The sequence below is a fragment of the Tessaracoccus rhinocerotis genome, assembly GCF_007197885.1.
GTDB classification, from domain to species: domain Bacteria; phylum Actinomycetota; class Actinomycetes; order Propionibacteriales; family Propionibacteriaceae; genus Arachnia; species Arachnia rhinocerotis.
Map to the genome: position 1 here is coordinate 282,963 of NZ_VKKG01000001.1, position 113,091 is coordinate 396,053.

The 113,091-nt window shown below is 69.6% G+C and carries 105 protein-coding genes, 2 tRNA genes and 1 pseudogene; 47 read left to right on the forward strand and 61 right to left on the reverse strand.

The genetic code is table 11. The annotated features are described in order from the left end of the window. Positions 1-44 precede the first annotated feature (44 nt). The 7 genes from FOJ82_RS01360 (at position 45) to FOJ82_RS01390 (ending at position 6,162) form a co-directional block, all read left to right on the forward strand. On the forward strand, positions 45-623 hold the full coding sequence (locus FOJ82_RS01360) for an NADPH-dependent F420 reductase (RefSeq protein ID WP_143936662.1): 579 nt from the start codon (positions 45-47) through the stop codon (positions 621-623). A gap of 261 nt (positions 624-884) precedes the next feature. Beyond that, positions 885-2,060 carry an ABC transporter substrate-binding protein gene (locus FOJ82_RS01365; RefSeq protein WP_143936663.1) on the forward strand — a complete coding sequence of 392 codons (1,176 nt, stop codon included), beginning with the start codon at positions 885-887 and terminating at the stop codon, positions 2,058-2,060. Between the two features lie 76 nt (positions 2,061-2,136). Continuing rightward, on the forward strand, positions 2,137-3,021 hold the full coding sequence (locus tag FOJ82_RS01370) for a branched-chain amino acid ABC transporter permease (protein ID WP_143936664.1): 885 nt from the start codon (positions 2,137-2,139) through the stop codon (positions 3,019-3,021). Between the two features lie 2 nt (positions 3,022-3,023). Beyond that, positions 3,024-4,043, forward strand: coding sequence for a branched-chain amino acid ABC transporter permease (locus FOJ82_RS01375; protein ID WP_143936665.1), 1,020 nt, complete (start codon positions 3,024-3,026; stop codon positions 4,041-4,043). Further along, positions 4,043-4,828 carry an ABC transporter ATP-binding protein gene (locus FOJ82_RS01380; RefSeq protein WP_143936666.1) on the forward strand — a complete coding sequence of 262 codons (786 nt, stop codon included), beginning with the start codon at positions 4,043-4,045 and terminating at the stop codon, positions 4,826-4,828. The genes FOJ82_RS01375 and FOJ82_RS01380 overlap by 1 nt, the downstream gene beginning before the upstream one ends. Further along, positions 4,821-5,519, forward strand: coding sequence for an ABC transporter ATP-binding protein (locus tag FOJ82_RS01385; protein WP_143936667.1), 699 nt, complete (start codon positions 4,821-4,823; stop codon positions 5,517-5,519). Before FOJ82_RS01380 ends, FOJ82_RS01385 begins: the two co-directional genes overlap by 8 nt. A 1-nt stretch (position 5,520) precedes the next feature. Further along, a complete protein-coding gene (locus FOJ82_RS01390; RefSeq protein WP_143936668.1) occupies positions 5,521-6,162 on the forward strand; it encodes a CBS and ACT domain-containing protein in 642 nt (213 codons plus the stop codon). Between the two features lie 9 nt (positions 6,163-6,171). Here FOJ82_RS01390 and FOJ82_RS01395 read toward each other — a convergent pair whose 3' ends face one another. After that, on the reverse strand, positions 6,172-6,504 hold the full coding sequence (locus FOJ82_RS01395) for a cupin domain-containing protein (RefSeq protein WP_143936669.1): 333 nt from the start codon (positions 6,502-6,504) through the stop codon (positions 6,172-6,174). Positions 6,505-6,624: 120 nt separating this feature from the next. Next, positions 6,625-7,569, reverse strand: coding sequence for a bile acid:sodium symporter (locus FOJ82_RS01400; protein ID WP_246099682.1), 945 nt, complete (start codon positions 7,567-7,569; stop codon positions 6,625-6,627). A 96-nt stretch (positions 7,570-7,665) separates the two neighbouring features. On the opposite strand from FOJ82_RS01400, the gene FOJ82_RS01405 reads away from it, so the two are divergent. Further along, complete coding sequence (locus FOJ82_RS01405) at positions 7,666-8,022, forward strand: VOC family protein (protein WP_143936671.1); 357 nt, start codon at positions 7,666-7,668, stop codon at positions 8,020-8,022. Further along, positions 8,019-8,537 carry an O-acetyl-ADP-ribose deacetylase gene (locus tag FOJ82_RS01410; protein WP_221932985.1) on the forward strand — a complete coding sequence of 173 codons (519 nt, stop codon included), beginning with the start codon at positions 8,019-8,021 and terminating at the stop codon, positions 8,535-8,537. Before FOJ82_RS01405 ends, FOJ82_RS01410 begins: the two co-directional genes overlap by 4 nt. On the opposite strand, the gene FOJ82_RS01415 is transcribed toward FOJ82_RS01410, so the two are convergent. Beyond that, on the reverse strand, positions 8,519-9,073 hold the full coding sequence (locus FOJ82_RS01415; protein ID WP_143936672.1) for a dihydrofolate reductase family protein: 555 nt from the start codon (positions 9,071-9,073) through the stop codon (positions 8,519-8,521). The genes FOJ82_RS01410 and FOJ82_RS01415 overlap by 19 nt on opposite strands. Positions 9,074-9,147: 74 nt before the next feature. On the opposite strand from FOJ82_RS01415, the gene FOJ82_RS01420 reads away from it, so the two are divergent. Beyond that, positions 9,148-9,849 (forward strand): hypothetical protein, encoded by a 702-nt coding sequence (locus tag FOJ82_RS01420; RefSeq protein ID WP_143936673.1) that lies wholly within the window; start codon positions 9,148-9,150, stop codon positions 9,847-9,849. A 51-nt stretch (positions 9,850-9,900) separates the two neighbouring features. Here the strand turns inward: FOJ82_RS01420 and FOJ82_RS01425 are convergent, their stop codons facing one another. Further along, positions 9,901-11,112: an MFS transporter gene (locus FOJ82_RS01425; protein ID WP_221932986.1), complete on the reverse strand. Its 1,212-nt coding sequence runs from the start codon at positions 11,110-11,112 to the stop codon at positions 9,901-9,903. Positions 11,113-11,270: 158 nt separating this feature from the next. On the opposite strand from FOJ82_RS01425, the gene FOJ82_RS01430 reads away from it, so the two are divergent. Then, positions 11,271-11,705: an OsmC family peroxiredoxin gene (locus FOJ82_RS01430; protein ID WP_143936674.1), complete on the forward strand. Its 435-nt coding sequence runs from the start codon at positions 11,271-11,273 to the stop codon at positions 11,703-11,705. 75 nt (positions 11,706-11,780) lie between these two features. Here FOJ82_RS01430 and FOJ82_RS01435 read toward each other — a convergent pair whose 3' ends face one another. The 4 genes from FOJ82_RS01435 to FOJ82_RS01450 all read right to left on the reverse strand — a co-directional run bounded on the left by FOJ82_RS01435 (position 11,781) and on the right by FOJ82_RS01450 (position 16,750). Continuing rightward, on the reverse strand, positions 11,781-12,893 hold the full coding sequence (locus FOJ82_RS01435) for an SAM-dependent methyltransferase (RefSeq protein WP_143936675.1): 1,113 nt from the start codon (positions 12,891-12,893) through the stop codon (positions 11,781-11,783). A gap of 118 nt (positions 12,894-13,011) precedes the next feature. Beyond that, positions 13,012-14,601: a helix-turn-helix domain-containing protein gene (locus FOJ82_RS16605; protein ID WP_143936676.1), complete on the reverse strand. Its 1,590-nt coding sequence runs from the start codon at positions 14,599-14,601 to the stop codon at positions 13,012-13,014. A 38-nt stretch (positions 14,602-14,639) separates the two neighbouring features. Then, complete coding sequence (locus tag FOJ82_RS01445; protein ID WP_185975572.1) at positions 14,640-16,235, reverse strand: beta-N-acetylhexosaminidase; 1,596 nt, start codon at positions 16,233-16,235, stop codon at positions 14,640-14,642. Continuing rightward, a complete protein-coding gene (locus FOJ82_RS01450; protein WP_143936678.1) occupies positions 16,232-16,750 on the reverse strand; it encodes an acyl-CoA thioesterase in 519 nt (172 codons plus the stop codon). The genes FOJ82_RS01445 and FOJ82_RS01450 overlap by 4 nt, the downstream gene beginning before the upstream one ends. A gap of 179 nt (positions 16,751-16,929) precedes the next feature. Between FOJ82_RS01450 and FOJ82_RS01455 the strand changes: the two genes are divergently transcribed. Beyond that, positions 16,930-17,775 (forward strand): uracil-DNA glycosylase, encoded by an 846-nt coding sequence (locus FOJ82_RS01455; RefSeq protein WP_143936679.1) that lies wholly within the window; start codon positions 16,930-16,932, stop codon positions 17,773-17,775. A 36-nt stretch (positions 17,776-17,811) separates the two neighbouring features. On the opposite strand, the gene fdhD is transcribed toward FOJ82_RS01455, so the two are convergent. From fdhD to FOJ82_RS01480, 5 genes are all read right to left on the reverse strand, one after another. Continuing rightward, positions 17,812-18,660, reverse strand: a complete 849-nt coding sequence (gene fdhD / locus FOJ82_RS01460) for a formate dehydrogenase accessory sulfurtransferase FdhD (protein WP_143936680.1) — start codon at positions 18,658-18,660, stop codon at positions 17,812-17,814. Then, positions 18,661-20,871 (reverse strand): FdhF/YdeP family oxidoreductase, encoded by a 2,211-nt coding sequence (locus FOJ82_RS01465; protein WP_143936681.1) that lies wholly within the window; start codon positions 20,869-20,871, stop codon positions 18,661-18,663. 381 nt (positions 20,872-21,252) lie between these two features. Then, entirely contained in the window at positions 21,253-22,128 is an 876-nt protein-coding gene (locus FOJ82_RS01470) for an aldo/keto reductase (RefSeq protein WP_143936682.1), read from the reverse strand. 117 nt (positions 22,129-22,245) lie between these two features. Then, positions 22,246-23,343 carry a serine hydrolase domain-containing protein gene (locus FOJ82_RS01475; RefSeq protein WP_143936683.1) on the reverse strand — a complete coding sequence of 366 codons (1,098 nt, stop codon included), beginning with the start codon at positions 23,341-23,343 and terminating at the stop codon, positions 22,246-22,248. Between the two features lie 81 nt (positions 23,344-23,424). Then, positions 23,425-25,086, reverse strand: coding sequence for an ABC-F family ATP-binding cassette domain-containing protein (locus FOJ82_RS01480; protein ID WP_143936684.1), 1,662 nt, complete (start codon positions 25,084-25,086; stop codon positions 23,425-23,427). Positions 25,087-25,140: 54 nt separating this feature from the next. On the opposite strand from FOJ82_RS01480, the gene FOJ82_RS01485 reads away from it, so the two are divergent. The 7 genes from FOJ82_RS01485 (at position 25,141) to FOJ82_RS01510 (ending at position 29,353) form a co-directional block, all read left to right on the forward strand. Then, on the forward strand, positions 25,141-25,359 hold the full coding sequence (locus FOJ82_RS01485; RefSeq protein ID WP_143936685.1) for a hypothetical protein: 219 nt from the start codon (positions 25,141-25,143) through the stop codon (positions 25,357-25,359). A 2-nt stretch (positions 25,360-25,361) separates the two neighbouring features. Next, positions 25,362-25,940 carry a YdeI/OmpD-associated family protein gene (locus FOJ82_RS01490; protein ID WP_143936686.1) on the forward strand — a complete coding sequence of 193 codons (579 nt, stop codon included), beginning with the start codon at positions 25,362-25,364 and terminating at the stop codon, positions 25,938-25,940. Further along, entirely contained in the window at positions 25,937-26,407 is a 471-nt protein-coding gene (locus tag FOJ82_RS01495; RefSeq protein ID WP_143936687.1) for a CinA family protein, read from the forward strand. The genes FOJ82_RS01490 and FOJ82_RS01495 overlap by 4 nt, the downstream gene beginning before the upstream one ends. A 428-nt stretch (positions 26,408-26,835) precedes the next feature. Then, complete coding sequence (locus tag FOJ82_RS01500) at positions 26,836-27,342, forward strand: YciE/YciF ferroxidase family protein (protein ID WP_143936688.1); 507 nt, start codon at positions 26,836-26,838, stop codon at positions 27,340-27,342. A gap of 81 nt (positions 27,343-27,423) precedes the next feature. Next, positions 27,424-27,591 carry a hypothetical protein gene (locus FOJ82_RS16095; RefSeq protein WP_185975573.1) on the forward strand — a complete coding sequence of 56 codons (168 nt, stop codon included), beginning with the start codon at positions 27,424-27,426 and terminating at the stop codon, positions 27,589-27,591. Between the two features lie 64 nt (positions 27,592-27,655). Beyond that, the gene (gene nhaA, locus FOJ82_RS01505) at positions 27,656-28,936 is read left to right on the forward strand and encodes a Na+/H+ antiporter NhaA (protein WP_143936689.1); all 1,281 of its coding nucleotides are present in this window, start codon (positions 27,656-27,658) and stop codon (positions 28,934-28,936) included. A gap of 24 nt (positions 28,937-28,960) precedes the next feature. Further along, the gene (locus tag FOJ82_RS01510; RefSeq protein ID WP_143936690.1) at positions 28,961-29,353 is read left to right on the forward strand and encodes an HNH endonuclease; all 393 of its coding nucleotides are present in this window, start codon (positions 28,961-28,963) and stop codon (positions 29,351-29,353) included. Positions 29,354-29,467: 114 nt separating this feature from the next. Here the strand turns inward: FOJ82_RS01510 and FOJ82_RS01515 are convergent, their stop codons facing one another. The 19 genes from FOJ82_RS01515 to FOJ82_RS01600 all read right to left on the reverse strand — a co-directional run bounded on the left by FOJ82_RS01515 (position 29,468) and on the right by FOJ82_RS01600 (position 48,940). Beyond that, on the reverse strand, positions 29,468-29,935 hold the full coding sequence (locus FOJ82_RS01515; protein ID WP_143936691.1) for a DUF6884 domain-containing protein: 468 nt from the start codon (positions 29,933-29,935) through the stop codon (positions 29,468-29,470). 22 nt (positions 29,936-29,957) lie between these two features. Beyond that, positions 29,958-30,824, reverse strand: coding sequence for a sulfurtransferase (locus tag FOJ82_RS01520; protein WP_221932987.1), 867 nt, complete (start codon positions 30,822-30,824; stop codon positions 29,958-29,960). A gap of 53 nt (positions 30,825-30,877) precedes the next feature. Then, positions 30,878-34,222, reverse strand: coding sequence for an ATP-binding protein (locus FOJ82_RS01525; RefSeq protein ID WP_246099760.1), 3,345 nt, complete (start codon positions 34,220-34,222; stop codon positions 30,878-30,880). Positions 34,223-34,224: 2 nt separating this feature from the next. Next, positions 34,225-35,067 carry a DUF4194 domain-containing protein gene (locus tag FOJ82_RS01530; protein WP_246099684.1) on the reverse strand — a complete coding sequence of 281 codons (843 nt, stop codon included), beginning with the start codon at positions 35,065-35,067 and terminating at the stop codon, positions 34,225-34,227. Next, positions 35,060-36,535, reverse strand: coding sequence for a DUF3375 domain-containing protein (locus FOJ82_RS01535; protein ID WP_143936693.1), 1,476 nt, complete (start codon positions 36,533-36,535; stop codon positions 35,060-35,062). Before FOJ82_RS01535 ends, FOJ82_RS01530 begins: the two co-directional genes overlap by 8 nt. Positions 36,536-36,848: 313 nt before the next feature. Beyond that, a tRNA-Ala gene (locus tag FOJ82_RS01540) sits at positions 36,849-36,921 on the reverse strand. A gap of 97 nt (positions 36,922-37,018) precedes the next feature. After that, positions 37,019-37,555, reverse strand: coding sequence for a DUF1697 domain-containing protein (locus FOJ82_RS01545; protein ID WP_143936694.1), 537 nt, complete (start codon positions 37,553-37,555; stop codon positions 37,019-37,021). An 8-nt stretch (positions 37,556-37,563) separates the two neighbouring features. Further along, complete coding sequence (locus tag FOJ82_RS01550) at positions 37,564-38,175, reverse strand: histidine phosphatase family protein (RefSeq protein WP_143936695.1); 612 nt, start codon at positions 38,173-38,175, stop codon at positions 37,564-37,566. Between the two features lie 4 nt (positions 38,176-38,179). Further along, a complete protein-coding gene (rsfS, locus tag FOJ82_RS01555) occupies positions 38,180-38,590 on the reverse strand; it encodes a ribosome silencing factor (protein ID WP_143936696.1) in 411 nt (136 codons plus the stop codon). A gap of 9 nt (positions 38,591-38,599) precedes the next feature. Next, positions 38,600-39,256, reverse strand: coding sequence for a nicotinate-nucleotide adenylyltransferase (gene nadD / locus FOJ82_RS01560; protein ID WP_246099686.1), 657 nt, complete (start codon positions 39,254-39,256; stop codon positions 38,600-38,602). After that, positions 39,253-39,390, reverse strand: coding sequence for a hypothetical protein (locus FOJ82_RS16100; RefSeq protein ID WP_185975574.1), 138 nt, complete (start codon positions 39,388-39,390; stop codon positions 39,253-39,255). Before FOJ82_RS16100 ends, nadD begins: the two co-directional genes overlap by 4 nt. 29 nt (positions 39,391-39,419) lie before the next feature. Further along, positions 39,420-40,661, reverse strand: a complete 1,242-nt coding sequence (locus tag FOJ82_RS01565; RefSeq protein WP_143936698.1) for a glutamate-5-semialdehyde dehydrogenase — start codon at positions 40,659-40,661, stop codon at positions 39,420-39,422. 10 nt (positions 40,662-40,671) lie between these two features. Continuing rightward, entirely contained in the window at positions 40,672-41,316 is a 645-nt protein-coding gene (locus FOJ82_RS01570; RefSeq protein ID WP_143936699.1) for a hypothetical protein, read from the reverse strand. Positions 41,317-41,377: 61 nt separating this feature from the next. After that, positions 41,378-42,448 (reverse strand): tellurite resistance/C4-dicarboxylate transporter family protein, encoded by a 1,071-nt coding sequence (locus FOJ82_RS01575; protein ID WP_246099688.1) that lies wholly within the window; start codon positions 42,446-42,448, stop codon positions 41,378-41,380. Positions 42,449-42,487: 39 nt separating this feature from the next. Then, complete coding sequence (gene proB, locus FOJ82_RS01580; RefSeq protein ID WP_143936700.1) at positions 42,488-43,552, reverse strand: glutamate 5-kinase; 1,065 nt, start codon at positions 43,550-43,552, stop codon at positions 42,488-42,490. Continuing rightward, positions 43,542-44,999, reverse strand: coding sequence for a GTPase ObgE (gene obgE / locus FOJ82_RS01585; RefSeq protein ID WP_143936701.1), 1,458 nt, complete (start codon positions 44,997-44,999; stop codon positions 43,542-43,544). The genes proB and obgE overlap by 11 nt, the downstream gene beginning before the upstream one ends. A gap of 106 nt (positions 45,000-45,105) precedes the next feature. Then, a complete protein-coding gene (gene rpmA / locus FOJ82_RS01590; RefSeq protein WP_143936702.1) occupies positions 45,106-45,363 on the reverse strand; it encodes a 50S ribosomal protein L27 in 258 nt (85 codons plus the stop codon). A 10-nt stretch (positions 45,364-45,373) separates the two neighbouring features. Continuing rightward, complete coding sequence (gene rplU, locus FOJ82_RS01595) at positions 45,374-45,682, reverse strand: 50S ribosomal protein L21 (RefSeq protein ID WP_143936703.1); 309 nt, start codon at positions 45,680-45,682, stop codon at positions 45,374-45,376. Positions 45,683-45,871: 189 nt separating this feature from the next. After that, positions 45,872-48,940, reverse strand: a complete 3,069-nt coding sequence (locus tag FOJ82_RS01600) for an Rne/Rng family ribonuclease (protein ID WP_246099690.1) — start codon at positions 48,938-48,940, stop codon at positions 45,872-45,874. A gap of 272 nt (positions 48,941-49,212) precedes the next feature. Here FOJ82_RS01600 and FOJ82_RS01605 point away from each other — a divergent pair, with 272 nt between their 5' ends. The 6 genes from FOJ82_RS01605 to FOJ82_RS01630 are packed head-to-tail and all read left to right on the forward strand — an operon-like array spanning position 49,213 to position 56,947. After that, entirely contained in the window at positions 49,213-50,430 is a 1,218-nt protein-coding gene (locus FOJ82_RS01605) for an ROK family transcriptional regulator (RefSeq protein WP_143936704.1), read from the forward strand. Beyond that, positions 50,427-51,344 (forward strand): carbohydrate ABC transporter permease, encoded by a 918-nt coding sequence (locus FOJ82_RS01610; RefSeq protein ID WP_143936705.1) that lies wholly within the window; start codon positions 50,427-50,429, stop codon positions 51,342-51,344. The genes FOJ82_RS01605 and FOJ82_RS01610 overlap by 4 nt, the downstream gene beginning before the upstream one ends. Beyond that, positions 51,337-52,149 (forward strand): carbohydrate ABC transporter permease, encoded by an 813-nt coding sequence (locus tag FOJ82_RS01615; protein ID WP_143936706.1) that lies wholly within the window; start codon positions 51,337-51,339, stop codon positions 52,147-52,149. The genes FOJ82_RS01610 and FOJ82_RS01615 overlap by 8 nt, the downstream gene beginning before the upstream one ends. 44 nt (positions 52,150-52,193) lie before the next feature. Further along, complete coding sequence (locus tag FOJ82_RS01620; protein WP_143936707.1) at positions 52,194-53,498, forward strand: ABC transporter substrate-binding protein; 1,305 nt, start codon at positions 52,194-52,196, stop codon at positions 53,496-53,498. 60 nt (positions 53,499-53,558) lie between these two features. Beyond that, a complete protein-coding gene (locus FOJ82_RS01625) occupies positions 53,559-54,665 on the forward strand; it encodes a glycoside hydrolase family 15 protein (protein WP_143936708.1) in 1,107 nt (368 codons plus the stop codon). Further along, the gene (locus tag FOJ82_RS01630) at positions 54,662-56,947 is read left to right on the forward strand and encodes a glycoside hydrolase family 31 protein (protein WP_143936709.1); all 2,286 of its coding nucleotides are present in this window, start codon (positions 54,662-54,664) and stop codon (positions 56,945-56,947) included. The genes FOJ82_RS01625 and FOJ82_RS01630 overlap by 4 nt, the downstream gene beginning before the upstream one ends. Here FOJ82_RS01630 and FOJ82_RS01635 read toward each other — a convergent pair. The 6 genes and pseudogenes from FOJ82_RS01635 to FOJ82_RS16995 form a co-directional block, all read right to left on the reverse strand. Beyond that, positions 56,894-57,664 (reverse strand): amino acid ABC transporter ATP-binding protein, encoded by a 771-nt coding sequence (locus FOJ82_RS01635; protein WP_143936710.1) that lies wholly within the window; start codon positions 57,662-57,664, stop codon positions 56,894-56,896. The genes FOJ82_RS01630 and FOJ82_RS01635 overlap by 54 nt on opposite strands. Continuing rightward, positions 57,661-58,329 (reverse strand): amino acid ABC transporter permease, encoded by a 669-nt coding sequence (locus FOJ82_RS01640; RefSeq protein ID WP_221932988.1) that lies wholly within the window; start codon positions 58,327-58,329, stop codon positions 57,661-57,663. Before FOJ82_RS01640 ends, FOJ82_RS01635 begins: the two co-directional genes overlap by 4 nt. 8 nt (positions 58,330-58,337) lie before the next feature. Continuing rightward, positions 58,338-59,171, reverse strand: coding sequence for a transporter substrate-binding domain-containing protein (locus FOJ82_RS01645; RefSeq protein WP_143936711.1), 834 nt, complete (start codon positions 59,169-59,171; stop codon positions 58,338-58,340). Between the two features lie 216 nt (positions 59,172-59,387). Beyond that, positions 59,388-60,089, reverse strand: a complete 702-nt coding sequence (locus FOJ82_RS01650) for a TIGR03936 family radical SAM-associated protein (protein WP_143936712.1) — start codon at positions 60,087-60,089, stop codon at positions 59,388-59,390. 65 nt (positions 60,090-60,154) lie between these two features. Continuing rightward, entirely contained in the window at positions 60,155-60,487 is a 333-nt protein-coding gene (locus FOJ82_RS16405; protein ID WP_221932989.1) for a hypothetical protein, read from the reverse strand. Between the two features lie 281 nt (positions 60,488-60,768). After that, a pseudogene (locus FOJ82_RS16995) lies at positions 60,769-61,206 on the reverse strand (alpha/beta fold hydrolase); the annotation flags it as partial. Between the two features lie 120 nt (positions 61,207-61,326). Here FOJ82_RS16995 and FOJ82_RS01660 point away from each other — a divergent pair. Further along, on the forward strand, positions 61,327-62,547 hold the full coding sequence (locus FOJ82_RS01660; protein ID WP_143936713.1) for an MFS transporter: 1,221 nt from the start codon (positions 61,327-61,329) through the stop codon (positions 62,545-62,547). On the opposite strand, the gene FOJ82_RS01665 is transcribed toward FOJ82_RS01660, so the two are convergent. Continuing rightward, positions 62,536-64,485 carry a TIGR03960 family B12-binding radical SAM protein gene (locus FOJ82_RS01665; RefSeq protein ID WP_143936714.1) on the reverse strand — a complete coding sequence of 650 codons (1,950 nt, stop codon included), beginning with the start codon at positions 64,483-64,485 and terminating at the stop codon, positions 62,536-62,538. The two genes, FOJ82_RS01660 and FOJ82_RS01665, sit on opposite strands and share 12 nt — an antisense overlap. A gap of 69 nt (positions 64,486-64,554) precedes the next feature. Between FOJ82_RS01665 and FOJ82_RS01670 the strand changes: the two genes are divergently transcribed. Together FOJ82_RS01670 and FOJ82_RS01675 are read left to right on the forward strand one after the other, a co-directional pair. Then, positions 64,555-64,755, forward strand: coding sequence for a hypothetical protein (locus FOJ82_RS01670; protein WP_143936715.1), 201 nt, complete (start codon positions 64,555-64,557; stop codon positions 64,753-64,755). Positions 64,756-64,793: 38 nt separating this feature from the next. Further along, positions 64,794-65,756: a squalene cyclase gene (locus tag FOJ82_RS01675; RefSeq protein ID WP_143936716.1), complete on the forward strand. Its 963-nt coding sequence runs from the start codon at positions 64,794-64,796 to the stop codon at positions 65,754-65,756. Between the two features lie 49 nt (positions 65,757-65,805). Here the strand turns inward: FOJ82_RS01675 and FOJ82_RS01680 are convergent, their stop codons facing one another. Genes FOJ82_RS01680 through FOJ82_RS01695 form a run of 4 tightly spaced genes read right to left on the reverse strand, consistent with a single transcriptional unit; the run spans position 65,806 to position 69,039 of the window. Beyond that, the gene (locus FOJ82_RS01680) at positions 65,806-66,930 is read right to left on the reverse strand and encodes a CPBP family glutamic-type intramembrane protease (protein ID WP_143936717.1); all 1,125 of its coding nucleotides are present in this window, start codon (positions 66,928-66,930) and stop codon (positions 65,806-65,808) included. Further along, entirely contained in the window at positions 66,927-67,334 is a 408-nt protein-coding gene (gene ndk / locus FOJ82_RS01685) for a nucleoside-diphosphate kinase (RefSeq protein WP_143936718.1), read from the reverse strand. Before ndk ends, FOJ82_RS01680 begins: the two co-directional genes overlap by 4 nt. Before the next feature lie 8 nt (positions 67,335-67,342). Next, complete coding sequence (locus tag FOJ82_RS01690; protein ID WP_246099692.1) at positions 67,343-67,693, reverse strand: DUF4233 domain-containing protein; 351 nt, start codon at positions 67,691-67,693, stop codon at positions 67,343-67,345. Beyond that, the gene (locus tag FOJ82_RS01695; RefSeq protein ID WP_143936719.1) at positions 67,690-69,039 is read right to left on the reverse strand and encodes a bifunctional folylpolyglutamate synthase/dihydrofolate synthase; all 1,350 of its coding nucleotides are present in this window, start codon (positions 69,037-69,039) and stop codon (positions 67,690-67,692) included. Before FOJ82_RS01695 ends, FOJ82_RS01690 begins: the two co-directional genes overlap by 4 nt. Positions 69,040-69,199: 160 nt before the next feature. On the opposite strand from FOJ82_RS01695, the gene FOJ82_RS01700 reads away from it, so the two are divergent. From FOJ82_RS01700 to FOJ82_RS01720, 5 genes are all read left to right on the forward strand, one after another. Beyond that, positions 69,200-69,994: a DsbA family protein gene (locus tag FOJ82_RS01700; RefSeq protein ID WP_185975575.1), complete on the forward strand. Its 795-nt coding sequence runs from the start codon at positions 69,200-69,202 to the stop codon at positions 69,992-69,994. Between the two features lie 83 nt (positions 69,995-70,077). After that, positions 70,078-72,633, forward strand: coding sequence for a valine--tRNA ligase (gene valS, locus FOJ82_RS01705; RefSeq protein WP_143936721.1), 2,556 nt, complete (start codon positions 70,078-70,080; stop codon positions 72,631-72,633). 13 nt (positions 72,634-72,646) lie between these two features. Then, on the forward strand, positions 72,647-72,967 hold the full coding sequence (locus FOJ82_RS01710) for a hypothetical protein (RefSeq protein ID WP_143936722.1): 321 nt from the start codon (positions 72,647-72,649) through the stop codon (positions 72,965-72,967). A gap of 166 nt (positions 72,968-73,133) precedes the next feature. Beyond that, positions 73,134-76,211 carry a discoidin domain-containing protein gene (locus FOJ82_RS01715; RefSeq protein WP_185975576.1) on the forward strand — a complete coding sequence of 1,026 codons (3,078 nt, stop codon included), beginning with the start codon at positions 73,134-73,136 and terminating at the stop codon, positions 76,209-76,211. A gap of 41 nt (positions 76,212-76,252) precedes the next feature. After that, positions 76,253-76,900, forward strand: a complete 648-nt coding sequence (locus FOJ82_RS01720) for a DNA-3-methyladenine glycosylase (protein WP_246099694.1) — start codon at positions 76,253-76,255, stop codon at positions 76,898-76,900. On the opposite strand, the gene FOJ82_RS01725 is transcribed toward FOJ82_RS01720, so the two are convergent. From FOJ82_RS01725 to FOJ82_RS16415, 3 genes are all read right to left on the reverse strand, one after another. Further along, the gene (locus FOJ82_RS01725) at positions 76,860-77,513 is read right to left on the reverse strand and encodes a vitamin K epoxide reductase family protein (RefSeq protein ID WP_143936724.1); all 654 of its coding nucleotides are present in this window, start codon (positions 77,511-77,513) and stop codon (positions 76,860-76,862) included. The genes FOJ82_RS01720 and FOJ82_RS01725 overlap by 41 nt on opposite strands. A 139-nt stretch (positions 77,514-77,652) precedes the next feature. Further along, on the reverse strand, positions 77,653-78,726 hold the full coding sequence (locus FOJ82_RS01730) for a 3-deoxy-7-phosphoheptulonate synthase (RefSeq protein ID WP_143936725.1): 1,074 nt from the start codon (positions 78,724-78,726) through the stop codon (positions 77,653-77,655). 326 nt (positions 78,727-79,052) lie between these two features. Next, the gene (locus tag FOJ82_RS16415) at positions 79,053-79,937 is read right to left on the reverse strand and encodes a LysR family transcriptional regulator (RefSeq protein ID WP_143936726.1); all 885 of its coding nucleotides are present in this window, start codon (positions 79,935-79,937) and stop codon (positions 79,053-79,055) included. A 78-nt stretch (positions 79,938-80,015) separates the two neighbouring features. Here FOJ82_RS16415 and FOJ82_RS16420 point away from each other — a divergent pair, with 78 nt between their 5' ends. Beyond that, the gene (locus FOJ82_RS16420) at positions 80,016-80,915 is read left to right on the forward strand and encodes an EamA family transporter (protein ID WP_221932991.1); all 900 of its coding nucleotides are present in this window, start codon (positions 80,016-80,018) and stop codon (positions 80,913-80,915) included. 17 nt (positions 80,916-80,932) lie between these two features. On the opposite strand, the gene FOJ82_RS01745 is transcribed toward FOJ82_RS16420, so the two are convergent. Together FOJ82_RS01745 and FOJ82_RS01750 are read right to left on the reverse strand one after the other, a co-directional pair. Next, on the reverse strand, positions 80,933-81,118 hold the full coding sequence (locus tag FOJ82_RS01745; protein WP_143936727.1) for a hypothetical protein: 186 nt from the start codon (positions 81,116-81,118) through the stop codon (positions 80,933-80,935). 42 nt (positions 81,119-81,160) lie between these two features. Then, a complete protein-coding gene (locus FOJ82_RS01750) occupies positions 81,161-81,667 on the reverse strand; it encodes a hypothetical protein (RefSeq protein ID WP_143936728.1) in 507 nt (168 codons plus the stop codon). A 138-nt stretch (positions 81,668-81,805) separates the two neighbouring features. Here FOJ82_RS01750 and FOJ82_RS01755 point away from each other — a divergent pair, with 138 nt between their 5' ends. The 5 genes from FOJ82_RS01755 to FOJ82_RS01775 all read left to right on the forward strand — a co-directional run bounded on the left by FOJ82_RS01755 (position 81,806) and on the right by FOJ82_RS01775 (position 88,898). Beyond that, a complete protein-coding gene (locus FOJ82_RS01755) occupies positions 81,806-82,831 on the forward strand; it encodes a LacI family DNA-binding transcriptional regulator (protein ID WP_221932992.1) in 1,026 nt (341 codons plus the stop codon). Positions 82,832-82,880: 49 nt separating this feature from the next. Beyond that, a complete protein-coding gene (locus FOJ82_RS01760) occupies positions 82,881-84,200 on the forward strand; it encodes an ABC transporter substrate-binding protein (RefSeq protein ID WP_246099696.1) in 1,320 nt (439 codons plus the stop codon). Positions 84,201-84,270: 70 nt separating this feature from the next. Next, positions 84,271-85,215 (forward strand): carbohydrate ABC transporter permease, encoded by a 945-nt coding sequence (locus tag FOJ82_RS01765; RefSeq protein WP_143936730.1) that lies wholly within the window; start codon positions 84,271-84,273, stop codon positions 85,213-85,215. Then, entirely contained in the window at positions 85,212-86,048 is an 837-nt protein-coding gene (locus FOJ82_RS01770) for a carbohydrate ABC transporter permease (protein ID WP_143936731.1), read from the forward strand. Before FOJ82_RS01765 ends, FOJ82_RS01770 begins: the two co-directional genes overlap by 4 nt. Before the next feature lie 42 nt (positions 86,049-86,090). After that, entirely contained in the window at positions 86,091-88,898 is a 2,808-nt protein-coding gene (locus FOJ82_RS01775; RefSeq protein WP_143936732.1) for a family 78 glycoside hydrolase catalytic domain, read from the forward strand. Between the two features lie 169 nt (positions 88,899-89,067). On the opposite strand, the gene FOJ82_RS01780 is transcribed toward FOJ82_RS01775, so the two are convergent. The 6 genes from FOJ82_RS01780 to tig all read right to left on the reverse strand — a co-directional run bounded on the left by FOJ82_RS01780 (position 89,068) and on the right by tig (position 97,975). Then, positions 89,068-92,271 carry a S41 family peptidase gene (locus FOJ82_RS01780; protein WP_143936733.1) on the reverse strand — a complete coding sequence of 1,068 codons (3,204 nt, stop codon included), beginning with the start codon at positions 92,269-92,271 and terminating at the stop codon, positions 89,068-89,070. 49 nt (positions 92,272-92,320) lie between these two features. Further along, entirely contained in the window at positions 92,321-93,604 is a 1,284-nt protein-coding gene (gene clpX, locus FOJ82_RS01785; RefSeq protein ID WP_143936734.1) for an ATP-dependent Clp protease ATP-binding subunit ClpX, read from the reverse strand. A 121-nt stretch (positions 93,605-93,725) separates the two neighbouring features. After that, positions 93,726-94,370, reverse strand: a complete 645-nt coding sequence (locus tag FOJ82_RS01790) for an ATP-dependent Clp protease proteolytic subunit (RefSeq protein WP_143937374.1) — start codon at positions 94,368-94,370, stop codon at positions 93,726-93,728. 11 nt (positions 94,371-94,381) lie between these two features. Continuing rightward, the gene (locus FOJ82_RS01795; protein WP_143937375.1) at positions 94,382-94,978 is read right to left on the reverse strand and encodes an ATP-dependent Clp protease proteolytic subunit; all 597 of its coding nucleotides are present in this window, start codon (positions 94,976-94,978) and stop codon (positions 94,382-94,384) included. Between the two features lie 98 nt (positions 94,979-95,076). Continuing rightward, the gene (locus FOJ82_RS01800; protein ID WP_246099698.1) at positions 95,077-96,291 is read right to left on the reverse strand and encodes an AI-2E family transporter; all 1,215 of its coding nucleotides are present in this window, start codon (positions 96,289-96,291) and stop codon (positions 95,077-95,079) included. A 163-nt stretch (positions 96,292-96,454) separates the two neighbouring features. Beyond that, the gene (gene tig / locus FOJ82_RS01805) at positions 96,455-97,975 is read right to left on the reverse strand and encodes a trigger factor (RefSeq protein WP_143936735.1); all 1,521 of its coding nucleotides are present in this window, start codon (positions 97,973-97,975) and stop codon (positions 96,455-96,457) included. 149 nt (positions 97,976-98,124) lie between these two features. Here tig and FOJ82_RS01810 point away from each other — a divergent pair. Then, a tRNA-Gly gene (locus FOJ82_RS01810) sits at positions 98,125-98,198 on the forward strand. 106 nt (positions 98,199-98,304) lie between these two features. Then, entirely contained in the window at positions 98,305-99,420 is a 1,116-nt protein-coding gene (locus tag FOJ82_RS01815) for a class II aldolase/adducin family protein (protein WP_143936736.1), read from the forward strand. Here FOJ82_RS01815 and FOJ82_RS01820 read toward each other — a convergent pair whose 3' ends face one another. Both FOJ82_RS01820 and FOJ82_RS01825 read right to left on the reverse strand, forming a co-directional pair. Then, positions 99,421-100,905, reverse strand: coding sequence for a rhamnulokinase (locus FOJ82_RS01820; RefSeq protein ID WP_143936737.1), 1,485 nt, complete (start codon positions 100,903-100,905; stop codon positions 99,421-99,423). A gap of 84 nt (positions 100,906-100,989) precedes the next feature. Continuing rightward, entirely contained in the window at positions 100,990-102,012 is a 1,023-nt protein-coding gene (locus FOJ82_RS01825; protein WP_246099700.1) for a LacI family DNA-binding transcriptional regulator, read from the reverse strand. 220 nt (positions 102,013-102,232) lie between these two features. Here FOJ82_RS01825 and FOJ82_RS01830 point away from each other — a divergent pair, with 220 nt between their 5' ends. Both FOJ82_RS01830 and rhaI read left to right on the forward strand, forming a co-directional pair. Next, complete coding sequence (locus FOJ82_RS01830; RefSeq protein WP_143936739.1) at positions 102,233-102,595, forward strand: L-rhamnose mutarotase; 363 nt, start codon at positions 102,233-102,235, stop codon at positions 102,593-102,595. A gap of 5 nt (positions 102,596-102,600) precedes the next feature. Continuing rightward, complete coding sequence (rhaI, locus tag FOJ82_RS01835; RefSeq protein WP_143936740.1) at positions 102,601-103,767, forward strand: L-rhamnose isomerase; 1,167 nt, start codon at positions 102,601-102,603, stop codon at positions 103,765-103,767. A gap of 66 nt (positions 103,768-103,833) precedes the next feature. Here the strand turns inward: rhaI and FOJ82_RS01840 are convergent, their stop codons facing one another. From FOJ82_RS01840 to FOJ82_RS01860, 5 genes are read right to left on the reverse strand one after another with little or no spacing between them, the layout of a single operon-like run. Next, entirely contained in the window at positions 103,834-104,379 is a 546-nt protein-coding gene (locus tag FOJ82_RS01840; protein ID WP_246099701.1) for a gluconokinase, read from the reverse strand. After that, positions 104,376-105,605 carry a D-mannonate dehydratase ManD gene (gene manD / locus FOJ82_RS01845; protein ID WP_143936741.1) on the reverse strand — a complete coding sequence of 410 codons (1,230 nt, stop codon included), beginning with the start codon at positions 105,603-105,605 and terminating at the stop codon, positions 104,376-104,378. The genes FOJ82_RS01840 and manD overlap by 4 nt, the downstream gene beginning before the upstream one ends. Positions 105,606-105,657: 52 nt before the next feature. Next, positions 105,658-107,061: a mannitol dehydrogenase family protein gene (locus FOJ82_RS01850; RefSeq protein ID WP_221932993.1), complete on the reverse strand. Its 1,404-nt coding sequence runs from the start codon at positions 107,059-107,061 to the stop codon at positions 105,658-105,660. Then, entirely contained in the window at positions 107,058-108,467 is a 1,410-nt protein-coding gene (uxaC, locus tag FOJ82_RS01855) for a glucuronate isomerase (RefSeq protein ID WP_143936742.1), read from the reverse strand. The genes FOJ82_RS01850 and uxaC overlap by 4 nt, the downstream gene beginning before the upstream one ends. A 55-nt stretch (positions 108,468-108,522) precedes the next feature. Next, on the reverse strand, positions 108,523-109,536 hold the full coding sequence (locus FOJ82_RS01860) for a LacI family DNA-binding transcriptional regulator (RefSeq protein ID WP_143936743.1): 1,014 nt from the start codon (positions 109,534-109,536) through the stop codon (positions 108,523-108,525). Between the two features lie 146 nt (positions 109,537-109,682). On the opposite strand from FOJ82_RS01860, the gene FOJ82_RS01865 reads away from it, so the two are divergent. From FOJ82_RS01865 to FOJ82_RS01880, 4 genes are all read left to right on the forward strand, one after another. Then, a complete protein-coding gene (locus tag FOJ82_RS01865; RefSeq protein ID WP_143936744.1) occupies positions 109,683-110,696 on the forward strand; it encodes a TRAP transporter substrate-binding protein in 1,014 nt (337 codons plus the stop codon). Then, the gene (locus tag FOJ82_RS01870; protein ID WP_143936745.1) at positions 110,693-111,199 is read left to right on the forward strand and encodes a TRAP transporter small permease; all 507 of its coding nucleotides are present in this window, start codon (positions 110,693-110,695) and stop codon (positions 111,197-111,199) included. The genes FOJ82_RS01865 and FOJ82_RS01870 overlap by 4 nt, the downstream gene beginning before the upstream one ends. 3 nt (positions 111,200-111,202) lie before the next feature. Then, positions 111,203-112,507: a TRAP transporter large permease gene (locus FOJ82_RS01875; RefSeq protein WP_143936746.1), complete on the forward strand. Its 1,305-nt coding sequence runs from the start codon at positions 111,203-111,205 to the stop codon at positions 112,505-112,507. A gap of 191 nt (positions 112,508-112,698) precedes the next feature. Further along, positions 112,699-113,088 carry a phage holin family protein gene (locus FOJ82_RS01880; protein ID WP_143936747.1) on the forward strand — a complete coding sequence of 130 codons (390 nt, stop codon included), beginning with the start codon at positions 112,699-112,701 and terminating at the stop codon, positions 113,086-113,088. Positions 113,089-113,091: the final 3 nt, after the last annotated feature.

Sequence of the window (113,091 nt, forward strand, 5' to 3'; positions counted from 1 at the left end):
GAGTGTTACTTGAAGCATCAACTAAACCCTCAAGGAGCAGCATCGTGGCAACCATCACCATTCTCGGCAAGGGCAACATGGGCCAGGCCATCGCGCAGATCGCGACCCGAGGCGGCAACACCGTCGAGGTCCTCGACAGCACCGACCAGGCCCGCCCGGTCACCGGCGACATCGTCGTGCTGGCCGTCCCGTACCCGGCGGTCGCGCAGATCCTCGCCGAGCGCCCCGGCCAGTTCGACGGCCGCATCGTCGTCGACATCACCAACCCGCTGAACTTCGAGACCTTCGACTCGCTGGTCGTTCCCGCGGACGGCTCGGCGGCCTCCGAGATCGCCACGCAGCTTCCGGGAGCCAAGGTCCTGAAGGCGTTCAACACCAACTTCGCCGCCACCTTGGCCTCCGGCACGGTGGGTGACCAAGTCCCCACCACCGTCCTCGTGGCCGGTGACGACGCCGACGCCAAGGCCGCGCTGATCGGCGTCGTGTCCGCCGGTGGCGTCAAGGCCATCGACGCCGGCGCCCTGAAGCGCGCCCGCGAGCTCGAGGCCATCGGCTTCCTGCAGCTGACCCTCGCCGCGGGCGAGCAGCTGCCCTGGACCGCCGGCTTCGGGGTCATCGCCTGAGGCAAGCACGCCCACGACCCGACACGCCGCGCGGAATCGCAGCAAGGGGAGCCTGCCCCCTCTGCCCCCGATTCGCGCGGCGTGTCGCGTCACCCAGGGGTAGTGTGGTGCCGATTTGGTCACAGTTTCACAACTTCGCTCTGGACTCACCGGTCAACATCCGGGCACCGGAATGCGCTCCCAGCCAAAAGCTGATTAGGTTACCAACCATGGAGGCGACCCGCGCATGCGGTCGCACTGTTATTTCTTAGGAGAGTCAACATGCAGTTCTCGCGTCGTGCGCTTTTCGGAACAACCGCTGCCGTGGCGGTCGCGGGCACGCTGGCCGCCTGTAACGCTTCACCGTCGGGCACCAACGGCGCCGACGGCGACACCATCAAGCTCGGTGTGAACTACGAGCTCTCCGGCGACGTCGCCACCTACGGCCAGGCCTCCGTGGCCGGCATCAAGATGGCCATCGAGGAGGTCAACGCGGCCGGCGGCATCGACGGCAAGCAGATCGAGATCGTCGAGGTGGACAACAAGTCCGACGCCGCCGAGGCCACGACCCTCGCCACCCGCCTGATGTCCCAGGACGGCGTCATCGCCTGCATGGGCCCCGCCACCTCCGGCAACTTCAAGGCCACCATCCCCGTCGCCCAGGACAACCAGGTCCCCGTGGTCTCGGGCTCCGCAACGGCCGACGACGTCACCGTCGACGCCGATGGGGTCAAGGAGTACGCGTTCCGGATCTGCTTCAACGACTCGTTCCAGGGCACGATCATGGCGCAGTTCGCCGACGAGAACCTCTCGGCCGGCACGGCCGTCATCATCCAGGACAACAGCTCCGACTACGCAACCGGCCTGGCCGCGGCGTTCACCGCCGAGTTCGAGAAGCGGGGCGGCAGCATCGCCGCGACCGAGGGCTTCACCGCCGGCGACACGGACTTCAACTCCATCCTCACCCGTCTGCGCGGCGAGACCTTCGACGTCATCTACCTGCCGGGCTACTACTCCGAGGCCGGCCTCATCATCAAGCAGGCGCGCGACCTCGGCATCGACGCACCCATCCTGGGCGCCGACGGCTTCGACTCCCCCACGCTGCTCGAGCTGGCCGGCACCGGGCCCCTGAACGAGGTCTACTTCACCAACCACTACTCCTCCATCGACGAGGACCCGGCAGTGGTCGACTTCATCTCCGCCTTCCAGGAGGCCAACGGCGAGGAGCCCAACGCGTTCCACGCCCTGGGCTACGACCTCGGCAAGTTCGTCGCCGACGCCGTGAGCCGTGCCTCAGAGCTGACCGGCGAGGCCGTCAAGACCGCGATGGCCGAGACCCAGGGCTTCACCGGCGTCACCGGCACCTTCGACATGGACGAGAACCACAACCCGGTCAAGTCCATCGTCGTGATCGGCCTCGCCGACGGCGTCCAGGCCACCAGCGAGAAGATCGGCTGAGTCGAAGCGTCGACTTGATCGGAGGCGGTGGGCCCGGGAGACCGGGCCCCACCGCAACCACAGGGGAGGTGAACGGGTGACGGAGTTCCTGCAGCAGGCCATCAACGCGTTGTCGCTGGGCAGCATCTATGCGCTCATCGCGCTCGGGTACACGATGGTCTACGGAATCATCAAGCTGATCAACTTCGCCCACGGCGAGATCTACATGATCGGCGCGTTCGTGGGCTACTGGACGATGTCGGTGTTCCACCTCGGGGTGTTCGAGGCGATCCTCGCGGCGATGATCGTTTGCACAGTGCTCGGTGTCCTGATCGAGCGCGTCGCCTACCGCCCGCTGCGCAGGTCCACCCGCCTGGCCTCGCTCATCACCGCCATCGGGATGTCGCTCCTGCTGCAGTACACGATGATGTACTTCGTCGGCGCCGATCCCCGCGCCTACCCCGCGCTGCCCGACTACATGAACGCCTCGTTCAGCCTGGGCGGCGTGGTGGTCAAGAGCCAGCAGCTGGTGATCATCGGCATCTCGGTACTGCTCATGATCCTGCTCCAGTTCGTGGTCAAGACCACCAAGATGGGCAAGGCGATGCGGGCCGTGTCCCAGGACCCGGAGGCCGCGCAGCTGATGGGGATCAGCGTGGACCGGACCATCTCGTTCACGTTCGCCATCGGTTCGGCGCTCGCAGGGGCGGCCGGCGTCCTCGTGGGTATCTACTACAACTCGATCAACCCCCTGATGGGCATCATGCCCGGCCTCAAGGCGTTCGTCGCGGCCGTGTTCGGCGGCATCGGCATCATCCCGGGCGCACTGATCGGCGCGTTCGTGATCGGTGGCGCGGAGACCGCGGTCTCGGCCCTCGGCTACTCGCTGTTCCGCGACGGCGTGGTGTTCGCCATCCTGATCGCCATCCTGATCGTGAAGCCCACGGGTCTGCTGGGCAAGAACGTGCGGGAGAAGGTGTGAGCATGGGCGCCGTCAGAAACATCCTGCGTTGGCTGGTCCCCCTGGGCCTGGCCTACGGCATAGTCCTGGCGCTGATCCAGGTGGGTGTGATCAACAACTACCTGTTCGCGACGATGATGACGATCTGCATCAACATCATCCTGGCCACGAGCCTGAACCTGGTGGTCGGCTTCACCGGCCAACTGGCGCTGGGCCACGCGGGCTTCATGGCCATCGGCGCCTACACCTGTGCCATCATCACCATGCGCGTCGACGGCATCGTCGGCTTCGTCCTGGGTGTGCTGGCGGGCGCGGTCCTGGCAGCCGTCGTCGGCTTCCTGATCGGCCTGCCGGTGCTGCGGCTGCGGGGCGACTACCTCGCCATCGCAACCCTCGGCATGGCCGAGATCATCCGCGTCTTCATCAACAACATGGGCATCACCAACGGCGCCGCCGGACTGTCCGGCATCCCCCGGCACGTGGACTGGAACTGGATGTTCTTCTTCCTCGCCCTGACGCTGGTGTTCTTGTGGCACTACATCCGCAGCGCCCACGGCCGCCGCGCCATCGCGGTGCGCGAGGACGAGATCGCCGCCGAGGCGATCGGCATCGACACCACCCGCGTGAAGGTGCAGACCTTCACGATCGCCGCGTTCTTCGCCGGCATAGGTGGCGGACTCTACGCTTCCTACTTCTACGTCCTGCAGCCCAGCCAGTTCGGGTTCCTGAAGTCGATCGACATCCTGGTGATCGTCGTCCTCGGCGGACTCGGCTCCATGTCCGGCTCGATCATCGCGGCCATCGTGCTCGCGGTGCTCTCGACGTTCCTGGCGCAGTTCACCGACCTCCGGATGATCATCTACTCGCTGCTGCTGGTGCTGATCATGATCTTCCGACCCGGCGGCATCATGGGCTCCCGCGAGGTCAGCCTTGGCATCCTCGGCAAGGTCTTCGGTGAGCGCAAGGACCCCGCAGCCATGGTGGCCCCGCCCATCGTGAAGCAGGACGACGAAGAGGTCCCGAGCGACGAGGAGGTCAAGTGATGAGCCTGCTCAGCGTGAACGACCTGACCCGCAACTTCGGTGGACTGACCGCCGTGTCCAGGGCCAACCTGCACGTCGACGAAGGTGAACTGGTGGGCCTCATCGGCCCCAACGGCGCCGGCAAGACGACGCTGTTCAACGTCCTCACCGGGGTCTACCCGCCATCGTCGGGAACCATCGAGCTCAACGTCGACGGCACCACGACGTCGATCGGCGGCAAGCGGCCCAACGCCATCTGCCGCGCCGGCGTGGGGCGCACGTTCCAGAACATCCGGTTGTTCAAGGACCTCACGGTGCTGGACAACGTCCGCATCGCGATGCAGCAGAACATCCCCTACTCGCTGCTCGCGGCCTTCACGCATGCCGGGACCTTCGGCGGCAAGGAACAGCAGATCCGCGACGAGTCCGAGCAACTGCTCGCCGTCATGGGTCTTGCCGACAAGGCCGACGAGCTGTCCCGCAACCTCTCCTACGGTGACCAGCGCCACCTCGAGATCGCGCGCGCACTGGCGGTCAGGCCCAAGCTGCTGTTGCTCGACGAGCCCGCCGCCGGCATGAACCCGAACGAGACCCGGGACCTGACGGACCTGATCTCCCAGCTGCGACGGGACTTCGGCCTGACGGTGGTGCTGATCGAGCACGACATGAGCCTCGTCATGCGGATCTGCGAGCGCATCTACGTGCTCGACCACGGCTCCATCATCAGTGAGGGCACGCCCGAGCACGTCCGCAACGACCCATTGGTGATCGAGGCCTACCTGGGAGAGGAGGCGCCCAATGCTTGAGGTCAAGGACCTGAACGTCCATTTCGGCGTGATCCACGCCATCAAGGGCATCTCGTTCGAGGTCAACGAGGGTGAGATCGTCTGCCTCATCGGGGCCAACGGCGCGGGCAAGACCACGACGCTGCGCTCCGTGTCCGGGCTGAAGAAGCCCACGTCCGGCACCATCACCCTCGAGGGCGCCGACATCACCTCCACCACCCCGCAGAATCGCGTCTCGCGTGGGCTGTCCCAAGTGCCGGAGGGACGCCGGGTGTTCCCGGAGATGACGGTGCAGGAGAACCTGGACCTCGGCGCCTTCCAGCACCGGCGCATCTCCCAGGAGGACCTCGACGAGGTCTTCGGCAGGTTCCCGATCCTCGCGGAACGCCGCCGCCAGCTCGCGGGCACACTGTCCGGCGGCGAGCAGCAGATGCTCGCCATGGGGCGTGCCCTGATGGCTCGACCCAAGGTGCTGCTGCTCGACGAGCCCTCCATGGGGCTGGCGCCGCTGCTGGTGCAGGAGATCTTCGACATCATCGTGCGGATCAACGAGGCCGGCACCACGGTGCTGCTCGTGGAGCAGAACGCCAACATCGCCCTGCAGATCGCGACCCGGGCATACGTCATGGAAACCGGATCGATAGTCTTGGCAGGAGATGCGAAGGAGCTCGCGCAGACCGACGAGGTGAAGCGCGCATATCTGGGAGGTTGACATGTTCGTGCACCAGCGGATGACCGCCAACCCGTTCACGACGACGCCCGGGACCAGCATCCCCGACGCGGCCGAGGTGATGACCACGCGCGGCGTCCGACACCTCCCTGTGGTCGACGACGGGCGCGTGGTGGGGGTGATCTCCCTCAACGACATCCGGGCGGCCCTGCCGTCGAAGGCCACGACGCTCAGCGCACAGGAGGCCACCTACCTGGTCGCCAAGCTCAACGTGGCGAAGGTGATGTCGAAGCCTGCGATGACCATCGCTCCCAGCGCCCTCCTCGAGGAGGCCGCCGTGCTGATGCGCGACGAGAAGATTGAGATGCTGCCCGTGGTCGACGGCGGACGCCTGGTGGCTGTCATCACCGAGAGCGACCTGCTGGACGCGTTCATCGACGTGCTCGGCTTCCGCGACCACGGCACCCGGCTCACGATCGAGGCCCGGGACGAGCCCGGGGTGCTTTCCAAGCTGACTGGCATCATGGGCACGCACCACGCCAACATCCAGCACCTGGCGGTGCACCGCGGACACCTGGAGACCAGCGTCGTGGTGGTCGGTGTGAACACGCTCAACACCGACGCGATCGAGGCAGACCTCGCCGCGCAGGGGATGCGGGTGGTCGGCCGCAACATCAATCGGTAGGCCGCGGCATCAGAGGTCGACGACGACCGTCAGCAGCACCAGCGAGTCCTCCTTCGCCTCCAGTTCGTGGCGCTCCGGCGGGATGATGCCCAAGCTTCCCTCGCTGCCGCTCCAGTCGTGGTTCGTCGAAGTGAGGCGGACCGATCCCCGCAGCACCTGGATCGTCGCCTCGCCCGGGGAGTCGTGCTCCCCCATGGCCCGGCCGGCCAGCAGTGCGATAAGGGTCTGGCGCAGCCTATGGGTGTGCCCCCCGAGAATCGTCCGCGCGGCGCGGCCCGCGTTGGCGCTCCGGGCGCTGGCGAGCAGTTCCTCGCCCAGCGTCGTCAACGACTCTGATTCCATGTGGTGCCTCCTTGACTCGGCCTCCATTCAAACAGGCGCTGTGCGCCACTACCGGGAATCGCGCCGATTCGCCCGGCGCGAGGGACCGCCCACCCGCGCAGCAACCACCCGCCCAGTCGCTCACTTGTCTGGAACGGGCAGGAGGAGCGGCATGAGCCGCACCAGGAGCACCATCACGAGCAGTTCCACGAGGGTCTGGGTCACCACCACCAACGGGGCGAGCTCGTAGCCGGGCGGAAGCGCCAGCGCCAGCGGCAGGATCACCAAGGAGTTGCGGGTCACACCGGTGAACACGACGGCCCGTCTCGCGGGCGTGTCGAGCCGGGCAGCGCGTCCAACTGCGACCCCCACTGCGACCATCACGGTTGCGAAGGCGACGAACAGCGGCACCACCCGAACCAGCCATCCGAGTTCCCGGCCAACGTCGTGGACCTGCGAGGCCACGACGACCCCCAGGACCAGCACCATGAGCGGCACCATCGCCGAGGCCGATGCACCCTCGATCCGCCTTCCTGCCCGCGTGCGGGACGCCAGCTGCGTCACGACGGCAGCTACCAGCGGCAGCGCGATGAACAGCACGAAGGCCCTCGCGAACGGGGCCACCCCCACCACCGCAGAGACGCCGGGACCCGCGACGGCCCGGAGGAACAACGGCAGCAACACCAGTTGCAGGACCATGAGCAGTGGGGTCGCGGCCAGCAGCCGTTCCCTCGCCCCACCCGCCAGTCCCGTGAAGGCGATCACGTAGTCGACGCAGGGAGCCAGCAGCACGATCGCCACCCCGACAAGCAGCACCGGGTCATCCACCACCGCGCGCGAGAGCCCGAGCACCACCAGCGGCACAGCCACGAAGTTCACCAGCACCACCGTGACGAGGAACCGGGTATCGGTGAGCGCCGCCCGGAGCTCTCCGAACGGGACACCCAGGAATGTGGCGTAGAGCAGGAGCGCGATGGCCGGATCCACCAGCACCGCCAGCGGTCGTGCCAGCCCGGGGGCCGCGAGCCCCAGGGCCGCTCCGCCGGCGAGCGCCCCGAGGAACAACGGCACCTGGAATCGCTCCATCCATGAGACCGCTCGCACGGCGCCAAGTTTGGCAGACGCCGCCAGGCGATGTGCGAACCGCATGACGCGGGAGCTGCGAGGTGGAAAACTCGCACCATGGAGATCAAGCAGCAGGTGGTCGTCTTCGACGCAGCGGACATCGCGGCGGAGAGCAGCTTCTGGGCCGAGGTGCTGGGGGGTGCGGTCAAGGGCGATGACGACTGGCACAGCGTCCTGGACGGGCAGACCCGGGTGGGGGTCCAGCACGCACCGGATCACGTCCCACCCGAGTGGCCCGACGGCGAACAGCAGCAGATCCACCTAGACCTGTACGTGGAGGACATCCGTTCCTCTCACGACGAGGTCCTGGAACTGGGAGCCAGGGAGCTGAAGGCGGCCTACGCGTTCGACGCACCCGAGGGTTTCCGCGTCTACGCGGACCCGGCAGGACATCCGTTCTGCCTGTGCTGGTGAACGCGCCGAGCGTCACAGCCATCCACGGCGACATCACCCGGCAGGCCGTGGACGTCGTGGTCAACGCCGCCAACAACGCGATGCGCGGCGGGGGCGGCGTGGACGGCGCCATCCACCGGGCCGGCGGTCCGGCGGTGCTCGAGGACTGCATCAGACGCTTCCCCGACGGTCTCGCGACCGGGGACGCGGGTTGGACCACCGCAGGCGCCATGCCGGCCCGTTGGGTGGTGCACACCGTCGGGCCCAACCACCGGGCCGGGCAGAGGGACCGTGGCTTGCTGGAGTCCTGCTACCGCCGCAGCCTGGAGGTGGCCGATGAGCTGGGCGCGCGCAGCGTCGCCTTCCCGCTGATCAGCGCCGGCGTCTACGGCTGGCCGCTGGACGACGCCATCGACGCGGCGATCACGGCCATCAGCGGCTCGGGAACCTCCGTGCCGGAGGTGTTGATCGTCGCTTTCGACGGCGCCACGCACGCGCGGGTCCGCAGGGCGCTCGATCAGCGAACCACCTCGTAGACGAGCCTGGCGAACTGCCCGTGGGCCTTGGCCGAGACCAGGCGCAACCGGTCGGACTCGACGCGGCGCGGCAGGAGCGGGGCGCCGCCGGTGAGCGCGACGGGGGCCACGGAGACGGCGATCTCGTCCAGCAGCCCGGCGTCCAAGAACTGGCCGGCCAGGTCTCCCCCGCCGACCACCCAGATGTCGCCGTCGGCGGCGGCCTCCCGGATCGCGTCGATGTGGTCAGTCACTGCCCCCGAGACGATCCGCACGTCGGCCCCCTCGGGAACGGGCAGGTCACGCGCGGTGAACAGGAACGTCGGCCTCGTGCCGTGGAAGCCCTGCCACTTCTCGGGGTGGTTGAGGATGTCCTCCTGCGCGAGCATCCACTCGTAGGTGGTGGAGCCCTCCACCATCACGGTGATCCCGGTGGGGAACAGGCCCTCGTCGGGGTGTTCTCCTCCCTCGACGGCGAACAGCCAGTCGAGGGAATTGTTCTCGTCGGCGATCCAGCCGTTGATGCTGGTTGCGGTGTCGAAGATGATCTTTCCCATGCCCCGGACGCTACCCCTCGGCACTGACAACGTCCCCGAGGCGCCCGCGCCGTGCGCGTGGGAGACTCGAAACCATGCTGCACTCGTTCCACCTCGCCCGCGTCGGTGTCCCGGCGGCCGTCGGCGCGCTGTTGCGCCCACCGTCGCCCGGCGCCGTCACGGGACTGCGCCGCCTCGAGCCGATGGCGGGGATGCGGCTGGGTGCACCCGTGGTCTCGGCGGCGCGGATACAACTGCACCGGATGGCGGTCCTGGCCGAGTGGGACGACGCCGACGCGCTCGACTGTTTCCTCAAAGAGCATCCGCTGGGGCGACGGCTGGCCACCGGCTGGCACGTCCGGCTGCAGTTCCTGCGGCGGTGGGGCAGCGTCGCTGCGTTCGCCCACCTGCCGCAGGAGGCGGCCCGCAGCCGCCCCGGCGAGCCGGTCGTCGCCGTCACCCTGGCCCGGACGAGGCTGCTGGGGCTGCCCCGGTTCATCCGGTGGGGCCGACCGGTGGAGGAGCAGGTGCGCGACCATCCGGGCGCGACGCTCGCCCTTGCCGCGGTCCGGCCGCCCCGCACCGTCTCGACGTTCTCCGTCTGGGAGTCGTCGCGGGCGATGACCGGCATGGTCTGGGGCCGCGATGCGGGACCCGTCGGCGAGCGCCACGCGGGTGCGATGGTGGAGCTTGAGCGGCGCGACTTCCACCACGAATTCACGACGCTGCGGTTCCGGCCCCTTTCCGAGCACGGCTCCTGGGAGGGTCGCTCCGACTGGGTGCCCCCACTGCGGTGACGAGGTCCACGCGGGTGGGTGGATGCCGATCGCGTCGCCAGCACACCGGGGTCAGTGGGCGAGCACCTCGTCGGCGGTCCTGCTCTGCCTGCGCAGCACCTCGACGAGGACCGCGGAGATGATGCACAGCACCATCACAAGGATCAGGGCCCGACGCAGCCCGGCGGCCTCACCGAGGAGTCCCAGCACCGGCGGTCCGGCCAGGAACGCGATGTAGCCGATGGTGGCCACGAAGGAGACACGACGAGCTGCGTCGGGTCCCGGCTCGCCGGCCGAGCCTGCCGCCGACACGGCCACCGGGAAGCCGAGCGCGGCGCCCAGTCCCCAGGCGATGACCGCGAGGCCTGCCACCAGCTGGTTGTCGACGAAGATGACCAGGGCCAGGCCCACGGCCCCGGCGACGGAACTGACGAGCAGCACGTTGCGCTGTCCCAGCTTGGTGACGAGCGGCCCCCCGAAGAGTCGGCCCACAGCCATGCACCCGGCGAAGATCGCGTAGGACGCCGACCCGAGGGCGGGATCGAAGCCGTGGCCGTCCACCATCACCAGCGGCAGCCAGTCGTTTGCCGATCCCTCGGCCAGTGCCAGGGCCAGCATGATGACGCCGATCAGCAGCAGCCGGGCGTCGGTCAGCAGCGGCCCACGCGGCGCGTCGCCGGCGGTGCGCGGCCCGGACAGGCCCACCCCACGCGGGATGTGACCGATGCACAAGGGGACGATCGCGAACGTGACCAGGGCGATGCCGCCCAGGTGCCACTCGACGGGGACGCGGAAGTGCGTGAAAGCGATCCCCAAGGTGGCGCCGATCGTCGCGCCGATGGAGAAGAAGGCGTGCAGCTTGGGCAGGAAGGGCCGCCCCGCCAGCACCTCGACCTCCGCACCCTCGACGTTCATCGCGACCTCGCCGCCACCCATCGCCAGTCCGCCGAGGCAGAGCCCGAGGGCGAACAGCCAGGGCGACGCGAGCCCGGCACCGATCGCCAGGACCGGCACGCTGAGCGCCGTCATCGTCGCGGCGACGGCGATCACCTTGCGGGTGCTGAACCTCGCGACGAGCGGACCCGAGGCAAGGATTCCCACCATGGACCCGACGGACAGCCCCATCAGGACGAGCCCCATCTGCGCGTGCGAGGCGCCGAACGCGTCCCGGATGTCCGGGGTGCGGCTCACCCAGCTCGCCAGGACGATCCCCGGGACGAAGAACAGTGCCATGAGGGCCCGTCCACGGGCGCCGGCCGCCGCCCCAACCTTGCCTTTGTACACCGCGCAAGCCTACGGGGCCGGCCCGGGCGCGGCGAATCACCACCGTCGGCGCCTGCCCGGACAACCGCTTGTCACAGCCGGGACCGGGTTAGTGTGGAATCACGGCAGAGCGCCGTCGACGGGGACCAACGCCCGTCGAACGTTCGAAGGAGTCGTACATGCCCAACCCGATCGTCAATTCCGCCACCGCCAAGTGGCAGGGTGACCTGCCCACCGGAACCGGGTCCGTGAACCTGGACACCTCCGGCGCCGGCTCGTTCGAGGCCAGCTGGAAGGCCCGCTCAGAGGAGTCCGGCGGCACCACCACACCCGAGGAACTGATCGCCGCCGCCCACGCCACCTGCTTCTCGATGCAGTTCTCTCACTTCCTCGCCGAGAACGGCACCACGGCCACCCAGCTGGACACCAACGCCAAGGTCACCTTCGTGGCCGGCGAGGGCATCACGCGGATCGACCTCACCGTGACCGGACAGGTTCCGGGGATCTCCGCCGAGGCGTTCAACGAACTGGCCGAGAAGGCCAAGGACAACTGCCCCGTGTCCCTCGCGCTGGCCGCCGTGAAGGAGATCACACTGGAGGCCAAGCTCGCCTGAGTCGACACCGGCCGCGACGCCGCCGACCCCGGAGGTCCCATGGTTGGACCTCCGGGGTCGGCGGCTTCCCGCGCGTCAGAAGGTGAGTTCGTAGAACCGCCAGAGGCCGAAGCCCTCGATCGGCAGCACGGACACCCCGTCGAAACCCGCCGCCAGTGCGTAGTCGCGCAGGGTGCCTGCGCGCATCACGGTGCCCGTCGCCGCGCTCGGTGCGTGCGACATGCCGTCGGGCAGGCAGACGAACAGGCTGAAGGCGTAGAACAGGGCGTCGAGTTCGCCCGGCCGGTCGAAGCCGTCGCCCACCCGCTCATCCATGACGACGACGACGCCGTCGTCGGCCACCGCCTCCCGCATGGCGCGCAGGACGTCCACGGGTCGCGGCATGTCGTGGATGCACTCGAACGCGAACACTGCGTCGTAGCGGCCGTGGGAGACGATCGAGTCGCCGTCGGCGAGATGGAACCGCACCCGGTCGGACACCCCGGCCTCCCTGGCGTTGGACCGGGCCAGGGCCACCGACGGCTCGTCGACGTCGAACCCGTCGGCCTGCAGGCCCTCGTGCGCGCCCGCCAGGGCGATCGAGGACCAGCCTCCCCCGGCGCCGACGTCGGCGATGCGCGCCCCGGGCCTGGTCAGGGCCGCCTGGACCTGCGGGACCTGGGCGAAGACGTGGGGCAGCTGGGCCAGCCATGGCCGGTTCATCTCGGCCTGGCCCTCCCGGGCGTCGGCCCCGAACCTCGCCCAGCTGACACCGGTGCCCGCCCGGTAGGCCTCCAGCAGTGCGGGCAGTTGCGGCCCCACGGCCCCGGCCATCCGGGCGAACGGCGCGAAGTAGGCCAGGCTGTGCTCGTCGGTCAGCGCCTCCCTGGGGCCCGGTGCAAGTGCGTAGCGGCGATCCCGCGCATCGATCTCCCCGTCGGCGACGAGGATGCCGGTGAGTGCCTGCTGCTCGAGCCACTCCCGGGCGTAGCGGGACGAGGTGTTCGTCCGTGCCGCGAGCTCCTCGTGGGTGCTGGGTCCCTGGTCCGCCAGGTCGCGGTACCAGCCGAGCCGGTCGCCGAGGTGGATCGCGTTCACCTCGGCCCAGCCGAGGGCCGAGCCCATCAAGCGGTCCACGAACTCCTCCGCCGACGGTCCCGACACCTGCTGGGTGACCTCGACCGCGGGGCTGTCTGTGATGGTGCTCATGATGTTTCCCATTCTTGTCCGGCACCCCCGATGGGTGCCCCTGAAGGAAAACTAGGCGTCCCGTCCCGCCCGCCACATCGGCAGGAAAGTGTAGTTCGGCGGGCACCCGTGCATGGTCCTATGCACGCTCGCGCCACCATGCGACAGCGGCGGTCCGGCTCCCCACCCCGAGCTTCAGGTAGATGTTGGCGAGGTGGCGGCCCACCGTCTTCTCGCTGATGAACAGCTTCGCGGCCACCTCCCTGTTGCTGGCCCCGACCGCGACGCACTCGAGCACCTCGACCTCCCTTGCCGTCAGCGGCCCGGCAGCTGCACCGCCCGGGGCCGGTTCGTCGCAGGCAGAGAGGACCTCGAGGATGCGGCGCGACTCCGCCCGGCACTCCTGCGCGACGGCGTGGTTGCCGACGCCGTCGTAGGCGGCAGCCAGGTCGACGAGCACCGTGGCGGTGCCGTGGGGCTGGCGCTCGGCACGGAACGCCGCTGCGGCCTGCTCCAGCAGCCCGACCGCTGCCGAGTGCTGCCCCGCGGCGAGCGCCACGATCCCGTCGGCGTGGAGCGACCAGGACCGCAGTCCGCTGGTGCCGTAGCGCGCGGCGGCCCCGCGGAGTTCCTCGGCCATGGCGGCGGCGGTCTCGGTGCGCCCGACGGCGACCGCGACCTCTACCGCGGCCCGCAGCAGCGCGGCCCTGCGGGCGCCACCACTCGTGCCCAGCGACGTGCTGAGCGCCTGCCAGGCGACCTCAGGCCGGCCACCGGCCAGGTCCAGCAGCGCCAGTCCGGGCTGGGGGTCGATCCCGGCAGCGCGGGCCGACTCGTAGGCCTCCCGGGCGCCCGCCTCGTCGCCCCGGAGCCGGCGGATCTCCCCCAGCTGCCGGAACCCCTCCCCTGCAACCCAGGAGTTCCCCGCCACCAGTGACCGGCTCTCGTCGAGCAGGCGCGTCTCGAGTCCCTCCCACTCCCCGTGGACGGCGAGTAGTTCCATTCTGTGGATGCGACAGATGCCGCCGTAGATGGTCTCCCCGGCGAACTGTTCGCACCAGCGCTCGATGGCCCTGGTCCAGTCGGCCATCCGTCGGTAGTCGGAGATCTGGTGGCAGGCGTGGATCACGGTGCAGTAGATGTCGCCCGCCCACTCGAAGGGGACGCGACCTGCGATCACGGGCAGCATCGCCTCGTCGAGGCGTGCGAACCCGGCATCGACGTCGGCGGCGCGCAGGTCGAGCAGGCCGCGGATGACGAGTTCGAACGACTCGAGCGCGGGGTCCGCGAACCGCTCGGCGGAGCGGCTGAGCCGCTCCAGGCTGTCGGCCACCTCCCCACCGAGTTCCATCGCCACCATGGCCTCCACGTAGGCGAGGTAGCCGTGGACCACTGAGTCCTCATGGTCCGCGAGCAGCCGACGGGCCCGGCTGAGCCAGGCGGCCCCGACCGACGGCTCACCGCGCGTCACCCACAGCAGCGTCAGCAGGATCGCCGTCGACGCGGCGTCGGCGGGGCGGCCCTCCGCGCGGTAGCGGTGGAACAGCTCCTCGGAGGCGGCGAGGCTCTCGGGCACACGGGAGCGCATCCACTCCGCCCGGGCCAGGAGCGCGAGGTCATCCACCTCGAGGGCCGACCGCAGCGGTCCCAGCGCCTCGAGGACAGTGTTCCAGTCCGCGGCCGCGAAGGCTGCGCGGCCACGCTCCACAGCACCCCCTGCTGCTGGCATGTGACCAGCCTAACCCGGTGCGTCCGGGTCTCCCCGGGTCAGTCAGGAAGCTGCAGCGACGAGCCCTCGGCGAGTCCGTGGCCCTCGGGGCGCGCGTACGCACCCGTCCCGCCGGCCTGCCAGGGGTGCGGTCCCTCGAGAGGTCGGTAGTTCACGCCGGCGGCGTCGAGGCGCCGCAGGTGCGCGCGGAGCCGGGGTTCCAGTTCCTGCGGGTCGATCGGGCCGCTCCAGCCCACCTCCGCGAGCACCGCCGCGCGTGGGAAGGCCATGTACTCGACGTGGGCCGGGGTCCGGATGAACTCGGTCCACAGTTGTCCCTGGACGCCCAGCAGGTTGGGGACGTCCTCGGACGCGACACCGGCGGCCGGGTCGAACGCGGCGACGGCCTCCCACGTGCAGATCGCGGGCTGCGCGAACGGCTCGTCCGGGGACTCCGACTGGTAGTAGTCGAAGTAGTAGGGAACGTTGGCGCTCATGATCACCTGGTGCCCCGTGGCGAGGGCGCGGCGGCCGGGTTCACCACCGCGCCACGACATCACCACGGCACCCGGCGACGGGCCCCGGTCGATGATCTCGTCCCAGCCGATGACGGTGCGGCCGCGCCGGGTGAGCCAGTTCCGCAGGTGCGCGGTGAACCAGGGCTGCAGGTCCTCGACGCCGGCCAGGCCGCGGTCGGTCGCGAGGCGCGCCGCGGCGTCGCTCCCCTCCCACTGGCTGGTGGGGCACTCGTCGCCGCCGATGTGGATCCATGGCGAGTGGAACACCTCGAGGACCTCACCCAGGACGTCCTCCACCATCGCGACGGTCTCGTCGGTGAGGTGGAGCACCTCGGGGAAGATCGTGAAGGTCACCGGGACGTCCGCGGGCGCCCCCTCCCCGAACTGCGGGTAGGCCGCGAGCAGCGCACGGACGTGGCCCGGGAAGTCGATCTCGGGAACGATCGTGACGCCGCGGCGCTTCGCGTACGCGTCCAGCGCCCGGAGCTGGTCCTGGGTGTAGAAGCCGCCGACCGGGGTGGCGTCGTCGGTGTCCCAGTGGTGGAACTGCGTGCCGCGTCGCACCGCGCCGACCTCGGTGAGCCCCGGGTACTTCCTGACCTCGAGGCGCCAGCCCTGGTCGTCGTTGAGGTGGAGGTGGAAGCGGTTGAACTTGTGGGCCGCCAGCAGGTCCACGAACCGGTACAGGAAGGGCAGCGGCATGAAGTGCCGGCAGACGTCGAGGTGCATGCCGCGCCAGCCGAAGCGCGGCTCGTCTGCGATCGAGACGAACGGCAGCGTGAGGTCCACACCCGGCAGTGGCGCGGGCCCGAACACGTGCTCGGGAAGCAGCTGGCGCAGGGTGGCGACGGCGTGGACGAGGCCGTCCAGGTCCGCGGCCTCCACCGTCACCCCCTCGGCGCGGGTTTCCAGTCGGTATCCCGACGGTTGGCCCTCCCCCTGCGTGACGGTCATGAAGGCGTCCCCCGCGACGTCGACCACCCGGATGCCGGTGCCCGGCGCGAGCAACTCGGCCACGATGCCGGCCCACTCCCCGGGCGCGCTCACCGTGAAGGGGACGGGGACGGGTAGGACCCCCTCCGCGGTGACCACCAGCGAGCGGGGCTGGGGAACCAGCTGCGGGCCGGTGGCCCTCACCTGGCGATCCTGGTGTTCTCGGCCCACTCCACCATCCAGTCCGGCAGTTCCAGGTGCTCGGGGAAGCCGCCCACCAGACCCTCCAGTTCGTCGTGCTCGACGGACCCGCCCCTTCGCTTCAGGAACCGGGCGCGAACGGCGGCCCGGGCGTGGACGACCTCGCCCACAAGGAAGGTCTGCTCCAGGAAGATCCAGCGGTCGTCGAACCCGACCACACGGGTCCGCAGGTCGAAGCGCTGGCCGAGCTTGAGCGAGCGGCGGTAGGTGATGGTCTGGCCCGCGACCACCGGGTACCAGCCCCGCTCGTTGAGGCCTTCCCACATGCCCGACCGCTGCATCAGGTCGACCCGGCCGAGGTCCATGATCGTCAGGTACTTCCCGTTGTTCATGTGCAGCAGGACGTCCAGGTCGCTCGGGGCGACCCGGAAGGGGGTGGTCACTGTGTCCCACACGCCCGTGCGGGGTGCGCGTCGGTTGCGCAGCCACAGCATGAGCATCCGGAAGTAGAGGTTCATCATCCTCCTCGGCGTCGATGACCCGGACCCGGGCAACGGGACCAGCCTAGGACCAACCCTTGCGCAAGCCCAAGACCTCTCCAGCCACACGTACCACTGCTGGAAGGGCCCGCGCGGCGGCGACATGAGCGGGATCAGGTTAGTGTGGCAGGCACCGACAGCGAGGAGCGGACACGGACATGGCGGCGAGGACACCGGCGACGGGGAGGGACCCGCACCCGGTGACTGGTGAGCTCTTCGAATCCCCTGTGCCGCCGGGCACCGGTTGGCCCGGGGATCCCGCGACGCCGGCTACGCCCGTGGCAGGATCCGCCCCCGACGTCGTGCGCCTGGCCGCGGCCGCCTCCAGTGCCACCGGCCTCGACGCCCTCGTCTCGGTGTGCCGCGCCTGTCCCCGGCTGGTGGAGTGGCGCGAGCGCGTCGCCACCACCGGGCGTCGCGCATCCTTCGCCGACCAGCCCTACTGGGGCCGCCCCGCCCCCTCGTTCGGGGACCCGGACGCGCCGGTCCTCGTGGTTGGACTCGCCCCCGCGGCCAACGGCGCCAACCGGACCGGCCGGATGTTCACCGGGGACCGATCCGGCGACTGGCTCTACGCGGCGCTCTTCCGTGCCGGGTTCGCGAACCAGCCGACGGCGGTCGCCGCCGGCGACGGCCTGGAGCTCCGCGGCATCCGGATCGTCGCCGCCGTGCGGTGCGCCCCACCGGAGAACAAGCCCAGCACCGCTGAGAAGGCCACCTGCTCGCCCTGGCTGGACCGGGAGCTGGCGATGTCCGAGCCCGGCCTGCGCTCCATGCTGGCCCTGGGGTCGATCGGTTGGGACGCCGCCATCGCAGCCGCCCGTCGCCTGGGCTGGTCGGTGCCGCGGCCCAAGCCGCGGTTCGGCCACGGCGCCGCCGCCGAACTCACGACCCCGTCGGGCCGCGTGGTCGTGCTGCACGGCAGCTACCACGTCAGCCAGCAGAACACGTTCACCGGCAAGCTGACCGAGGAGATGCTCGACGAGGTGCTGGCGCGGCTCTGAAGCTGCCGGCACCGACGGCTCCCGGCATGGCGCCCCTCACAGTCCCAGGCGCTCGGCCCCCGTGTAGACGTTGAACCTCGGCGCACGCACGAAGCCGAGCAGCGTCATCCCGGCCGCGGCGGCCATCTCCACCGCCAGCGACGACGGCGCCGAGACCGCCACCAGTGCAGGGACCCCCGCCATCAGGGTCTTCTGGGTGAGCTCGAAGCTGGCCCTCCCCGAGACCACCAGGACGTGTCCGCGTGCGGGGAGCAGGCCCTGCAGGAGCGCCCAGCCGAGCACCTTGTCGACCGCGTTGTGCCGGCCGACGTCCTCCGCGGAACGCAGCAGTTGCCCGTCGTGGGTGAACAGTCCGGCGGCGTGCAGTCCCCCGGTGCGGTCGAATGCCCGCTGGTGCTCGCGCAGCGCCTCGGGCATGCCGACCATGACCGCCGGGTCCAGCCTCACCGCGTCGTCGGCGACGGGCCAACGGGTCTGCTGCTCGATGGCCTCGATGCTCGCCTTCCCGCAGACCCCGCACGAGGAGGTGGTGTAGAAGTTTCTGGTGGGGTCCACCAACGGTGCCGGCACGCCGGGTGCGAGCGCGACGTCGAGCACGTTGTAGGTGTTCTGCGGCACGCCGGTCTCGTCGGCCACCACGGACCCGGCACAGTAGCGGGCGGTCACGACGTCGTCCGGGGAGCCGATCACGCCCTCGCTGAGCAGGAACCCGTGCGCCAGGTGGACGTCGTCGCCCGGCGTTCGCATGGTCACGGCCAGTGGCGCGCCGTTGAGCCTCACCTCGAGGGGTTCCTCGGCGATCAGCACGTCCGGGCGTCGCGTCGCCTCCACGCTCTCGCCGACCACCACCCGCGTCACAGGGCGCGGGACCGTCAGGCGTCCCACTCAGGCCTCCTCGCGCTCGAGGCGGACGATGACGGACTTCGAGGTGGGTGTGCCCGAGGTGTCGGCCACCGAGTCGAGGGGCACCAGGACGTTGGTCTCCGGGAAGTAGGCGGCCGCGCAACCCCGGGCCGTGTCGTAGGACACGACGCGGAAGCCAGGTGCTCGCCGCTCCCCGGACTCGTGCACGGAGACCAGCGTGACGTGCTCGCCGTCGGAGATGCCCAGCTGGGCCAGGTCGGCGGGGTTGACGAACACGACGCGCCGTCCGCCCTTGATGCCGCGGTAGCGGTCGTCGAGGCCGTAGACGGTGGTGTTGTACTGGTCGTGGCTGCGGACCGTCTGCAGGATCAGGTGGCCCGGCGGCGGGCGCAGCACCGTGAGGGGGTTCACCGTGAAGTGGGCCCGGCCCGAGGCGGTGGTGAAGCGACGTTCGCGGGGCCCGTTGGGCAGCGCGAAGCCGCCCGGGTCCTGGATCCTGCGGTTGTAGTCCTCGAAACCGGGGATGACCTGCTCGATCCTGTCCCTGATGACGCTGTAGTCGTCCCGGAACTGGTCCCAGTACGGGTCGCCCAGGACACGCCTGCCGAGCTCGGTGACGATCGCCACTTCGGACAGCACGCCGTCGAAGCTGCCGCGCCCGCGGGAGGCGTGCACCATGCCCATGGAGTCCTCGACGGTGACGGCCTGGGGTCCAGTCGCCTGCAGGTCGGCGTCGGTACGGCCGAGCGTCGGCAGGATGAGCGCCTCCTCGCCGGTGAAGGCGTGTGACCCGTTGAGCTTGGTGGAGACCTGGACGGTGAGGTCGACGTTGGCGAGGGCCTCCTCTGTGACGACCGAGTCGGGCGTGGCGCGCACGAAGTTGCCGCCCATCCCCATGAAGAACTTGACGCGGCCGTCGCGCATGGCGCGGATGGCCTCGACGACGTCGTAGCCGTGTTCCTGCGGCGCCTCGAACCCGAACGCCTCCGAGAGGCTGTCGAGGAATTCCCGGGGCGGCTTCTCGTAGATGCCGACGGTGCGGTCACCCTGGACGTTCGAGTGGCCGCGCACCGGGCAGGCCCCGGCGCCGGGGCGGCCCATGTTGCCGCGCAACAGGAGGAAGTTGATGATCTCCTTGATGGTGGGAACCGAGTTCTTGTGCTGGGTCAGCCCCATGGCCCAGCACACGATCGCGGAGTTCGACTCGCACACCATGTCCGCCACCCGCTCGATCTGGCTCCAAGGCATCCCGGTGGCGAACTCGGTCTCGGCCCGGTCCACGGCCAGGGCGGCGACGTAGTCGTCGAAGCCGGCGCAGTACCGCTCGATGAAGTCGTGGTCGACGGCATCACGGTCGATGAGGATCCGGTTGAGCGCCCGGAACAGGGCGAGGTCCCCGTTGACGCGGATCTGGCAGTATTCGTCGGCCAGTGGCACCCCTCCGGTCACGGCACCCAGGTTCTGTGGGTTCTTGAAGTTGATCAGCCCGGCCTCGGGCAGCGGGTTGATGGCGATGATCCGGCCGCCGTTGGCCTTCTGCTTCTCCAGTGCGATGAGCATGCGGGGATGGTTCGTGCCGGGGTTCTGGCCGTTGATCAGCAGTAGGTCGGTGGTCTCGACGTCGGTGAGGGTGACGGTGCCCTTGCCGATGCCGATGGTCTCGGTGAGGGCGCTGCCGGAGGACTCGTGGCACATGTTCGAACAGTCGGGCAGGTTGTTGGTGCCCAGGCGCCGCACGAGGAGCTGGTAGACGAAGGCCGCCTCGTTGCTGGTGCGGCCGGAGGTGTAGAAGACGGCCTCGTCGGGTGCCACCGACTTCAGCTTCTCGGCGATCAGGTCCAGGGCGAACTCCCAGGTGACCGGCTCGTAGGTGGCCGACCCGCGCCTCAGGTACATCGGCGTCGTGAGCCGCCCCTGGCGGCCCAGCCAGTGGTCGCTCCGGCCACGCAGGTCCGCGATGGGGTGCTCCGCGAAGAAGTCGGGGCCGCAGCGTCGGTGTGTGGCCTCCTCGGCGACGGCCTTGGCGCCGTTCTCGCAGAACTCGGCGACGTGGCGGTGCTCGGGGTCGGGGTCGGGCCAGGCACAGCCGGGGCAGTCGAACCCGTCGGTCTGGTTCACCTTCAACAGGGGCAACAGGGCCCTGTCGCGCGCCGCGAAACCCAACGCGTGCAGCACTCCCGGGATGCCTGCGGCGCTCGTCTTCGCCGGGCCAACCCTCAGCTTGTCCTCCATGGCGGGAAGGCTACCCGCTGGAGGCCGCGATGTCTGGCCTGGCGAGTTCCACGTCGAGCACCTGGAACTCGGCAGGCCGGAGGGCGGAGAACTCGCCGACGACGTGGACCCGCCCCGCCTCGACGTCGGCCTCCGACGTGGTCTCGACGTCACAGCTGACGAAGTAGGCCTCGTTCGGTCGGCTCCCCTGGAAGGCGCCGGCGCGGAAGAGTTCGTGCAGGAACTGCGCGGCGGCATCGGCGATCCACGGCGGCGGGTCAAGCAGCAGGATGGCCCGCCGGTCCGTCGCCGACCCGGTCCACGAACGCCGCCACCCCCCGTCGGGGCCTGCCGGATCATGCCTCCATTCAACGCCTCATGGACCACCGGTTTGGCCAGAGGTCAATCGTTGCCGCTGGCCGGGGGCGGGCCCAACTGCTCCACCGCGTCGAAGAAGTCATCCGGGACCTGGGTGGCCAACAGCTGCCCGAGCTGCTCGAGGCGCTGGAGCGTGGAGACACCGACGACGGTGGTGTCCACGAGCTCGCTGCGGGTCGAGAACCGGACGGCCGCGGCGGCGAGGTCCACCCCCATCCGGTCCGCCAGGTCGCGCACCCGCTGGAGGTGGGCCGCGAACTCCGCCGGCATCTCTCGGTAGCCGTAGCTGGCCTGGCCGTTGGCGAGGGTGCCGCCGCCGAACGGCGCGGCGTTGAACACGGTCATCCCCAACTCCCGGGCGCGACGGAAGGTGGGCTCTGCCATTCGATCAACGAGGGTGAAGCGGTTGTGGCTGAGCACGGCGTCGAACAAACCGGTGTTGACGTACTGGTCGGTCTGGGCGATGGGGCCGGTGGCGATGCCGATGGCGCCGATCACTCCCTCCTCTCGCAGCCGCACCAGCGCCGGCACGCCGCCGTCGGGCGCCATTGACTCCTCGAAGGTGACGCTGAAGGGGTCGTGGAAGAAGTAGATGGGCAGGCGCTGGAGACCGAGCCGCTCCAGTGACTCCTCCAGCGAGCGTCGAACCCGGTCCCCGTCGAAGACGCCCTCGTCGGTCCGGTCTGCCTTGGAGTAGACGAGCTTGCCCTCGGGCAGGCCGCCGACGCGACGGATCGCCTCTCCGAGGAGCTGCTCGCTGCGCCCGTCCGCGTAGTTGTTGCTCGTGTCGACGTTGCCGAGCGGGGACGCCAGGAGAGCGTCGGCAAGGGCCGCGGCGTCGTCGCGTTTGCCGAGGTGGGACGCACCCAGGGTGATCGGCGTGGTGGCTACGGGTTGCATGTGTCCTTCCGGGTGGATCAGCAGGGCTTGGGCGTGGCGACGCTGCCGCCGGGTCGCTGCCGCAACCCTATCGCCGCGGGAGTGCTGCCGGACGGTGGTGCGGCAGCGGGCCGAGGTTCACCGCAGCAGCGGCCAGAACTCCTCGAAGGCCTCGGCGGTGCCGGGCGCCTCGAAGGACTGCGCCGTGAACAGTGCCGCTGACTTCCCCGTGAGCGGGTTGGTGTAGCCGATGGTCCCCAGACCGCCGGCCCAGCCGATCGAGCCGTCGGGCCGGACCTCCACGTGGAACCCGTAACCGCAACCGGTCTCGAGCAGACCCGCCGCGGTCTCGCGTTGCCCGGCGGTGAGCTGGTCGCTGCCCAGCTGGATCACCGAGCCCCGGCTCAGCACCGGGGCGCCGTGCGACAGCGCTGACAGGAACCGCAGGTAGTCGCGCACCGTCGAGACGAGTCCGCAGGCGAGGGACTCGAACCGCGGTGCGGTCCGGAAGACGTCGTCGGGCAGGTTCAGGGCCTCGAGATTCCCGTCGGCGTCGGCACCGTAGCTGGTCGGCATCCGCGCCGGGTCACCGATGAAACCGGTCTCGGACATCCCGAGCGGACCGAGGACGTACTCGTCGAGGAGTTCCGAGACTGGCCGACCGGTGGCGCGCGCGAGGAGGACCCCAATCACGTCGCTGCTGTTGTGGTAGCGCCAGTGCCGCCCCGGCTGGTCAGCCAGCGGCAGCTCGCCGAGCCTGCGCAGGTACTCGTCGTGGCTCATCGGCGGCGGGTAGGGGCCGGGCGAGATCCGTCGCTCGTCCATCGCGGCGGACAGCGGGCCGTTCTCGTTGATCCAGCCGAACCCGGGCGTCATCGTGAGCAGGTGGCGAAGGGTTATGGGCCGCTCGGCCGTCACCACCTCGTCGAGCGGTCCGTCGGGGCGCGTCAGGACGCTGGGATGTGCGAGTTCGGGGAGGTGTTCGTCGACGGGTGCGTCCAGCGCGAGCACTCCGAGCTCGACCAGCCGCATCGCCAGCACGCCGCCGATGGGCTTGGTGTTGGAGCTGAGGGGGAACTGGGCGTCCTCGCCCATCGCCGGGCCGCCCAGTGCCGACGCGCCCCCGGCGACGACGCGGGTCCGGCCATCCGCTGCGAGCCCGAGGACGTAGCCGACCACCCTGCCCTCGGCGACGAGTCGGTCGAGGGCTGCTGCGACTTGCTCGATTCCGGTCATGGCTCCAACCCTATGGGCAGGTGGTCGCAACCACGGGTGACTGCCGCCACGTCGCGCGCGCAGGTGGCGGCGCGGCAGGTCTCACAACTCCGTGACGGTGCCCTCCACCACCCGCCAGTGCCTGTCGGTCCTCACCGTGGCGAGCATCCTGCGGTCGTGGGTCACCAGCAGCAGCGTCCCGTCGTAGGACTCGAGCGCCTGTTCCAGCTGCTCGATGGCGGGCAGGTCGAGGTGGTTGGTCGGCTCGTCGAGCACCAGCAGGTTGACGCCGCGCGCCTGCAGCAGCGCCAGCGCCGCCCGGGTGCGCTCGCCGGGTGACAACTCGTCCACGGGACGGTTGACGTGGTCGGCCCTCAGCCCGAACTTGGCCAGCAGGGTCCGCACCTCTCCCGACGCGAGCTCAGGGATCAGTGCCTCGAAGGCCGCGGCGAGCGGCTGGGCGCCGGCCAGCAGTGAACGGGCCTGGTCGATCTCCCCGACGCGCACGCTCGCGCCCACGCTGGCGGTGCCCTCGTCGGGCAACTGTTGGCCCAGGAGTGCACGTAGCAGCGTCGACTTCCCGGCGCCGTTCGGTCCGGTGATGCCGATCCGCTCGCCCGCGTTCACCTGCAACGACACGGGTCCGAGGGTGAACGTGCCCTGCCGCAGGACCGCCGCGCCGAGGGTGGAGACCACGGTGCTGGAGCGCGGCGCCGCACCGATGGTGAACTCGAGTTGCCACTCCTTGCGAGGTTCGTCGACCTCCTCCAGACGGGCGATCCGGCTCTCCATCTGGCGCACCTTCTGGGCCTGCTTCTCGCTGGACTCGGTGGCGGCCCGGCGTCGGATCTTGTCGTTGTCGGGCGCCTTCCGCATGGCGTTGCGCACTCCCTGGCTGGACCACTCGCGCTGGGTCCTGGCACGGGCGACGAGGTCGGCCTTCTTCTCAGCGAACTCGTCGTACTTCTCCCGTTGCTGGCGACGCAGGGTGGCGCGCTCCTCGAGGTAGGCGTCGTATCCGCCGCCATAGACGCGGTTGGAACCCTGTGCCAGGTCCAGCTCAAGCACCCGCGTCACGCAGCGGGCGAGGAACTCGCGGTCGTGGCTGACGAGCACCACCCCGCCGCGGAGGCCCTGCACGAAGGCCTCCAGCCGTTCGAGGCCGTCCAGATCGAGGTCATTGGTGGGCTCGTCCAGCAGGACGATGTCGAAGCGGGACAACAGCAGGGCGGCGAGCCCGACGCGGGCGGCCTGCCCGCCGGAGAGTGCGGTCATCAGGGCCTGGTTGGCCGACGCACCGCCCAGGTCCAGCCCCAGGTCGGCGAGCACGGCGGGCAGGCGGTCCTCGAGGTCGGCCGCACCGCTCGCCAGCCAGCGCTCCAGCGCCGAGGAGTACACCTCGGCGGGGTCGCCGTCGGCGCTCGGCGACGTGTCGGCGAGGGCTGCCGCTGCGGCGTCGAGGTCCCTGCTCGCCCCGGCGCACCCCGTGCGGCGGGCGATGTAGTCCGCGACCGTCTCGCCGTCGATGCGCTCGTGTTCCTGTGGCAGCCACCCCACGAAGGCGTCGGACGGTGAGAGCATGACGGTACCCGCCAAGGGTTCGGCCATGCCTGCAAGCAGCCGCAGCAGGGTGGACTTCCCCGCACCGTTGGCCCCCACCACCCCGACGACGTCCCCGGGGGCGACTGTGAGGTCCAGTGAGTCGAACAGGGTGCGGTGGCCGTACCCGCCTGCCAGGCCCTGGGCCACGAGAGTTGCGGTCATCCCCTCATTCTCCCATCCTCCGGCCGTGAACCTGCTCCCACGTAGCCTTGGACGATGAGCACAGGACACGACAGCGAGAAGCACGAGAGCAACAAGAACACCGCATTCCTGCCGTTGGGGATCACCTTCCTCGCCGTCGGGACGAGCATGGCCCTGACCCAGGACAGCTGGGTCATCGGGTTGCCCTTCCTCGCGGTCGGCGCCACATTCCTCGTGCTCGCGCTGCAGAAGCGTGGCCAGGGCAACGACGAGCCGCTCGGAGACGGCAGCTGAACATGACGGAATCCAGCGAGCCGGAACTGCTCGTCGTCACGGACAGCGCCGCCTGGCGAGTCTGGCTCGACGAGAACGAGGACGCCTCCGACGGCGAGTGGCTGCTGCTCGCGAAGAAGGGAACCACCTCCCCGACTTCTCTCACCTACGCGCAGGCCCTCCAGGAGGCGCTCTGCAGCGGCTGGATCGACGGCCAGTCCAACAGGATCGACGACGCCACCTACCGGCAGCGCTTCACACCGCGCCGCACGCGCTCCCTGTGGTCCCTGCGCAACATCGACCACGCCGAGCGCCTGGTGCGCGAGGGCCGGATGCGGCCGCGCGGGCACTCCGAGATCGAACGGGCCAAGTCCGACGGCCGCTGGGAGCGCGCATACCCCGGGCAGGCAGACGCCGTGGCCCCCGAGGACCTGACAGCCGCGCTCGAGGCCGTGCCCGCGGCGCGCGAGCGGTTCGGGGCACTTACGCGACAGGAGCGCTTCGCCGTGCTCCACCAGGTCCTGACGGCACCCAACGACGCGACGCGGGCGCGCCGGATCGCCAAGTGGGTCAAGAAGCTCTCACAGGAGGAACAACCATGAACGACAGCTCCGAACACGCCAGGAAGCACGCCGCCGGGATCGCCCGGCTGGCGATGGCCAAGGGCCTCACCATCGGTGCGGCCGAGTCACTGACCTCGGGCGCGATCGCCTCGGCCCTGGGAGAGGCCGAGGAGGCCTCCTCCTGGTTCCGCGGCGCCGTGGTGGCCTACTCCTCGCAGGTGAAGTTCGACGTGCTCGGCGTCGCGCCCGGTCCCGTGGTCACGGCGGAGTGCGCCGCGCAGATGGCTCGCGGAGCGCGAGAACTGCTTGGAGCGGACTGGGCCGTCGCGGTGACGGGCGCGGGCGGACCGGGCACCGAGGAGGGGCAACCCCCGGGGACGGTCTACTTCGCGGTGGCGGGACCCGATGGGGCACAGGTGCAGCACCGGCTCCTCCACGGCGATCCGGGCGATGTCGTCGTCGAGACCGTGGAGCGGGCGCTGGAGATGCTGCTGGGCGAGTTGTAGGGCCCACAACCCGCCCACTGCGTCGACGCGGCGTCGCTAGAGCAGGTCGGGTGTCTTCGGCGACTCGGGCGAGTCCGGGGAATCGGGGCTCGGCGGGGAGTCCGGTAGGTCTGCAGGGCCGGGGTTGCCCGGTTCCACTGGAACATCAGGCGGTACGGGATTGCCCGGGGTGGCTTCCGTGTGGCCCGTCGGGTGCTGCGTCATGGCTTGCCTCCTGGCTGTAGGGCCCCGGGCCAGGACGACTTCGTCGCCGGCCCGGTTGCGCTCGGTGGAACCACCGTACTCCCGTGGGTGGACCGAGGTGCGGCTTCCGGTGGTTTCCTCCGGTCGCCGGACAGTTGATTCCGCCTCCCCGTGATCTCCTGGGGGCGTAGCGTCGGATCAGGCGCCGATACCCGGCGCGCACGACACCGAAGGGCGGTTACAAGATGGCTGACAAAGGCCTGGAACACCTGTTTTTCGACACCCTGCGCGACATTCACTACGCGGAGAAGCACATCCTGAAGACGCTCCCCCAGCTTGAGTCCAACGCTGCCTCCGACGAGTTGAAGGCCGCCTTCAGGACACACACCAAGGAGACCGAGGGCCAGATCCAACGGCTCGAGAAGGTCTTCGCACTGATCGGCCGCCCGGCGACGTCGAAGCGCTGCGAGGCCATCGACGGCATCCTCGCGGAGGGTGACGGCGTCCTGGAGGACTACAAGGGCACCACTGCACTGGACGCCGGTCTGATCTCGTCGGCCCAGGCGGTGGAGCACTACGAGATCACCCGCTACGGCACCCTGCGCCGGTGGGCGAAGATGCTCACCATCGGCGACGCCTACGACCTCCTCACCGAGAGTCTCGAGGAGGAGAGCCGCACCGACGAACTCCTCACCAAGATCGCGGACGCCGAGGCGAACGCGCGCGCCGCGAAGGTCCCCAAGGAGGACTGAGGTCGCCGATCCGTCGCCCCGGGCCGTCCCGCACGGTCCGGGGCGACGCGGTTCCCATCGAGTCCCGGTAAAGTACTCCCCATGCCCCCGTCCCCGGCCTACCGGCGTCCTGCACGCGCACTGGTCTGTGCTGCGACGGTGCGGCCGTTCCTGAGCACGGGACGCCACCCGGGGACCAACGGCTGGGACAGCTCCTGGGGGACCAACGCCCACGGCGAGATCGCAGGATGTCCACCGCCGGCACGCTGAGACGCATCCGCTCCACCGCGGGTGCACGTCCACCCTGTCGACCCGCCCATTGAGAGCAACGCACATGTCCCAGTCCCGCCGTTCCCCCCGCGCCCGCATCCTGCCCCACGAGCTCTGGCGCGGCATCCACGAAACCGCCCGCAGTGACGCCTTCGGCGGCATCCTGCTGCTGGTGGCCACTGTCGCCGCCCTCGTCCTGGCCAACTCCCCGGCCGCCGGCTGGTACGAGGCCCTGCGGGACTTCCGCTTCGGGTTCTCTGAACTCCACCTGGAGCTGAGCGTCGGAAGCTGGGCTGCCGACGGGCTGCTCGCCATCTTCTTCTTCGTCGTCGGCCTGGAGCTCAAGGAGGAGTTCGTCGCGGGCAAGCTGCGTGATCCCCGCAAGGCCGCCCTTCCCATCGCCGCCGCCGTGGGCGGCGTCGTCGTCCCCGCGGTCATCTTCCTCGCGGTCAACGCTGCCTCCGGGCCCGAGGTGATGCGCGGCTGGGCCATCCCCACCGCTACCGACATCGCCTTCGCCGTGGCGGTGCTGGCGGTCGTGGGGCGCTTCCTCCCACCGGCGCTGCGCGTCTTCCTGCTGACGCTGGCCATCGTCGACGACCTGATCGCCATCACCATCATCGCCCTCGCCTACACCGAGAGCATCGAGGTCCAGTGGCTGCTGCTCGCGCTGTTGCCGCTGGGCCTGTTCGCGCTCGCCGTGCAGCGTGGGATCCGGGCCTGGTGGCTGCTGGTGCCGCTGGCATTCGTCACGTGGGCCCTGGTGCACGCCTCGGGTGTGCACGCCACGGTGGCCGGCGTGGTGCTCGGGTTCACCGTCCCCGTCGTGGCCACCGCCAGGGCAAAGGTGCAGGTCAGGACCGACCCCGACGGCTCTCCCGTCTACGACGGCCTGGCCGCCCACTTCGCCGACCGTTGGGGGCTGGTTGCGACCCTGTTCGCGGTCCCGGTCTTCGCCTTCTTCTCCGCGGGCGTGGCCATCGGAGGGCTCGACGGCCTGCGCTCGGCCCTGGCCGACCCGGTCACGGTCGGCATCATGGCCGGTCTCGTCCTCGGCAAGCCGATCGGCATCCTCGGCGTGACCTTCGCCCTGACCCGGCTCCCCTCCCTCGCTCTCGACCGGTCGCTGCGCTGGCCCGACCTGGTGGGGATGTCGTTCGTCGCCGGCATCGGTTTCACGGTCTCGTTGCTGGTCGGGGAACTCGCCTTCGTCGGTACGCAGATCCCGATGGCGCACGTGAAGATCGGCGTGCTGGCGGGCTCCCTCCTGGCCGCGCTCGTCGGTGGTGCGCTCCTGGCCGGCAGGAACCGGCGCGCCCGGGGCACCGCCGAGCACGTCGGCTAGCGCGTCCCCGGTACCGTTGCTGACGTGCCCCCTCGCCGCAGGTTCCCGACGAAGCAGTCAGCAGCCGCCCGCGGCCGCTACGCGAAGCGGCGCCAGCGTCGGCTCCAGCGCGTCGACAACGACCTGACGGCGGCGCAGTGGGCCGCCCTGCTCGAGGCGTGGGGCGCCTGCGCGTACTGCCAAGGGGTGGGGCCCGCGCTGCAGCGCGACTGCGTGATGCCGGTCTCGCGCGGCGGTCGCTACACCCTGGAGAACGTGGTCCCGGCGTGCCCGTCCTGCAATGCGAGCAAGCACAACAGCGAGGTCACCGAGTGGCTCCGCCGCAAGAAGCTCGACGAGAGCACGTTCCTGATCCGGCACGCGACGATCCTGCGGTCCCTGCTCCCGGCGGCCGGCGCGGGACCGGAGCCGGAGTAGGCCGCCGGCGGTCCCGAGGCCTGTCACGGATCCCGCCTGGCCGGTGTCGGAGATGGTGAGGGCACCCGGGTGAGGTGCCCCGGGAAGGCATCGAGATGACCACCACAGTGCGCCTCAGTCGCTTTGGTCCTGCAGCTCCCGGTACCAGGCCAACCTGCGGCCGAGGGAGAGACCCCGCAGCGGATCCAGGACCTCCGCGCCGGACTGCAACAGCGCCGGACGGAGGGCCTCCACGTAGGTCCTGCCCGCATGGATCTCGACGACAGTGCCCGGCAGCGGCCCCCAGCGCTGCTCAAGCTGGGCGGCCACGCGGAGTCCGAGGGCGCGCCGGGACGAGACGTCCTGGTCGGCGAGGCAGAGGCTGTAGGGCTCCAGCCACTGGTCCGGGGCAACGAGGCCGTGCTCCGCGGTGACCACGTACCAGTCGAGTCCGGTGGCCTCGGCGTGGGCCCGCATCTTGTGGAAGTAGTCCGACGTGAACAGGTCCTTGGCGAGTGCGGGTTCGCTGCTGCGGCTCTTCACGCAGCCGACCAGCAGCAGGTCGGGGTCGCCAACGTCAGCCCCGGTCCGTGGCCTCGACATGCGTCGCTCGTTCCTCGCGGCGCTACTCGACCGACGCGGGTTCAGCCGGTTGAGTGGGTCGCGCGGCTGTGCCGATCGGCCGTCCGGGGGTGTTGCTCCACTGCGACCAGGACCCCGGGTACAGCGCCGCACGCAACCCGGCGGACTCCATCGCCGCGACCGCGTGTGCGGCGTTCACCCCGGAGCCGCAGTAGGCGGCGACGGGGCGGCGGCCGTCGACCCCGAGCCCGCCCAGGAGGTCCCGGATCTCCTCCGGCGTGCGGAACGTGCCGTCGGGGCCAAGCAGGTCGAGGTTGGGCGCGTTGACGGCCCCGGGGATGTGGCCGGCGACGGGGTCCATGGGTTCCACCTCGCCTCGGTACCGCTCGGGGGCACGGACGTCCAGGAGGATGCCGCCGCCTGGGAGTGCGGCGGCCTCGTCGATGTCGACCACCGGCATGTGTCCCCAGCCCAGCCGCACGTTGCCCGGCTCGGGCTCGACGGTTCCGGACTCCACCGCTCCGCCGACGGCCCGCCAGGCCGCGAGTCCGCCGTCGAGGATGCGCACGTCGGCCATCCCGGCGTGGCGCAGCAGCCACCAGGCGCGAGCGGCGGCGACGCCGGTGTCGGCGTCGTGGACGACGACGGTGTCGCCGTCGTCCAGACCCCAGCGGCGCGCCGCCTGCTGCAGTTGTTCCGGTGTGGGCAGCGGGTGGCGTCCCTCGCCCGGTTCGCCGTGCGAGGAGAGTTCGTTCTCGAGATCGACGTGGATCGCTCCCGGCAGGTGGGCGCGTTCGTGCTCCGCGCGGCCGTCCGGCTGGGCGAGCGACCAGCGCACGTCGAGGATCTTGGGCGCGTCGCCCGAGCTGGTCATGGCGAGCAGTTCCGTGGCGGAGATGATGGGGTGCACGTCAGCCGATGCTACCGGCCCCGGGGTGCCCAGAGCCTCAGGCCAAAGGGGCGTCAGGGCAGGGCCACCTTCGGCTTGGCCCACGAGCGGCCGCGGGTGTCCTTCAGGATGTCGTATTCCACCTCGACGTGCGGCTCGATGGCGCTGTACTTGTCGTTCGGGGCGCCGATGACCAGCTGGAACCCGAGGCCCCGCCAGGCGCCGATGGCGCGGCGGGTGAAGTGGGCGTCGGCCTTGATGAGCGCCTCGTCGAGGAACACCGGGGCGTAGCGGGGGCGCTCCGAGCCGGGGTCTCCCAGCTGGTAGCGCAGCGCGGCGCCGACGATGAAGGCGATCAGCTCCTGCGACTCGCCGCCGGACTTCTCGCCGATGTGGTCGTAGAGGGAGACGTGCTCGCCCGAGCTCGCCCGTACGCGCTCGGCCGACACGCGGACGTGGTTGCGCACGTCGACGAGGTCGGCAAAGTCGGGGGCGGAGCGGCGCAGCCTGTTGATGAGCCTCGCCATCCGGTGGTAGACCGACTCGCGCTCCTCGTCGGTGCTCGCGGCCTCGATCAGGCCTCGAACTTCGCGCAGTTCCTTGCGGAAGCGCTGCCGCACCGCCGACTGGTTCTCGCGGGTCATGATCTGCAGGCGGTGGTGGTCGTCGTAGAACGGCAGGTCGGCCATGATCTGGTTGATCGGCTCGATCCGCTCGCGGATCTCCCGCAGCGCCCGGCCCAGGGTGGAGTCGAGGTTGGTGAGGTCGTTGCCGGAGAGCTTGAGCAGCGAGTCGCGCCACTCCTTCTCCAGCTCGTGCAGGCCGCTGGCCTCCAAGTCCTCGAGGATGCGCTCGAAGTCTCCCACCGAGTTGTCGGGGTCGGGGAGCAGGTTCGGGTTGGGCCAGCGGTCCAGGAACGTGGTGAGCGTCCGCCGAAGGGTTTCGCGCTGTTCCACGAGGGTCTCCTGGGCGGCGGCGCGGTCGGCGTCGAGCCGCTGCGAAGCCATGGCCAGCGCGGCGTCGAAGCGTGCGAGGTCCTCCGACGGCCGCTCCCCCCGCTGCTCGTCCGGGACTGCGAACTGGGCGTCGAGGTAGGCAGCCTGCTGCTCACCGAGCTCCCGCTCCTGCTCCTCGGCCTCCTCGAGGATGGCACCGGCCTCGTCGACCTCGTCCATCACCCTGGCCCAGTGCTCCTGGACGGCGTCGCGGTTCTCCATGGCGCGGCCGATGTCCTGGTTGAGCGCGCTCATCCTGGCTCGGGCCTTCTTGATCTGGGCCTGGATGCTGGCGATCCTGGGGTTGCCCTGGGTGACCTCGTCGATGACACCCAGCCAGCGGTCGCGCTGGGCCTCCACGCCGTCGACGTCCACCTGCTCCCAGCCGAAGGCCAACACGCCCTGGTAGGCGGTTCGCTGGTCGTCGAGTGCGTCCAGGGCGGCCTCGGCCCTGTCAACTGCCTCGATCGCGTCCAGCAGCCTGACGCGCGCGTCCTGGATGTGGGCGGCGAGGTCGGCGAGGCGGCGCTGGTTGGAGAAGCCGAGGACGTTGGCGCGGCCCTGTCCGCCGTGGGCGCCGCGGTTGCCCTGCGAGACCTGGCCGGTGATGGTCAGGGCCTTGCGATGCCGGTTCAGCTCCCCGGGGTTGTCGACGCACACGAACTCGAATCGCTCCTCGAGCCGCTCCTGGAGCCACCCGGTGAACTTGGTCCGCCGGAAGTCGAGCCTGCCGGGCAGGATCCTGTCGTCGCGCAGCTCGCGGATGGTCATGCCGGTGGGCACGCCCTCGTAGTTGAGGCGCACGGGCACCCGGGTGGCGTTGATCGCCGCCCGGAATCCTGCGACGTCCTCGGCGTCGATCAGCAGTGTGGTTGCGAAGCCGCCGAGAGCCAGGTTGAACGCCTCGCGCCAGGGCTCGAACTCGGTGCGGACCTCGATGAGCTCACCGACGAAGGGCAGGTCCTCGGCGCTGAGCCCGGCGGCCCTGGCCAGGACCTCGCGGGCGCGGTGCAGGTGTTCGGGCACGTTGTCGCGGCGCCCCTCGGCCTGGCGGTGCTCCGCCTGCAGTTCGGCGACCTCCGCCTCGAGTCGCCCCCTCGCCGCCATGGCTGCCGCGTAGGCGTCTCGGGCGCTGGCCTTCGCGTCGACGTCGTGGAGGCTGACCCGGGCACGCTCGGCCAGCGCGTTGAACTGCTTGGCGCTGCGGACGTCGGCCTGCAGCACCTCGAGGGAGCGCTCGAGCTTGTCCCGGTTCCCCTGCACCTGCTCGAGGCGGCGCTCGGCCTCCCGGAGCTCGCGCTGGGCGGTCTCGAGCCGGTCCCCACCGGAGGCGCGCAGCACGTCGGTCAGGCCGTCACGCTCGTCCTCCGCGGCGCGGGCGAGGGCTTCCTTCTCGGCCACTGCCGCGTCGGCGGCCTGCTTGCGGTCACGCAGTTCGGTCTCCACCTCGCGCAGCAGGTCCAGGCGACGCCCGGCCCGCCACAGGCTGGCCAGTGACGAAGGGTCACTGAACTGCCCCACCTCGTCGATGACCCGCAGCCGCTCGGCGGCTGCCGCCATCCGGGTGCGCAGGTCCCGGACGGGCTCGAGGGTCGAGACCTGCTTGCGGGCTGTCAGCATCCGCTCGCGGGTGCTCTCCAGACCGTCGAAGTGCTCGACGACGGCGTCGGCGGCCGCGAGCGTCTCGGGCTCCTCGAGCACCATTCGCTTGTAGAGCTCGTCGACGGTGGTGATCTGCTGCCCCGCCTGGATCCGGGCGAGCAGGCTCATGGCCTTGGTCCCGGCTCCCGCCGCACCGATGCCCAGCACCGAGTGCAGGCGTGCGGAGAACTCACGATCGGTGGGAACCGTGTCCAGGCCGGTGGCACGGACGGCGGAATCCGTCAGGCGGCGGCCCGCGGCCTGCTCGAGGGCCAACAGGTCGAAGGGGCCGTCGACGGTGGCGCGCACCCTCACGGTGTCCTCCAGGACGCGGGCCGAGGCCGGGATGTACCAGGCCCGCACGGCAGTGAAACGGGAGCCGTCGTGGTCCGCCCAGGTCATGGCGATCGCGGTCCAGGTGTCTGCACCGTCGCCGCGCAGCACGCGGGTCCTGGTGGTGCCGGTCTCGGTGCGAGCCTCGTCGAGCTTGCCCCGGCCGTAGGAGAGGATGTTGCGCTGGTCGGTGCCGCGGGGCCTGCCGACGACGCCGCCGTTGGACGCGCCGTTGAAGGGGGTGGTGTGCGGCATCATCAGGGCGATGTAGGCGTCCATCAGGGTGGACTTGCCGGATCCCGAACCACCGCACAGCAGCGTCGAGGTGGGTGAGAAGCGCACCCGGTGGGGGCCGTCGTAGCCGCCCCAGTTCACCAGCTGCAGTTCCTCGGCGACCCACTGCTGCCCGCGGGAGGCGGCAGGGATGAGCCCGAACAGGGTGTCAAGCATCGTCACAGCAGGTTCTCCTGGTACTCGTTCGCGTCGTCGTCGGTGGTTCCGGCCTCGCCGGTCGCCTCCCCGTCGGTGACGTCGCTCTCCTGCGGGTCGGCGAGGTCGACCACGCCGGTCTCCTCGTCCTCGTCGTCGGCGTCGTCCGCGTGGGCGAGGTCGGCGTCGCTCACCCCGGAGCCGCGTGCCGTCTGCTCGCGCAACCACGCGCTGAGCTCGAGCAGGCGCTCGGAGCTGAGGACGATCTCCACCAGTGGGCTGATCCGGTACCGGCCCTCCGACTCCTCGTCGATGATGCCCTCCTTGCGGAGGCGGGCCAAGGCGTTGCGGATGTGGGTCTGGCGGCGCAGGACGTCGCCGTCGGACTCCGCGAAGTAGGTGAGCACGGTCTGCTCCACGTCCTCGACGTCGACGCGGGCGGCGCGCTCACCGGCCGTCGACTCGCGCTGGTAGATGGTGCGCAGGTGCACCAGCACGAGGGTCTCCGCGCGGGTGTAGGCCTCATCCTTGAGCAGGATCGGGACCTCGAGCTCGTCGGAGCGGACCTGCTTCTTGTAGGCCACGCCGCGGTCGTGGTCGACGACGAGGCGCACGTACAGGTCGTTGAGGCGGGACTCGATCACCTGCTGGTTGTCGACCAGCGTCTTCCAGTCATCCCGGTGGCGCTCGCGCTGGAGGAAGCGGCGCTGCAGGAGCCGCACGAGGGCTCGGCGAACGTCGTGGTCGAGGACACCGCGGTCGCCGGCGAACAGCTCGTCGGGGTCGTCCTCCATGGCTACGGGTCGGATGAAGGGCCCGTCGGCACCCTCGTCGGTGGACGCGTCTGCGGTCGTGGTGTCAGTCAAGGGGGTCCTCCCTGGTGGTGCGCGCGGTGACGGCGCCGAAGGCGAAGCGTCGGGTGGTGCCGTCGGGGCGGACGGCACGGGCGACCGAGACGTCGTCGGACTCGGTCATGCCGTTGCGGTGGGCGATCTCGAGCAGCCCGAGGAGGTCGACGGGGCGGCGGGTACCGGCGGGGGCGTCCTCGAAGGCGGACCCCAGGTCGAAGCTCTCCCCCAGCCCGGCGAGGTGGGCCTCGAGTTCCCGGTAGTGGGGGCCTCCCCAGTTCCTGGTGTCCGTGTCCACGAATTCGACGTCGTCGGCGTCGCCCAGCGGTGCGGGGGCGCCCGGTGGCCGGATGTCGCTGACGGACTGGCGCAGGTGGCCGGCGTCGGCGACGGGGAAGCTGCGCAGGGGGTCGACCGGGTCGTTGCCGCGTCCCCCGTTGCCCATCCAGGCCTGCAGGCCCGCCATGACGTCGCGCAGGAGGTCATCGACCTGGCGGTCCCGGACCGGGTCGTGGGTGCGGACCTGCGCCGTGATCACCTGGGAGGCCCGACGCTGCGCGGTCAGGACCTCCTGCACGCCCTGCTCCACGCGGCGGCCGATGGCCCGGAGCTCGCCCCGTTGCTCGGCATCGAGCAGTTGGGCGAACGGCTGCACAAGGACGGAGTGGAGCTGGGTGGCGAGCTGGTCGATGTGCTCCGGGCTTCCGATCAGGCGCAGGGCACCCGCGAAGGCCCGACCCTCGGGGGTGGCCTCCATGACGTGCTGGCCGCGCTGGAGGTACTCCCGCAGCACCTCGCCGGTGGGGCGGATGTCCTGCCGGAGGTCGGAGACGACGTCGCGCTGCATCGCCTTGATGGACTCGGCGACGCGCGCGAAGTCGGCGGGCAGTTCCCGGGCGAGGTGGAGGACGTTCTCCGACTCCTCGATGAGTTGCTCGTCGTCGACGGGTTCGGGCACCCCGCCCGCCAGGAGTCGGTCGATCTCGGAGTCGAGGGCAGCGCGCTCGGCCTGCAGCCGGGCCAGGCGGGCTGCGGGATCGGTCTCGGCGTCGTTGGCGAGCCGCTCGACGGCGTCGAGGAGCGTGCGGACGCGGGAGCTGGAGACCCGGGCCCCTCCCCCGCTCGTGCGGCCGGCGATCTCGAGCGCGCCGACTGCGTGGGCCGAGAGCCGGTAGACCTCGGCCTCGCCGTCGATCTGGCGCACGAGCCAGCCGAGCCTGACCCACTGGCCGCAGACCTCACGGGCAGAACCGGTGGGGAGCCTGTGCTCGTCGTCGTCGAACCCGGCGGCACGGAGCTGCTCGATGGCCTCCCCGATCTCGGCGTGGGCGTCCGCGATCGTCACAGCCGGCCGATCCGCGGTGAACACCATCGACAGTGCCGTGACCACGAAGGGGGCCTGACGGCCGTGGAGGAGTTCGAGCGTGGGGTTCCTGAACGCTGCGACGGAACGACGATAGGCGGCTTCGGCGCGGCTGTTCGTCATTCGTCCAAGACTAGTGGGAGCCCGCTCGGGTCCTCCAATTGGCGGCCAGCGCGAACCAGCGCGCGACGACGCTGTCGTTCGATCCCGGACATCGGCCGAGGCAGGAGCGGCGCCCTCGCGGCCCGGCCCCGACCCGACACGCCGCACGGATTCAGGGCAGGGGTGGCCGGCCCCCTCCGCGGCGATTTGGTGCGGCGTGTCGGGTCGACGGCGAGCCGGGATGGCGCATCTGGTGCGCCGCAATCCGCTCGTGACAATGCGAAGAAACCCTTCTCCCGCGGTCGCGGAGGCAGGGTTCTGATCCAACCAACTGTGGAGCTAAGGGGATTCGAACCCCTGGCCTCTTCCATGCCATGGAAGCGCGCTACCAACTGCGCCATAGCCCCAGTCACCCGCTCGTGGAGTGGGCTCGGTAATGCTAGCGCATGGTTGTCCGCCACCGCCAACTGGAGCTGTGGGCCCGCCGGCCCGGCATGCGACCCGTCAGCACCACTTGTGGGCGATGGTCCTGACCACGTTGAAGTTGCGGTTGGTGGAGGTCCCGATCCTCCGCGCGACGGCCGCCGGCACCGCGGCGCCCGGTTGGGCATCCGGGCCGAGCAGGACGTGGATCGCCCGGCCACGGGCCACGATCCGATTGTCCCCGCTGCTGAGGGCCTCGGCCGCGCGGGCATCGGCGGGAGGCATTCCGTCGCGCAGCAGCTCGACGTAGTGCCTGGTCATCCCCTCGTTCCCGGCAGCCACCTCCGCGCCGACGCGGACGATCTCGGCGAACTCCGAAGGCCGGAACACGATGGTCGGTACCTCGAACCCGCGATCGGCCAGAAAGGCCCGCTCGAGCGCCTCCTCGATCCGACGGATCGAGCGCATCGACGTGTTGAGACGGACGTTGCCGGTGTTGATGTGGGTCTCGGCTTCGGTGAAACCGGCCTCGCCGACGACGCGCAGGATGTCGGCCTTCGGGAACTTGCGGTTCCTCCCCAGGTTGATCGCCCTCAGGAACGCGAGGTGGGTCGCCATGTTGCCGGCTACTGCGGGGCGACGTTGTGGCCGATGATCCAGGCGTTGCCGTCGGCGGCGATCCCCAGCTCGGTCCAGTGGGCGTTGGACAGTCCACCGAGGATGCGGGACTCCGCCCTGATCCCCACCAGGTGCTGGGCTATCTGGGACAGCATGAAGCCGTGGCCGACGACGAGCACGTCGTGGCCCTCGTGGCGCTGGATGATCTCCGTCAGTGCGGGCATTGCCCGCTCCACCATCTCGGCGATCGTCTCCCCCTCCGGGGAACGGCGGAAGTCCTTGCCCTCCCAGTAGAGGCGCGCGAAGTCGGGGAACTCCGCCTCCACCTCTGCGCGGGTCTTGCCGCTCCAGGAGCCCATGTGGATCTCCTGGAGGCGTGGGTCGACCACCACGGGCAGGTCGAGGTCCTTGGCGACGGTCTCGGCCGTGACGCGAGCGCGGGCGAGGTCCGAGGAGTAGACGGCCCGGAAGTCGCGCTTGCCGAGGGTGCGGGCGGCCGCGTGCGCCTGCTCGATCCCCACGTCGTCGAGGTGGACGTCGTGCTGCCCCTGCATGCGGTCGGTGTGGTTCCACTCGGTGCGGCCGTGGCGCAGCAGGACGAGTCGCGTCAGATTCACCATCGCGTCACCAGTTGTCGAGCTCGTCCTCGAACGGGTCGGTCTCCGGCTGCTCCGGCAGGTCGATCCCCAGCTCGATCTGCGGGCAGTCCTTCCAGAGCCGCTCCAGGTTGTACAGCGAGCGCTCCTCGGTGTGCTGCACGTGGACCACGAAGTCGATGTAGTCCAACAGGACCCATCGGTTCTCGCGGTCCCCCTCGCGGCGGACCGGCTTGACGCCGTCCTTGAGGAGGGCCTCCTCCACCCCGTCGACGACGGCGCCCACCTGGCGCTCGTTCCGGGCGGAGGCGATGATGAACACGTCCGTGATCGCCAACTGCTCGCTGACGTCGAACGCGACGATGTTGGTGGCGAGCTTGTCGGCCGCCGCCTGGGCCGCGGCCCGGACGGGAGTGAGGACTTCTTCGGATATCGGCAAGGGCTTCTCCTATGCGTCTGGGTCAGCGGCGAGCCTGTACAGGCCGCGCTTCTGGATGTACTGGACGATACCGTCGGGGACGAGGTACCAGATGGGTTCCCGCTCCTCGACGCGCGCGCGGCAGTCCGTCGAGGAGATCGCCAGCGCGGGCACCTCGAGCAGGGTCACGCGATCGCCGGGGAGGTGTTTTATGTCGTCGACCGTCATCGGGACGCCCGGCCGGGTGACCCCGACGAACTGTGCCAGGTCGAACAGCTCGTCCGCCCCGCGCCAGGTCAGGATCTGCCGCACGGCGTCGGCACCGGTGATGAAGTACAGGTCGGTGTTCGGGCCCCGCTCCTCGCGCAGGTCCTTCAAGGTGTCGACCGTGTAGGTGTTGCCGGGCCGGTCGATGTCCACCCGAGAGACGGAGAACCGCGGGTTGGACGCCGTCGCGATCACCGTCATCAGGTAGCGGTCCTCGGCGGCCGAGACGTCGCGGTTGGCCTTCTGCCACGGGATTCCGGTGGGTACGAACACCACCTCGTCGAGATCGAACTTGGCGGCCACCTCGCTGGCGGCCACGAGGTGCCCGTGGTGGATGGGGTCGAAGGTTCCACCCATCACGCCGAGGCGGTACCGCTCCCCAGAGTGCAGGCGGTCGCGCCGCAGCTGCGTACTGGTCACTTCGTGTTGGGCCGGCCCGAACCCATGCCGGTGACCCAGATGAGCAGCCCCATGGCGACGGCGAACACGATGATGCCGGCGGCGATGCTGGGCAGCCCGGCGGCACCGGTGGTTTCCAAGAGTGTTGCAAGCATGAAGGGGATCTTAGCGGTTCGGGTCGGGATCAGGCGCGCACTTGGCCGTCGCCCTCGATGATGTACTTCGTCGAGGTCATCTCGGGCAGCGCCATCGGGCCACGGGCGTGCAGCTTCTGCGTCGAGATGCCGATCTCAGCCCCGAACCCGAACTCGCCGCCGTCGACGAAGCGGCTGGACGCGTTGACCAGGACCGCCGCGGCGTCCACCTCGGCGACGAACCGGTCGGCGGCCGCCCTGTCCGAGGTGACGATGGTCTCCGAGTGGCCGGTGCTGTAGGTGCGGATGTGCTCCAGCGCCTCGTCGAGGGAGTCGACCACCTTCGCCGACAGGTCCATGCTGAGCCACTCGCCGGTGAAGTCCTCGAGCTTGACGGGCAGCACGTCGTCGGAGGCGCGGACGAAGGCCTCGTCGCCGTGGATCGTCACGTCGTGCTCGCCGAGCGCGGCCAGCGCCTTGGGCAGGAAGGCCTCGGCGACGTCCCGGTGCACCAGCAGCGTCTCCAGGGCGTTGCAGACGCTGCAGCGCTGGGTCTTGGCGTTGACCATGATGTCCACGGCCATGTCGAGGTCGGCGGAGGCGTCGACGAACAGATGGGTGTTCCCGGTGCCGGTCTCGATCACGGGCACCTTCGAGCCGTCCACGACCGCCTGGATCAGGCCCGCCCCGCCGCGCGGGATCAGGACGTCCACGAGGCCTCGGGCCTGCATCATCTCGGTGGTGACCTCGCGGCCACCCTCCACGAGGTTGACCGCATCGGGGTTGATCCCGACGCCCTCGAGCCCGGCGCGCAGTGCGGCGACGGCGGCCTTGTTGGTGTTGAAGGCGGAACTGGATCCCCTCAGCAGCGCCGCGTTCCCGGACTTGAGCGCGATGCCGGCGGCGTCGGCGGTGACGTTGGGCCGGGCCTCGTAGATGATGCCCACCACACCGAAGGGAACACGCACCTGGGTGACCCTGACCCCGTTGGGCAGGCGCCAGCCACGCACCACGTCGCCCACCGGGTCCGGCAGCGCGGCGAGGTCCCGCAGGCCCTGCACCATGCCGGACACCCGGCCGGGGTCGAGGCTGAGGCGATCAACGATGGACTCGGGCGTACCGTTCCCGCGGGCGGTGGCGACGTCGATGGCGTTCGCCTCGAGCAGGCTCGGTTCCGCGGCGGCAAGGGAGTCGGCCATCGCGTGGAGGGCGGCGTCCTTGGTGGCGCGGTTGAGGCTGACCAGTTCGATGCTCGCTGCGCGCGCGGCGCGGGCCTGGGTGTTGAAGTCCATGGCGCGAAGTCTAGGCGACGGCCTCGATGCCACCGGGGGCCATCTCGACCACCGCCGCGACGGGGCCCGCGGTTCCCCGGAGGCGACGCTGCAGGTAGTAGGCGACGTTGAGGGTGCACAGCACCAGCATCACCGTGGCGGTCACCATCATGGCGCGTTCGGTCACCCCGAACGCCCAGACCACCCAGCACACCTGGCAGACCATCATCACCAGCAGCGTCGGCACCGAGATGCCGGAGAGGTCGGGCGAGCGGCGCATGAACTGGAACTGGCTGAACTGGGCGTAGGCCGACGGCAGCGACATCACCAGGCCGAACACCACCGCACCCAGCCAGAGGTCGAGCCCGAACAGCAGCACCCCCGAGACGGCCGGCAGCCAGAGGCTGCGCAGGAAGCTGGTGCCGCGGTCCCGTGCGATGAACCACAGGATGGCCACTGCGAGGGAGGCGCACACGAGGTTGGGGACCTGCATCTGGACGGCGCCCACCCAGAACGCGTGAGCCGCCCATGCGGCGGTGGTGCCGGCCGTGATCTGCCACATCAGCACCGACAGCCCGGCGGAGACGCCGGTGCGCCAGAGCCGCACCAGTTGCGGGACGGCCGCGGACATGCCGAAGCCGGCAGCTATCCAACCGAGGATGTCGAACACAAGCACAGCGGTCCTTAGGGTGAGTGCCCGCGGGTCGGCGATGGCCGGACACCCGCTGCGCCCAATACTAGGCCGTCGGTTGTACAGCGCCAACATTGTCCCGGCGGCTTGCCGCCCGGAACAGGCTGATGAGCATCGAGACCAGGATGATGGCCCACACCGCGAGCGCCACCCAGAGGAACCGGCCGCCGATCCAGCCCACGATGGGAAGGTCGTCCGCCCTGCCGAGGTAGATCCCCGCCACCGCGTACATGCCGAGCGGGAAGACCATGCTCCACATCGCGGCTTCATAGCGCAGCGGCACCTTGTGGATCAGGTGACGCCAGATCCCGATGCCGATCAGCGCCGGGATCAGCCACGTCGCGAACGCCCAGAACACCACCGCCGCGGCTGCCACCGGGGCCCGCATCACGCTGACCATGGCGGTGTCGCTCATCTCCACGATCCGGGAGCCGGCGAGCACCGTGATGGCGCCGGCACCCATGGTCACCCAGTAGGGCGGCCCCATCTGCTCGACCGGGATGCCGCGTGTCAGGACGCGGATGATCAACGCGCACCCGATGACCGCGTACAGGATGACGCCGATCCCCCAGGAGAGCACGGCCATGATCGACAACCCGTTGCCGAACTCCCCCGCCGAAGGCTCCAGCGACGCTGCCAGCACCGCCACCGACTGGCTGGCGACCGACCAGATGAACCACGTGCCATTGAGCCCCGCGAGGATGTCGTCGCCCTGGTTCTTGCTGACCACCAGTCCCGGGATGACGTAGCCGAGCACCAGCCACGCGAGGAATGAGACCACCAGGAGCACGTACGGGACCATAGGCACTCCGGCCGCCGCCAGCCGCGCTCCCAGGACGTTCGTCCCGGCCACGAAGGTGAAGAAGGAGAAGCCGTTGCGCGGCCCCGAGAAATCCGCGACGACGTCGCGCGGGAACCCGACGGCGCGCCACACCGTGAGGACGAGCAGCACCGCGTAGGCCACCGTGGCGATCGCCAGCAGGAGGTTCGACGAAGCATGGAAGCCCTCGAGTTCGAGACCGAGCGAGATGATGCCGGTCGCCATCACCAGCGCGAAGTACCCGGGCGGGAGCCGGCGCACCGCCGAGACCAGAAGGGGTTCCTGCGCTGAAGTCACACCAGCGAGGGTAGCGAGGTCGAATCCCCCGCCGCAGCGTCAGAGCAAGATCAGGCGGTCCCTGTGGATCACGGCACGGGTCTGGTCACTCGGGCCGGTCAGCTCGGCGGACCCGTAGGCCACGAACCCGCGCGCGAACGGCAGTCCGTCCGGCCCCACCACGGCCACCGGATCACCTTCGTTGAACGCGCCCTCCACCCGCACCACCCCCGCCGCGAGGAGGGACGCGTGGGTGTTCCGCAGCGCGCGGACCGCGCCCTCGTCGACGTGCAGCGAGCCCCGGGTCCGCGCCGCGTGGGCCAGCCACAGCAGGCGACGCGGGCGGCGCTTGCCGATGGGCGTGAAGTGCGTGCCCACCTCCTCGCCCGCGAGGATCCTGGGCAGCTGGTCGGCGTGGCCGAGGATGACCTGGATGCCGGCCTGAGAGGCGATCTTCGCCGCCTCTAGCTTGGTGCGCATGCCACCGGTGCCGACCTTGGAACCGACCCGGGAGGTGTCGACGGCGAGCCGCTCCACGTCGGCCACCTCGGTGATCAGTTCGCTGCCCGGCTCGCTGGGGTGCGCGGTGTAGAGCCCGTCGACGTCGGTGAGCAGCACCAGCGCGTCCGCGCGCACCAGGTGCGCCACCAGCGCTGCGAGCCGGTCGTTGTCCCCGAACCGGATCTCGTGGGTCGCGGTGGTGTCGTTCTCGTTGATGACGGGCACCACACCCAGCCGGAACAGTCGCGAGATGGTGTTCAGCGCGTTGCGGTACGTCGTGCGGCGCAGCACGTCGTCGACGGTCAGCAGCAGCTGGGCCACCAGCACGTCGTGCCTGGCGAACGCCTGCCGGTACTCCTGGACGAGGATCCCCTGCCCGACGGCGGCTGCCGCCTGCTGGGTCTCGAGGTCTCCCGGGCGCTTGTCGAGTCCCAGCGGCGCCAGGCCGGCCGCGATGGCGCCGGAGGTGACCAGCACCACACGGCAGCCGTTGTGGTGCAGTGCGGAGAGCTCGGCCGCGAGCGTCTCCACCCGTTCGACGTCGAAGTTCCCGTCGGGCGTGGTCAGCGAGGACGAGCCGACCTTCACCACCAACCGAGAGGCGTTCCTGACCTCACTCCTCATCTTCGGCGGCCTTGCGGGCGTGGTACTCGGCGTCGATCCGACGGCGCCTGGTCACGGCGGGACGTTCCTCCTCCAGCCTGGCGTCCTCGCCACGACGGGACAGGATCTCCGCGCCGATGTCCACCTGCGGGGCGAAGTCGAACACGACGGCGTCCTCGCCGCCGATGGCGACGGCGTCACCGGGTCTGGCTCCGATGCGCAGCAGCTCGTTCTCGACGCCGAGGCGGTTGAGCCGGTCGGCCAGGTAGCCGACGGCCTCGGGATTGTTGAAGTCGGTCTGACGGATCCAGCGCTCGGGCTTGGTGCCGCGCACCCGCCACAGGAAGCCGCCCTCGCCGTCGCCCTTCTTGACGATGGTGAACTCGGGCTCCTTGGCGACGCGGCCGACGGCCTTGGGTCGCAGTACGGGGCGCTCCTCGACGGGTTCGGGCAGGGATGCCCGCCGCGCCTCGACGATCTTGGCCATGGTGAACTTCAGCTCGTTCAGGCCCTCGCCGGTCTTGGTGGAGATCTCGAAGACCCTGTGGCCGTGCTTCTCCAGCTCCGCCCGGGCCATCTCGGCCAGCACGGGGGCGTCGGGCAGGTCCATCTTGTTGAGCGCGACCAGCCGGACGCGGTCCTCCAGCCCGCCGTGGGCGGCGAGCTCGGCCTCGATGACCTCGAGGTCCGCGACCGGGTCGCGGCCGGGCTCGTAGGTCCCGAGGTCGATGACGTGGACGATGGCCTGGCAGCGCTCGATGTGGCGCAGGAAGTCGAAGCCCAGCCCCTTGCCCATTGAGGCGCCCTCGATCAGGCCGGGGACGTCGGCGACGGTGTAGGTGACATCGCCCGCGACGACAACGCCCAGGTTGGGCACCAGGGTCGTGAACGGGTAGTCGGCGATCTTGGGCCGGGCCCGCGAGATGGCGGCGACCAGTGAGGACTTGCCGGCCGAGGGGAACCCGACGAGGCCGACGTCGGCGACCACCTTGAGCTCGAGCTGCAACAGGCGTTCTTCGCCCTCCTCGCCGAGCAGCGCGAAACCGGGGGCCTTGCGGGAGGACGACGCCAGTGCGGCGTTGCCGAGTCCACCGTGGCCGCCCGCCGCCGCGACGAACTCCTCACCCTCGGCGGTGAGGTCCGCGAGCACCGTACCGGTCTCGGCGTCGGTGATGAGCGTGCCCGGCGGCACGGTCAGGACGATGTCCTCCCCGTTGGCGCCGTGCTGGTTGTCCCCCTTGCCTGGCTGCCCGTTGGTGGCACGCCGGACGGACTGGCGGTGGTACTCCACGAGCGTGGTGACGGCCTCGTCCACGCGGAACGTGACGGAGCCGCCGCGGCCACCGTTGCCACCGTCGGGACCCCCGAGGGGCTTGAACTTCTCACGCCGGACCGAGGCGCAACCGTGCCCGCCGTTGCCGGCCTGCACGGTCAGCTTGACTCTGTCGACGAACGACGGGATGGCCATGGGTTCCTCCTGGGAAGTCTTGCGGCACAACGCTACCGCGTCCGCCGCAAATGAAAGGAGAGGCAGCCATCAGGCTGCCCCTCCCGGTAAAGCTGTTCGGTTGTGCTCAGGCCTCGGCCGGAGCGATGTTGACGACGCGACGTCCACGCTTGACGCCGAACTCAACGGCGCCGGGAACCAGCGCGAAGAGGGTGTCGTCCTTGCCACGGCCGACGCCGGTGCCCGGGTGGAAGTGGGTGCCGCGCTGGCGCACGATGATCTCGCCCGCGCCGACGACCTGTCCGCCGAAGCGCTTCACGCCGAGACGCTGTGCGTTCGAGTCGCGACCGTTACGAGTAGAGCCAACGCCCTTCTTGGATGCCATCTCAGCTACCTCAGCTCTCGATGCCGGTGATCTTCACCTGGGTGTACCGCTGGCGGTGACCCTGGCGCTTCTTGTAACCGGTCTTGTTCTTGTACTTGATGATCCGGATCTTCGGACCCTTGGACTGGCCGACGACTTCGGCGGTCACAGAGACCTTGCCGAGGTCCTTGGCTGCAGAGGTGATGGAGTCCCCATCCACCAGCAGCAGGGGCTGCAGGTTGACGGTACCGCCGACCTCTTCGGACACCAGATCGATGTCCAGGATGTCGCCAACAGCAACCTTGTGCTGGCGTCCGCCGTTGCGCACGATCGCGTACACGCCTGACCTACCTTCTCAGCTCATATGACTTCATGAATCAGCGTCCCCTGGTGAGGACCGATTTCGTCTTTGGCACAGGCCGCACGCGGTAACCGCGGAGCCAAAAGCACCGATGGACAACTTTACGTGGTGGGACCCACCGGGTCAAACCGGGAGCGGCCGGAAGCCGCCCCCGGCAGACCGGGTCTTTCAGTTCGAGTGGCTCCCGTTGCCGGAGCCGCCGTTGGAGCCACCCCCGTTGGAGCCGCCGCCGTTGCCGCCGTTGCCGCCGCGGCGACGCCCGCTGCGACCGCCACGGCCGCGGCCACCGCGATCGCCGCCGTCGGCCTGCTCCTGGGAGTCCACCGGCTCGTCGAAGCGCACATAGCCCGAACCGTGGCAGTGCTCGCACTCCTCGGTGAAGGCCTCGGCGAGGCCGGTGCCGATGCGCTTGCGGGTGAGCTGCACCAGGCCGAGGCTGGTGACCTCCGCCACCTGGTGCCGGGTGCGGTCGCGTCCAAGGCACTCCACGAGGCGGCGCAGCAGCAGGTCCCGGTTGCTGGGCAGCACCATGTCGATGAAGTCGATCACGATGATGCCGCCGAGGTCACGCAGGCGCAGCTGGCGCACGATCTCCTCGGCCGCCTCCAGGTTGTTGGAGGTGACGGTGGCCTCGAGGTTGCCGCCGCTGCCGGTGAAGCGGCCGGTGTTGACGTCGATGACGGTCATGGCCTCGGTGCGGTCGATCACGAGGGATCCGCCGGAGGGCAGGTAGACCTTGCGGTCCAGCGCCTTGGCGATCTGCTCGTCGATCCGGAACTCGGTGAAGACGTCCTTGCCGTCGTCGGAGGGCGTGTACTTCTCGAGGCGCTCCGCGAGGTGCGGCGCGACGTGGGAGACGTAGCTCTCGATCGCGTCGTACTGGTCCTCGGGACCGCCGTTGCCCTGGACGATGAGCTTGCCGAAGTCCTCCGTGAACAGGTCGCGCACGATGCGCAGGGTGAGGTCGGGTTCGCTGTAGAGGGCCTGCGGGGCCTTGCCCTGCTTGACCTTCTTCTCGATGATCTCCCACTGGGCCTTGAGGCGGTTGACGTCGCGGACCAGCTCCTCCGAGCTGGCGCCCTCGGCGGCGGTGCGCACGATCACGGACTCGTCGTCGGAGATCAACTCACCCAGGATCTCACGCAGGCGCGAGCGCTCGGCGTCGGGGAGCTTGCGGGAGATGCCGGACAGGTGGCCGCCCGGCGAGTAGACGATGTAACGGCCCGGCAGCGAGATGTGGCCGGTGAGGCGGGCACCCTTCGCGCCGACGGGGTCCTTCGTGACCTGCACGAGGACGCTCTGGCCGGACTTGAAGACCTTCTCCACCTTGCGGTTCTCGGCGGAGACGCCGAACGAGGCCCAGTCCACCTCGCCCGCGTAGATGACGGCGTTGCGGCCGCGACCGATGTCGATGAATGCCGCCTCCATGCTGGGCAGGACGTTCTGCACGCGACCCAGGTAGACGTTGCCGATCAGCGACGTGGCCGAGGCGCGGTCGACGTAGTGCTCGACGAGGATCCCGTCCTCGACGACAGCGAGCTGGGTGTACTCGTCGCCCTGTCGGATCACGAGCTTGCGGTCCACCGCCTCGCGGCGGGCCAGGAACTCAGCCTCGCTCAGGATCGGCGCGCGACGGCGCCCGGCGGCACGGTTCTCCTTGCGGCGCTGGCGCTTGGCCTCCATGCGCGTGGAGCCCTCGATGCCGGTGATCTCGTCGTTGGAGGTGCCCCCCTCCTTGCTGTCACTGCGGCCCCCGCGGCGGCGACGGCGGCGGCGACGCGTCGTGCCGTCGCCATCCGAGCTGTCGTCGGTGTCCCCGCGCTCGCCCGAGTCGGAGTCGTCGTCGGAGGAGGTGTCGGTCTCCGAATCGGTTCCGGACTCGGAACCGCCCGACTCCTCCGAGCCTGACTCCGGGTCGTCGGAATCGCCACGGGCACCCCCGCGGCGGCGACGACGGCCTCCGCGGCGACGACGGCGACGCGAGGGCCGCCCGTCCTCACCTGCTTCGTCGTCGCTGTCCGAGTCGTCGTCGGAGGACTCGTCGTCCGAGTCGTCCTCGTCGGGGTCCTCCTCGTCCGTCTCGTCCTCGTCCTCGTCGGACTCGTCGTCGGTGTCTGCCTCGGCGGCCGCGATCGCGCCGGCGAGCTCGTCGAGCACACCCTGGCGGTCCTCGGCTGCGATGTTGAACGGGTCGCTCACGAGCGCCTTGCGGGCCAGTGCGGCCTCCTCAGCCATCCGCAGCGCTGCGCCGATGGAGTCCTCCTCGACGTCCTCCTCCTCGACCTCCGCCGCGGGCTCGGGGGCTGGCGCGGCGGCGCGGCTGGATCGGCGACGGCGCGTTGCCGGCTTCTCCTCGCGCTCCTCCTGCTTGTCCTCGGGCGCCTCGACCTGCGTGTGCCTGGCCTTCGACTCGGCGGCGGCAAGGTCCAGGGCGGCTGCGATGGGGTCGGCTGCGGGCTCCTGCGGCGCGGACTCCTCGACCGGCTCGGCCGGGGCGGCGGCGCGGGTGTCGCGGCGACGGCGGGTGGCGGGCTTCTTGTCCTCGACGGCGGGCTCGGACTGCACGTCCGCGTGCGCCTTCTCGAGCGCGGAGGCGATCGGGTCGACCTCGAGCTCGCGCTGCGCGGGCGAGGCCTGCTCGACGGGCTCGGCCGGGGCGGCGGCGCGGGTGGCGCGACGGCGGCGGGTGGCGGGCTTCTTCTCGGCGGCGTTCTCGGACGCGGGGGGCTGCGTCGGATCCTCCGGCGCGGACTCCTTGGGGGGCTCGGGCACTGCGGCCGCGGCCTCGGCGGTCTCGGCGGCCATCTCGACGATGGGGTCGGCGGCGGCGGTGTCACGGCTGGCGCGACGACGGCGGGTGGCCGGCTTCTTCACGGGCTGGGAGGCATCCGCTGCATCGGCAGGCTGCTCGGGCGCGGTTGCGCCAGCGCTCGCCTTCGCTGCTGCCGGGGCCTCGGACTGCGTCTCGACGGCGGCAGCCTCTCCTGCGGGGCGCGTGGCGCGGCGACGCCTGGGAGCGGTCTGGGTGGTGGCCGGCGTCTCGGCCGGGGCGTCGGTGGGGGCGACAGTGGCCGCGGCGGCGGTGGTCGTCTGCGGCACCTGGAATGGTGCGGCGACCTCCGGGGGCGGCCCGGCCGGGCGCGATGCCGCACGGCGGCGGCGGGTGGTGGGCTGGTTCTGGGGCGATTCGGCTTCTGTTGTGTTGCCGTTCTCGTTCTCGACCATCAGGCTCCTCATGCGCAGGGTGCGCGGAAGTGGGCGCAGCCGAGGCTGCAGAAACCCAAGTTCAACGGTCTACGGGGACCAGCTCAGGAGCAGCCGCGGTCGAATTCTTCGTCGCGGTACAGACTCGAGCGGCCTCCGGCGGCACCGGCGGTGCGTGACCTGGACCCATTCTCTCACAGACGACGCCATACCCGCGCATCCCACCCCCTCCAAGCCACCGGCGTTGACAATCGGATCCTCTTAGTTTTAGGCTTCGTTAAGTCCTAAACAAAGAGGTTTCCCAAGTGTCCACAGCATCGTCCCAGTCCGACGTCAACCGGTCGGCCGTGCTCGCGCAGATCGGGGCCAACGGTCCTGCATCCCGCGCAGAACTGGCGCGGCTGATCGGCGTGTCACCTGCACTGGTGACCCAGATCACCAAGCAACTGCTGGCTGACGGGCTCATCGTCGAACTCGAGTTCACCCCGTCGAACGGCGGGCGGCCGGCGCGCCAGTTGGGTCTGGCCGCCGATGCAGGGCACGCCATCGGCGTGAAGGTCGCTCCTGACCACGCCACCTTCGTGGAGGTGGGGATCGACGGCTCGGTGGTCCGCTCGGCCACGGAACCGTTCGACACCGCCGCACTGACGGCCGTCGCCACGCTGGCCGGGATGCTGCGAGGGTTCATCGACGGCGGCGGCGACCGTCCACTGCTTGGCCTCGGCGTCGGCCTTCCCGCGGACGTCGACGACCAGAGCCTCGGCAACGTCAACTCCACCCAGCTGGGGTGGAGCCGTGCGCCGCTGGGCAACGTGCTGCGCCAGGAGCTGGAGCTGCCCGTCCTTGTGGAGAACAACGTGAACGCTCTCGCCATGGCCGAGATGTTGCACGGCCAGGCCCGCGGTCACGAGGACGTCCTGGTGGTGACCATCGGAACCGGCATCGGAGCCGGGATCATCGCCGACGGCGTCATCGTGCGGGGCCACGGCGGCGGAGCGGGCGAGATCGGCCACTTCCCCGTCGACCGGGAGGGACCGCAGTGCCAGTGCGGGGCCCGCGGCTGCCTGGAGGCCTTCATCGGGCAGGACGCCCTGGTCCGGCGCGCCAAGGAGCAGGGCACCATCCCCGCAAGCGGCACCATCACCACGCTGCGCACCCAGGCCGATGCCGGCGATGCAGCGAGCGTGGCGATGTTCGCTGAGGCGGGGGGCATGCTGGGGCGCGTGGTCGCCGGCGTGGCCAACGTCCTCGACCCCGAGATCCTGATCCTCCTCGGTGAGGGCATCGAGGCCTGGGCACACTGGCGGGACGCGTTCGACGAGGCCTTCCGGTCCGCCCTGATGCCCCGCAAGCGCGGCCTTGAGGTGGCCGTCGAGACCTGGCAGGACGACCGCTGGGCACAGGGTGCCGCCAGCCTCGTCCTGGCCACCCCGTTCGACGCCGCCGGCCTGGCCGGTGAGCAGGGTCGGCTCGTGCGCGAACGCCTCACAGGCTCCGGCGGCGCTGGCAGGGGCGGGCGATGAGCGTCACCGACCAGCCCCGACGTCGCATCCCGGGTCGGGCGGGCAGGCGCCTGCGGTACGCGCTGGTGGTGCTCGCGTTCCTGCTCCCCAGCGCGGTTCCCATGGCGATGTTCACCATCTACCCGATGTTCGGGGCGCTCTGGGTGAGCCTGCACAAGTGGAACCTCCTGTCGCCCATGGAGTGGGTCGGGCTCGGCAACTACGCAAAGCTGCTGCAGGACCCGGACACCCTCAACGCCTTCGGCAACACCTTCTATTACATCCTCGGCTACCTGCCGCTGGTGTACGTCGGAGGCCTCGCGCTGGCGCTCGCGCTCAACCAGGCGCTGCCCCTGCGGGGACTCCTGCGGAGCGTCTACTTCCTGCCGGTGGTGACCAGCTGGATCGTGGTGGCCCTGATCTGGCGGTGGCTGCTGAACCCCGAGGTCGGGATCGTCAACGCCGCGCTCGGCCTGTTCGGAATCGACGGGCCCGGCTGGTGGACCGATCCCACCTGGGCGATGCCGTCGATCATCCTCGCCTCCGCCTGGAAGGACCTGGGCTTCGTCATGATCATCCTGCTCGCCGGGTTGCAGGCCATCCCGCAGGACCTCTACGAGGCCGCGACGGTGGACGGGGCCGGCTGGTGGCGACGCCTGTTCAACATCACGCTGCCGATGCTCACGCCGTCGACGTTCTTCGTGATCGTGATCTCCCTGATCAACGGATTCCAAGTCTTCGACCAGGTCTACGCCATGACCGGCGGCGGCCCGGCGGGTGCCAGCACCGTGGTGGTGCAGCAGATCTACGACCTCACGTTCCGCTACTCCCGCGCAGGCGAGGCCGCCGCGCTTTCGTGGTTGCTGTTCGTGCTGGTGCTCGTCGTCACCATCATCCAGATCCGCGGCCAGAAGCGGTGGGTCAACTATGCGTAGGAGGCGAACCAACCCCCTGCTGCTCCTGGTGGTGGTCCTGGGCGCGGCGGTGATGTTCTTCCCGTTCCTGTGGACCGTGATCACGTCGGTCTCCCCCGGCGCCGGCCTGTCCGCCACCCCCTCGCTGCCGGAGAACCCGTCCATGGCGGCCTACGCCGAGCTGTTCGAGAACACCCCGTTCGCGAGGGTGATCGCGAACTCGGTGGGCCTGGCCGTCGCGCAGACGCTGCTGCAGCTGCTGACCAGCTCACTGGCCGCCTACGCATTCAGTCGGCTGCAGTTCCCCGGCCGCGGTGTGGTGTTCGCGATCTACCTGGCCACGATGATGGTCCCCATCCAGGTGCTCATCGTGCCGCTGTTCGTGCAGATGCGCGACCTCGGCCTGGTGGACACCTACCTCGGCGTCCTGCTGCCCGGCATCGCCAGCGCGTTCGGCGTCTTCCTGCTGCGGCAGGCCATGAACCAGGTGCCGCGTGAGCTGGACGAGGCCGCGACACTCGACGGCGCCGGCCACTTCCGGATCTTCAGCACCATCGTGCTGCCGCTGGTCGGCCCGACGCTGGCCACGCTGACCGTGTTCTCGTTCATGAGCAGCTGGAACAGCTTCCTGTGGCCGCTGATCATCCTCCGCTCGGAGGAACTCAAGACCCTCCCACTCGCGCTCGCAGGCCTCCAGGGCCAGTACACGACGCAGTGGGACGTGATGATGGCCGGCTCCGTCGTGTCCATCATCCCGATGCTCGCCATCTACGTGTTCGCCCAGAAGTACGTCATCCAGGGCGTCGCGAGTTCGGGCATCAAATGAAGCAACCACCGATCCGGTCCACCGGGTATCGAAGGAGATACGACATGTCCACCAAGAACTGGCTCAGGGCCGGCCTTGCCGCGTTCCTCGCCCTCACCGTCGCGGGCTGCTCCGGCAGCGCCGAGCCCGAGGACACCACCGGGGCCACCGACCCCGCTGCACCCACCACCGCCGCCGTCGACCCCGGCACCGGCGGCGACGAGGTGACCATCAGCTACACCAACTTCATCTCCAACGGCGGCAACGAGGAGAACCTCGCCACGATCGTCGACGCCTTCGAGGAGGCGAACCCCGGCATCACCGTGGACGTCACCACGCTGCCCTACGCCGACTACTTCACCGCCCTCCAGACCGACCTCGCCGGCGGCACCGTCTCCGACGTCTTCGACATCGAGTACGGCAACTACGCGGCTTACCAGGCCAACGGGGTCCTAGCCCCGCTCGAGGGCGTCGACACCAGCGTCTACCAGGCCAGCCTGGCCGACGCGTACGCCACCGACGGCACCTCGTACGCGCTGCCGAGCTCGTTCTCCACCGTCGTGCTGTTCTACAACGCGGACCTCTTCGACGCCGCCGGGGTCGAACACCCCACCGCCGAGTGGACCTGGGCCGACGAGCAGGCCGCTGCAGAGCAGCTCACCGACGAGGCGGCCGGGGTCTGGGGCGACTACCAGCCCATCAGCTTCCACGAGTACTACAAGACCGTGGCGCAGGCCGGTGGCGAGTTCCTCAACTCCGACGGCAGCGCAGCCGCATTCAACACCCCGGAGGGCATCGCCGCGGCGGAGTGGCTCGTCAGCAAGAGCGGGACCACGATGCCGACGGCCGAGCAGGGCGCCGGGACCCCGGACTTCGACACCAACCTGTTCACCGAGGGCAAGCTCGCCATGTGGCACACCGGCATCTGGATGTTCGGCGCCGCCGCGGACGTGGACTTCGCGTGGGACATCGCCGTCGAGCCGAGCGACGCCGAGCAGGCCAGCGCCATGTTCTCCAACGCCGTGGCCGTCTCCGCCGGCTCTGAACACCCAGAGGCCGCCCAGGCCTTCGCCGAATTCCTCACCAGCTCCGACGAGATGGTCGACGTCCGCCTCGCCAGCGGGTGGGAACTGCCGCCGATCAGCGACGAGGCCAAGCTCGACGCCTACCTCGAGCAGGACGCCCCCGCCAACCGGCAGGCCGTCTTCGACTCCCTCGACGGCGTCGCCCTGGCCCCGTCCATCGGGGACGCCCAGGCCGAGATGCAGGACATCGTCACCGAGGAGCTGACCGAGGCCGCCGCCGGACGCAAGTCCGTCGCGGACGCCGTCGCCTCGGCCGAGGAACGCGTCAACGCGCTGCTCGGCTGACCCACACCCACCTCGTGGGGCGGGCTCCGGCCCGCCCCACCCCACCAGGAGGACCTGTCCATGGTTTCCAACACGGCTGATCTCGACGCGCTGCTCGCGCACTCCCGGGAACTGATCGTCTCCCTGCAGGACGAGGGTGGCGCCTACCCGGCGAGCCCCACCTTCTCGGCCTACAAGGGCTACTGCTGGTTCCGCGACGGGGCGTTCATCGCCGACGGCGTCTCCTCGTCCGGGGAGGTGGCTTCCGCCACCGCCTTCTTCGAGTGGTGCGCCATGGTGCTGGACAAGCACCGGGACCGGATCCGTGCGGTCGTCGCCGCGGCAGCCGCGGGGACGCCCCTGTCGGGCGACCAGATGCTCCCGGCCCGCTACACCTTCACCGGCGAGCTGGGTGAGGACTACTGGTGGGACTTCCAGCTCGACGGCTACGGCACCTGGCTGTGGGCCCTGGTGGAGCACTGCGAACGGCACGGCATCGACGTCTCGCCCTGGCGGGACGCGGCGGAACTGACGGTGGACTACCTGGTCAGCTCGTGGGACCGCCCCTGCTTCGACTGGTGGGAGGAGAACAGCGCCCACGTGCACGTCTCCACGCTCGGTTGCATCGCGGCGGGTCTGTCGGCGGCCGTGGACGCGGGACTGGTCGACGGCGATCGTGCGGCCCGGGCAAGCGAGACGCGCACCCGGATCGATCGCGTGCTGGCCGACGAGGGCACCGTTGACGGGCACCTGACGAAGTGGCTGGGGAACCCCGCCCTCGACGGCAGCCTCAGCGCACTGGTCGCGCCGCTGCGCGTCCTCGACGCGGACTCGCCGGTGGCCATTGGCACCCTCACCGCGGTCGAACGTGAGCTCGCCGTCGACGGCGGCGTGCACCGCTTCCGGGCCGACACCTTCTACGGCGGGGGCCGTTGGCCTCTGCTGACCTGCTTCCTCGGCCTGGCGCAGCTCGCGGTCGGCGACCGCGAGGCCGCCCGCCGGGCCCTGGACTGGGCCGCCGCCACCGCCGGCAATGACCTGATGCTCCCCGAACAGGTCGAGGAGCACCTGCTGGACGAGTCGTTCCGCCAGGAGTGGCTCGACCGCTGGGGCACCGTCGCCACCCCCCTGCTGTGGAGCCACGCCATGCTGCTGCGGCTCGCCGTCGAGATCGAGGAGACCCGATGATCCGCCACCGCCCGCTCGGCTCTGGCCACCCCTACTCCGAGGACACCGAGCAGCGCTCCCCCGTCCATCCCGTCGCGGGCCAGCCGCTGCGCCTGGGCGTGCGCACCTCCGGCGACGTGGCCTCGGTGGGACTGGAACTCGAGGTGCGCCTCGCCGGTGACGTCCGGACCGAGCACCACCGGTTGTCACCGGTCCCCCGCTCCTCCCGGGGCCAGGACGTCAGCGGTGGCCACCTCGCCTCCGCGCAGGCGAAGCAGGGACGCTCCGCGGGCGGCTGGGAGGTGGTGCTGCCGGAGGTTCCCGCGGGGGCAAGCCTGCGCTACCGATTCAGCGACGGGACCACCACCACGCGCTGGTTCGAGTGCCGGGTGGCACAGTGGCGCCCCGCGGACCCCGACACGCTCGAAGTGGTCGGGGCCGTCGACGGGATCGTGCCGTCGGACCTTGAGGTGCTCGACGACGGGGAGCGGGCACTGAGGATCAGGTTCGCGCTGCCGCTGGCCCCCGGCGAGCACGTGGCCGGGTTCGGGGAGCGCTTCGACGCCCTCGACCACCGCGGCGCGCACCTGGACTCCGTCGTCTTCGAGCAGTACAAGTCGCAGGGCGCGCACCGGCGCACCTACCTGCCCATGCCCTTCGCCCACGTCGTCGGCGGCGCAGGCTGGGGCTTCCACGTCCGCACGTCGCGGCGCGTCTGGTTCGACGTCGGCGCCTCGGACGGCACGCGGCTGGTCGTGGAGTCCGAACTCGGCGACGGCCAGCTGGAGCTGGCCCTGTACCCGGGGACGCCGACCCAGGTGCTCGACTCATTCCTGGCCGAGGTCGGTCGCCCGAAGCAGATGCCGGACTGGGTGTTCCGCCTGTGGGCCAGCGGCAATGAGTGGAACACCCAGGCCGAGGTCGAGCGACAGATGGCGCTCCATGCCGAGCACGACATCCCCGTCGGGTCGGTCGTGATCGAGGCCTGGAGCGACGAGAGCACCTTCACCGCCTTCCGGGACGCCACCTACGACCTGCGAGCCGACGGTGGGCCCCTGCGGTTGGCGGACTTCCGGTTCCCGGCCGAGGGCGCCTGGCCCGACCCGAAGGCGATGGTGGACGCACTGCACGCTGCCGGGACGAAGGTGCACCTGTGGCAGATCCCTCTGCTGAAGATGCGTCCGCACCCGCAGGGGCAGGCCAGGGCCGACGCCGAGGCTGCCGTCCGCGAGGGCGTCCTGATCCGGGAACAGGGCCCCGACGGCAAGCTCCGGCCCTACCGGAACCGCGGGTGGTGGTTCCCGCTCGCCCTGATGCCCGACCTCACCGACGAGCGTGCTGCCGAGTGGTGGACGGACAAGCGCCGCTACCTGGTCGAGGACCTCGGCATCGACGGCTTCAAGACCGACGGTGGCGAGCACGCCTGGGGTGCCGACCTGCGCTACCTCGACGGCAGCACCGGCGCCGAGTCGAACAACAGGCTCCCGGTCGCCTACGCGGCGGCGTACGGGAAGCTGCTGGAGTCCGCCGGCAAGGCACCCGTCACCTTCAGCCGAGCCGGGTTCACCGGCTCGCAGGCGCACGGCGCGTTCTGGGCCGGCGACGAGAACTCGACCTGGGAGGCGTTCCGCTGGTCGATGCTCGCCGGGCTCTCGGCGGCCGCCTCCGGCATCGTCTACTGGGGCTGGGACGTCGCGGGCTTCTCCGGGCCGGTGCCGGAGCCCGAGCTCTACGTGAGGGCGATGGCGGCGAGTGTCTTCGTGCCGATCATGCAGTACCACTCGGAGTTCAACCACCACCGTCGCCCCGCCAGGGACCGCACCCCGTGGAACGTCGCCGAACTGACGGGGGACGATGCCGTTGTCGGCGAGGTCAGGGAGCTGGTGCACCTACGCGAACGCCTGGTGCCCTACCTGGCGCGCCAGGCCGCCGCGACTGTCGCCACCAGCGCGCCGCTGATGCGGCCACTCTGGTTCGAGCACCCCGAGGACGCGCGTGTGTGGGAGCACGTCCAGTGGTTGCTCGGCGACCTGCTCGTGGCGCCCGTGCTGGAACCGGGCGGCGACTGGCCGGTGTTCCTCCCCGACGGCGACTGGGTCGACGTGTGGACGGGCGCCCGTGTCGTCGGCGGTGGCGTGGTGGCTACCAGCACCCCACGCGCCCGGGTCCCGGTTTTCGCACGGGCGGCGGCCTGGGAGGATCTGGAACAGGTGTTCCACCCGTCGACCCAAGGGCCCTTCCGGCCGGCATCAGTGGTTGAGGAGCTCCTCGAGGAAGGTCCGTCCGCGCTCGCTGCTGGGTGAGTCCAGCACCTGCTCGGGCGGGCCCTGCTCGGCGATGCCGCCGTCGGCCAGGAGGACGATGCGGTCGGCGACGTTGCGCGCGAAGCGCATCTCGTGGGTCACCACCATCATGGTCATGCCCTCGTCGGCGAGGGTGCGCATCACGTCGAGCACCTCACCCACCAGTTCCGGGTCGAGGGCCGAGGTGGGTTCGTCAAAGAGCATGACCGTGGGGTCCATTGCCAGCGCCCGGGCGATCGCCACGCGCTGCTGCTGACCGCCGGACAGGTTGCCCGGGTAGGCCTTCGCCTTGTGCGCCAGTCCGACGCGCTCCAGCAGGGTCTCGCCGCGCTCCCGGGCCTCGTCCGCGCTGCGGCCGAGCACCTCACGCTGGGCCACCATGATGTTCTCCATGACGGTCATGTGCGGGAAGAGGTTGAACTGCTGGAACACCATGCCGATGTGGGCGCGCAGGCGGTTGATGTCCGCCTCCGAGTAGGAAAGGCGCTGCCCGTCCACCTCGATGCGGCCGTCGCTGATGCGCTCCAGCCCGTTGACGCAGCGCAACAGGGTGCTCTTGCCGGCGCCGGAGGGCCCGATGAGGGTGACCACCTCGCCCTGGTGGACGTCGAGATCGATCCCGTCGAGAACCGTCGTCCGGCCGAAGCGTTTGACGATGTTCTCCATGTGGACGATGACCTCTTCGCCCACGGGCGGGTGGGTTGCGTTGTCACTCATGCTGCTGCAGGCCTCCTGTGTGCGCTGAGCCGGTGTTCCAGCCAGCTGACCAGAGCGGTCAGGGCGAGCACGATCACCAGGTAGTAGACCGCCACGACGATGTAGGCCGTCAGTGGCTGGTAGGTGGATGCCGCCATGTTGCGCGACGTCTGGAACAACTCCGTCATGCCGATGAAGGAGACCAGCGAGGAGTCCTTCACTGCGATGATGTACTGGTTGCCCAGCACGGGCAGAGTGGTCCGCAGCGCCAGGGGCGCCTGCACGCGCTTGAGGGTCTTGGCCCGGGACATGCCGAGCGATCGCGCCGCCTCGACCAGGCCCTTCGGGACCGCCTGGAAGCCGGACCTGATGATCTCGGCGATGTAGGCGGAGTTGTGGAAGGCCAGCGCCAGCGCACCCGCCCAGAAGGCGGGGAGCGTGATGATGTAGGCGAGCCCGAAGTAGATGATGAAGATCTGCGTGATCAGCGGCGTGCCCCGGACGATCCCGATGTAGACGGTCGCGATCCACTTCAGGATGCGGACCCGGCTCATGGCCAGGGCGGAGACGAGCGCGCCCCCGACCATGGCCATCAGCAGCGCCGCGGCAGTCAGCCGCAGGGTTACCCAGGACGCCTCGAGGAACAGCGGTGCGTACTCGGCGAACAGCTCGAAGAATCCGTCCACGGCAGTCCTCAGCCGTCGGTCTCGGCGGTGGAGATGTCCTTGCCGAAGTACTTCTCGGAGATCTCCGCGTAGGTGCCGTCCTCCTTGATTGCGGCAAGGGCCTCGTTCAGCGCCTCCTGCAGGGCAGAGTTGCCCTCCTTGACGGCGAAGGCGGGCTCCTCGGTGTACAGCGGGCCGCCGCACTCGACGATGTCGAGACCGGACTCCTGGATCTGGTGCAGGCCGACGTTGCGGTCGGTCATCGCGGCGTCGAGGCGCCCGGTGGCCACGTCCTGCAGCGCGGTGACGTCGGAGGAGAAGGTACGCACCTCGCCCACCCACTCGCCGCCCTCGTCCTCCAGGTAGGTCTGGTAGGTGGTGCCACTGGCGACGCCGATGACGGGCGAGTCCATCTGGGTGATGTCGGTGCACTCGCTGTCGGAAGACACGAAGGCCTGTGCGCCGGAGACGTAGTAGCTGTCGGTGAAGTCGACGGCCTGGTCCCGTTCCTCGGTGGGTGTCATCGAGGCGATCAGCACGTCGTAGCGGTTCGCCTGGACGCCGCCGATGAGCGTGTCGAAGGCTCCGGTCTGGGGGTCGGGCTCGAGGCCGAGCTCTTCGGCGATGGCCACCCCGATGTCGTAGTCGAAGCCGGTGAGCTCGTTGCCTTCGAAGTAGCTGAAGGGCTGGAACTCGCCGCTCATCGCCACCACGAGGGTGCCGTCGTTGATGAGTCCCAGGTCCTGACCGCCGGTGGTCTCCTCGCCACCGTCGCCGGAGCAGGCGGTCAGTGCGAGTGCGGTGGCGCCCACGGCGGCGACGAGTGCGCGGGCACGGCGGCGTGGGTTGAAGGTGTTGAACATGAGGGGCTCCCCTGAAAGTCGGCTTGGATCTCCGCCAACCTAACGAGCACCCCGGATCATCCCCAACCCCTTGACGGATCGCCGGGGATCGTTTATCGCGCGCACGCACGCGCAGTGATCAAAGCGGTGCGTGATCCACCCTGCCTCCCCGGGCAACCCGTCGAGGTCGTTACCGAATCGTTATCTCCGGTGCTGCAAGCCGCGGCGGCGGGTGGGTCAAGGACGCAGTGGATCAGCGACCTCGTTTCCCTCGAGGGGGCCCTGCGCGAGTCGCGTCAACAGCGGCAGACCCTCGGGCACGCGCGGTTCGAGTTGCCGCAGCGCCGAGACCACGTCGTCTGGTCGCACGAGCGGCTGCTGCTGCAACGAGCGCAGGGCGATCACCTCGTCGGAGACGGCCCGAATCGCGACGACGGCACCGCGGACGTCGAAGCTGCGCATGCCGTTCTTCGTCATCCGCTCGACGGTGAGTTCCTCCCGCTCCAGGAAGGCGGCGACGGCCACGGCGAGCACTCCCGGTTCGGCGCCCTGGAGCCGGATCTCCCAGTCGGAAGCGGACAACAGGTCACCGAGGGAGGCCTTGACCGCCTCCGCGGCGTCGAGGACGACGAAGCCCGTCGGCAGTACCTCGTTGAGTGCGGCGACCAGCTTCTGCGGGTCGCAGCGCTCATTGAGGCCGAGCTCGACGTACTCGGCCTCGGAGGCTGCCGACGTGGGCGCCGCGCTGCCGTAGGAGATGCGGGGGTGGGGGGTGAACCCGGACGAGTAGGCCATCGGAACCTCGGCCCGGCGCAGGGCGCGCTCGAGCGCGCGGCCAAAGTCGCGGTGCGAGGTGAAGCGCGCCACTCCCCGCTTCGTATAGCGAAGGCGCAACTTCTGCACCGGGGGCGGCTGCTGGACGGGGGGCTGGCGACTCATCACGGGCGTGAGTGTACGCAAGTCCGCGGTTGCACGGCATCGCCGGGAGCGGACGTCGGAGGGCCTCAACCCCTGACCATTGCGACGATCGCGTCTCGGACCTCCTTCGGGCTCTCGAGGTGTGGCGAGTGGCCCACCCCCTCCAGCAGCAGTTCGGTGACCCGTCCGCCCCGCGCCCGGTAGCCGTCGAGGACGTCGCGGGTCTGCGCCACCATCTCCTGCGCGGGCGCGACGTCGCCGCCCGGCCAGCCGGGGACCACGCCCAGGGCTCCCAGGTGGTTGAGGTCGAAGAAGGACGCGTCGGAGACGATGGCGTCGGCCGTACCGTGGATCCACAGGATGGGCGGCTTGGGCTCGAGGGCAACGATGCCGGAGGTGTTGAAGTACCCGGGTGCCATCGTGTTGAGGAAGCCGTCGGTACCGGCGGCGAAGCCGGGCCAGCTCTGGCTGGGGACGGAGTTGCCGGGTAGTTGCCCGGCTCGGTGGAGGTGGTGAGCATGGACTCCACCCAGAGGTCCTCGAGCTCGCTGCGGTGGCCGGCTGCTACGTAGCTGGACCGGAAGACGCTGCGTGCCGAGGTCGGCGAGTCCGCGGTGGTGTCGCCCGAGCGCAGGCTCGCGATGAAGTCGGGGTTCGCGCCACCACCCCCGGTGCCCGCGTCGTCGTCCGAGAGGCGGGTTCCGTCGCGGCGGGTGCCGCCGAACCCGTAGGGCGAGACCGGCGCCTGCAGGGTGATGCTCTCGACCGGGTGGTCCAGCGCGTACTGCATCACCACTCCCCCGCCCATGGACCAGCCGACCAGGTGGGGCGATCGGATGCCGAGCTCGGCCAGGGTGGCGTGCAGGTCGTCCGAGAAGTCCCGCACCCCGCGCGTGGCGTCCACCGGTAGTCGGTCCGTGCCACCGAAGCCGCGCAGGTCCACGGCGATCACGCGGAGGTCGTCCGGCAGGTCCAACATCAAGGGTTGCCAGAACAGGGACGAGGAGACGTTCCCGTGCACCAGGGCGACCGTGCGCTCCGGCGGGGCCGCTTCGTCGTCGCCGTCCCGCTCGAGGACGTTCACGGTCAGCCGCGGGGTCCGGACCCTGCGCGCGGCGATGCCTTCGAGAGTCGTCATCGGGTCTCCTCCGGACTCAGGTGCGGGGAGCCACGTCGCGCCCCGGTGGCAAGAGCATAACCACAATCCGAGCAAACCTGAACCATCTTTCAGGTTCTTGCTGGCACTAGTGTTGCGCCCATGACTTCGTCCGGGTCCTCGCCGCAGGGCCGCACCCACTGGCTCGTCCTGGTGGCGGTCCTGGTGCTGGCGTTCAACCTGCGGCCCGTGGCCGTCTCGGTCGGGCCCGTCCTGACCGACATCACGGCCGACCTGTCACTCGGAGCCACCACCGCCGGTCTGCTGACCTCGCTGCCCACGGTGTGCTTCGCCGTCTTCGGGGCGCTGACGCCCGAGATCTCCCGCCGGATCGGGATGCACTTCACGGTGGCTGCGGGCCTGGTGGCCCTCATCACCGGCCAGTTGGCCCGCGCCTGGGTGGAATCCGGCTGGGCCTTCCTGCTGCTGTCGATCCTGGCGTTGGGCGGGATGGCCACCTGCAACATCCTGCTTCCCAGCCTCGTCAGGCACCACTTCCCGGGCAGGGTGGGCCTGGCGACGGCGCTGTACTCGCTGCTGATGTCGGTGGGCGTGACCGCCGCCAGCATCGGCACGGTGCCGCTGGCCAACGCGCTGGGCGGCTGGCGAGCGGCCTTCACCGCCGGGGTCGCCGTCGCCGTGGCCGCGGCGGTGTGCTGGATCCCCATGCTGGCCCACAACTCCGGCAGGCACGCCCGCGCCAGCGCCACCGGTCACATCGGTTTCGGTGCCGTCGCACGCACCCGCATGGGGTGGGCGATGGCCGTGTTCTTCGGGCTCCAGAGCACGTACGCCTACACGATCTTCGGGTGGCTGCCCACCGTCTACCAGGACGCCGGCATGACCCAGGTCAACGCCGGGGTGATGCTGGGGATCGCGACCGGCGTCGGGATCCCGCTCGCGTTCTGGGTGCCGCGATACGCGGTCCGCAAGCAAGCCCCCGTAGGGCTGTTCCTGACGATCATGGGATGCCTGGCGGTTGGGCTGTTCGGGCTGCTGTACGACCCGATGACGCTGCCTTGGCTGTGGGCGGTCTTCCTCGCACTCGGCACGGCGTCGTTCCCGCTGATCCTCGCGCTGCTGGGCATGCGCTCCAGGTCCTCGGGCGGCACCACCGCCCTGTCGAGCTTCACCCAGTCCGTCGGCTACCTGATCGCAGCCTTCGGGCCCGTGGTGTTCGGCGCTCTCGGCGGCCTGACCGGAACCTGGACGCTCTCGCTGTGGATCCTCGTCGCGCTGATGGTCCCGATGACGGTGGCCGGCTACTTCTCGTGCCGAGTGTGGTTCATCGAGGACCACATGGTGGGCCGCTCAGGCCAGTGATGAGTTGACCACCGTGAGCGGCAGCAGCTTCGCCCCGGTGGGACCGATCTGGATCTCCGTGTCCAGCTCCGGGCACACGCCGCAGTCGAAGCACGGCGTCCAGCGGCAGTCCTCCACGGAGACCTCGTCCAGCGAGTCCTGCCAGTCCTCCCACAACCAGTCGCGGTCGAGCCCGGCGTCGAGGTGGTCCCAGGGCAGGACCTCCTCGTAGCCGCGCTCGCGGGTGGTGTACCAGTCGAGGTCGATCCCGAACGCAGCCAGTTCCTCCGCGGCGGCCTGCGTCCAGCGCTCGTAGCTGAAGTGCTCGCTCCAGCCGTCAAACTTGCCGCCCTCCCGCCAGACACGCTCGATCACCCGGCCCACGCGGCGGTCGCCGCGCGAGAGCAGGCCCTCGATGATCCCGGGCTTGCCGTCGTGGTAGCGCAGCCCGATGGCCTTGCCGTAGTTGCGGTCCTGCCGGATCTTGTCCTTCAGCAGCTGGAGCCGGTTGTCGATGGTCTCGACGTCGGCCTGCGCGGCCCACTGGAAGGGGGTGTGCGGCTTGGGCACGAACCCGCCGATGGAAACCGTGCAACGGATGTCCTTGGTGCCGGACTTCTCCCGGCCCACCTGGATCACCTTGGAGGCCAGGTCCGCGATCTCGAGGACGTCCTCGTCGGTCTCCGTGGGCAGCCCGCACATGAAGTACAGCTTCACCTGCCGCCAGCCGTTGCTGAACGCGGCCGCCACGGTGTTGATCAGGTCCTCCTCTGTGACCATCTTGTTGATCACCTTGCGCATCCGCTCGCTGCCACCCTCCGGCGCGAACGTGAGGCCGGAGCGTCGACCGTTGCGCGACAACTCGTTGGCGAGGTCGATGTTGAACGCGTCGACCCGCGTGGACGGCAGCGATAGGGAGACGTTGCTGCCCTCGTAGCGGTCCGCGAGCTGCTTGGTGACCTCGGCAATCTCGGAGTGGTCCGCGCTGGAGAGGCTGAGCAGCCCGATCTCCTCGAGGCCGGTCGACTTCAGCCCGCCGGCCACCATCTTGCCGATGGTCTGGATGTTGCGCTCCCGCACCGGCCGCGTGATCATGCCGGCCTGGCAGAAGCGGCAGCCGCGGGTGCAGCCCCGGAAGATCTCCACCGAGTAGCGCTCGTGGACGGTTTCAGCCATGGGCACGATGGGCTTGGCGGGGTAGGGCCACTCGTCCAGGTTCATGAGGGTGTGCTTGCGCACCTGGAAGGGGACGGTGGGGCGGTTGGGGGCCACCCGCTGGATGCGTCCGTCGGCGAGGTAGTCGACGTCGTAGAACTTCGGGACGTAGAAGGCGCCCGTCTCCGCCAGCCGCAGCAGGATGCCGTCGCGGCCGTCGGGGCTGCCCTCGGCCCTCCACTCGCGCATGATCTGGGAGATCAGCAGGCAGGCCTCCTCGCCGTCGCCCAGCACGGCCAGATCGATGAAGTCGGCGATCGGTTCGGGGTTGAATGCGGCGTGCCCGCCAGCCACCACCAGTGGCTCGTCGTCGCCGCGGTCGGCGGCGCGCAGGGTCATGCCCGCCAGGTCGATGATCTGCAGCAGGTTGGTGTAGCCGAGTTCGGTCGCGAAGGACACCCCGAGCAGGTCGAACGATCCGACCGGGCGGTGCGCGTCCAGCGTGAACTGCGGGATGCCGTGCTCCCGCATCGCCTTCTCCATGTCCGGCCACACGCAGTAGGTGCGCTCGGCCAGGATCCAGTCCTGCTCGTTGAGGATCTCGTACAGGATGGCGACGCCCTGGTTCGGCTGGCCCACCTCGTAGGCGTCCGGGTAGGACAGGCACCAACGGACCTCGGCGGCGTCCCAGTCCTTGACGACGCTGTTGTGCTCCCCTCCCACGTACTGGATGGGCTTGCTGACGCTGGCGAGCAGGGGCTCGAGCTGGGGGAACAGGGAGTGCTTCGGCGCGGTGACAGTCATGGCGGGATCAGGATAACCCGGGTGTGTGGAAATGCCCATGACCCCGCCCACGAGGCCTACGGTTGGGCAATGGCCGAGATTCCAGACCCCGTCGCAAAACTCCGGCGCTGGGAGGCCGCCGGCGCCAACTGGCGCGTGGCCTCCCGGGCCGAGGGCACGCTGAGGATCGAGCTCGTGACCTGCACGGGCGACGAGGTGGTCGAGGTGCTGGCCTCGGCGGACCCGAGGCTGTTGGAGTTCGTGGGCGAGCGGATCTCGAACCAGGGCTGAGGGGTGCGTGCGACCCGGTTCGGACGTAGCGTTGCACCATGGACGACGAAGAGGTCGTGGAGTGGCTGCTGGACTCCGATCCCGCACTGCGCTGGCAGGTGGAGCGGGACCTGTCCGGCGCACCGGAGGAGACCTGGCGGGCAACACGGTCCCGTGTCGCGACGCAGGGCCACGGCGCGGAACTGCTGGCGAGACAGGATCCTGACGGGCAGTGGGCCGGGGGCGCGTACTTCCCCGCCGACGTCACGGAGGCGGACTTCGCCGACGACGGCCAACCCTGGACCGCCACCACCTGGTCCCTGTTCTCCCTCAGGGATTGGGGGGTGGAGCCCGAGGCCCTCGGGGACACCGCGGAGCGGCTGGCGCGCAACTCCAGGTGGGAGTACGAGAACCTGCCCTACTGGGACGGCGAGGTGGACGTCTGCATCAACGCGTTGACGCTCGCCAACGGTGCGTGGCTGGGGGTGGACGTCACAAGGATCGCCAGTTGGTTCCCCGAGCACCAGCTCGACGACGGCGGCTGGAACTGCGAGTGGGTGCAGGGCTCGCGGCGATCGTCGTTCCACTCCACACTGAACGCGTTGAAGGGGCTGCTGGACCACGAGCGGATCACCGGTGGCAGCGACGAGCTGCGGGCGGCGCGTCGGCGGGGGGAGGAGTACCTCCTCGAACGCGGGCTGATGCACCGCCTCTCCGACGGCGAGGCCGTCGGGCCGTTCGTGGCCCGGTTCACCCACCCGCCGCGGCACGTCTACAGCGCGCTGAACGCGGCCGACTACTTCCGGGACGCCTCGCTGCTGGCGGGCAGCGCCCCCGACCCGCGGCTGGCGGGGGCGGTGGACCTGATCGCCTCCAGGCGTCGCCCGGACGGGACCTGGGCACGCGACTACGTGCTGCCGGGGCGGGTCTGGTTCGACGTCGACGGCCCGGCCGGGGAGCCGTCGAAGTGGGTGACGCTCAGCGCGCTGCGTGTGCTGCGCTGGTGGGAGTCGGCCCTGTGAGGCGCGCCTGCGCGGCGTGCCGCGGACGGCCTCGCCCGCGGTGGGGCTCTCAGATGGCGCGGTCGGCGGCCGGGGCCGAGCGCCTCACGATCCCACGTCGTCGGGCGAGGACCTCGATGACCACGCCTGCGGCCACGAGCAGCACCAGCTGGATCAGCACCTCGGGTCCGGCGACGCCCTCGCTGCGGTCGAAGATCCCGCCCCACTCCTGGAACGGGACGAAGGCCAGCCCGAGGAGGTTGTTGGCCGCGTGCATCGCGACGGCGGCCTCCAGGCCACCCGTGCGCCAGGTCAGGTGGCAGAACAGCAACCCCATGCAGAAGTAGACGAGGTTCAGCCATGGGTCGGCGGCGCTGTGGAGCAGCACGAACACGAGGCTGCTGACGACGGCGCCCAGCGCGAGCCCCAACAAGCGGTGCGGGAGCAGGGCACCCACTGCCCGGAACAGGACTCCTCTGACCAGGTACTCCTCCCCCGCCGCCTGGAAAGGCGTCACGAGGAGGATTGCCAGGAGGAGCAGCGGCCAGCCCGGCTGCGGGGCGAGGTTGAGTCCGTCCCAGCCCACGAGGGCCAACTCGACGGCGGTCAGGAGGCCCACCGCGACGATCGAGATCCCGAAGCAGGTGAGCATCCAACGCCACCGGACCCGACCGACCACCGAGCTCAGGAAGCCCGGCGGCTGCCCGACGATGCGTTGCAGCAGGAACGACAGCGCCACCATCAGGCCCAGCGCCACGCTGTTGGCGACGAACACCGCCTGCGAGATCTCGCCCTCGAGGAGTCCCGCCAGCACCTCGTCGATCGTGGTGCCGGAGGTGGCGATGTCGTAGAAGATGCCTGCGGCCGAGACCAGGAGCGAGATCAGGAGGAAGCCGACCGCCCCGAGCAGCACCGCGACCAGCGGCTTCCACACCGGGACGCCCGGGGTCCGCCAGAACTCCTGGTACTCCCGCGGCTGCGTGGGCAGTGCGGGTGGACGCACCGCGATCGGCCGCTGGTACTGCACCGGCGGCGGGAACCCGGCGCGCAGCGGTTGCTGCACCGGGGGCGGGAACCCGGCGTGCGGCTGCTGCGCCGGCGGCCGCCACGTCCCGGGCGGTGCCCAGTTGCCGCCCGCCGGTGGCGGCGGCCCCGGCACACCACCGGGACCCGTCTCGGGGCCGGGTCCGGTCACCGGCCCGGGAACCAGAGCGCGATCTCCTTGGCCGCGGACTCGACGGAGTCGGAGCCGTGGACGCAGTTCTCGCGGGTGGAGGTGGCGAAGTCGGCGCGGATCGTGCCCGCCGCAGCCTTGCTCGGGTCGGTGGCGCCGTTGATCTCACGGACGCGGGCGACGGCGTCGTCACCCTGGAGGATCCCTGCGACCAGCGGCCCCGATGTCATGAAGACCCGCAGCGGCGGGTAGAAGTCACGCTCGAGGTGCTCGACGTAGTGGCGGTCGGAGAACTCACCGTCGATGGTGCGCTGCTCCAGCGCGACGATCCGCAGGCCGGCGTCCTCGTACCGGGCGAGGATGTTGCCCACGTGGCCGCCGGCTACGGCGTCGGGCTTGATGATTACGAAGGTCTGCTCAGCCATTGCGCTCCTCACGCTCCATCGCCGGCGGGGCGATTGTCCAACCGCTTGCCCAGCACGAACGACATGATCCAGATCAATGCGAACACAATACCCATGGCATACATCCAGGGCGTCAGCAGCCCCAGCGCCACGGCGGCCGCCTGGGCTGCCCAGCCGAACCAGTAGCCCCAGCCCCTGCGCAGTCCCATCGAGCCCAGGAGTGCGAGCACCGACGCGGCAGTGGTCCACGCCACGGCCGCCGCCACCGAGACGCCCGAGATCTGGACCATCCCCGCGAACGCGAGCCAGAACACGATGATCTCGAAGACCAGGACGGACATCAGTGCCGAGCGGATCGGATTGTTGGGTGAAAGCGTCACAGCACGTCCACCGCCCGGTCGTCGCCCTCGGAGACCAGCAGGTCACGCGCCTCGCCGGCGGCGATCACGGAACCCGCGACCAGCACGCCCGAGTGCGAACCCGCAGAGTCAGCAAGCATGGTGGCCAGTTCGATGGCGTCGGCCATGCGCCCGGCGCGGTGGACGCGGGCCGGGTTCCAGATCTCCTCGGCCAGCTCGGCCAGTTCGTCAACGTCCATGGCCCTCGGCGAGTTGGCGGTCCGGGTGATGACCACCTGCTCCATCTGCTCGGAGAAGATCTTCAGGACGGCCTCCGCGTCCTTGTCCTGCATCATCGCAACCACTCCAACGAGCGGCGCGAACGCGAACGACTCGGCCACGGCGTCGATCGTGGCGCGGGCGGCATGCGGGTTGTGGGCCGTGTCCACCACGATGGCGGGCGAGCGCCGGACGAGTTCCAGGCGGGCCGGCGCCTCAACGGCCCCGAGTCCTTCCTTGACGATCTCCGGGTTGAGCGGCTTGCCGCCGAGGAACGCCTCGACGGCCGCGACGGCGAGCGCCGCGTTGCGTCCCATGTGCTCGCCGAACAGCGGCAGGAACACGTCCCCGACCGCGCCGCTGACCGTGTCGATGCGCAGCAGCTGCCCACCTACGGCGACGGCGCGCTCGAGCAGCGAGAAGTCCACGCCCTCGGCCCGCACCTGCGCCCCGACCTCGACGGCACGGGCCAGCAGCACCTTCGCCGCCTCCGGATCCTGGCCGGCGAGGACTGCGGTGCTGCCCTGCTTGATGATGCCCGCCTTCTCCGCGGCCACCTCTGTGAGGTTCTTGCCCAGGATGTGGGTGTGGTCCAGCGCGACCGGACAGATGACCGAGACCTTGGGCGTGACCACGCTGGTGGCGTCCCAGCGCCCGCCCAGGCCGACCTCGACGACGGCGACGTCGACCGGTGCGTCGGCGAAGGCCGCGTAGGCCATGCCCGTGATGACCTCGAAGAAGGTCATGTCCACGCCGTCGTGCCCCTGCTGGTCCACCATCTGCACGAACGGCTCGATCTCGTGCCAGACCTCCCCGAAGCGCTCCTCGCTGATGGGTTCGCCGTCGATGCTGATCCGCTCCCGGGCATGGCTCAGGTGCGGGCTGGCGAAGCGCCCGACGCGCAGGCCGGCCGCGCGCAGGAGGTAGTCGATCATGATGGCGGTGGAGCCCTTGCCGTTGGTGCCCGCCACCTGGATCACCGGGACCGTGTGCTGCGGGTCGCCCAGCAGGTCCATCAGGGCACTGATGCGCTTGAGGCTTGGGGCGACCCGGTGCTCGGGCCAGCGGCTCGTGAGTGCGGCGACGAGGTCCGCGTGAGACTGGTTCATGATGGAGGCAATCGTACCGGTCGGGGCGGGGAACCACTTCGGGCTGCCGCGCGTTGTTACTGGTGGTGCGGGATACTTGTTCGGACAACTATCCTGTCGTGGGTGCGCGGAACCGTGGCGCACCCGGTACGGCCGAGCAGCAAGGAACAGGAACGAGAACATGGCCAACAACTCAGGCCTCAGCAAGCGGGCGGCGCTGCGTCAGCAGCAGGAACTCGAGGAACGACGCAAGCGCAACTCCAGGATCCTGGGCTTCAGCCTGGGCGGCATCGGCCTCGTGGTCATCGTCATCCTGGCCATAGTGATCGTCCAGACGCTCGGCCAGAACCGCGAGCAGACCGCCAGCCAGCAGACGCCCCCGAACGCCACCGAGGGCTTCGGCATCGAGATCGTCAGCCAGGACGCCGAGCCAGCCGAGGACGCACCCCACGTCGTCGTGTACGAGGACTTCCAGTGTCCTGCCTGCGCGGCCCGCGAGGAGGCATACGGCCCCGCGTTCCACGAACTGATCGACCGCGGCGAGATCACCTTGGAGATCCGCTACGCCACCTTCATGGAGATAAACGCCATGAACGACTCCTCAACCAACTCCTCCATGGCTGCGGCCGCGGCGGACGCCGTCGGCAAGTTCCGCGAGTACCACTCGCACGTGTACTCGCAGCAGTCCTCCAACGGCGCCGGCTACAGCGACCAGCAGCTGCGGGTCGACTTCCCCGCGGCCGTCGGCATTGAGGGCGAGGACCTCACCAAGTTTCAAGAACTCTACGACAGCAAGGCGTTCGCTGAGTTCGTCAAGAACTCCAACGAGATGTTCAACGAGGAGCAGATCGGCTCCACGCCCACGTATCTCGTGGGTGACCAGCGGCTCGAGTTCTTTGACCAGGACACCCAGGAGGTCTTGATCCAGCCCACCCCCGATGACATCTTGCGCGCGATCGAGGAAACCATCGGCTGATCCGTCGCCGCCACCTCAGCCGCCGTCCCAGACCGGGGCGGCGGTTTCGCTTTGCCCTTGCCGCGTTCACTAAGATCGCACGCATGACTGCACACGACCAGCGCGGCCTGCCCGACAAGCCTGTCCTCGAAGGACTAGAGGCGAAGTGGAGCAAGGTCTGGCGCGACGAGAAGACGTACGCCTTCCAGCGGCCGGATTCCCGAGACGACGTATTCAGCATCGACACCCCGCCGCCGACGGTGTCGGGCTCGCTGCACGTCGGCCACGTGTTCAGCTACACCCACACCGACCTCGTGGCCCGCTACCAGCGCATGCGCGGCAAGCAGGTGTTCTACCCGATGGGCTGGGACGACAACGGCCTACCCACCGAGCGACGCGTCCAGAACTTCTACGGAGTGCGCTGCGACCCGAAGGTCCCCTACGAGCCGGACTTCACTCCCCCGGCCAAGCCGGACCCGAAGCGCCAGGTCCCGATCAGCCGCCGCAACTTCATCGACCTGTGCCACGAGCTGACGCAGGTGGACGAACAGGCCTTCGAGGACCTGTGGCGCACCCTCGGCCTGTCCGTGGACTGGGACACGCTCTACAGCACCATCTCCGCCGAGGCACAGGCCGTCGCGCAGAAGGCGTTCCTGCGCAACTGCCAGCGCGGCGAGGCGTACATGTCCTATGCCCCCACGATGTGGGACGTCACGTTCCAGACCGCCGTCGCGCAGGCCGAACTCGAGGCCCGCGAGTACGCGGGCCACTACCACCGCGTCGCGTTCCACCGCGACGGCGCCGACCCGGTCCACATCGAGACCACGCGCCCCGAGCTCCTCGTCAGCGTGTGCGCCCTGATCGCGCACCCCGACGACGAGCGCTACCAGGACATGTTCGGCACCACGGTGACCTCGCCCCTGTTCGGCGTGGAGATCCCCGTCCTGGCGCACCCCGACGCCGAGCCCGACAAGGGCGCCGGCATCGCGATGTGCTGCACCTTCGGCGACCTCACCGACGTCACCTGGTGGCGCGAGCTGGACCTGCCCACGCGCACCGTGATCGGCCGCGACGGCCGCTTCACCACCGAGACCCCCGAGTGGGTCGTCAACACCGAGGCGTACGAGCCGCTGGCCGGCAAGACCGTCTTCAGCGCCCGCGCGGCCACCGTCGAGGCCCTCAAGGCATCGGGTGACCTGGTCGGCGACCCCAAGCCCACCTCGCGCATGACGAACTTCTTCGAGAAGGGCGACAAGCCACTCGAGATCGTCGCCACCCGCCAGTGGTACATCAGCAACGGTGGCCGCGACGAGGACCTCAAGGCCAAGCTGCTCTCCCGCGGCGGAGAGCTCGAGTGGACCCCGGAGCACATGCGCCACCGCTACGAGAACTGGGTGGGCGGCCTCAACGGCGACTGGCTGATCTCGCGGCAGCGCTTCTTCGGCGTGCCGTTCCCGCTCTGGTACGCGCTGGACCTGGAGGGCGAGCCGGACTACGAGTCCCCGATCCTGGCCGACGAGTCCCAGCTGCCGATCGACCCGATGAGCCACGTGCCCCCGGGCTACTCCGAGGAGCAGCGCGGGGTCCCCGGCGGCTTCATGGCAGACCCCGACGTCATGGACACCTGGGCGACGTCGTCGCTCACGCCCCAGATCGCCGGCGGCTGGGAGCGCGACCCGGAGCTGTTCGACCTGGTCTTCCCCATGGACGTCGCACCGCAGGCGCACGACATCATCCGGACCTGGCTGTTCAGCCGCGTGGTGCGCTCCAACTTCGAGCACGACTCGCTGCCGTGGAAGCGCGCCACCATCTCCGGGTTCGTCGTGGACCCCGACCGCAAGAAGATGAGCAAGTCCAAGGGCAACGTGGTGGTCCCCACCGACATCCTGGACAAGTTCGGCTCCGACGCCGTGCGCTGGCGCGCCGCCATGGCACGGCCCGGGCTGGACTCACCGTTCGACGAGTCCCAGATGAAGGTCGGCCGCCGGCTCGCGATGAAGGTGCTCAACGCCGGGAAGTTCGTGCTCTCCATGGCCTCGGGATCGCCCGACATCGAGGCCGTGACCAACCCGGTTGACAAGGCGCTGCTGGCGGCGCTGGCGGGTGTGGTCGAGGCCGCCACCCAGGCGTTCGAGGCGTTCGACTACACCACCGCGCTGGAGCGCACGGAGACGTTCTTCTGGGCGTTCTGCGACGACTACCTCGAGCTGGTCAAGGAGCGCGCCTACGGCGCCCAGGGCGAGGCCGAGCAGGCGTCCGCCCAGGCGGCGCTCGGGCTCGCGCTGGACATCCAGCTGCGGCTGTTCGCACCGTTCCTGCCGTTCGTGGCCGAGGAGACGTGGAGCTGGACCCACGAGGGTTCCATCCACCGCGCCCAGTGGCCGCTGCCGTCGGAGCTCACCGTCGACGGCGATCCCGCCCTCCTCGACGACGTCGCCGCCGCCTTGGTGACGGTGCGTGGCGCCAAGTCGAACGCCAAGGTCTCCATGAAGACCGAGGTGACCCGCGCCGCCTTCTCCGGGCCCGCCGACGTCATCGGACGGCTGCAGGAGATCGAGCCCGATCTGCGCGCCGTCGGCCGCATCACGGGCGAGGTGACGTGGGCCTCCGCCGACGGCAACCTCGCCGTGGACGTCGACCTGGTGGCCCCCGAGGCCTGAGGGCCGCCGTCGGGTGCCGAGCTTCCGGGTTACCACCGAGGTCCGCGACGTCCGCCCCGAGCACGCTCCCGAAGACGTCATGGAGGTGGGCCGCCGCGCCGTGCGCGCGCTGGCCCACCTCGACGACTCCTTCGTCGACGTGGCCCACGGCGTGCCATACGTCGCGCTGCGCTTCACAGTCCCCGCGAGCAGCCGGGACGACGAGCACCGCGCAGCCCTGGCCGTTGCGAAGTCGGTCTGGGACTCGATCGAGGGCCTCGCAGTCCTCGGCGGCGGACGACTGCACCGACGCGTCGGTGGCCGCTGGATCCCCGTCGGAGCGTCGGCCACCTGATCGGCAAGTAACGCTCACTTGCCTTGATCGGTCCGCGGAATCACTTGTACGCGACCCCGCTCGACGCCTAGCGTTCCGTCCCAGCCAGCAATCGCACACGGACGTGCGCAGCACCAGGAGGACCCGAATGCAACACGGCAGTGTTTTGAAACGCTTCAGGACCGGAATGGCGGCGACGCTCGGCGTCGGGCTGCTCCTCGGCCTGACGGCCGCCCCGCTACCGGCCCACGCGGCCGACATCGACATCTTCGACTCCGACCCGCACCTGCCCGCCGGACTCGTGAACCTCGCCGAGGGCAAGCGCGCGACCAGCTCGTCCGCGTACGAGAAGGCCGACGAGGGTTGGGCCACCGCCTTCGTCAACGACGGCCGCATCGGCACCGGAGCCCTTTCGTACGGCTGGTCCACGAACCCGATCGGCAACACCGCCACCGAGACGACGCCCGCCTGGGCCGAGCTGGACCTGCTCGCACCCAGCACCATCGAGTCGGTCGCGGTCTGGCCCCGTCTGGACGGGGCGAACGCCGGGCAGAACTTCCCTGTGGACTACGCCATCGAGGTCTCCGACGACGGCCGGGAGTGGACCACCGCCGCCACCTCGAGCGGTAACACCTCGGTCACCGAGGCGCAGGTCCTCGCATTCGAGCCCGTGACTGGCCACCTGGTCCGGGTGCACGCCACGCGTCGTGCACCCGGCGGCGCCGACGGCGCCCTCGTGCAGATCGCGGAGCTCGCGGTCTACGGCACCCCGCAGGGCTCCCGGCTGGGGGTCGACAAGCCCGCGCTCGAACTGCTGCCCGGGGAGAGCGACCAGCTCACCGCGCTGGTCAACGGCTCCCCGGTGGACGGCGCCGAGGTGACCTGGACCAGTGCGGACCCGGACGTCGCCACGGTGGACGCCGACGGCGTCGTGACCGCGGTGGCGCTGGGCGGGACCGCCGTCACCATCGCGGCCGACGGCGCTGAGGCACTGGTCGTGCCGGTCGAGGTCATCGCCGAGCGGACCGACACCGACGCCGAGTTCATGATCTCCGCGTTCTGGCCCCCGACCGCGGAGCACACGAACGCCGAGCAGTACGACTACCTCGCCGAGGCGCACGTCGACTACGTCCAGAACGTCGACAGTACGGACCTGCAGGGGCGTTCGCTGAACCTGGAGATGGCGGCACTGGCGGCCGAACGCGGCATGCGCGTCGGCATCTCGGACCCCCAGCTCAACGAGGGGCCATCGCTCAGCGACGAGGAGATCCGGGAGATCGTGGCCTCCTACGAGAACGTGCCCGGCGTGGGCGGGTTCTACCTGAAGGACGAGCCCTTCAACGCCAACCCCTACGCCCGGGTGCACCGGGCGGTCAAGGACGAGGCGCCCTGGCTCTACCCGTACCTCAACTTCCTGCCGATGTTCGCCTACCCGGACCGCGCCACCTACGAGAGCCAGATGGACGACTTCCTGGAGCTCTCCGGCACCGACGAGGTCGACTACCTGATGTATGACCACTATCCGTTCGGCAACGCCCCGGACTCGCTCAACTACCACTCGATGCTCGAGAACATGTCCGCCGTCCGCACCGTCGGGATCGAGAACGACGTCAAGACCGGGCTGTACCTGCAGTCGATCGGGCGGGTCAACGCGGACGGGAGCCCCGCCGGGTTCCGCCGCACGAACGAGGCAGAGCTTCGCTACGAGATCAACGCGGCGCTCGCCCACGGGTTCAAACAGATCTCCTACTTCACGTGGTTCACCCCGACCGGCCGCCCGGAAGCCTTCACCGACGCGATCATCGCGCCCGACGGCACCCCGACGGACCTCTACGAGCCCGTGAAGCAGCTCAACGCAGAGGTGAAGGCACTGGGCCCGACGCTGATGGGGCTCGACGCCGTCGAGGTCTACCTGAACGGCCCCGACCTGCACGGGCAGCCGGGCATCCCGGACGGGTTCATCGGCCAGGTCGGCGCCGACGACGACGTCATCGTCTCGCGCATGGTCAATGGTGCGACCGGGCGGCAGTACCTCATGGTTGTGAACAATGACTTCACCGCGGCGCAGAACATCGACCTGCACGTGCTGCGCGGGGTGAAGCAGCTGGAGGAGGTCAGCCGCACCGACGGATCCACCCGGACGCTCACGTCCCGGAACGGCAAGTTCCAGCTGGAGCTCGGCAAGGGCGACGCCGTCCTCCTGGCGCTGCCGGCCGACCTGAACTACCGCGAGACGCCCGGCTTCGAGGACCCCGTCAACCTCGCCCTCAATGCGGACGTCACCGCCGCCACCTCCGAGGGTGCCGGCGGCTGGTACATGGACAAGCTGACCGACGGGGTCCGGGTCCCGACCACCCAGAGCCGCGGCTGGCGCGCCACCGAGGTCGATGGGGCCGTCCCAACGACCGTGGACCTCGACCTGCGCGAGTTGCGGAGCATCAACCGGATCGACCTCTACCCTGCCGGCGGCGTCTTCAGCCTCGGGCGCGGCTTCCCCGGCGAGGTCTCCGTCTCGGTGTCCACAGACGGGGAGACCTGGACCGAGGTGGCCTCGGCCGAGCTCTCGGTGGTCCTCGGTGAGCCCGTACCGAGCGTCACCTTCCCGGAGGTTACGGCGCAGCACCTGCGCTTGGCCTTCCACGACTACCAGCAGGGCGCCTCTGGTCCCACGCTGGAGTTGGCCGAGATCGAGGTCTACGACGACGACGGCACCCTGCCTCCCCCGGACAGCGTGGACCCGGGCGTCGACGACGAGCCCTGGTACGAGGGCAAGAACATCGCACAGGGACGCCCGGTCGACACCTCCAGCACCACCGAGGCCGCGGTGTGGGGATGGTCCGCGGGCTTCGTGGTCGACGGCCAGTTCGGCCCCACCGCCACCACCAACGGCTGGACGTCGCAGACGGGCGCGAACTCGTCCCCGGACGAGCAGGAGTGGGTCGCGGTCTACCTGGGCGGCCCGTACGCGCTCGAGGAGGTCGTCGTGCATCCCCGCAACGCGGCCTCCGACCAGGCCAACGCCGGGTTGGGCTTCCCCACCGACTACCGGGTGGAGGCCTCCGCCGACGGCATCACCTGGACCGTGGCGGCAGAGGTGACGGGAGACGTCGCCGTCTCGTCCGAGCCGCGCGTCCTGGCCCTCGACGAGCCGGTGAGTGCCTCCTACGTCCGGCTCGTCGGCACGCGCCTGAAGCTGAGCCAGCACGCGTCGGACGGCTACCTGATGCAGATCGGAGAGCTGCAGGTGTACGGGACCCCGGGCTGAGACGGGGGTGCGCAGCCACCCGCTACGGCAGAATTGACCGGGTGAACAACCTGATCCCCCTGCCGCGGTCCTTCTTCCAGCGCCCGGCGCGGGAACTGGGACCGCGGCTCCTGGGGTGCCACCTCGTGGCCGGCGAAGTGGTCATCCGCATCACGGAGGTGGAGGCCTACGAGGGGCACACTGATCCCGGTTCGCACGCCTACGGCGGGCCCACGAGGCGCAACGCGACGATGTTCGGGGAGGCGGGCCACCTGTACGTGTACCGACACATGGGCCTGCACTCGTGCTGCAACATCGTCGCCTCCACGCTGGAGCACGCCAACGGTTGCCTGGTCCGGGCGGGCGAGGTGGTGCGGGGCGCGGGCGTCGCGCGCGCCAGGCGCAACGCCGCAGGCGTGACACGCAGGGACACCGACCTGGCCCAGGGTCCCGGCCGGATGACCGTGGCGCTGGGCATCAGCTGGCTCGACGACGGCCTCGACCTGTGCGATCCCGACAGCGGGATCTTCGTGGCGGACCGGATCGGCCCCGCACCGGAGACGGTGGCGGGGCCGAGGATCGGACTGCGCCCGGAGGCGACGGACCCCGAGCACCTGTGGCTCAGGTTCCACATTCCTGGGGACCCGACGGTCTCGGGCCCGCGCTCGCTCAGAGGAAGGCCGGGGCCCAGCGGAACACCTCGAGGATGACCACGAGGGCCAGCCACCCGATCAGGGAGATGGTGATCCACCCACCCTTGGCGAAGGCCACCGCCCTACGGTGTGCCTCGGGCTTGAGGTAGAGGTTGTTCTCGAGGATGTTCCAGTGCGTCATCGACACGAACACGAACGTCGTGGAGATCGTCACCAGGATGCACCACGGGCACAGCGCGCCGATCTCGTAGGTGGACTGGAACAGTAGCCAGTAGGCGAAGATCACGCCGAGCAGGTAGACGAGGTTGGCGGTGAACATGAACCACCGCGGGAACCGGACGCCGGCCAGGGAAGCCACGGCGATCGTGATCACCACCGGCTCCGAGATCAGCCCCAGGAAAGCGTTCGGGAAGCCGAAGAGATTGGCCTGCCACGTGAGGCCCACCTTGGCGCAGTCGAGGAAGGGGTTGATCGAGCAGGCCAGCGTCGCCTCCGGGTCCGCGGCCAGGATGATGGCGTCGTGCGAGAGCACGAACGACGCGATCAGGCTGAGAAGCGCGAACAGGAGCATCTCACCGAACAGGAACCTGCGGGCTCGCAGCCACTCCCACTCGCTCAGGAGTTCACTGGGCTTGTCATCGGCCTCGACCGCAGCGTCGGCATTTCTCATCGCTGTCCCTTCTGGTCATGATCGGGCCCTCGGTCGAGCCGCTCCAACGGTACCTTGAGCACCTCCCGCCCCGGGACCCGGGGCGCCGTGGTGAGCGGCCCACACATCGAAACGACCGGGACCATGGATCAGTTCCCGATCACTGCCGCCTGCGCTCGGCCGCCGCAGCAGCCAGCCGCTCCAGCACCCCCTCGGTCACCTCCCATGCCATGCAGGCGTCGGTGACGGACTGGCCGTAGGTGAGGCCCGTGGGGGCGGGCTCCTGGCGCCCCGCCACGATGAAGCTCTCAAGCATCACGCCGGAGATGCCCCGCTCACCGGCCGCCACCTGGTCGGCGATCTCGGCGGCCACCACGGCCTGGCGGATGTGGTCCTTGCCAGAGTTCCCGTGGCTGGCGTCCACCACCACCGACGGCGCGAGGCCCGAGGCGGCCAGTTGCCGGGCCGCCGCCCGGACGTGTTCGGGGCCGTAGTTGGATCCGCTCTGTCCCCCGCGCAGGATGACGTGCGAGTCGGGGTTTCCCGAGGTCTCCACCAGCGCGGCCCGGGCCTGGTCATCCACGCCGAGGAAGGCCTGGGGCGCGGCGGCGGCCAGACAGCCGTCGATGGCCACCTTCACGTCGCCCGAGGACGAGTTCTTGAACCCGATGGGCATGGACAGGCCGGAGGCGAGTTGCCGGTGCACCTGGGACTCGACCGTGCGCGCCCCGATGGCGCCGTAGGAGACGGTGTCCGAGATGTACTGGGGAGAGGTGGTCTCGAGGAACTCGCAGCCCGCGGGCAGGCCGGTGTCGAGGACGTCGAGCAGGACGCGGCGAGCCAGGCGCAGTCCGCGCGGGATGTCGTAGCTGCCGTCGAGTCCGGGGTCGTTGATGAGCCCCTTCCACCCGACGGTGGTGCGAGGCTTCTCGAAGTAGACGCGCATCACCACGAGCAGGTCCGGGGACAATCGCTGCGCCGTCGTGGCCAGGCGCTGGGCGTAGTCAATCGCGGCCTCCGGGTCGTGGACGCTGCAGGGCCCCACCACTGCGAGCAGGCGGTCGTCGCGGCCCGAGAGGACATCGGCCACCTCGTCGCGGGAGCGGGACACCAGGGCGGCGGACCGGTCGGGCAGTGGCAGGTCGGCGATCAGCTCGGTAGGTGTGGGAAGCGGGTCCATGCGGACGACGCGCAGGTCCTGGGTGCGTTCGGCGGTCGGTGTTGCGGTGGTCATGCTCGGGTCCTCGTCAGATTTGCGGCGGACCCACCGACGCTTACCGGAGCGCCCGCCTGGAATGGCAGGGGCGTGACCGTTCGGTCACGCCCGGTCGGCTCCGTTCGCGCGCGTCAGCAGGTGCCCGCGGCGGCCGGAGCCGACACGAAACGCCAATACCAACGAGCGGAGTTCATGGAGCCGAGCATACACACCCGGGGCCACCGTCCCCGGTGTTCGTCTCGCGGCACCCGTGGACCGTCCCGGCCCGGACCGTGACCAGCCGCCGCGACATGCCCTGTGAACCGTCCGCCAGAGCACGATCCCCGGCCAGTCGCGAGGGCTGGTCACCGCTCGTCCGGGGCACCTTCCCCCAGCACCTCGATGAATGCCCGCGCCGCGGGGCTGGGGTTGAAGTCACTCCACGCGAGGTACTCCACGCGCTCGGGTCCATCGGCCACCGCGACCGTGACCAGCCCTTCGCCCTCGGGAACCACCCCGGGCGGCAGCAGGGCGATGGCCAGGCCGGCCCGGATCAGGTCCAGCACCAGGTCCACCGCCATCGCCTCGAACGCGACTTCGCGGTGCAGGCCCGCCGCGGCGAACCCACCGTCGCTCTGCGCCCGTCCCGGGGTGCCCGCCGGGAAGTCGGCGAAGGCCTCGTCTGCCAGGTCGGCGAGCCGGAGCCGACGACGCGGCGCGAGCCGGTGCCCCTCGGGCAGCACCGCCACCAACCGGGCGCGACGCAGCTGCCTGCGGGCGACGCCCTTGGGCGGGTCGCTGGCAGCCAGACCCAGGAACGCGACGTCCATCTCGCCCGCCCGGATCAGCTCGATGGAGCGCGTGCTGCCGCCGCCGCGGACGCTCACGCCCACCTCTGGGTGGGCGGCCCGGAACCTGCTGAGGGCAGCGGGGACGTCGACGGCGGTGACAGTGGGAATCAGCCCGATCACGAGACGGCCCCGGACGTGGCCGGCGGCTGCCGCAGCGTCCACGACCGCCCGCTCGGCCGCCTCGAGACACGCCCGCGCTCCCGGCAGGAAGGCCTCGCCCGCCGCGGTGAGCTCGACCCTCCGGCTGGTTCGCGCGAACAGGGTGAGGCCCAGCTCTCGCTCCAGCACCTTGATCTGGTGGCTCAGCGCGGACTGCACCACGAAGCACTCCCCGGCCGCCCGGGTGAAGCTCCCCGTCCTCGCGATGGCCAGCACGTAGCGGAGTTGCTGCAGTTCCATGGATCCATCGTGTATCACGATCGATTCGATGACAAGCATGTGTTGGACTCATGCCCAGGTCTGGAGCAGGCTGGTGACATGACCCTCTCCCAGCAGGACACGCAGACCGCGCCGGTGGTGCGCCGCCGCACGGGCATGATCCTCACCACTGCGATCACGCCGATGGTGTGGGGCACCACCTACGTCGTGACCACCGAACTGCTCCCGCCGGGTCCCATGTTCGCCGGGCTGATGCGGGCCCTGCCCGCCGGCCTGCTGGCGATCCTCCTGTCGCGGACGCTGCCCCGCGGCTCCTGGTGGTGGCGCGCGTTCGTGCTGGGCACCCTGAACATCGGAATCTTCTTCCCGATGCTGTTCATCACCGCCGAGCGGCTTCCCGGGGGCGTGGCCGCGACGCTCGGGGCCACGCAACCGATCATCGTGGCCCTGCTCGCCGTGGTGGTCCTCTCGGAGCGGCTGTCCCTCGCCCGGTTGGGCTGGGGCGTCGTCGGGGTGCTGGGGGTGGGGCTGGTGGTGCTCGGCCCCGGCGCCGCAATGGACGGGGTCGGAGTGGCCGCGGGCCTGGTCGGCGCCGCGAGCATGGGTCTGGGCGTCACCCTGACCAAGCGATGGGGGCGGCCGGACGGTGTCGGCCCCATGGCATACGCCGGCTGGCAGCTCGCGGCCGGCGGCCTCGTCCTCCTGGTCCCGACGCTCCTCATCGAGGGCGTCCCGGGGGGCATCGACGCCCCGGCCGTCGCCGGCTACGCCTGGCTGGGCCTCGTCGGAGGGTTGCTCGCCTACACGCTCTGGTTCCGCGGCGTGCGTGCGCTCCCCGTGGCCCCGACGGCACTCCTGGGGCTGCTGTCACCACTCGTCGCGGCCGCCATCGGCGCGCTCGTGCTCGGCGAGACCTTCGCCCTCCCCCAGCTGCTGGGCTTCGCCCTGGCGCTGACCGCCTTGGTGGCGGGCCAGCTGGCGGGACGCCCGCGGCCCTGACGCCCGAGCCCGCAGCGTCAGCCGAGCGGCGTCGCCTCGTGGATCTCGTTGCAGAACACGCTCAGGCTCCGGTCCCCGTCGAGCGGCTCGACCGAGACCACGACCCCCGTGGCCACATCGAGGGACACCCGGTGGCCGGACGGGTATCCGGCCTCGGGCTCCCGGGCGCGGACCGCCGCCGGGTCGTCGAAGTCCATGGCCATGCTGACCTCGCCGAAGAGCAACGGACAGCACGAGCAGCGGGGCTAGTAGCCGTCGTCCCCCTGCAGGGGGCGGCACGTGGCGGTCCAGGTTGGACGTCCGAGGCGGATGCCGGGCTCGACGTCGGTGACCTCGACACCGTGCGCCAACTCCACCGGGTCGAGCATCGCCACCCAGCGATAGTTTTGCCACATCGGGTCGTCGTACTCGATCTCGGGTTCATCCGGCGGCTTCAGGACCAGTCCGTCGGACCGAAGCGAAGGAGCAACGGCCTGAGGTGTGACGGCGGCGAGGACCCTGGGCTGCGTCGGTTCCCCGGAGGCGTCCCAGCCGAACACGGCGCTGCGCGTGTGGGGCACCCCGGACTCGACGTGGCGCGCACCATCGACGACCACCTCGAGGGATCCCGGCCGGCGCAGCCACGCCTCCACCGGTGCCTCGCCGGGGACGGTGTGCGTGAAGTGCAGCATCCCGAATCGCCAGGGCGAGGACCGGGCCAGGGCCCGGAAGTCGTCGGGCGTTGGCGAGGCGGGCAGGGAGTCTTCGAACATGACCCCATCGTGCCGGACGCCCTGACAAGCCGTTGCTGAATCGTTACAGAAGAGGATTGCGCAGCCCTCGTAGATCGGTCTACATTTGTGCAACCGGGACCGATGGTCACGGCAGCCGGACCACGAGGAGGTGGGACAGTGACTGACACCAAGGCGACGATCGCAGACGTCGCACGCGCAGCAGGCGTCTCCCGTGCCGCCGTCTCAAAGGTCCTGAGAAGCGCCTACGGCGTCAGCGACGCGATGCGGACGAAGGTCCAGGCCGCGATCGACGAGCTGGGCTACCGCCCGAGGGTTGCTGCCAGGGCGATGCGAGGCTCCAGTTACATCCTCGGCATCGAGATCCCCAACACCGCGAACATGTTCCTCGACCGCGTGCTGCGCAGCCTGGCCTCCGCGTTGGTGGGAACCCCCTACCGCGTGATCATCGCTCCCGCCGGCGAGGACGAGAACAGCACGAAGGCCATCCAGGAGCTCGTCGACTACCAGGTGGACGGGATCCTCGCGATCGGCGCCAACGCCTCGCCCGACTGGCTGGAAGAACAAGGCAGGATGCGGCCTCTGGTCATGCTCGGCCGCCACGAACCCTCCTCCAGCTACGACACGATCGGCGACGACGACGTGCTGGGCACGCGACTGCTGATGGGGCACCTGCACGAGCTGGGCCACCGTCGCATCGCCCACCTGTCGATCACCACGGCCAACCACCCCCACATGTGGCACTCGTCGCATGCGGTTCGATCCCGGACCTACGACGCGATCATGCGGGAGTTCGGACTCGGCGAGCAAGCGCGAACCGTGCTCGTCACCCCCACGGAGGAGGCTGCCTACCAGCGGACCCTCGTGCTGCTGGAGGAGCCGAACCGCCCGACCGCCATCTTCGCCGGCCACGACGAACTCGCCCTGGGGGTCCTGCGGGCCGTCGTCGAGAAGGGCCTGTCCCCCGCCGACGTCTCCGTCGTGGGCTACGACGACAGCTCGATCGCCTCCCACCCGCTCGTCTCGCTGACCACCATCAGACAGTCCGCCGACGTGATCGGCAGCCTGGTGGCGCAGATGCTCCTCGAACGCATCGCCGGACGCACGGAAGCCGTCCACACGGTGCTCACGCCCGAACTGCGGGTCCGTCGCTCGACGGCGCCGCCGCTCCACTCCGGAACCTGAAGAACCCAACAATCGCCCACAGGGCACCCCACAGAAAGGCAACAACGAAGTGTCTATTCACAAGAAGGCGAGCTCGACCATCGCGGTCGGCCTCGTGGCAACCTTGGCCCTCACCGCCTGCTCGTCCGATGGACCCAGCGCCGAGAACGGCGACGCGACCGGGACAGTGAACCTCACGCTCCTCGTCGACGTCAGCGATCAGAGCATGAACATCGCGAACGCCGTCGTGGACGCATTCAACGAGTCGCAGGACGGTATCGAGATGGAGATCGAGAGCCGCCCCGGCGGCACCGACGGCGACAACCTCATCAAGACCCGCCTTGCGACGGGCGAGATGAACGACGTCTTCAACTACAACTCAGGCTCGCTCTTCGCTGCCCTGGACCCCGCCAACAACCTCGTCGCGTTGACCGACCAGCCGTTCATGGAGGGGATCGACGAGACCTTCAAGACCGCCACCAAGTCCGGCGATGACTTCTACGGCGTGCCGTTCGAGCAGGCGATGGGCGGCGGAATCCTCTACAACAAGAGCGTCTACGCAGACCTCGGGCTCGAGGTTCCCAAGACGTGGGACCAGTTCATGGACAACAACGCGAAGATCAAGGAAGCCGGGATCGACCCGGTCATCCAGACCTACGCCGACACGTGGACCTCACAGCTGTTCGTGCTGGCCGACTTCCACAACGTCTCCGCGACCCAGCCGGACTGGGCCGAGAAGTACACCGCCAACGAGGCCAAGTTCGCCGAGGAGCCCGCGCTGAAGGGCTTCGAGCGCCTCCAGGAAGTCTACGATGCTGGCTACCTGAACAAGGACTTCGCCTCCGCGACGCAGTCGCAGGGCATGCAGCAGCTCGTCGACGGCACGGGCGCGCACTACCCGATGCTAACCTTCGCGATCTCCTCCTACGTCGACCTGGCGGAAGACGCCGCAGAGAACATCGGGTTCTTCGCCCAGCCCGGCGACGACGAGGGCAACTACGGTCTCACTGCCTGGACCCCCGGCGGCTTCTACGTCCCCAAGAGCACCGAGGGGCAGCAACTCGACGCAGTCATGACCTTCCTCGAGTTCGCCGCCTCCCCCGCGGCCTGCGACGCGGTGAGCGACGCAACCACCCCCAACGGGCCGTACATGATCACCGAGTGCAAGCTCCCCGACGGTCTGCCTGCCGCCGTGGGCGACCTGCAGCAGTACTTCACCGACGGCAACGCGAGCCCGGCGCTCGAGTTCCTCTCCCCCATCAAGGGCCCGAACCTGGAAAAGATCGCTGTCGAGGTCGGTTCCGGGATCGCCACGGCCGCCGACGGCGCCGCCCGGTACGACGAGGACGTCAAGAAGCAGGCCCAGCAGCTCGGACTCGACGGCTGGTGATGCAAAGCCGGGGGTGGGGGGCCGCCCCCCACCCTCGGCCCGCACCCGCAGCACCTCGGTTAGGACCCTCATGAGCATTGACGCCTCCGCCAGTCCTCGTCCCGACAGGACCGAACCCGGACGGACCGGCAGCCACCTCCGCAAGCCCAAGGACCACGTGGGCAGCCGCTACCCGCTGTGGTTCTACGTCCCGGGCGGCCTGGTGTACCTGGTCTTCTTCATCATCCCCACCGCAGCCTCCTTCTACTTCGCGTTCACGCGCTGGACGCTGTTCGAGTCGGAGTTCATCGGCTTCGACAACTTCGTGACCTTCTTCAACGAGCCCGGCCTCATCGGCTCGCTGTGGAACACGCTGGTCTACGGCTTCGTCACCTCGGGCTCGAAGGTGGTCCTGGGAATGGCCCTGGCCGTCGTCCTGTCGCTCCCGGTGATCGCGCGGGGCTACCTACGATCAGTGACGTTCTTCCCCGTACTGCTGAGCACCGTGGGCGTCGGCCTCACGTTCCAGGTGCTGCTCGACCCCTTCAACGGCATCGTGAACAAGGCGTGGACCGCACTGTCCGGCATGGACGGCCCGGGATGGCTCACCAACCCGGACTTCGCCCTGCTGAGCGTGGCAGCCATCGACGTGTGGAAGGGCCTCGGCATCGCCACGCTCATCTACATCGCCGGCATCGCAGCCATCCCCAACGAGTACTTCGAGGCCGCCCGCGTCGACGGAGCCAGCGGCTGGCAGACGTTCCGCAGCATCATCCTGCCACTGTCCTTCCCCGCCACCTCAACCGTGATCCTGCTGTCACTGATCGGTGGTCTGCGGTCCTTCGACCTGATCTGGACCACCACCGGCGGCGGCCCGGGATTCTCCTCCGACGTCATCGCCTCGGTCATCTACAAGCAGTACCAGGCCGGCTTCTACGGGCTGTCGACGGCTGGCAACGTGATCCTCTTCATCGTCGTCACAGCGATCGTCTACCCCCTCAACCGCTGGCTCAACTCGAAGGAGACCGACCTGTGAACACCACACGAAAGTCCACGAGCTGGATCGTCGGCATCGTCGGGATCCTGGTCACCACCGTGGTGTTCCTGGTCCCGTTCGCCTTCGTCCTCACCCAGGCCTCGAAGTCCCCGCAGGAGGCGGCCCGCCTGGAGTTCACCTGGCCCGAGCAGTTCATGCTCTGGAGCAACGTGGTCCAGGTCTTCGAGACCCGCGACTTCATGCTGATCACCGCGTTCGTCAACTCGACGATCCTCACCGTGGCCAGCGTGTTCCTGATGGTCCTGTTCGGCTCGATGATCGCCTACGTCCTGTCCCGCCGCAAGAGCAGGATCAACGGGCTGATCAACGGCCTGGTGCTCGCGGGACTAATCGTCCCGCCGGCGGTCGTGCCGACGATCTGGCTGCTGCAGGGCCTCGGCCTGTTCAAGACTCTCCCCGGACTGGTCTTCATCGAGGTCGCCTTCGGGCTGTCGTTCACCGTTCTGATCATGCGCGCCTTCGTCCGGACCATCCCCCGGGAGATCGACGAGGCCGCCATCATCGACGGCGCCGGCCCCGTCCGCCTGTTCTTCCAGATGATCTTCCCGCTGCTGCGCTCGGTGATCGTGACCGTCGTCGTCGTCCAGTCCGTGACGGTCTTCAACGACTTCCAGAACCCGCTCTACTTCCTTCCGGGGGACGACAACGCCACGGTGCAGCTGACCCTGTTCAACTTCCGCAGCCAGTTCAGCACCGACTACAACCTCCTGTTCGCCAACATCCTGATCATCACCGTCCCCCTACTCGTCATGTACCTGGTCTTCCAGCGGCAGATCGTCTCTGGCATGACCTCCGGCGCCGTCAAGGGCTGACCGGACAGTTCTCCCCACAAGTCCACGAAAGGCACGATGCAGATGTCCACCGTCGTCACCCCGCCCCGTCTGGAGCACGGCGACAGCCAAGCCGGCAACGTGGCAAGCGCCCGGCCCCGACTGTCCTGGCGCACCACCACGGACCAGGACGGCTGGCACCAGCTGGCCGCCGAGATCTCCCTCACCGGCCCTGACGGCCACGGCCAGGTGGTCGCCGTCGACGGCGACGCCTCGGTGCTGGTCGACTGGCCCTTCGAGGACCTCAACCCTCGGCAGCGCGGCGAGGTGAGGGTGCGCGTGCGCGACGACGCCGGCTGGTCCGATTGGAGCGCGGCCACGTCCTTCACCGCGGCGTTCCTGGGCGAGGGCGAGTGGGCCGCGGAGTTCATCGGACTGCCGGAGCCACAGCACCAGGGGCACCCCTTCCTGGCCCGACTCGAGTTCGAGGTGCGCGACGGTCTGTCGCGTGCCACTTGGTACGCCACGGCCCACGGCACCTACCAGGCGAGCTTCAACGGGACCGACGTGGACGACCAGATCCTCAAGCCCGGCTGGACCCCCTACGAGTTCCGGCTCGTGCACGAGACCACCGACGTCACCTCCCTCCTGTCCCCCGGCAAGAACGCCGTCGCTCTGAGCGTGACCGGCGGTTGGTACACGGAGAACTTCGGCTTCCAGGGCCATGCGGGCCCCGTCTACGGCGAGCAGCCCACAGTCGCCGGCCAGCTCCTCCTCGAGTACGCCGACGGCAGCACTGAGTGGCTGGTCACGGGTGGACACTGGCGCGTTACGGGCGAGTCCCCTTGGGTCGCCGCAGGCATCTACCTCGGGGAGGACTACGACGCCCGCCTCGAGCAGCCCGGCTGGGACCGGGCCGGGTTCGACGACTCCGGGTGGGGCGACGCACAGCTGGGCAGCGCAGGCGTGCTGCCGGGTGCCAGGACGTCGCCGGAGGTCCGCGTGACCCAGCTGCTCGAGGTGGCCGAGGTGCTCACGTCGCCCTCGGGCAAGCTGGTGCTGGACTTCGGCCAGAACCTCGTGGGCCGGCTGCGGATCCGCGTGTCCGGGGAGGCGGGCAGCACCGTCACGCTCCGCCACGCCGAGGTGCTCGAGAACGGCGAGCTCGGGGTCCGGCCACTGCGGAGCGCCCGCGCCACGGACAACTTCACGCTCGCCGGCAGCGGCACCGAGGAGTACGCCCCCACCTTCACCTTCCACGGCTTCCGGTTCGCGGAGATCACCGGTTGGCCGGGCGAGTTCGACCCTGGCGCCGTCACCGCCGAGGTGATCCACTCCGACATGCGCCGCACCGGCTGGTTCGACTCCTCACACGAATTGCTGAACAGGCTGCACGAGAATGTCGTGTGGGGCATGCGGGGCAACTTCCTCTACCTGCCCACGGACTGCCCGCAGCGCGACGAGCGGATGGGCTGGACCGGAGACATCCAGATCTTCGGGCCGACGGCGTCGTTCCTCTACGACTGCGACGGCTTCCTCGCCTCCTGGCTCGAGGACGTCTGGCACGAGCAGCAGGCCGCCGGCGGGGGCGTCGCGTTCGTCGTCCCCGACGTCCTGCGCTCGGGCGACGTGCCCGCCGCCGCGTGGGGCGACGTGGCCACGGTCCTGCCCACTGTCCTGCACGAGCGGTTCGGCGACCTGGGTGTCGTCGAGCGCCAATACCCCTCGATGAAGGCTTGGACCGACCTGCTCCTCGGCCTCGCCGGGGACAGGTACCTCTGGGAGGGTGGCTTCCAGTTCGGTGACTGGGTGGACCCGGACTCGCCGCCTGAGAACCCCGCCAAGGCCAAGACTGATCCGGACATCGTGGCCAGCGCGTTCCTCTACCGCTCGACCGACCTCCTGTCACGCGCCGCGGAACTGCTCGGCGACCACGAGGACGCCGACCACTACTCGGCGCTCGCGGAGAAGGTCAGGCAGGCGTGGCTCGCTGAGTACACCACCCCCGCCGGCAGGATCGTCTCGGACGCGCAGACGGCCTACGCGCTGGCCATCGAGTTCGGGATAGCGGAGGGCGAGCTCGCCGCCGTCCTCGGTCGACGCCTGGCAGAGCTGGCGCGTCGGGACGGCTACCGGATCAGCACCGGCTTTGTCGGCACACCGTTGGTGAACGACGCGCTCACCCGGACCGGCCATGTCGAACCCGCGGCCCGGATGCTGCTGCAGACCGAGTGCCCGTCCTGGCTCTACTCGGTGGGCATGGGCGCCACGACCGTCTGGGAGCGCTGGGACTCCCTGCTGCCCGACGGGTCCATCAACCCCGGCGAGATGACGTCCTTCAACCACTACGCCCTTGGATCGGTCGCGGACTGGATGCACCGCGTCGTAGCCGGCCTGGCTCCCGCCGAGCCCGGGTACAAGAAGGTACGGATCGCGCCGACTCCCCTCCCGGGTCTCCACCACGCCAGGGCACGCCACGAGGGACCCTACGGGACCATCGAGGCCGGTTGGCGACGTGAGGGCTCGACCGTCACCGTCGAGGCCACGGTGCCGCCCAACTCGACCGCGGTGGTGGAGCTGCCGGACAGGGCACCGTTCGAGGTGGGCTCGGGAACGCACATCTGGCAGTTCGAGGCCCCCGGCACCGACTCCCCGGCGACACCCATCACCCTCCTCACGACCCTGGCGGACATCATCGACGACGCGGAGGCGCACGCCGAGCTGCTGGCGGCATGGGACCGGGTCGACCCCGTGCTCGGGGCCGACTTCCGGGCCCGGACGCGGTGGATCCAGAGCCAGACGCTCTCGGCCGCGTTCAGCATCGTCAGTCCCGTGGTTGCTGACAAGGTCATGGGGCAGCTGGAGGACTTCAACGCCTCCCGCGAGGCCTGAGGTCTCGACACGCCGCCTCGTTCCTCGGCGGCTACTCGACCAACGGAGATGCGAGGGTCACCACTCGACCAACGGAGATGCGAGGGTCGCTACTCGACCCGCGGAGATCCGTTGGTCGAGTAGCGCCGCGAGGAACGAGCGGCGCGTGTCGAGACCCCGGCCGGTCTCGTCACACCCGCGGGGGTTCGATCCTCGGCGGAGTGGCGGCAGGGGTATCCTCCAGCCGCCGCAGGGCCTCCTCGATGGCGCGGTCGAGCTGGACGTCGCCGTCGGACTCCCAGTCGGCCGGGCCGACGGGCACGACGATGTCGGGTTCGGTTCCGTGGTTCTCGAGCCCGTAGCCGAGTTTGTTGAAGGCGTGGGCGTAGCGCGGCTGCGTCACGTCGGTGCCGTCGACCAGGGTGAACCGGCCGTCGATGCCGACGACGCCACCCCAGCTGCGCTCACCGACGACGGGCCCGAGCTCGAGCTCCTGGGCCGCTGCGGTGACGATGTCGCCGTCGGAGCCCGCGTACGGGTTGGTGACGAACACCAGCGGGCCCCTCAGCGCCTGGCTCGGGTACGGCATGGCCTGGTCGTAGTGCCTGCCCCACGCCCAGCCGGTGACCTTGCGGGCGAGCCGCTCGATGACCAGTTCGGAGGTGTGTCCGCCGCCGTTGAAGCGGACGTCGGCGATCACGGCCTCGCACCGTACCGCCTCGCCGATCAGGCGGTGGAACTCGGCCCAGCCGTGTGCCGCCATGTCGGGCACGTGGACGTAGCCGATGCGACCCCCGGACTGCTCACGCACGTACCTGGTGCGGCTCGACACCCACTCGTGGTAGCGCAGGCTCGCCTCCGAGGCGACGGGAACCACGGCGACCCGGCGCTTCATCCGTCCACGGGCGAGGGTGAGCTCGACGACCTTCTCGGCCGAGCCCTGCAGGAGCACCCCGATGTCCGCCACCTCTGCGGTGGAGCGCCCGTCGACGGCGAGGATGACGTCACCCGGCTGGGCCGCGACACCGGCCGCGCGCAGTGGGGAGCGGGCAGACGGGTCCGAGGTCTCACCCTCCAGGATGCGTGCGATGACCACCTCGCCCTTGGCGTTGCGGGTGAACTCGGCGCCCAGCCAGCCGACCCGGCCTGACTCCTCGCCGTGATCGGGCGGGATCACGTACGCGTGGGACGTGTTCAGTTCGCCCACGGTCTCCCACAGGACGTCGACCAGGTCGTCGTGGCTGGCCAGCTGCTCGACCAGCGGCCGGTAGCCCGCCGCAATGGCGTCCCAGTCGTTGCCGTCCATGTCCTCGCGCCAGTAGTGGTCCCGCATCAGCCGCGCATTCTCGTCGAACATCTGGCGCCACTCGTCGCGGGGGTGGATCTCCCGGCGGAGGCGATGCAGGTCGACATTGATTCGGGAGTCGTCGTCCTCACCGGGCTTCGCCTCCGCGGCCTGCACCCAGATCTCGTCGCCGTTGCGGACGACGAGCTGCTTGCCGTCGCCACTGGCCCAGGCCGAGTCGCAGGCCTCGACGACGACGCTCAGCTTGCGCTTGCCCACGTCGTAGAACTCGATGGCATCCTTCGCCTCCTCACCGGGGATCCTGCCGGCTCCGAGCTCGCCTGTGTAGGCCGAGAGCCGGCGCCACAGGACGCCGTCCTTGCACGCCTGCAGGTCGACGTAGCGACCCGAGGGCACGGGGAGCGGAACCATGCGGCTCTCGGCGCCGTCGAGGGCGAACAACACCGTCTCGGGCTTGGACTCCTCCTCACCGTCCTTCTTCGGCTCGTCGTCCTCCTCGCTGATGTTCCAGCCGTCTGCCGACGGCCCGAAGGGGGCCGGGTCCTCAGCGCGCAGCGGGATGACGAAGGGACGGATGGTGTTGGTGAACGACAGGTCGAAGACCAGCTCGTCGTAGGTTGGGTCGATGGTCCGTGACGACAGGAAGTAGAGGTACTTGCCGTCCAGGCTGAACACGGGGCTGAAGTCGTTGAACTGGCCGCGCGTCAACGGGACGGACCGGTCATCGGTCAGGTCGTGGGCGACGAGGCGTCCCAGCATCCCCTCGTTGGCGATGGCCTCGCGCCACACCAAGTAGCGCCCGTCGGGCGAGAACACGAGCCCGGTGGCCTCACCCTCGGCGGAGCGGCCGATCCTCCTCACGGTGCCGCGGGCCACCTCGACGACGTTCACCGTGCCGTCGTGACTGGCGACGGCCACCTTGGTGCCGTCGGCACTGGGCGCAAGTGCCAGCACCCGCCCGAGCTTGCCCTGGGCGATGCGGCGGGGGTCGCCGTCGCCGTCGAGCTGCATCACCTCGAGGCAGTCCTCACCCTCGGCGTCGGTGACCCAGATGGCCTTGCCGGAGTCACCCAGGATCTGCGGCTCCCGGATGCGGACGCCGGGCAGCTCGCTGAGAGCGCGGGCGGGACCGCCGCGGTGCGTCAGGAACCAGGCCGAGCCGCGCCAGTCGAGCAGCGAGCCGTCCCCGCCGTGGTCGGGCACGATCGCCTCCAGCCTGTCTGTGGGCGACGGCGCGAAGGGTGCCGGGTCGGCCACGGCCACCTGCACGTCAATCCGCTTGGACTTCCCGTCGAGTCCCTTCATCCGGAACAGCTGGCCGCGTGCGTGGTAGACGACGGTGGTCCCGTCGGTCACGGCGTCGCGGACGTAGCCCTGCTCGAAGGTGTGGTGGGTGTGGCTGCGGAGGTCGCTGCCGTCCGGGTTCACGGACCAGACCTGGGCCTGCTCGCGCGGGTTGCCCGGCAGCGAGGCCCCGAGGTCGGAGGTGAACATGATGCGGTCGCCGAACCAGGACGGGGCGTTCAGGCTCGCCGTCTGCTCGGGCAGGAGGCGGGTCCACTTCTTGCGCTTGGCGTCGGACACCCACAGCCGCACCGCCATGCCGCCCCGGTAGCGCTTCCACATCTCAGGTCCTCGGAAGTTCGGGGACGAGACGACGACGCGGCCGTCCGGGTGCACGGCTGCGGCCATGGCGGGGCCCCATGGCATCCGCTCCAGGTCACCGTCCAACGACACCGAGTAGAGGCTGGTGATGGCGCGATTGCCGTCGGCATGGTCCGAGGCCAGCAGGACGTGCTCGTCGTCGAGCCAGCCGGAGACCTGCATGCGGCGGGCACCCACCCAGGTGAGGCGGCGACGGCCGCCGTCCAGGTCGACGACGTGGAGGTCCAGTCCGCCGCCGACGTCGTTCACGAACGCGACGCTGCCCCCCGAGGGCGAGAACCTTGGGCTCCTCGGCGGGTGACCGTCCGCCGTCAGTCGGTGTGCTCGTCCGCCATCGGTGGAGGCCAGCCAGACGTCGTCATCGGCGACGAAGGTGAGCAGGTTCCCCAGGACGTGCGGGTAGCGCAGGTAGCCAGAAGTCATGGGCACAAACCTACTCGTCCCGGGCAACGGTTTCGAGCCCGAGAATGTCTCAGGCGGACAGGTCCCTGCGGCGGGCCAGCTTGGCCCTCGGGACGAGTTCGGGGGCGCCTCCGCCGGTGACCGCGTCGCCGTTGATGACCACCTGTGCGATGTCCTCGTCGGAGGGGACGTCGAACATCACGTCGAGCAGCAGTTCCTCGAGGATGGCGCGCAGCCCTCGAGCACCGGTGCCCCGTTCCAGCGCGAGCTCCGCGATGGCCTCGATGGCCTCGTCGGTGAAGTCCAGACGGACGCCGTCGAGCTCGAAGAGCCGGGCGAACTGCTTGGTGAGCGCGTTGCGGGGCTCGACGAGGATGCGAACGAGCGCCTCCTTGTCCAGCGGCGAGACGCTGGAGATCATCGGCAACCGGCCGATGAACTCGGGGATGAGACCGAACTTGTGCAGGTCCTCCGGGCGCACCATGGACATCGGGTCCGTGGTGACGACCTGCTTCTCGGCGCTCTTGTTGAACCCGAGGGGACGCTTGCCGATGCGGGAGTCGATGATGTCCTCGAGACCGGAGAACGCACCACCGACGATGAACAAGACCTTGGTGGTGTCGATCTGGAGGAAGTCCTGGTGCGGGTGCTTGCGGCCGCCCTGCGGCGGCACGGAGGCGACGGTGCCCTCGAGGATCTTCAGCAGCGCCTGCTGCACGCCCTCGCCGGAGACGTCGCGCGTTATCGACGGGTTCTCGCTCTTGCGGGCCACCTTGTCGATCTCGTCGATGTAGATGATGCCGGTCTCGGCCTTCTTGATGTCGAAGTCCGCAGCCTGGATGAGCTTGAGCAGGATGTTCTCGACGTCCTCGCCGACGTAGCCGGCCTCCGTCAGGGCGGTGGCGTCCGCCATCGCGAAGGGGACGTTCAGCATCTTTGCGAGCGTCTGCGCGAGGTAGGTCTTGCCGCAGCCCGTGGGACCGATGAGGAGGATGTTGGACTTGCCCACCTCGACCGGCTCGCTGTCACCGCCGTGCCTGGCCGGCACCTGGGAGTCGGACTGGATCCGCTTGTAGTGGTTGTAGACGGCGACGGAGAGGGCCTTCTTGGCCGGCTCCTGACCGATGACGTAGGTGTCCAGGAAGTCACGGATCTCGCGGGGCTTGGGCAGTTCCTCCGCGATGCCGTGGTCCTCGTTCTCGGGGAACTCCTCCTCGATGATCTCGTTGCACAGGCCGATGCACTCGTCACAGATGTAGACGCCGGGCCCTGCGATCAGCTTCTTGACCTGCTTCTGGCTCTTGCCACAGAAATTGCACTTGAAAAGTTCGCTCGACTCCCCGATGCGTGCCATGCCCTCACCCCCTCGATGAGTCTGTCCGGATACCTACGGATACTGTTTTGCCGCCACCCTACCCGTCACCGGGCCAGCTGACGCGCGAACCGTCGGCGCGTCAGCCGACCCGAGGTAACGATTAGGACTCGGCGTTCTTCAGCGACGTCAGGATGTCGTCGACGATGCCGTACTCGACCGCCTCCTGGGCGGTGAGGTACTTGTCGCGTTCGATGTCCTTGCTGATCTTCTCGAGGCTCTGGCCGGTGTCGGTGGCCAGCATGTTCTCCATCAGCTCTCGGATGCGCATGATCTCACGGGCCTGGATCTCGAGGTCCGAGGACTGGCCGTAGCCGCCCTCGGTGGCCGGCTGGTGGATCAGGATCCGGGAGTTCGGCAGCGCGAGACGCTTGCCGGGCGTGCCGGCGGCCAGCAACAGGGCCGCGGCGGAAGCGGCCTGACCCAGGCAGACCGTCTGGATGTCCGGCTTGATGTAGCGCATGGTGTCGTAGATCGCCGTCAGCGCGGTGAACGAGCCACCGGGAGAGTTGATGTAGATGGAGATCTGGCGCTCGGCGTCCATCGACTGCAGGCAGAGCAGCTGGGCCATCACGGCGTTGGCGATGTCGTCGGAGATGGGCGATCCGAGGAAGATGATGCGGTCCTCGAACAACTTCGTGTAGGGGTCCACACGGCGCACGCCGTAGCTGGTGCGCTCCTCCCACTGGGGGATGTAGTAGTCCATGGAGGGTCCGGCCGGGGCCAGGCCACCGGGCATCATGGGCATGGTGTTGTTGTTCACTGGTTCGGAGCCTCCGAGTTGATCTGGGACGCACGCTCGTAGACGTGGTCGATGAAGCCGTACTCCTGCGCCTGCAGGGCGGTGAACCAGCGGTCACGGTCAGAGTCGGCCTCGATCTGCTCGACGGTCTGGCCGGTGTGCTGGGCGATGAGGCCCGCCATCGTCTTCTTGATGTGCAGGGACTGTTCGGCCTGGATCCGGATGTCCGACGCCGTACCACCGAGACCGCCCGAGGGCTGGTGCATCATGATGCGGCTGTGCGGGAGCGCGAACCGCTTCCCGGGGGTGCCGGCGGAGAGCAGGAACTGCCCCATGGAGGCTGCCAGGCCCATCGCCACGGTGGCCACGTCGTTGCTGATCCACTGCATGGTGTCGAAGATCGCCATGCCGGAGTCGACGGAGCCGCCGGGAGAGTTGATGTAGAGGTAGATGTCCTTGTTCGGGTCCTCCGCGTTCAGCAGCAGCATCTGCGCGCAGATCGCGTTGGCGTTCTCGTCACGTACCTCGGAGCCGAGGAAGATGATCCGGTTCGCCAACAGGGAGGAGTAGACATTGTCGTTAAGGCCGAAGGGGGACCCGGAGGGGCCAGCCATCGTCACTTCGTTGCTTCGCTTCTCGGTCACGTCACAAACTTACCGGGTAGTTCCGACAACCGAAGTGATCCCCGCGCTGTTCGCGCACCGAGGAACACTCAGGACCTGCCCGGCACCGGCTTCGCGGGGTCCTCGACCACCGCCACGGGCTCCGGTTCGGGCTCGGGTTCCGGTGGGTCCTCGCCCCCGAGCACCTGCCTGGGGTTCGAGGCGATCAGGGCGTTGACCCAGCGCAGCCTGGGGTCGTTGTCGATCAGCATCGCCTTGATCATGAGCGTGAACGGCAACGCGATCAGGGCGCCGAGCGCACCGAAGACAGCGGTCCACAGCAACAGCGACAGGAACGACACGATCGGGGTGATGCCGACCGACTCACCCGTGTACTTGGGCTGGATGATCGACTGGATGACGAAGTTCAGCACGCTGTAGGCGATCACGACGACAAGTGCGGTGACCGGCCCCTTCTCGAACAGGGCGAGGAGGGCGGGCGGCACCAGGCCGATGATGAACCCGACGTTGGGGATGTAGTTGGTGATGAAGCTGAGCATCACCCACACCAGCGGGAGCGGGATGCCCAGCACCAGCAGCACCACGCCGTCGAGGAGGGCGACGATCAACCCGAACACCGTGGTGACCAGCCAGTAGCGGCGGATGCCGAGCGCGAACGACTCCAGGGTGTCGGTGAACGCGGGGTGGAGGCGGTCGGTGATGGCGAACCGGGTGGTCATGGACGGCAGGTCCATGACCATGAACACCATGATGACCACCACCACGACGATCATCCCCGTGACACCGGAACCGGCGGAGGCGATGTTGCCGAGCAGCCCGAGGATGCTGGTCGGGCTGATGCTGCGGAGCTGCTCGAGGAGGGTTGCCTGGTCGAACCCGAGTCCGGCGAGGACGTCGATGCTCTGCTCGTACATCTCCTGGAACTCGGCCGAGTAGTCGCTGAGCTTGCGCACCATCGAGGTGACCGACCACACGATCATCCCCACCGCTGCCAGCAGGACGAGCAGCACGGTCCCACCGGTGGCCAACGCGCCGATCCAGCGCGGGACGCGGTGCCTGGTGAGCCAGGTGTGGATGGGATAGGCGGTGACCAGCAGGTTCACGCCGAGGAACAGCGGCGCGATGATGCCGCTGTACTCCCGCAGGAGCATGAGCGACAGCGCGACCGCCGCCAGCACGATCGCCACCTTGGCGAACTGGCTGAGCCTGGGCTCCTTGCGTCGCTCCCCCGGGCCGATCTCCCGCATGGGTACGTCGTCGGTCTGCTCGGCCACCGGCCGGCCGCCCTGGGGGTCCTGCGTCATTCGATCCTCCACGGTGAAGTGCCCGGCGGGGTCCCGGGCCGTGGCAAGTCTAGGGCCGACGCCGCCCGCAGGAATCGGGTGTCTCCCCCATCAGTCCCCCAGAAGCGACGACGCCGCCGGGAGTGATCCCGGCGGCGTCGTCAGTCCTCGGCGGACCCTGGGCTCACTCGCCCTCGGTCTTGGCCGCAGCCTTCTTCTTCGGGGCAGCCTTCTTCTTGGCGGCCTTGGGCTCCTCGGCGGCCTCCTCCACAGGGGCCTCCTCGGGCTCGTCGGCCGCGACGACGGACTCACCGGCGACGTCGGCGGCCGACTTCTCGGCCTGCTCGACGATCTGCTGGATCTGGTCCACCTCGTCGGAGGTGGGCTGGGGGAACTCGACGACGTTGCCCTCGGAGTCCTTGACGGTGGCAGCCAGGCACATGGCGGCGAGCGCCTTGCCGCGACGGATCTCCTGCATCCAGTCGCCCATGTGGTTGTGCTCCATCATGTGGTTGATCTCGTCCTGCGGCGTGGTGCGGTTCTCCTGCGCCTTGCGGAAGATCAGCTCCGTGAGCTCCTGCTGGGAGACGTCGAGCGAGTTGTCGTCGGCGTACTTGTCCAGCACGATCTGAGCGCGCACGGCCTGCTCGGAGCGCTCGTCGATGGCTGCCCAGAACTCCTCGGGAGTCTCGGCATCCTCCTCCTCGGCGGTCTCCAGGTAGTCCTCCACGCTCAGGCCGCCGTTGGCGAGCTGGCGCTCGATCTGCTGGCGACGGGCCTCGAGCTCGGCGGACAGGAGCTTCTCCGGCACCTCGAACTCGGTCTTCGCGATGATGGCCTCGAGGACCTTGTCGCGCGCGTCGGCGAGCTGCTCGGCCTCGCCCTGCTGCGCGACGGCCTTGCTCAGGTCCTCGCGCATCTCGGCGACGGTGTCGAACTCGGAGACGAGCTGGGCGAACTCGTCGTCCACCGCGGGCAGCTCCTGCTCCTGCACCTTGGTGACGGTGACCTCGATCTCGGCCTCCTGGCCGCGGAAGGCGCCGCCCACGAGGGTGGAGGTGAAGGTTTTGGTCTCGCCGGCGCTCAGGCCGATGACGGCCTCGTCGAGGCCCTCGAGCATGCCGTTGCCGTCACCGATCTTGTAGGTGACGTCCTCGGCGGTGGCGTCGGCCAGCGGCTCGCCATTCTGCGAGGCGACGAGGCTGATGGACAGCACGTCGCCGTCCTTGGCGGGGCGGTCCACGACAGTGTTGGTGGCGAAGCGCTGGCGCAGGAGCTCGATCCGCTCGTCGACGGCTTCCTCACCGGTCTCGACCTTCTCGACCGTGGCCTCCACGGAGGACAGCTCGGGGAGCTCGAACTCGGGGCGCACGTCGACCTCTGCGGTGAACTCGATGAGCTCGTTGTCCTCGAGCTTGGTGACGTCGACGTCGGGCTGGCCCATGGGCTTGATGTTCGACTCGACGACGGCGTTCTGGTAGGCGTCGGGGAGCGCCTCGTTGATGGCTTCCTGCAGGACGACACCACGGCCGAAGCGCTGGTCGATGACGGCAGCCGGCACCTTGCCCTTGCGGAAGCCCGGGATGGTGACCTGCTCTGCGATCTCCTTGTAGGCCTTGTCAAGGTGGGGCTTGAGGTCTGCGAACGGGATCTCGACGGTGAGCTTCACCCGAGTGGGGCTGAGCTGCTCTAGGGTGCTGGGCACGAAAGTTGTCTCCTGGTGAGTTGGCGGTTCCGCCCAATCCTAGCGACGCGGGCCCCTCGGGCAACAATCGCCGTGATCGGCCGGGCCGCCGCTGCGGCGCGGCGATTGGTCCCCGGCCGCCGGATACATATAGAATGGTGGGCGGTTCTGCGGATGTAGCTCAATGGTAGAGCCCTAGTCTTCCAAACTAGCCACGCGGGTTCGATTCCCGTCATCCGCTCCAGCAGTGCAGGGCCCCCGCCTAGTTGGCGGGGCCCTCGCGCTTTCCCGGCACGCAGTGATATGTTGCGCGTGAAACGATTCACCTCCCCGACGACGATGAGGACCCGATGGACGCCGCCGCCCTCCACGAACAACTGATCCGGCTCTCGAACCACTACGGCTCCCAGGTGGAGCACGCCCGCGCGGGCGGTGGCAACGCGTCGGTCAAGCACGACGGGGTGCTGCACATCAAGCCGTCGGGAACCACGCTCGCCGCGTTGCGCGACGAGGACCTGGTCCCACTGCGCATCGACGTGCTGCTGGAAGCACTCGCCTCCGACGCGCCGGTCGAGGGCGACCCTGTGATGGCGGCCGCGAGCGCCGCCCGGATCGGCGAACCCGGTGGGCGCCGGCCCAGCGTCGAGATCCTGTTCCACGCCCTCATGCCGGAGGCCTTGGTCCTGCACCTTCACCCCCTCGTGGCAAACGCGGTCACGTGCAACCGGCACGGCCGACGGTTGGCGGAGAAGCTGTTCGCCGACGACGTGGTCTGGGTCGACTACATCGATCCCGGCGTCCCCCTCGCCCGCGGCATCGCGGCCGCCCGACGGGAGCACGAGGAGCGCACTGGTCGACCCGCCCCCGCAATCACGTTGCTGGGCAACCACGGCATCATCGTCGCCGGCGACTCGTACGACGAGGTGGCCGAGCGCATCGACCACCTCACCCGCACCATCAGCGACGCCATCGAGGCCGCACCCACTTCCCGCTCGGCCCCTGCCGCGCTGACGGTGGACGTCGAGGCCGTCGCGAACGCCCTGCGCGAGGCCACCGGCGCCGAGGCGGTCGCCTCCGCCTCCGACGACTTCGTGCGCTCCAATGCCGTCCTGGGAGCCGGGCCCGTGTGCCACGGACCCCTGATCCCCGACCAGATCGTCTACGCCGGTTCCCTGCCCGCGCACCTGCCCGACGACGCCTCCGGCGTCGCCGCCACCGTCGAGCGTTTCCGCTCCGAGCACGGGCGCGCTCCCGTCACCTGCGTCGTGCCAGGCCAGGCGGTGTTCGCCGTCGGCGCCTCCCAGAAGGCGGCGCGCAACGCCCTGGACACCTTCCTGGACGCGCTCCGGGTGGCGCGCGACGCGGACCGCCTCGGCGAGGTGCGGGTCATGGACGAGCGGGAGCGCCACTTCATCGAGAACTGGGAGGCCGAGGCCTACCGCCAGTCGGTGGCCGCCGAGTCCTGATCAGCCGATCCTGCCGGCCGCACGCTCCCACTGGGCCGCGTCACCCGAGGGCAGGTACGTCCTGGGCTCCGACGACGCCCGCACCACGGCGCGCAGCTCCGGCAGCCCGCCCGCGAGGAGCCCGACGGCTCGGGCCTGCACCACGAGGTTGCCCAGCGCTGTGCCCTCGTCGGGCCCGGCCACGACCGGCAGCCCCGTCGCGTCGGCGGTGAGCTGGCACAGCAGCTGGTTGCGGACCCCACCACCCACGATGTGGACGACGCCGACCTCCCGGCCGCTGATGTCCGCCGCGCGCCGGATCGCACGCGCGTAGGCGATGGCCAGGGAGTCGAAGATGCAGCGCGCGAACTCGGCGGGGGTCTCGGGCTGCGGCTGCCCCGTCCGGCGGGCGGCCTCGGCGATCCGCGAGGGCATGTCACCGGGCGGGAAGAACGCCGCGTCGTCGACGTCGACGACCGTCCGCAGCCCCGGCACGGCGGCGGCTCGGGAAACCAACTCCGGCACGTCGACGTCCATGCGTCGCTCGCGCCAAGTCCGAACCGACTCGTTGAAGACCCACAGCCCCATCACGTTCTTGAGGAAGCGGACGGTGCCGTCCACCCCCAGCTCGTTGGTGAGATTGGCGGCCCGGGCGTCCTCGCCCAGGACGGGTTCCGGGAGCTCCAGCCCCACCAGGGACCACGTTCCGCAGGAGATGTAGGCGAAGTCCGGCCGCTCAGCCGGGATGGCGACGACGGCCGAGGCCGTGTCATGGGTGCCGACGGCGACCAGCGGCGTGGGCGCGCCGACCGCCGTCGTCAGACCGAGCCCCTCGGTGTTCACCGGTCCCACGACGTGGCCGGGCTCGACGAGCTCGGCGAGCAGCGGCGAGACGTCACGGCCGAAGCGCTGCGCCAGCGTCTCCAGCACCTCCGGGCGCCAGCGCCGGGTGCGCGGGTCGAGCATGCCTGTGGTGGAGGCGTTGGTCACCTCGGTGACACGGCGGCCGGTGAGCCAGTAGCCCAGCAGGTCCGGGACCAGCAGCAGCCCGGCGGCACGCGCCAGCCGCTCCGGAGCCTCGGCCACGAGTTGGAAGACCGTGTTGAACGGCTGGACCTGCAGGCCGTTGAGGGCGTACAGCTCGTCGGCAGGCAGTTCCGCGAAGAAGGCCTCCGGGGCACCCACGGTCCTGTCGCAGCGGTAGCTGGCCGGATTCCCGAGGAGCTCGCCGTCGGCGTCGAGGAGGCCGTAGTCGACGGCCCAGGTGTCGATCCCGACCGCTTCCAGGGGGCCGACGTCGTGGCTGGCCGTGCGCAGTCCCTCGGAGACCGACTGCCACAGCCGCAGCACGTCCCAGTGCCGCCGCTGGCCCTTGGGCGTCGGCACCTCGACGGGTCCGTTGGGGAAGCGGGCGGCCTCCCTGAGCTCGAGCCGACCCCCGGACAGGGTGCCGGTGATCACCCGACCGCTCGAGGCGCCCAGGTCAACAGCAGCGAATGTCGTCATCGACAGAGCCCTTTCGTGAAACGTTTCACGTATTCTAGCGCATGCGCCCTCACCGCCCGATGAGCGATCCGGGCGACCCGCACGTCAGAGCGCGGCGCGACCCGCGGTCGAGGCGCGCACCACGAGCCGGGGCTGGTGCACGACGTCGCGGTGTTCGTGGGCCTCCCCCTCGAGGATCTCGGCCTCCAGCAGCTGGAGAGCCTCCCGCCCGAGTTCCTCGGCCGGCTGCCGCACGGAGGTGATCGGCACGACCGCGCTCTCGCAGAAGTCGATGTCGTCGTAGCCGATGAGGGCGATGTCGCTCGGCACCTCCAGGCTGCGGCCCATCACGAGGGACTGCAGGACCCCAGTGGCGAGGAGGTCGTTCATCGCGAAGATGGCGTCGGGACGGTCCGGGCCGCTGAGCACCTGCTCCCCCAAGGCGCGACCCGCGAGGATGCTCATCTCGGGGGGCTCCACGTACTCGACCTCGACGCCGGCACCCTCCGCCGCACTCAGCGCGCCGGCGCGGCGACGGCCGATCTGGCGGTAGTGGCCGGGACCACCGAGGATGGTGATGCGCTTGCGACCCAGGTCCAGCAGGTGCTGCATGGCGAGTCGTCCGCCATGGAAGTCGTCGGCGGAGACCGTGCAGAAGTCTGGCTCCGGCTCGACCGAGTCGACGAGGACGACGCGGGTGCCGCGGGCGGCGACGGCGCGGTGCTGCGAGAGGTCGGCCGCTCCGGGCGTGACCAGGATCCCCCTGGCCCGTTGCTGCTCGAACTGGGACAGGTAGTACTGCTCCTTGCTCACGCGGCGGTGGCTGTTGGCCACGAACAGTCCCAGCCCTTGCTCCTCGGCGGCCTCCTCCGCGGCCAGCGCGATGCTGCCGTAGAACGGGTTGGAGGTGTCCACGACCACCAGCCCGACGGCGCGGCTGACCCCGGCCTTCAACTGGCGGGCAGCATTGTTGGGGACGTAGCCCAACTCCGAGATGGCGTCGAGCACCCGGCGCCGCTTGGCCTCGGAGACGGTGCTGGGCTTGTTGAGCACGTTGGACACCGTTCCCACGGAGACGCCTGCCTCCCGGGCGACGTCCTTGATCCCCGCTCCGCCTTCTCGAGCCACCCTGACACCTCCATCACCGCCACCGGGGCGGTTTCGACACGTTCGGCCTAATCCTCCCATAGCATGAATCGTTTCACGGAGATTCCGGGACGATTCGCGCAGAACTGCTGCGAGGTCGACCACGGAATGGCGACCGACGTGTCGCGGCCGATTGACTGGGACGCGGGTGTGTGGAAACATCAGGACTACTGAATCGTTTCATCCTCATTGTGGAGGGCAGATGTCCGAACTTCGTCGCTACTGCATGCACGCCCAGGTCGACCCCGCGCGTCTGGACGAGTACAGGCGTCGCCACGCCGCGGTGTGGCCCGAGATGCTTGAGGCCCTCGCGGAGTCGGGATGGCACAACTACTCCCTGTTCCTGCGCCCCGACGGCCTCCTGATCGCCTACGTCGAGAGCGAGGACCTTGCGGCAGCGCAGGCCGCCATGGCCGCCACCGAGGTCAACGCCCGTTGGCAGGCAGAGATGAGCGACTTCTTCGTCGGCCTCGACTCCACCCCCGACGTCGGCTTCCAGCCGATCGAGGAGGTCTTCAACCTCGAAACCCAGCTCGCGGCCGTCCCGGCCCGGAAGGAGAACTGAGCACCATGACCATCCCCCAGGAGACCCTGGACGTCCTCGCCCGCCAGCGGATCGAGGTGCCGAGCTGGGCCTACGGCAACTCGGGAACGCGGTTCAAGGTGTTCGGCACGCCCGGCACGCCCCGCACCGTGCAGGAGAAGCTGGCCGACGCCGCACAGGTGCACAAGTACACGGGCCTGGCCCCCGACGTCGCGCTCCACATCCCGTGGGACAAGGTGGACGACTACGCGGAACTGCGCCGCTTCGCGGAAGACCTGGGAGTCGGGCTGGGCACCATCAACTCCAACACCTTCCAGGACGACGTCTACAAGTTCGGGTCCCTGACGCACTCCGATCCAGCCATCCGCCAGAAGGCTGTCGACCACCACCTGGAGTGCATCGAGATCATGGGCGCCACCGGCTCCCGCGACCTCAAGATCTGGCTCGCCGACGGCAGCAACTACCCCGGCCAGGTGAGCATCCGTGCCCGCCAGGACTGGCTGCACGAGTCTCTGTCCAAGATCTACGCCCAGCTCGGCGCCGAGCAGCGCATGGTGCTGGAGTACAAGTTCTTCGAGCCGGCCTTCTACCACACCGACGTCCCGGACTGGGGCACCTCGTACGTGCAGGTGGCGGCACTCGGCGAGAAGGCGATGGTCTGCCTCGACACCGGTCACCACGCCCCGGGCACCAACATCGAGTTCATCGTCGCCCAGCTGCTGCGCCTCGGCAAGCTCGGCTCCTTCGACTTCAACTCCCGCTTCTACGCCGACGACGACCTGATCGTCGGCGCCGCGGACCCGTTCCAGCTGTTCCGGATCCTGTTCGAGGTGGTCGTCGGTGGCGGCCTCGACGAGGACTCGCCCGTCGCGTTCATGCTGGACCAGTGCCACAACGTCGAGGACAAGGTCCCCGGCCAGATCCGCTCCGTCCTGAACGTCCAGGAGATGACCGCCCGGGCGCTGCTCGTCGACCGCGACGAGCTGCGGACCGCGCAGGAGGGCGGCGACGTGCTGGGCGCCAACTCGATCCTCATGGATGCCTTCTACACCGACGTCCGCCCGGCGTTGGCCGAGTGGCGTGAGAGCCGGGGCCTGCCCGCCGACCCGATGCGCGCGTTCGCGGAGTCGGGCTACCTGGCCAGGATCGCCGAGGAGCGCGTCGGCGGCAGCCAGTCGAGCTGGGGCGCCTGAGCCGTTGCGCCCCGGGTCACTGCGAACAGTGGCCCGGGGCGCGAGGACGCCGCCGTCCCGAAGGGGTCAGTGAGTGCTGCGCAGCCAGGCCGTCGCCACTGAGGCGAGCGTCTCCGGGTCCGCCGAGACGTCGAACACCCGGCCGTGCTCCTCGCCCTCCAGCATCTCCAGGGTTGCCAGCTGCGAGTCCAGCAGGCTCGCGGGCATGAAGTGCCCGGGGCGCACCTGCATCCGCTCCCACAGCAGGTCGCGGCTGCCGTGCAGGTGCACGAAGACCGTCTCGGGTGCGCCGGCCCGGATGACGTCGCGGTAGCTGCGCTTCAGCGCGGAGCACCCGAGCACCAGCGTGCGGCCCTCGGCCCGGGCAAGTTCGAGGCGAGCGCCGACCTCCTGCAGCCACGGCCCACGGTCGTCGTCGTCAAGGGGGATCCCCCGGCTCATCTTCGCGATGTTCGCCGCCGGGTGGAGGGCGTCACCGTCCACGAAGTCACCACCGAGGTCGTTTGCGATCAACTCCCCCACGGTGGTCTTTCCGCTGCCGGAGACCCCCATCACGACGACGCGGTAACCCGCGGCCTCCGCCGCGGGTCCCGCACCATGGTTTCCGGTCACCAGTCGTGGACCGTTCCGTCGACGAGGCGGTTGTACGGCAGGTAGGCCTGCTGGTACGGGAACGCGTTCGCGGCCTCGACGTTGAACTCCACGCCCAGGCCGGGCGCCTCGCCCGGGTGCAGGTAGCCGTCGATGAAGGTCATCTGCTGCTCGAAGACCTGGTTGGTGGCGGCGGAGTGCTGCATGTACTCCTGGATGCCGTAGTTGTGGATGGACAGGCCGACGTGCAGCTGGGCGGCGAAGCCGATCGGCGAGATGTCGGTGGGGCCGTGGAACCCGGACTTGATCTGGTACTGCTCGGCGAAAGCCATGACCTTCTTCAGCGGCGAGATGCCGCCGAAGTGCGTGGAGGCGGCGCGCACGTAGTCGATGAGCTGCTCCTTGATCAACAGCTGGAAGTCCCAGATGGTGTTGAAGATCTCACCGATCGCCAGCGGCGTGGTGGTGTGCTGGCGCACCAGCCGCAGGCCCTCCTGGTTCTCGGCGGGGGTGCAGTCCTCGAGCCAGAACAAATCGTAGGGTTCGAGATCCTTGCCCAGCCTGGCCGCCTGGATCGGCGTCATGCGGTGGTGGCCGTCGTGCAGGAGGGGCAGCTCCGGGCCGAACTCGTTGCGCACGGCCTCGAAGACGGTCGGCAGGTGGCGAAGGTAGGCACGGGTGTCCCAGTCCTCCTCGGTCGGGAACGCCCCGCGGCCCGCGGGCTCGTAGTCGTAGCGCTCGCCGGAGGCCTGGGTCTGGGCGGCTACGCCATAGACGGCCTTGATCCCCGGGATGGCGGTCTGGACGCGGACCGACTTGTAGCCCTGCTCGAGGTGGGCGCGGATGGAGTCGAACAGGGACTCGATGTCCGTGCCGGAGGCGTGGCCGTAGGCGCGCAGCCCGCGGCGGGAGGCGCCGCCGAGCAGCTGGTAGACCGGCATGTTGGCGGCCTTGCCCTTGATGTCCCACAGCGCCATGTCGACCGACGCGATCGCGGCCATGGTGACGGGGCCGCGGCGCCAGTACGACGAGCGGTACAGGAACTGCCAGGTGTCCTCGATGTTGCTCGGGTCCTTGCCGATCAGCAGCTGGACGACGTGCTCCTTCAGGTAGGCGGCGACGGCGAGCTCGCGGCCGTTGAGGGTCGCGTCACCGATGCCCACGAGACCCTCGTCGGTCTCGATGCGCAGCGTCACGAAGTTGCGCGACGGGCTCGTCACGAACACTTCGGCCTTGGTGATCTTCATGTTGTGGTTCCTTACGGGTCTCGGCGCGGGGCGCCTGGCTGAGGGCGGACTGTCAGTTCTTGAAGGTGCCGCGCAGCGCCTTCAGTGCTGCGACGACGTCGAGTTCGGAGGCGAGCTGCTGGTCGACCAGCGCGAGCAGTGCCGGGGTCTGGTCATCGGTACCGGCGGCGATCGCGATCCGCGGTCCGGCCGGGTCCTGCACGTGCTCGCCCGCGCTGACCTGCTCGGTGACCCGATCCATCCACGCCGCGATCGGGCGCAGCGCCGCGACCCCGTCGCGCCCGGCCCTGCGTTCGGCGAGGAACACCGGGACGGCACGGGCGGCGAGCTTGAGCGTGCCGTCCATCCCGATCTGGCTGAGGTAGTGCGCGATGCGGGGGTTGGCGAAGCGGTCACGCAGGGCGGCGCGGTAGCCCGGGACGTCGAGTTCCGGATCGGTGAGGTGGTTGGCCGCGGCGTCCCAGAAGTCCTCCACCCAGCCGGAGACCACCGGGTCCGCGAGCGCGGCCGAGATCGTACCGTGGCCGCGCAGCGCACCCGCGTAGGCCATCAGGGAGTGGGCACCGTTGAGGAGCCACAGCTTGCGGCGCTCGAACGCCTCGAGGTCGTCGACGAAGACGGCCCCGGCGCTCTCCCACGCGGGCCGGCCACCGGGGAAGTCACCGGCGAGCACCCAGGACGCGAACGGTTCCGTGACCACCGGCGAGGCGTCGGCGTAGCCCGTGGCCTCGGCCACCGCCAGCTTGTCCTCGTCGGTGGTGCGCGGCGTGATCCTGTCGATCGAGCTGTCGACGAAGGAGACGTTGTCCACGATCCACTTCGCCAGCAGCGGATCGACGGCCGAGGCGAACCCCAGCACCGACGCCTTCGCGGCGGCCCCGTTGCCGGGCAGGTTGTCGCAGGACACGACGGCGATGGGCCAACCGTCGGCGGCCCGGCGGGCAGCGAGTCCCACCACGAGGCGGGCGGTGGCGCTCCTCACCTTGCCGCCCAGAGCGTGCCCGACGGTGAAGTCCTTGGCGTAGTGGGCGCGCAGGGCCTCGATGTCGGCAGCTACCTGCGGGTCATCCACGTCCAGTTCGGCGTTGCCCGGCCGCAGCTTGTAGCCGGCCTCGGTGACGGTGAGGGTGACGACCGCCACCTCCGCCTGGGCAACCAGGGCTGCGAGGGCGGCAAGGTCGGCGCCGTCGTGGGCGGCCACCACAGAGGTGATCACCTCGTGGGAGTCACCGTCGGGACCGCGTACCACGAGCGTGTACAGGCCGTCCTGCGCGGCGAGCACCTCGGCCGCATCGGGGCTGCGGCCCGTGAACGCTGCGATCCCCCAGCCGTCGCCGGCGCGCTGGGTGTACCAAGCCTGGTGGGCGCGGTGGAAGGCGCCCAGCCCGAGGTGGACGATCCGTACCGGCGGGCGCGTACCGGCCTCGTAGGTGGTGGCGTTGAGTGGTTCGGTCACAGTTTGAATGCCCTCCTCGGTGAGGCGTCGACCAGGTCGACGATGATCTCTGCGGCCCGCTCCTCGGTGATGCGGTGCTCGGCCACGAGGCGTGCCAGGAACCCGGCCTCGATGCGCCGGCTGGCGTCGTGGCGAGCGGGGATGGAACAGAACGCGCGGGTGTCGTCGATGAAGCCGGAGGAGCGGGAGAAGCCCGCGGTCTCGGTGACCGAGGCGCGGAAGCGCATCATGGCGTCGGGGGCGTCGAGGAACCACCAGGGCGCCCCGATGAACACCGACGGGAAGAACCCGGCCAGGGGAGAGAGTTCGCGGGAATAGACCGTCTCGTCGATGGTGAACGGGATGAAGTGGAAACCCTCCGCGGTGCCGAAGTCGGCCAGCAGCGGCTGGAGGCCGGTGGCGAAGTCGACGGCGTGCGGGATGTCGTGGCCCGTGTCGGGTCCGAACCGGGCGAGGCTCTCGGGGTGGGTGTTGCGGTGCACGCCCGCGTGCATCGTCATCACGAGACCGTCCTCGACGGCCATGGCCGCCTGCACGTACATCATGTGCGCCTCGAAGGCGAGGGCCTCGGCGTGGGTCGCGGTGCCGGCGACGCCCTTCTCGAACAACGCGGCGGCCTCGTCGCGCCCGAGCTTCAGGGTGTTGGCGGTCTCGGTGCCGTGGTCGGAGGAGACGGCACCGTGCTCGATGAAGTAGCGGCGACGGTTGGCCATGGCCGTGACGTACCCGTCGTAGCCGGAGCGACCGTCACCGGCGGCCTGGACGAGGCGCTCGGCGTTGCCGGTGAAGTCGTCGGCCCAGAACTTGATGTAGGCGTCAGGGCGGAAGGTCGGCAGCACCCGCGGCCGGAATCCCTCGTCGGTGGCGAGCTTGTCGTGGGGTGCGAGGTCGGCCAGCGGGTCGTCGGTGGTGGCCAGCACCTCGATGCCGAACTGCTCCATGAGTGCGCGCGGCCGGAAACCCGGCTCGTCGATCCGGGCCTGGATGGCGTCGTAGACCTCGTCGGCGGTCTCCTCGCGGATGTCGAGGTCGTCGACGCCGAAGACGGTGGCGAACTCCTGGCGCAGCCAGTAGCCGGAGGCAGTTCCGTCATAGAGGGGCCAGTGCTTGCAGAAGGTGCGCCAGGCCTCGCGCGGCGTGGCACCCTCGGTGCCTCCGACCCGCAGCTCGTCGAGCTTGATCCCCGCCGAGTGCATCACGCGGGTGACGTAGTGGTCGGGGCTGATCAGCAGGGCGGTCGGGTCCGGGAAGGCGACGTCATCGGCGATGATGGCGGCATCCACGTGACCGTGCGGGGAGATGATAGGCAGGTCCGCCACCGCCGCGTGCAGCCCACGCGCGATCTCGCGCACACCGGGGTCAGCGGGGAGGAGCCGGTCTGGATGGTTCGAGATGTCGGAAGGCATGGTGACATGTTCATCGTCCGGAGCGACCGGTGGCAACGAGTTGCCGTGGGTTGCCTCAACCCCTCGGCGGCGCTCCCGTGGAGCCCCGGACCACCAGCCGGGTGGGAAGCACGATGGGGCGGAAGGGGTCGGCCATGGTGTTGCCGGCCATCCCCAACAGGTTCCGGACACCGGTGGCGCCCATCGCGTGCATCGGCGCCGCAACGCTCGTCAGTCCGGGCGTGGTGAGGCTTGCGAACACCGAGTTGTCGAAGCCGACGACGCTGACGTCGCCGGGCACGTCGCGGCCGAGCTCGCGGGCCCGCTGCATGAAGCCCAGCGCGAGTAGGTCGTTGTAGCCCACGACCGCCGTCGCCCCGGTGGCCAGGACGGACTCCGCGATCGCCTCTCCCCCCTCCTTCGTGGGTGCGGGGCTCTCGACGAGCGTGACGTTGAGCCCGAGTTCGTGTGCGCCCTCCTTCAGTGCGCGCCAGCGCATCCCGTGCGCCCAGGAGGCCTCCGGCCCACCCAGGTAGGCGATGTCGCGGTGGCCCAGTTCCCCGATGTGCTCGATGGCGCGCCGCATCCCCCGGGCATTGTCGGAGACCACGCTGGCAACGCCGGTCACGCCGCGGTTGATCACGAGGGTCGGCTTCTGCTTGGCCATGGCGCGGATCCCGGAGTCAGACATCCGGGAGCTGCTGAGCACGATCCCGTCGACGCTGTCGAGCACCCGTTCGAGGGCCTCCCGCTCGACGATGGCGGACTCCCGGGTGTGCGCGAGGAGCATGGTGTAGTTGTGCCGGGCCGCCTCCTCCTCGGCGCCGCGGATCATGTCGAAGTTCACCGGATTGGTGATGTCGGCCACGACCAGGGCGATGGTGCCGTGGCGCTGGGCCCCCTCCGCGACACTGACCCTGAGCTCGACGGCGCGGTAGCCGAGTTCGAGGGCCACCTGTTTGATCCGCTGGGCGGTGGAGAAGCTGACCCTGCCGGGCCTGGCGAACGTGCGCGAGACCGTGGATGCGGACACCCCGGCCACGCGGGCGACGTCGTAGATCGTCACCGGTTTGGGATCGTCGTGGGGCATGCCTCCCATCTTCGACCAATCCACTGGCCATTTCTGCAACTTGTGGCAACAAGTCGTCGCACGGCGTTTTGCGCGGTGATGATGCTGTGACACCACGGATGGGACAGACGGTCGCAGAGGCCGCCGGACAAGGAAGTGATCCCCGTATGAGACTTCGCCGAACTCCCCTGGCTGCGGTTGCCGCCGCCATGGCCCTCGGCCTGAGCGCCTGCAGCTCCGGCCTGGCGGGCACCCCGGAATCGGGCAAGACCTTGGTTCTCTCGTTGAACCAGACGGAGGCCCACCCTTCCTACGTCGCCCTCACCGCCTTCGGCGAGCGCCTCAGCGAGGCCACCGAGGGCCGCTGGGACGTGCGTGTCTACCCGAACGAGACCCTCGGCGCCCAGCAGGAGGTCATCCAGCTGGTCAGCGACGGCTCCGTCGACATGGCGGTGGCCTCCGGCACCCAGCTGGAGAACCTGAACATCGAGTTCGCCGTCCTGAACCTGCCGACGACGTTCACCTCCATCGACCACCAGATGCAGACCATCACCGACGAGAAGGTGGTCGGCGAGTTGTTCAGCTCTCTCGAGGACGAGAAGTCGCTCACCGTGCTCGGTGGCCTGACGCAGGGAGAGCGCAACCTCTACACGGTCGAGGGGCCGATCGAGACCCCCGACGACCTGGCCGGCATGAAGGTCCGGGTCCAGGAGTCCGACATCGCCATCGACATGATCAACGCCATGGGCGCCTCGGCCACGCCGATGTCCTTCGGCGAGGTCTACACCGCCCTCCAGTCCGGCGTGCTGGACGGTGCCGAGAACAACGAGGTCTCCTACGTCACCCAGAACCACAACGAGGTCGCCAAGTTCGTCGCCTTCACCCGGCACCTGATCGGCCTGGACTACATGCTCATCAACACCGACGTCTACGAGGGCATGTCCGAAGAGGACCGCGCCACCTTCGACGAGGAGTGGCTGGCCACCATGGCCCACCACACCGAGCTGTGGACCGAGGAGACCCAGGCCGCGATCGCAGCCGCCGAGGAGGGCGGCTCCACGTTCAACGAGGTGGACCAGGACGCGTTCCGCGAGGCCCTGGCACCCGTCGTCGAGAAGTACCTGACCTCCGACGAGGACCAGTCGCTCTTCGACGCCATCCAGAGGAAGGCAGAGCAGTGACCCCCATCGCAAACGTGCTCGACAAGGTCCTGCGGGTCCTGTGCGTCGTGTTCTTCGCAGCGCTCGTCATCGTCGTCGTGCTGCAGGTCTTCACCCGGCAGGTGCTCAGCAACCCGCTGACGTGGACCACCGTCGCGGCCCAGTACCTGTTCGTGTGGCTCTCGCTGCTCGGTTCGGCCTGGGTGTTCTCCGAGAAGGAGCACATCGCCGTCGACTTCCTCACCCGCGCCCTGAAGATCAACTCGAAGAAGGCCATGGAGGTCTTCGTGAACGTCATCGTCGGGCTTTTCGGGGCGCTCGTCCTCCTCTGGGGCGGCATCCGCGGCGTCGGCATCACGTGGAGCCAGAACGTCTCCGGCCTGCCGGTCAGCGTCGGAATGATGTACCTCGCACTGCCGATCTCGGGCGCGATCATCGTCTTCTACGCCCTGCACCACATCATCGAGGCCACCCAGGGGCGCGGACTGCCGAGCCTGGACGAAGAGATCCGAGAGGCGGTCTGAGCCATGGAAGCAGCAGTCATCGCAGGCGCAGTCCTGGTAATCGGCATCGTCGTCCTCCTACTCCTTCGCGTTCCCATCGCCGTCGCCGTCGGCTTCTCGGCCTTCGCCGCCGTCAGCGCCGTGATCGGCATGGAGAAGGCCTCGTTCGTGGCCGCCCAGAGGTTGTTCACGGGAATCAACTCGTTCACCCTGCTCGCCATCCCGTTCTTCATCCTGGCCGGGGTGCTGATGAACAACGGCGGCATCGCCGGCCGGCTGATCGACGCGGCCAAGGTCCTCGTCGGCCGGATGCCCGGCTCGCTTGCCCAGACCAACGTCGTGGCCAACGCCCTGTTCGGTTCCGTCTCGGGCGCCGCGGTGGCCTCTGCCGCCGCGGTCGGCGGCGTCATCAACCCGCGCATGAAGCAGGAGGGCTACGACAAGAACTTCGCAGCCGCCGTCAACATCGCGTCGGCCCCCTCCGGCATGCTGATCCCGCCGAGCAACACCCTCATCGTGTACTCGCTGGTCTCCAGCACCTCGATCGCGACGCTGTTCATCGCCGGCTACATCCCCGGCATCCTCTGGGCGATCGCGTGCATGTTCGTCGTGTTCCTCTACGTTCGCAAGAACAAGGGGATCGGCGTCACCGAGCACGTCTCCCTGCGGATGGCGCTGGTCACGCTGTGGAAGGCGATCCCCTCGGTCCTGATGATCGTGGTGGTCATCGGTGGCATCCTGGCCGGCATCTTCACCCCGACGGAGTCCGCCGCCATCGCGGTGGTCTACTGCCTCGTGCTGGGCTTCCTCTACAGGGCCATCAAGGTCTCCGACCTGCCCCGGATCATCCTCGACGCCACGAAGACCACCTGCATCGTGATGCTGCTGGTGGGCGTCTCCACCATCATGAGCTGGGTGATGGCCTTCTCCGGCATCCCGAACGCACTGTCCAACGCGATGCTGAGCCTCACGGACAGCCCGGTGGTCATCCTCATCCTGATCATGATCATCCTGCTGGTCGTCGGGACCTTCATGGACCCGACCCCCGCCATCCTGATCTTCGTCCCGATCTTCCTCCCGATCGTCACCGAGTTCGGGGTGGACCCGATCCACTTCGGCCTGATCGTCACATTCAATCTCTGCCTGGGAACCATCACTCCCCCGGTGGGCAATGTGCTCTTCGTCGGTGCGAAGATCGCGCAGCTGCGGGTGGAGCCCGTCATCAAGGCTCTCGTGCCGTTCTTCGTCGCACTGGTCGTCATGCTGTTCGTGGTGGCGTTCGTGCCCGCCCTGACCCTCTGGCTGCCCGGCCTGTTCGGGCTGCTGTAACCCCTGTCGCCGGACTCCTCGGTCCCGGTCCTCCTCGCGGGGGCCGGGACCGAGTCGTCTGCGCCGGCAGCCCTCGGTGGCGCCAGGACCTCGTCGTAGGTGCCGGTGCGCCACTTGGGGTTCTCCCTGAACGTCCACCCAACGTGCGCGCGGAGCCCGTGTCGCGGCCGGCGGCTCCCTAGACTGGCTGCATGAACCTGATCCTGAAGCTGATCGCAGCCGCCGTCGGCACCGCCGTCGCCGTCTGGCTCGTTCCCGGAATCTCGATCACGGCGTCGGACAACATGGACGTCGCCGTCACCCTGCTGGTGGTGGCCGCCATCATCGGAGTGGTCAATGCTGTGGTGAAGCCGTTCGCGCAGGTGGTCGGCTTCTGCCTCATCATCCTGACCCTCGGCCTGTTCCTGCTGGTGATCAACGCCCTCATGCTGATGCTGGCCTCGTGGCTGGCCGAGATGCTCGGCATCGGATTCCACGTGGATGGGTTCCTCTCCGCCCTCATCGGGTCGGTCATCATCAGCATCGTTTCAGCCCTCGTGGGCGGCGTCCTCGGCGTCGACAGGAACAAGGCTCGGGGCTGACCC

Bases quoted from the DNA above. Each gene is read 5' to 3' on its own strand.
- FOJ82_RS01365 (WP_143936663.1), top strand. From the start codon at position 885: ATGCAGTTCTCGCGTCGTGCGCTTTTCGGAACAACCGCTGCCGTGGCG.
- FOJ82_RS01375 (WP_143936665.1), top strand. From the start codon at position 3,024: ATGGGCGCCGTCAGAAACATCCTGCGTTGGCTGGTCCCCCTGGGCCTG.
- FOJ82_RS01380 (WP_143936666.1), top strand. From the start codon at position 4,043: ATGAGCCTGCTCAGCGTGAACGACCTGACCCGCAACTTCGGTGGACTG.
- FOJ82_RS01385 (WP_143936667.1), top strand. From the start codon at position 4,821: ATGCTTGAGGTCAAGGACCTGAACGTCCATTTCGGCGTGATCCACGCC.
- FOJ82_RS01390 (WP_143936668.1), top strand. From the start codon at position 5,521: ATGTTCGTGCACCAGCGGATGACCGCCAACCCGTTCACGACGACGCCC.
- FOJ82_RS01395 (WP_143936669.1), bottom strand. From the start codon at position 6,504: ATGGAATCAGAGTCGTTGACGACGCTGGGCGAGGAACTGCTCGCCAGC.
- FOJ82_RS01400 (WP_246099682.1), bottom strand. From the start codon at position 7,569: ATGGAGCGATTCCAGGTGCCGTTGTTCCTCGGGGCGCTCGCCGGCGGA.
- FOJ82_RS01405 (WP_143936671.1), top strand. From the start codon at position 7,666: ATGGAGATCAAGCAGCAGGTGGTCGTCTTCGACGCAGCGGACATCGCG.
- FOJ82_RS01415 (WP_143936672.1), bottom strand. From the start codon at position 9,073: ATGGGAAAGATCATCTTCGACACCGCAACCAGCATCAACGGCTGGATC.
- FOJ82_RS01420 (WP_143936673.1), top strand. From the start codon at position 9,148: ATGCTGCACTCGTTCCACCTCGCCCGCGTCGGTGTCCCGGCGGCCGTC.
- FOJ82_RS01430 (WP_143936674.1), top strand. From the start codon at position 11,271: ATGCCCAACCCGATCGTCAATTCCGCCACCGCCAAGTGGCAGGGTGAC.
- FOJ82_RS01435 (WP_143936675.1), bottom strand. From the start codon at position 12,893: ATGAGCACCATCACAGACAGCCCCGCGGTCGAGGTCACCCAGCAGGTG.
- FOJ82_RS16605 (WP_143936676.1), bottom strand. From the start codon at position 14,601: ATGCCAGCAGCAGGGGGTGCTGTGGAGCGTGGCCGCGCAGCCTTCGCG.
- FOJ82_RS01450 (WP_143936678.1), bottom strand. From the start codon at position 16,750: ATGAACCTCTACTTCCGGATGCTCATGCTGTGGCTGCGCAACCGACGC.
- FOJ82_RS01455 (WP_143936679.1), top strand. From the start codon at position 16,930: ATGGCGGCGAGGACACCGGCGACGGGGAGGGACCCGCACCCGGTGACT.
- FOJ82_RS01465 (WP_143936681.1), bottom strand. From the start codon at position 20,871: ATGGAGGACAAGCTGAGGGTTGGCCCGGCGAAGACGAGCGCCGCAGGC.
- FOJ82_RS01470 (WP_143936682.1), bottom strand. From the start codon at position 22,128: ATGCAACCCGTAGCCACCACGCCGATCACCCTGGGTGCGTCCCACCTC.
- FOJ82_RS01475 (WP_143936683.1), bottom strand. From the start codon at position 23,343: ATGACCGGAATCGAGCAAGTCGCAGCAGCCCTCGACCGACTCGTCGCC.
- FOJ82_RS01480 (WP_143936684.1), bottom strand. From the start codon at position 25,086: ATGACCGCAACTCTCGTGGCCCAGGGCCTGGCAGGCGGGTACGGCCAC.
- FOJ82_RS01485 (WP_143936685.1), top strand. From the start codon at position 25,141: ATGAGCACAGGACACGACAGCGAGAAGCACGAGAGCAACAAGAACACC.
- FOJ82_RS01490 (WP_143936686.1), top strand. From the start codon at position 25,362: ATGACGGAATCCAGCGAGCCGGAACTGCTCGTCGTCACGGACAGCGCC.
- FOJ82_RS01495 (WP_143936687.1), top strand. From the start codon at position 25,937: ATGAACGACAGCTCCGAACACGCCAGGAAGCACGCCGCCGGGATCGCC.
- FOJ82_RS01500 (WP_143936688.1), top strand. From the start codon at position 26,836: ATGGCTGACAAAGGCCTGGAACACCTGTTTTTCGACACCCTGCGCGAC.
- FOJ82_RS16095 (WP_185975573.1), top strand. From the start codon at position 27,424: ATGCCCCCGTCCCCGGCCTACCGGCGTCCTGCACGCGCACTGGTCTGT.
- nhaA (WP_143936689.1), top strand. From the start codon at position 27,656: ATGTCCCAGTCCCGCCGTTCCCCCCGCGCCCGCATCCTGCCCCACGAG.
- FOJ82_RS01515 (WP_143936691.1), bottom strand. From the start codon at position 29,935: ATGTCGAGGCCACGGACCGGGGCTGACGTTGGCGACCCCGACCTGCTG.
- FOJ82_RS01525 (WP_246099760.1), bottom strand. From the start codon at position 34,222: ATGCTTGACACCCTGTTCGGGCTCATCCCTGCCGCCTCCCGCGGGCAG.
- FOJ82_RS01535 (WP_143936693.1), bottom strand. From the start codon at position 36,535: ATGACGAACAGCCGCGCCGAAGCCGCCTATCGTCGTTCCGTCGCAGCG.
- FOJ82_RS01545 (WP_143936694.1), bottom strand. From the start codon at position 37,555: ATGGCGACCCACCTCGCGTTCCTGAGGGCGATCAACCTGGGGAGGAAC.
- FOJ82_RS01550 (WP_143936695.1), bottom strand. From the start codon at position 38,175: ATGGTGAATCTGACGCGACTCGTCCTGCTGCGCCACGGCCGCACCGAG.
- FOJ82_RS16100 (WP_185975574.1), bottom strand. From the start codon at position 39,390: ATGCTTGCAACACTCTTGGAAACCACCGGTGCCGCCGGGCTGCCCAGC.
- FOJ82_RS01565 (WP_143936698.1), bottom strand. From the start codon at position 40,661: ATGGACTTCAACACCCAGGCCCGCGCCGCGCGCGCAGCGAGCATCGAA.
- proB (WP_143936700.1), bottom strand. From the start codon at position 43,552: ATGAGGAGTGAGGTCAGGAACGCCTCTCGGTTGGTGGTGAAGGTCGGC.
- obgE (WP_143936701.1), bottom strand. From the start codon at position 44,999: ATGGCCATCCCGTCGTTCGTCGACAGAGTCAAGCTGACCGTGCAGGCC.
- rpmA (WP_143936702.1), bottom strand. From the start codon at position 45,363: ATGGCATCCAAGAAGGGCGTTGGCTCTACTCGTAACGGTCGCGACTCG.
- FOJ82_RS01600 (WP_246099690.1), bottom strand. From the start codon at position 48,940: ATGAGGAGCCTGATGGTCGAGAACGAGAACGGCAACACAACAGAAGCC.
- FOJ82_RS01610 (WP_143936705.1), top strand. From the start codon at position 50,427: ATGAGCGTCACCGACCAGCCCCGACGTCGCATCCCGGGTCGGGCGGGC.
- FOJ82_RS01615 (WP_143936706.1), top strand. From the start codon at position 51,337: ATGCGTAGGAGGCGAACCAACCCCCTGCTGCTCCTGGTGGTGGTCCTG.
- FOJ82_RS01620 (WP_143936707.1), top strand. From the start codon at position 52,194: ATGTCCACCAAGAACTGGCTCAGGGCCGGCCTTGCCGCGTTCCTCGCC.
- FOJ82_RS01625 (WP_143936708.1), top strand. From the start codon at position 53,559: ATGGTTTCCAACACGGCTGATCTCGACGCGCTGCTCGCGCACTCCCGG.
- FOJ82_RS01630 (WP_143936709.1), top strand. From the start codon at position 54,662: ATGATCCGCCACCGCCCGCTCGGCTCTGGCCACCCCTACTCCGAGGAC.
- FOJ82_RS01635 (WP_143936710.1), bottom strand. From the start codon at position 57,664: ATGAGTGACAACGCAACCCACCCGCCCGTGGGCGAAGAGGTCATCGTC.
- FOJ82_RS01645 (WP_143936711.1), bottom strand. From the start codon at position 59,171: ATGTTCAACACCTTCAACCCACGCCGCCGTGCCCGCGCACTCGTCGCC.
- FOJ82_RS01650 (WP_143936712.1), bottom strand. From the start codon at position 60,089: ATGAGTCGCCAGCCCCCCGTCCAGCAGCCGCCCCCGGTGCAGAAGTTG.
- FOJ82_RS16405 (WP_221932989.1), bottom strand. From the start codon at position 60,487: ATGGCACCCGGGTACTTCAACACCTCCGGCATCGTTGCCCTCGAGCCC.
- FOJ82_RS01660 (WP_143936713.1), top strand. From the start codon at position 61,327: ATGACTTCGTCCGGGTCCTCGCCGCAGGGCCGCACCCACTGGCTCGTC.
- FOJ82_RS01665 (WP_143936714.1), bottom strand. From the start codon at position 64,485: ATGACTGTCACCGCGCCGAAGCACTCCCTGTTCCCCCAGCTCGAGCCC.
- FOJ82_RS01670 (WP_143936715.1), top strand. From the start codon at position 64,555: ATGGCCGAGATTCCAGACCCCGTCGCAAAACTCCGGCGCTGGGAGGCC.
- FOJ82_RS01675 (WP_143936716.1), top strand. From the start codon at position 64,794: ATGGACGACGAAGAGGTCGTGGAGTGGCTGCTGGACTCCGATCCCGCA.
- ndk (WP_143936718.1), bottom strand. From the start codon at position 67,334: ATGGCTGAGCAGACCTTCGTAATCATCAAGCCCGACGCCGTAGCCGGC.
- FOJ82_RS01695 (WP_143936719.1), bottom strand. From the start codon at position 69,039: ATGAACCAGTCTCACGCGGACCTCGTCGCCGCACTCACGAGCCGCTGG.
- FOJ82_RS01700 (WP_185975575.1), top strand. From the start codon at position 69,200: ATGGCCAACAACTCAGGCCTCAGCAAGCGGGCGGCGCTGCGTCAGCAG.
- valS (WP_143936721.1), top strand. From the start codon at position 70,078: ATGACTGCACACGACCAGCGCGGCCTGCCCGACAAGCCTGTCCTCGAA.
- FOJ82_RS01715 (WP_185975576.1), top strand. From the start codon at position 73,134: ATGGCGGCGACGCTCGGCGTCGGGCTGCTCCTCGGCCTGACGGCCGCC.
- FOJ82_RS01725 (WP_143936724.1), bottom strand. From the start codon at position 77,513: ATGAGAAATGCCGACGCTGCGGTCGAGGCCGATGACAAGCCCAGTGAA.
- FOJ82_RS01730 (WP_143936725.1), bottom strand. From the start codon at position 78,726: ATGACCACCGCAACACCGACCGCCGAACGCACCCAGGACCTGCGCGTC.
- FOJ82_RS16415 (WP_143936726.1), bottom strand. From the start codon at position 79,937: ATGGAACTGCAGCAACTCCGCTACGTGCTGGCCATCGCGAGGACGGGG.
- FOJ82_RS16420 (WP_221932991.1), top strand. From the start codon at position 80,016: ATGACCCTCTCCCAGCAGGACACGCAGACCGCGCCGGTGGTGCGCCGC.
- FOJ82_RS01745 (WP_143936727.1), bottom strand. From the start codon at position 81,118: ATGGCCATGGACTTCGACGACCCGGCGGCGGTCCGCGCCCGGGAGCCC.
- FOJ82_RS01750 (WP_143936728.1), bottom strand. From the start codon at position 81,667: ATGTTCGAAGACTCCCTGCCCGCCTCGCCAACGCCCGACGACTTCCGG.
- FOJ82_RS01765 (WP_143936730.1), top strand. From the start codon at position 84,271: ATGAGCATTGACGCCTCCGCCAGTCCTCGTCCCGACAGGACCGAACCC.
- FOJ82_RS01775 (WP_143936732.1), top strand. From the start codon at position 86,091: ATGTCCACCGTCGTCACCCCGCCCCGTCTGGAGCACGGCGACAGCCAA.
- FOJ82_RS01780 (WP_143936733.1), bottom strand. From the start codon at position 92,271: ATGACTTCTGGCTACCTGCGCTACCCGCACGTCCTGGGGAACCTGCTC.
- clpX (WP_143936734.1), bottom strand. From the start codon at position 93,604: ATGGCACGCATCGGGGAGTCGAGCGAACTTTTCAAGTGCAATTTCTGT.
- FOJ82_RS01790 (WP_143937374.1), bottom strand. From the start codon at position 94,370: ATGCCCATGATGCCCGGTGGCCTGGCCCCGGCCGGACCCTCCATGGAC.
- FOJ82_RS01795 (WP_143937375.1), bottom strand. From the start codon at position 94,978: ATGGCTGGCCCCTCCGGGTCCCCCTTCGGCCTTAACGACAATGTCTAC.
- FOJ82_RS01800 (WP_246099698.1), bottom strand. From the start codon at position 96,291: ATGACGCAGGACCCCCAGGGCGGCCGGCCGGTGGCCGAGCAGACCGAC.
- FOJ82_RS01815 (WP_143936736.1), top strand. From the start codon at position 98,305: ATGGACGCCGCCGCCCTCCACGAACAACTGATCCGGCTCTCGAACCAC.
- FOJ82_RS01820 (WP_143936737.1), bottom strand. From the start codon at position 100,905: ATGACGACATTCGCTGCTGTTGACCTGGGCGCCTCGAGCGGTCGGGTG.
- FOJ82_RS01830 (WP_143936739.1), top strand. From the start codon at position 102,233: ATGTCCGAACTTCGTCGCTACTGCATGCACGCCCAGGTCGACCCCGCG.
- rhaI (WP_143936740.1), top strand. From the start codon at position 102,601: ATGACCATCCCCCAGGAGACCCTGGACGTCCTCGCCCGCCAGCGGATC.
- manD (WP_143936741.1), bottom strand. From the start codon at position 105,605: ATGAAGATCACCAAGGCCGAAGTGTTCGTGACGAGCCCGTCGCGCAAC.
- uxaC (WP_143936742.1), bottom strand. From the start codon at position 108,467: ATGCCTTCCGACATCTCGAACCATCCAGACCGGCTCCTCCCCGCTGAC.
- FOJ82_RS01860 (WP_143936743.1), bottom strand. From the start codon at position 109,536: ATGCCCCACGACGATCCCAAACCGGTGACGATCTACGACGTCGCCCGC.
- FOJ82_RS01865 (WP_143936744.1), top strand. From the start codon at position 109,683: ATGAGACTTCGCCGAACTCCCCTGGCTGCGGTTGCCGCCGCCATGGCC.
- FOJ82_RS01875 (WP_143936746.1), top strand. From the start codon at position 111,203: ATGGAAGCAGCAGTCATCGCAGGCGCAGTCCTGGTAATCGGCATCGTC.
- FOJ82_RS01880 (WP_143936747.1), top strand. From the start codon at position 112,699: ATGAACCTGATCCTGAAGCTGATCGCAGCCGCCGTCGGCACCGCCGTC.